At 41.7% G+C, this 115,343-nt stretch carries 84 protein-coding genes and 2 pseudogenes (2 of these 86 running past the window's edge); 20 read left to right on the forward strand and 66 right to left on the reverse strand.

What is annotated here, in order from left to right; genetic code table 11:
* Positions 1-408: pseudogene (locus tag OKW21_RS14640) on the reverse strand (recombinase family protein); it reaches 38 nt to the left of the window's first position.
* A 165-nt stretch (positions 409-573) separates the two neighbouring features.
* On the opposite strand from OKW21_RS14640, the gene OKW21_RS14645 reads away from it, so the two are divergent.
* Entirely contained in the window at positions 574-1,143 is a 570-nt protein-coding gene (locus OKW21_RS14645; RefSeq protein ID WP_277480371.1) for a hypothetical protein, read from the forward strand.
* Between the two features lie 45 nt (positions 1,144-1,188).
* On the opposite strand, the gene OKW21_RS14650 is transcribed toward OKW21_RS14645, so the two are convergent.
* Positions 1,189-1,398 carry a hypothetical protein gene (locus OKW21_RS14650; protein ID WP_277480372.1) on the reverse strand — a complete coding sequence of 70 codons (210 nt, stop codon included), beginning with the start codon at positions 1,396-1,398 and terminating at the stop codon, positions 1,189-1,191.
* A 68-nt stretch (positions 1,399-1,466) separates the two neighbouring features.
* On the opposite strand from OKW21_RS14650, the gene OKW21_RS14655 reads away from it, so the two are divergent.
* The 5 genes from OKW21_RS14655 to OKW21_RS14675 all read left to right on the forward strand — a co-directional run bounded on the left by OKW21_RS14655 (position 1,467) and on the right by OKW21_RS14675 (position 9,241).
* Entirely contained in the window at positions 1,467-1,820 is a 354-nt protein-coding gene (locus OKW21_RS14655) for a hypothetical protein (RefSeq protein WP_277480373.1), read from the forward strand.
* Between the two features lie 638 nt (positions 1,821-2,458).
* Positions 2,459-2,788 (forward strand): type I restriction-modification system subunit M N-terminal domain-containing protein, encoded by a 330-nt coding sequence (locus tag OKW21_RS14660; protein ID WP_277480374.1) that lies wholly within the window; start codon positions 2,459-2,461, stop codon positions 2,786-2,788.
* A gap of 463 nt (positions 2,789-3,251) precedes the next feature.
* Complete coding sequence (locus OKW21_RS14665) at positions 3,252-3,614, forward strand: hypothetical protein (protein WP_277480376.1); 363 nt, start codon at positions 3,252-3,254, stop codon at positions 3,612-3,614.
* A gap of 644 nt (positions 3,615-4,258) precedes the next feature.
* The gene (locus OKW21_RS14670; RefSeq protein ID WP_277480379.1) at positions 4,259-7,564 is read left to right on the forward strand and encodes a SusC/RagA family TonB-linked outer membrane protein; all 3,306 of its coding nucleotides are present in this window, start codon (positions 4,259-4,261) and stop codon (positions 7,562-7,564) included.
* Positions 7,565-7,651: 87 nt separating this feature from the next.
* Positions 7,652-9,241, forward strand: coding sequence for a SusD/RagB family nutrient-binding outer membrane lipoprotein (locus tag OKW21_RS14675; RefSeq protein ID WP_277480380.1), 1,590 nt, complete (start codon positions 7,652-7,654; stop codon positions 9,239-9,241).
* Between the two features lie 194 nt (positions 9,242-9,435).
* On the opposite strand, the gene OKW21_RS14680 is transcribed toward OKW21_RS14675, so the two are convergent.
* From OKW21_RS14680 to OKW21_RS14715, 8 genes are all read right to left on the reverse strand, one after another.
* Positions 9,436-9,735 carry a HigA family addiction module antitoxin gene (locus OKW21_RS14680; RefSeq protein WP_277480381.1) on the reverse strand — a complete coding sequence of 100 codons (300 nt, stop codon included), beginning with the start codon at positions 9,733-9,735 and terminating at the stop codon, positions 9,436-9,438.
* A gap of 2 nt (positions 9,736-9,737) precedes the next feature.
* Entirely contained in the window at positions 9,738-10,019 is a 282-nt protein-coding gene (locus OKW21_RS14685; protein ID WP_277480382.1) for a type II toxin-antitoxin system RelE/ParE family toxin, read from the reverse strand.
* 524 nt (positions 10,020-10,543) lie between these two features.
* Positions 10,544-12,046, reverse strand: a complete 1,503-nt coding sequence (locus OKW21_RS14690; protein ID WP_277480383.1) for an alkaline phosphatase D family protein — start codon at positions 12,044-12,046, stop codon at positions 10,544-10,546.
* A gap of 48 nt (positions 12,047-12,094) precedes the next feature.
* The gene (locus tag OKW21_RS14695; protein ID WP_277480385.1) at positions 12,095-13,582 is read right to left on the reverse strand and encodes a sulfatase family protein; all 1,488 of its coding nucleotides are present in this window, start codon (positions 13,580-13,582) and stop codon (positions 12,095-12,097) included.
* Positions 13,583-13,703: 121 nt separating this feature from the next.
* Positions 13,704-15,398 carry a RagB/SusD family nutrient uptake outer membrane protein gene (locus tag OKW21_RS14700; RefSeq protein ID WP_277480387.1) on the reverse strand — a complete coding sequence of 565 codons (1,695 nt, stop codon included), beginning with the start codon at positions 15,396-15,398 and terminating at the stop codon, positions 13,704-13,706.
* A 77-nt stretch (positions 15,399-15,475) separates the two neighbouring features.
* Positions 15,476-18,892 carry a SusC/RagA family TonB-linked outer membrane protein gene (locus OKW21_RS14705; RefSeq protein WP_277480388.1) on the reverse strand — a complete coding sequence of 1,139 codons (3,417 nt, stop codon included), beginning with the start codon at positions 18,890-18,892 and terminating at the stop codon, positions 15,476-15,478.
* A gap of 84 nt (positions 18,893-18,976) precedes the next feature.
* On the reverse strand, positions 18,977-19,999 hold the full coding sequence (locus OKW21_RS14710; protein WP_277480389.1) for a FecR family protein: 1,023 nt from the start codon (positions 19,997-19,999) through the stop codon (positions 18,977-18,979).
* Between the two features lie 222 nt (positions 20,000-20,221).
* Complete coding sequence (locus OKW21_RS14715; protein ID WP_277480391.1) at positions 20,222-20,698, reverse strand: RNA polymerase sigma factor; 477 nt, start codon at positions 20,696-20,698, stop codon at positions 20,222-20,224.
* 1,370 nt (positions 20,699-22,068) lie between these two features.
* Between OKW21_RS14715 and OKW21_RS14720 the strand changes: the two genes are divergently transcribed.
* On the forward strand, positions 22,069-23,184 hold the full coding sequence (locus OKW21_RS14720) for a fatty acid desaturase family protein (protein ID WP_277480393.1): 1,116 nt from the start codon (positions 22,069-22,071) through the stop codon (positions 23,182-23,184).
* Positions 23,185-23,478: 294 nt separating this feature from the next.
* Here OKW21_RS14720 and ggt read toward each other — a convergent pair whose 3' ends face one another.
* The 5 genes from ggt to OKW21_RS14745 form a co-directional block, all read right to left on the reverse strand.
* Positions 23,479-25,068 (reverse strand): gamma-glutamyltransferase, encoded by a 1,590-nt coding sequence (ggt, locus tag OKW21_RS14725; protein WP_277480395.1) that lies wholly within the window; start codon positions 25,066-25,068, stop codon positions 23,479-23,481.
* Positions 25,069-25,275: 207 nt separating this feature from the next.
* Positions 25,276-26,754, reverse strand: coding sequence for a SusD/RagB family nutrient-binding outer membrane lipoprotein (locus tag OKW21_RS14730; RefSeq protein ID WP_277480396.1), 1,479 nt, complete (start codon positions 26,752-26,754; stop codon positions 25,276-25,278).
* 11 nt (positions 26,755-26,765) lie between these two features.
* The gene (locus tag OKW21_RS14735) at positions 26,766-29,837 is read right to left on the reverse strand and encodes a SusC/RagA family TonB-linked outer membrane protein (protein ID WP_277480397.1); all 3,072 of its coding nucleotides are present in this window, start codon (positions 29,835-29,837) and stop codon (positions 26,766-26,768) included.
* A 740-nt stretch (positions 29,838-30,577) separates the two neighbouring features.
* Complete coding sequence (locus OKW21_RS14740; protein ID WP_277480399.1) at positions 30,578-30,751, reverse strand: hypothetical protein; 174 nt, start codon at positions 30,749-30,751, stop codon at positions 30,578-30,580.
* A gap of 132 nt (positions 30,752-30,883) precedes the next feature.
* Positions 30,884-31,171 (reverse strand): transposase, encoded by a 288-nt coding sequence (locus OKW21_RS14745; RefSeq protein WP_277480400.1) that lies wholly within the window; start codon positions 31,169-31,171, stop codon positions 30,884-30,886.
* A gap of 347 nt (positions 31,172-31,518) precedes the next feature.
* Here OKW21_RS14745 and OKW21_RS14750 point away from each other — a divergent pair, with 347 nt between their 5' ends.
* Complete coding sequence (locus OKW21_RS14750; RefSeq protein WP_277480401.1) at positions 31,519-31,683, forward strand: hypothetical protein; 165 nt, start codon at positions 31,519-31,521, stop codon at positions 31,681-31,683.
* Positions 31,684-32,053: 370 nt separating this feature from the next.
* Complete coding sequence (locus tag OKW21_RS32720) at positions 32,054-32,257, forward strand: IS1 family transposase (RefSeq protein ID WP_420870107.1); 204 nt, start codon at positions 32,054-32,056, stop codon at positions 32,255-32,257.
* A 72-nt stretch (positions 32,258-32,329) separates the two neighbouring features.
* On the opposite strand, the gene OKW21_RS14755 is transcribed toward OKW21_RS32720, so the two are convergent.
* The 6 genes from OKW21_RS14755 to OKW21_RS14780 all read right to left on the reverse strand — a co-directional run bounded on the left by OKW21_RS14755 (position 32,330) and on the right by OKW21_RS14780 (position 38,650).
* Entirely contained in the window at positions 32,330-33,943 is a 1,614-nt protein-coding gene (locus tag OKW21_RS14755) for a TonB-dependent receptor family protein (protein WP_277480403.1), read from the reverse strand.
* Between the two features lie 82 nt (positions 33,944-34,025).
* Positions 34,026-34,775, reverse strand: coding sequence for a carboxypeptidase-like regulatory domain-containing protein (locus OKW21_RS14760; protein WP_277480404.1), 750 nt, complete (start codon positions 34,773-34,775; stop codon positions 34,026-34,028).
* Positions 34,772-36,115 carry an HTTM domain-containing protein gene (locus OKW21_RS14765; protein WP_277480405.1) on the reverse strand — a complete coding sequence of 448 codons (1,344 nt, stop codon included), beginning with the start codon at positions 36,113-36,115 and terminating at the stop codon, positions 34,772-34,774. Before OKW21_RS14765 ends, OKW21_RS14760 begins: the two co-directional genes overlap by 4 nt.
* The gene (locus OKW21_RS14770; RefSeq protein ID WP_277480406.1) at positions 36,102-37,208 is read right to left on the reverse strand and encodes an imelysin family protein; all 1,107 of its coding nucleotides are present in this window, start codon (positions 37,206-37,208) and stop codon (positions 36,102-36,104) included. The genes OKW21_RS14765 and OKW21_RS14770 overlap by 14 nt, the downstream gene beginning before the upstream one ends.
* Positions 37,209-37,211: 3 nt before the next feature.
* Positions 37,212-38,291: a DUF4856 domain-containing protein gene (locus OKW21_RS14775; RefSeq protein ID WP_277480407.1), complete on the reverse strand. Its 1,080-nt coding sequence runs from the start codon at positions 38,289-38,291 to the stop codon at positions 37,212-37,214.
* Positions 38,292-38,524: 233 nt separating this feature from the next.
* Positions 38,525-38,650, reverse strand: a complete 126-nt coding sequence (locus OKW21_RS14780) for a hypothetical protein (protein WP_277480409.1) — start codon at positions 38,648-38,650, stop codon at positions 38,525-38,527.
* Between the two features lie 258 nt (positions 38,651-38,908).
* Here OKW21_RS14780 and OKW21_RS14785 point away from each other — a divergent pair, with 258 nt between their 5' ends.
* A complete protein-coding gene (locus OKW21_RS14785) occupies positions 38,909-39,745 on the forward strand; it encodes a glycerophosphodiester phosphodiesterase (protein ID WP_277480410.1) in 837 nt (278 codons plus the stop codon).
* 538 nt (positions 39,746-40,283) lie between these two features.
* Here the strand turns inward: OKW21_RS14785 and OKW21_RS14790 are convergent.
* The 3 genes from OKW21_RS14790 to OKW21_RS14800 all read right to left on the reverse strand — a co-directional run bounded on the left by OKW21_RS14790 (position 40,284) and on the right by OKW21_RS14800 (position 48,392).
* Positions 40,284-43,673: a VCBS repeat-containing protein gene (locus tag OKW21_RS14790; RefSeq protein WP_277480411.1), complete on the reverse strand. Its 3,390-nt coding sequence runs from the start codon at positions 43,671-43,673 to the stop codon at positions 40,284-40,286.
* A gap of 63 nt (positions 43,674-43,736) precedes the next feature.
* Positions 43,737-45,299, reverse strand: a complete 1,563-nt coding sequence (locus OKW21_RS14795) for a RagB/SusD family nutrient uptake outer membrane protein (protein WP_277480412.1) — start codon at positions 45,297-45,299, stop codon at positions 43,737-43,739.
* Between the two features lie 12 nt (positions 45,300-45,311).
* Complete coding sequence (locus OKW21_RS14800) at positions 45,312-48,392, reverse strand: SusC/RagA family TonB-linked outer membrane protein (protein ID WP_277480414.1); 3,081 nt, start codon at positions 48,390-48,392, stop codon at positions 45,312-45,314.
* 405 nt (positions 48,393-48,797) lie between these two features.
* Here OKW21_RS14800 and OKW21_RS14805 point away from each other — a divergent pair, with 405 nt between their 5' ends.
* Positions 48,798-49,811: a LacI family DNA-binding transcriptional regulator gene (locus tag OKW21_RS14805; RefSeq protein ID WP_277480417.1), complete on the forward strand. Its 1,014-nt coding sequence runs from the start codon at positions 48,798-48,800 to the stop codon at positions 49,809-49,811.
* A gap of 13 nt (positions 49,812-49,824) precedes the next feature.
* Here OKW21_RS14805 and fucP read toward each other — a convergent pair whose 3' ends face one another.
* Positions 49,825-51,102 (reverse strand): L-fucose:H+ symporter permease, encoded by a 1,278-nt coding sequence (gene fucP / locus OKW21_RS14810; protein WP_277480418.1) that lies wholly within the window; start codon positions 51,100-51,102, stop codon positions 49,825-49,827.
* Positions 51,103-51,208: 106 nt separating this feature from the next.
* Positions 51,209-53,311 carry a thioredoxin domain-containing protein gene (locus tag OKW21_RS14815; protein ID WP_277480419.1) on the reverse strand — a complete coding sequence of 701 codons (2,103 nt, stop codon included), beginning with the start codon at positions 53,309-53,311 and terminating at the stop codon, positions 51,209-51,211.
* Positions 53,312-54,478: 1,167 nt separating this feature from the next.
* Here OKW21_RS14815 and OKW21_RS14820 point away from each other — a divergent pair.
* The 5 genes from OKW21_RS14820 (at position 54,479) to OKW21_RS14835 (ending at position 59,367) form a co-directional block, all read left to right on the forward strand.
* The gene (locus OKW21_RS14820; protein ID WP_277480420.1) at positions 54,479-55,354 is read left to right on the forward strand and encodes an AraC family transcriptional regulator; all 876 of its coding nucleotides are present in this window, start codon (positions 54,479-54,481) and stop codon (positions 55,352-55,354) included.
* Between the two features lie 296 nt (positions 55,355-55,650).
* On the forward strand, positions 55,651-56,379 hold the full coding sequence (locus OKW21_RS14825; RefSeq protein ID WP_277480421.1) for a siderophore-interacting protein: 729 nt from the start codon (positions 55,651-55,653) through the stop codon (positions 56,377-56,379).
* A gap of 222 nt (positions 56,380-56,601) precedes the next feature.
* On the forward strand, positions 56,602-56,943 hold the full coding sequence (locus OKW21_RS32545; RefSeq protein WP_338130118.1) for a GNAT family N-acetyltransferase: 342 nt from the start codon (positions 56,602-56,604) through the stop codon (positions 56,941-56,943).
* Positions 56,892-58,373 (forward strand): alkyl/aryl-sulfatase, encoded by a 1,482-nt coding sequence (locus OKW21_RS14830; protein ID WP_277480422.1) that lies wholly within the window; start codon positions 56,892-56,894, stop codon positions 58,371-58,373. Before OKW21_RS32545 ends, OKW21_RS14830 begins: the two co-directional genes overlap by 52 nt.
* A gap of 136 nt (positions 58,374-58,509) precedes the next feature.
* The gene (locus OKW21_RS14835) at positions 58,510-59,367 is read left to right on the forward strand and encodes an SDR family oxidoreductase (protein ID WP_277480423.1); all 858 of its coding nucleotides are present in this window, start codon (positions 58,510-58,512) and stop codon (positions 59,365-59,367) included.
* Between the two features lie 298 nt (positions 59,368-59,665).
* Here OKW21_RS14835 and OKW21_RS14840 read toward each other — a convergent pair whose 3' ends face one another.
* The 22 genes and pseudogenes from OKW21_RS14840 to OKW21_RS14940 form a co-directional block, all read right to left on the reverse strand.
* The gene (locus tag OKW21_RS14840) at positions 59,666-59,869 is read right to left on the reverse strand and encodes a hypothetical protein (RefSeq protein WP_277480424.1); all 204 of its coding nucleotides are present in this window, start codon (positions 59,867-59,869) and stop codon (positions 59,666-59,668) included.
* 259 nt (positions 59,870-60,128) lie between these two features.
* Positions 60,129-61,301, reverse strand: a complete 1,173-nt coding sequence (locus tag OKW21_RS14845) for a serine hydrolase domain-containing protein (RefSeq protein ID WP_277480425.1) — start codon at positions 61,299-61,301, stop codon at positions 60,129-60,131.
* The gene (locus tag OKW21_RS14850) at positions 61,298-61,900 is read right to left on the reverse strand and encodes a hypothetical protein (protein WP_277480426.1); all 603 of its coding nucleotides are present in this window, start codon (positions 61,898-61,900) and stop codon (positions 61,298-61,300) included. The genes OKW21_RS14845 and OKW21_RS14850 overlap by 4 nt, the downstream gene beginning before the upstream one ends.
* A gap of 76 nt (positions 61,901-61,976) precedes the next feature.
* Positions 61,977-62,327, reverse strand: coding sequence for a hypothetical protein (locus tag OKW21_RS14855; protein WP_277480427.1), 351 nt, complete (start codon positions 62,325-62,327; stop codon positions 61,977-61,979).
* Positions 62,328-62,398: 71 nt separating this feature from the next.
* Positions 62,399-62,686, reverse strand: coding sequence for a hypothetical protein (locus tag OKW21_RS14860; protein ID WP_277480428.1), 288 nt, complete (start codon positions 62,684-62,686; stop codon positions 62,399-62,401).
* Positions 62,687-62,755: 69 nt separating this feature from the next.
* Positions 62,756-63,403 (reverse strand): hypothetical protein, encoded by a 648-nt coding sequence (locus OKW21_RS14865; protein ID WP_277480429.1) that lies wholly within the window; start codon positions 63,401-63,403, stop codon positions 62,756-62,758.
* Positions 63,404-63,444: 41 nt separating this feature from the next.
* Positions 63,445-64,719 carry a hypothetical protein gene (locus tag OKW21_RS14870; RefSeq protein ID WP_277480430.1) on the reverse strand — a complete coding sequence of 425 codons (1,275 nt, stop codon included), beginning with the start codon at positions 64,717-64,719 and terminating at the stop codon, positions 63,445-63,447.
* 34 nt (positions 64,720-64,753) lie between these two features.
* On the reverse strand, positions 64,754-65,485 hold the full coding sequence (locus OKW21_RS14875; RefSeq protein ID WP_277480431.1) for a SpaA isopeptide-forming pilin-related protein: 732 nt from the start codon (positions 65,483-65,485) through the stop codon (positions 64,754-64,756).
* Positions 65,486-65,508: 23 nt separating this feature from the next.
* A pseudogene (locus OKW21_RS14880) lies at positions 65,509-66,021 on the reverse strand (porin family protein); the annotation flags it as partial.
* A gap of 279 nt (positions 66,022-66,300) precedes the next feature.
* Positions 66,301-70,443, reverse strand: coding sequence for a hybrid sensor histidine kinase/response regulator transcription factor (locus tag OKW21_RS14885; RefSeq protein ID WP_277480433.1), 4,143 nt, complete (start codon positions 70,441-70,443; stop codon positions 66,301-66,303).
* Positions 70,444-70,838: 395 nt separating this feature from the next.
* A complete protein-coding gene (locus OKW21_RS14890; RefSeq protein ID WP_277480434.1) occupies positions 70,839-72,701 on the reverse strand; it encodes a GAF domain-containing protein in 1,863 nt (620 codons plus the stop codon).
* A 457-nt stretch (positions 72,702-73,158) separates the two neighbouring features.
* The gene (locus OKW21_RS14895) at positions 73,159-75,183 is read right to left on the reverse strand and encodes a cation:proton antiporter (protein WP_277480435.1); all 2,025 of its coding nucleotides are present in this window, start codon (positions 75,181-75,183) and stop codon (positions 73,159-73,161) included.
* Positions 75,184-75,745: 562 nt separating this feature from the next.
* A complete protein-coding gene (locus OKW21_RS14900) occupies positions 75,746-76,798 on the reverse strand; it encodes an ArsO family NAD(P)H-dependent flavin-containing monooxygenase (protein ID WP_277480437.1) in 1,053 nt (350 codons plus the stop codon).
* Positions 76,798-77,874: an ACR3 family arsenite efflux transporter gene (gene arsB, locus OKW21_RS14905; RefSeq protein WP_277480439.1), complete on the reverse strand. Its 1,077-nt coding sequence runs from the start codon at positions 77,872-77,874 to the stop codon at positions 76,798-76,800. The genes OKW21_RS14900 and arsB overlap by 1 nt, the downstream gene beginning before the upstream one ends.
* 33 nt (positions 77,875-77,907) lie before the next feature.
* Positions 77,908-78,147, reverse strand: coding sequence for a GDCCVxC domain-containing (seleno)protein (locus OKW21_RS14910; protein WP_477099974.1), 240 nt, complete (start codon positions 78,145-78,147; stop codon positions 77,908-77,910).
* Positions 78,107-78,559, reverse strand: coding sequence for a DinB family protein (locus OKW21_RS14915; RefSeq protein WP_277480441.1), 453 nt, complete (start codon positions 78,557-78,559; stop codon positions 78,107-78,109). The genes OKW21_RS14910 and OKW21_RS14915 overlap by 41 nt, the downstream gene beginning before the upstream one ends.
* An 18-nt stretch (positions 78,560-78,577) precedes the next feature.
* The gene (locus OKW21_RS14920; RefSeq protein ID WP_277480442.1) at positions 78,578-79,936 is read right to left on the reverse strand and encodes a protein-disulfide reductase DsbD family protein; all 1,359 of its coding nucleotides are present in this window, start codon (positions 79,934-79,936) and stop codon (positions 78,578-78,580) included.
* A gap of 4 nt (positions 79,937-79,940) precedes the next feature.
* Complete coding sequence (locus OKW21_RS14925) at positions 79,941-80,588, reverse strand: arsenate reductase/protein-tyrosine-phosphatase family protein (RefSeq protein ID WP_277480443.1); 648 nt, start codon at positions 80,586-80,588, stop codon at positions 79,941-79,943.
* Positions 80,589-80,693: 105 nt separating this feature from the next.
* The gene (locus OKW21_RS14930) at positions 80,694-81,023 is read right to left on the reverse strand and encodes an ArsR/SmtB family transcription factor (protein ID WP_277480446.1); all 330 of its coding nucleotides are present in this window, start codon (positions 81,021-81,023) and stop codon (positions 80,694-80,696) included.
* Positions 81,024-81,819: 796 nt separating this feature from the next.
* Positions 81,820-83,190, reverse strand: a complete 1,371-nt coding sequence (ltrA, locus tag OKW21_RS14935) for a group II intron reverse transcriptase/maturase (RefSeq protein ID WP_277480447.1) — start codon at positions 83,188-83,190, stop codon at positions 81,820-81,822.
* Positions 83,191-83,784: 594 nt separating this feature from the next.
* Positions 83,785-84,018, reverse strand: a complete 234-nt coding sequence (locus OKW21_RS32725) for a DUF5615 family PIN-like protein (protein WP_420870108.1) — start codon at positions 84,016-84,018, stop codon at positions 83,785-83,787.
* Positions 84,019-84,106: 88 nt separating this feature from the next.
* On the reverse strand, positions 84,107-84,268 hold the full coding sequence (locus OKW21_RS14940) for a DUF433 domain-containing protein (protein ID WP_338130057.1): 162 nt from the start codon (positions 84,266-84,268) through the stop codon (positions 84,107-84,109).
* Between the two features lie 264 nt (positions 84,269-84,532).
* Here OKW21_RS14940 and OKW21_RS14945 point away from each other — a divergent pair, with 264 nt between their 5' ends.
* Together OKW21_RS14945 and OKW21_RS14950 are read left to right on the forward strand one after the other, a co-directional pair.
* Positions 84,533-84,937, forward strand: a complete 405-nt coding sequence (locus OKW21_RS14945; RefSeq protein WP_277480448.1) for a transposase — start codon at positions 84,533-84,535, stop codon at positions 84,935-84,937.
* Between the two features lie 8 nt (positions 84,938-84,945).
* A complete protein-coding gene (locus OKW21_RS14950) occupies positions 84,946-86,076 on the forward strand; it encodes a transposase (RefSeq protein WP_277480449.1) in 1,131 nt (376 codons plus the stop codon).
* Positions 86,077-86,179: 103 nt separating this feature from the next.
* Here the strand turns inward: OKW21_RS14950 and OKW21_RS14955 are convergent, their stop codons facing one another.
* The 5 genes from OKW21_RS14955 to OKW21_RS14975 form a co-directional block, all read right to left on the reverse strand.
* A complete protein-coding gene (locus tag OKW21_RS14955; protein WP_277480450.1) occupies positions 86,180-86,548 on the reverse strand; it encodes a helix-turn-helix domain-containing protein in 369 nt (122 codons plus the stop codon).
* 11 nt (positions 86,549-86,559) lie between these two features.
* Positions 86,560-86,856 (reverse strand): type II toxin-antitoxin system HigB family toxin, encoded by a 297-nt coding sequence (locus tag OKW21_RS14960; RefSeq protein WP_277480451.1) that lies wholly within the window; start codon positions 86,854-86,856, stop codon positions 86,560-86,562.
* Between the two features lie 117 nt (positions 86,857-86,973).
* Positions 86,974-87,450 (reverse strand): integrase core domain-containing protein, encoded by a 477-nt coding sequence (locus tag OKW21_RS14965; protein WP_277479515.1) that lies wholly within the window; start codon positions 87,448-87,450, stop codon positions 86,974-86,976.
* 53 nt (positions 87,451-87,503) lie between these two features.
* Entirely contained in the window at positions 87,504-88,166 is a 663-nt protein-coding gene (locus OKW21_RS14970) for a helix-turn-helix domain-containing protein (protein ID WP_277480453.1), read from the reverse strand.
* Entirely contained in the window at positions 88,142-88,666 is a 525-nt protein-coding gene (locus OKW21_RS14975) for a hypothetical protein (RefSeq protein WP_277480455.1), read from the reverse strand. The genes OKW21_RS14970 and OKW21_RS14975 overlap by 25 nt, the downstream gene beginning before the upstream one ends.
* A 106-nt stretch (positions 88,667-88,772) precedes the next feature.
* Here OKW21_RS14975 and OKW21_RS14980 point away from each other — a divergent pair, with 106 nt between their 5' ends.
* Together OKW21_RS14980 and OKW21_RS14985 are read left to right on the forward strand one after the other, a co-directional pair.
* The gene (locus tag OKW21_RS14980; RefSeq protein ID WP_277480456.1) at positions 88,773-89,117 is read left to right on the forward strand and encodes a hypothetical protein; all 345 of its coding nucleotides are present in this window, start codon (positions 88,773-88,775) and stop codon (positions 89,115-89,117) included.
* A 343-nt stretch (positions 89,118-89,460) separates the two neighbouring features.
* Positions 89,461-89,775 (forward strand): hypothetical protein, encoded by a 315-nt coding sequence (locus OKW21_RS14985; RefSeq protein ID WP_277480457.1) that lies wholly within the window; start codon positions 89,461-89,463, stop codon positions 89,773-89,775.
* An 86-nt stretch (positions 89,776-89,861) separates the two neighbouring features.
* Here OKW21_RS14985 and OKW21_RS14990 read toward each other — a convergent pair whose 3' ends face one another.
* The 13 genes from OKW21_RS14990 to OKW21_RS15050 form a co-directional block, all read right to left on the reverse strand.
* The gene (locus tag OKW21_RS14990; protein WP_277480459.1) at positions 89,862-90,095 is read right to left on the reverse strand and encodes a hypothetical protein; all 234 of its coding nucleotides are present in this window, start codon (positions 90,093-90,095) and stop codon (positions 89,862-89,864) included.
* Positions 90,096-90,984: 889 nt separating this feature from the next.
* A complete protein-coding gene (locus OKW21_RS14995; protein ID WP_277480460.1) occupies positions 90,985-92,430 on the reverse strand; it encodes a RagB/SusD family nutrient uptake outer membrane protein in 1,446 nt (481 codons plus the stop codon).
* Positions 92,431-92,440: 10 nt separating this feature from the next.
* Positions 92,441-95,857 carry a SusC/RagA family TonB-linked outer membrane protein gene (locus tag OKW21_RS15000; RefSeq protein WP_277480461.1) on the reverse strand — a complete coding sequence of 1,139 codons (3,417 nt, stop codon included), beginning with the start codon at positions 95,855-95,857 and terminating at the stop codon, positions 92,441-92,443.
* Between the two features lie 1,384 nt (positions 95,858-97,241).
* The gene (locus tag OKW21_RS15005) at positions 97,242-98,822 is read right to left on the reverse strand and encodes a RagB/SusD family nutrient uptake outer membrane protein (RefSeq protein WP_277480462.1); all 1,581 of its coding nucleotides are present in this window, start codon (positions 98,820-98,822) and stop codon (positions 97,242-97,244) included.
* An 18-nt stretch (positions 98,823-98,840) separates the two neighbouring features.
* Complete coding sequence (locus OKW21_RS15010; protein WP_277480463.1) at positions 98,841-102,122, reverse strand: TonB-dependent receptor; 3,282 nt, start codon at positions 102,120-102,122, stop codon at positions 98,841-98,843.
* Positions 102,123-103,344: 1,222 nt separating this feature from the next.
* Entirely contained in the window at positions 103,345-105,576 is a 2,232-nt protein-coding gene (locus OKW21_RS15015) for a carbohydrate binding family 9 domain-containing protein (RefSeq protein WP_277480464.1), read from the reverse strand.
* A complete protein-coding gene (locus tag OKW21_RS15020; protein WP_277480465.1) occupies positions 105,576-106,640 on the reverse strand; it encodes a succinylglutamate desuccinylase/aspartoacylase family protein in 1,065 nt (354 codons plus the stop codon). The genes OKW21_RS15015 and OKW21_RS15020 overlap by 1 nt, the downstream gene beginning before the upstream one ends.
* 86 nt (positions 106,641-106,726) lie before the next feature.
* Entirely contained in the window at positions 106,727-108,076 is a 1,350-nt protein-coding gene (locus tag OKW21_RS15025; protein WP_277480466.1) for a DUF3526 domain-containing protein, read from the reverse strand.
* Between the two features lie 2 nt (positions 108,077-108,078).
* A complete protein-coding gene (locus tag OKW21_RS15030) occupies positions 108,079-109,527 on the reverse strand; it encodes a DUF3526 domain-containing protein (protein WP_277480467.1) in 1,449 nt (482 codons plus the stop codon).
* Between the two features lie 4 nt (positions 109,528-109,531).
* Positions 109,532-112,036, reverse strand: coding sequence for a TonB-dependent receptor (locus OKW21_RS15035; RefSeq protein WP_277480470.1), 2,505 nt, complete (start codon positions 112,034-112,036; stop codon positions 109,532-109,534).
* 14 nt (positions 112,037-112,050) lie between these two features.
* A complete protein-coding gene (locus tag OKW21_RS15040) occupies positions 112,051-112,746 on the reverse strand; it encodes an ABC transporter ATP-binding protein (protein WP_277480473.1) in 696 nt (231 codons plus the stop codon).
* Positions 112,747-113,098: 352 nt separating this feature from the next.
* Complete coding sequence (locus tag OKW21_RS15045; protein ID WP_277480476.1) at positions 113,099-113,425, reverse strand: hypothetical protein; 327 nt, start codon at positions 113,423-113,425, stop codon at positions 113,099-113,101.
* A 355-nt stretch (positions 113,426-113,780) separates the two neighbouring features.
* Positions 113,781-115,343 carry the 3' portion of a cation-transporting P-type ATPase gene (locus OKW21_RS15050; protein WP_277480478.1) on the reverse strand. The gene runs 1,146 nt beyond the window's last position, so 1,563 of the gene's 2,709 nt are visible here — the last part of the coding sequence; its start codon lies beyond the right edge, outside the window — the gene reads right to left on this strand; its stop codon occupies positions 113,781-113,783.

A 115,343-nucleotide genomic window follows, 5' to 3' on the forward strand; every position in this document is an offset into this window, starting at 1 on the left:
TCATTTTACAAATTTCATTTACAGAGGGACTATCACCTTTATATAGTTGAACCAGACTTTTTTGTAGTCTGCCAGAAAAAGCTTTGGGCCTACATCCCCTTTTGCCACGTGAACGGGCGGCTTGTAGACCTGCCATTGTTCTTTCACGAATTAAGTTACGTTCAAACTCTGACAAGGCACCGACCATATGGAATACCAGCTTTCCAGTTGCAGAACTAGTATCAATAGATTCTTTTAGACTGACTAAGCCTATCCCTCTTTCTTCCAGATATCCAGACCAGGACGAAGTGAGACAGAACCACTAATAGTGTCTACAATTATTTTATCACAATCTTCACTTTCAAGAGCATCTTTTTGAAAGTCGAGGTTATGTTCTAGGGTTGAGATTCTAGCATATCCTATTCTCATAACTAAAAGCTTAATTAACTCTAATCTAAAGAAATTAACTTTATCTAGATTTTTTAACACAATTTCTTTAGATTATTTAGTAGTTATACAGTCAAATAAAGCAGATAAAAATAAAGGCTGACTGAGATAAAGAGAACGAACGTATTATTAACCAACCTAGCAGCCATGAACGAGATGTCTATTTTATCGCTCTTAAATGAGCAGAAAGAAGCTAATCAAGATGCCTACCAAGAAATTCACCAAGCAATTGAACAGGATAAGGTACTCAATGAAGGATCATGGACCGGAGATGAAGCTATGAGTGATGAACAGGCTTTATTATATGCGGGGTTTAAACCAGAATCTATATTAGAGAGATTAGGTAAAAGGTCTTCATCTTTATTAATGGACTTAGAAAAAGAAAATCCTACTAAGTTTTATTTAGAGGAAGATATCAAAGAAGTAGCCTTATCATATGGACTTAAGTTTTTTAAAACGAATGATTTCCAGGGTGACCAAAAAAGCATATTTATAAAAGATATAAAGAGTTTTCTTAAATTCTTGGCATCATTAGAGGATAAAAGTGGAGGTGTTAGTCGTGTATTTCAACTACTTCACTCAACTAGATTTTATCTTCTTGGTTTACCTCAAACTTTTGAGGGAAAAGAATCTTCTTCTTCTAAAGCCCCTCTATTGTTCTACAATATTGGTGCAGATATTTATTACTTAGTAAGTAGTTATGACTCTTACCTTTAAGAACATTCTACACAGATAAACTTTGAAATTGTGATGCTTTAGGGTTTATTTTTCTTGTTTTTTTAGCGTGACCCCTTGGTTTAGCTTTTCATCTTTATTGCAACTCCAACTTACAAAAAGTCCAAAGCCAATAGTGATAGATAATAGAGAAATAACTATCCAGCTCAGAATACTAAAGTCAAAAAAGAACAAAAGGTACAGTGCGAGGAGTAAAATTATATCGGTATCTTCTGAAATTTTTGTAATTGATTTCATATCAAACTACTTATATGAAGTAAAAACTGACTATATCGTGTTTACGTTACCCTAACTTCCTATTACTCATGAGTGAAGTATCTCTTCTGCATAAATTAGAACAACAGAAAGAAAAGAACCAAGAAGCCTACCAGTCATTATTCAACTCGCTCAATTTATCCCGTCTGGATCGTTATGACCAGCTTTCAGAGACAATCCAGACTGACTACCAAACACTTCGTCAGGCAGGTTTTGCTCCAGAATCAATTGTGGATGATTTGGGTAAGACTTCATTAAAACTTTTAATCCATTTTGGGAAAAAAAACCAGAGAAATTATACCTGGAAGATGATATTAAAGCTGTTGCCCAAACTTATGGACTTAAATTTCTCCGGACTTCATATTTTAAAGGTAAGCACAAAGAATCTTTCCTTGATGATTTAAATGCTTTTCAGCAAAATCAATCTTTAATTCATAAGAATAGTTATTTAGATAATCCGTTATCATCATATGATTACCAGTTATTAGGGCCATCAAGATCTTTTGATGACAACAATCATGTGGTATCAAAACCACCCTTGCTATTTTATAATGTGGGAAAAGGCATTTACTTTTTGGTAAGTAATTATGACAATTGGGTCAATGAAGTTAGAAAAATCGTTTATTGGCCACTTACAAGTTTCAACAGAACCCTTATCTACCTATTAATTTTGTTTTTTATTAGTTCTGCAATTTACTGGATATTTGGTAGTAAAATTTTTTTAGTGATAAGTATAATATGTGCTCTACTACAGATGTTTTTTATGCCTTTCGTGATGCTTTGTGATTGGGATCGCCCAAATACTTTTCCAGCGTGGTTTAAAAAAACTATTTATCGCCTTGTGCCCTATTAGGCATTGTAAATTAAACCTATCACTTAATTTACTTTTATGTCATTCCGTCAATATGAAATGCCAATGCTGAAAATTTCAAATGATTTATAACAAATTTTTAGGGAGCATCAATTTTGTATTTCAGTTGAAAGGCTAATTCATGAATTTTAAGTAATTGCACTAAACATACCACATCATGATTCTGAATAGATGAAGAAAAGACTAACCCTATCATGGTTTGAAGGCTTCCTGATGGATGCGTGCGGCATCCTAAGAGGAAATATGGGTGCATCTGAGTTTAAAGAATACATCTTTGGCATGCTTTTCCTCATAAGGCTATCTAACAAATTTGATCAGGACAAACAGATCCAATACAATGAGCTGAAAGCAAAAGGCTTAGATGACGACCCTATCTCTCAAGTCCTGGAAAAAGTGAATACCTACATGAGTCATCCCATATTTTACATAAAGGATGACAAAAGAAAAACCTCCTGTTTAGAGAAAAGTAACAGATCTAAACAAAAAGGTTTTTATGTATAATAGCTATGCTAAAAATACTTAATTTTCCTCTGACCGTGCTGTAACGGCTGTGTTTTTTTCTTGTCGCCTGAAGGAGTTTCTCTTACATTTTTTGCACAAGCTTGATCAACATATTGATAAACGACTCGTCAACGGAAGGCTTGGGTGCTGTCCGCAGTTCTAAGGCTAAAAGATTACTAAGGATCAAACGTAGTTATTATGATCCTCCTACCAAGAAGCCTGTTCACGTGTCCGGTTTAAGGGGGGGTACTCTTTTGTTATGCGGCCTGCATCATCCTCCTGTAATACCGAAATTTGGTTGGTGGACCAGTCTCGGAAAGCATACGACATCTCTTTCTCAGCTTAGATTCCTGCATTTAGCGTAGGTCAGAAATCATTATCCGATACCGTTCTACATGTATTTGATCGCGGCTATGCTTCCAGCAACTGGATTAGTTTGCTGCTCTCCAAGTCAGACCGCTTCATGTTGCGTTGGCCTTACCGCTATTGTCTACTGGATCAGGAAGGCAGGTCAAGAAAATCTTATCTTTTCTCAGTAGGGAAAAAAGCAACTTCATCAAAAATACTCAGGGATAGCAGGGCAAAATCTCATCTCAAGCGTAGTCTGCTTTGGTTTAATTGTTTTCACCCTGACTATCCAGAGCATAAACTAACGCTTATCATATGCCGATCAGGCAAGCAAGGCCTACAGCCTTGGTATCTGCTCACTACTGAAGAAATTGCCTCAGATAAAAAAGCCTGGAAAATGGTCTTTGCATTTGCCAAAAGATGGGATATTGAGCCGGGGGCTGCACGCAGTGCTTTCGCTTCAACAAATCCGAATTAGCTATGGAAAGATGCTGGCTCTGTTTCTGGTGGGAGCCTCGCGGCATAACAGGATAAAATTACTACACGCGGTAACTTTACTCTATGCTTTTTTACTTTCCCTACTGGATGAAAAACTCGTGCAACAGAGACAGAAACTCCTCAGGCTAGGCTGTCACAGAACAGGAAAGCGATGCAGGAAGACTCCTACACCGTTTTATCGTATCAGATTAGCTATTGCTAACCTTTTTAACTTTTGTCTAAACCCCGAAACTCAAAATTCGGAATGATTCATGTAGCATTGCAGAAATTCTGGAGATGTTCCATATCTCTAAGCCTAAGTTTTATAAGATCGTTCGTAAAAACCCACCTGAAGAGAAAGATTCATGATATTTGCTTAGCTGGAAAGACATATTAACGAGTAGTATATGCACAGGTTCTATCGTTTCCCCCCTACCCTACAATGCGCAGCAAATCTTATCAATTATTCTTTGTTTATCATTATTGCTGTAATGGACATCTTGACCTAATGATAGATAAAAAACTATTTAAATAATGAAAAAAATTTTCAGAGAAAGTAAAAATGACAGAAAAACATAGCTTCCAATATTCTTATATAATTATATTAACCTCACTGTTAATATATAACCATAACTACTCTTTACTATGAGAAAAACTCTAACTACATTGTTATTCTTCGTTATCACGGTGAGTTTTGCATTTGCACAGCGTACCGTTAGCGGAAAGGTTACCAGCGCCGATGATGGTTCACCCCTGCCAGGTGTGAATGTGATTGTTAAGGGTACTCAGCAAGGTGCGATCACTAATATTGATGGAAATTATACCATCAGCGTTGAAGATGGCGCTACCTTAAGATTTTCATTTATTGGATATGAGACCCAAGAAGTTCCTGTCGATAATCGATCAGTAGTAGATGTTTCACTTGCTGTTGGTTCTCAACAGTTAGGAGAAGTGATTGTCTCTGCTTACGGTATTGAGAAAGACAAAAGAAAAACCGGATACGCTGTAAGTACGATTGAATCCGCAGATATTAACCGAACCGCCGTACCAACGCTTGGTGCTTCGCTCTATGGAAGAGCACCCGGCGTTCAAATTCAGTCTACTCCTGGTGGAGCTACTTCTGGTATTAGTTTTAATATCAGAGGGTTTGCTTCTATTACAGGAAATACTCAGCCCTTGATTGTCCTTAATGGAGTACCAATCAGAAGTGGTGAGTTCAACAATGGTAGCTACTGGGGTGATCAACGAATCAGAGGTAATGGTCTGAATGACCTGAACCCTGCTGATATCGAAGACATCACCATTCTGAAAGGGGCATCTGCAGCTGCGCTTTATGGTTCTGAAGCTAATAATGGTGTTGTAATGATCACCACCAAATCAGGAAAAGGAACACAAGGTCTTGGGGTAGAAGTTTTTACTTCCTATACGAATGACAGGATAGCTTACTTACCAAGATATCAAAATGTAAGAGGACCTGGTTTACCACTATCATGGACTGATGCCGGCCAGGGTCTTGATGGTTTTATCGATGACGGTGAGGGTAACCGGTATTTGATGAATGAATCGCGAAATTATGGACCTGTATTTGATGGTGAGCCAGTACGTGCCTGGACAGGCGACATTGTTCCTTACTCCCCGTCAAATAGTTCTTATGCAGACCTCTTTCAGAATGCAAATTCTCAAATGACCAATGTTGCCTTGTCTGCAGCGAATGAAAGGGCTAACATGAGACTTTCCTACACACGTCAGAATAACCAGATGATCAGTGTTGGATCAAAAAATGAGAGAAATGTCTTCAATCTGAATTCATCTTTTACTTTGGCTGAGTGGTCAAAGACAGATGTTTCCGTGCAGTACATCAACCAGTTCACCAGAAACAGGCCTTATAAAGTTGACCGGATGATCAATAACTTTGGGGGCATGATGGATCGTTTTGAGCAGGCTGAATGGTATTTTGATCATTACCAAACAAGTCTGGGTTATAAGTTCAGAACAGGGACTCAGGAGAGTGCCACTCCTGATGAGAATATTATTTACCAACCATTCAGAAGTGCAATTGCTGACTATCTGTGGCGGGTAAACCGGCACCAGTCATTTGAAACCAACAACAGGGTCCTGGCCAGTATAACCCAGACTATTCAGTTCACCGATAATTTGAGTTTGAGAGGGCGATTAGCCAACGATTTCACTTCGGAAACAATCCGTAATGAGACTGCTACAAGTGTGCCTTTAGTAATAGGCAACTCTGGAGGTTTCAGTGTTAATCAAAACAGATTAACAAACCTCTACGGAGACGTATTGCTTACCTATGATGGAGAGATCACTGATGATTTAGCAATCACAGCCATGGCTGGATACTCAGCGAGGGTTGAAGAAGAAACCTATCAGTCTTCAGGAACTAACGGCGGTCTGGCAACAGAGAACTTTTTTGATCTAAGCTCATCTTTAAACCAACCAAATACTAGCTTGAGAAGGGTCAATCGTGTGAATGATGCCTACTTTGGAACAGTTACGTTTAACTTCAAGGATTATCTGTATGTTGAAGGAACTGGAAGAAGAGATCGCTTCTCTACAATGAATCCGGATAATAATTCATTTTTTTACCCTTCAGTCAATTCCAGTTTCATATTCTCTGAACTAATATCCTTACCTGCTAGTGTTTCTTTCGGTAAGCTAAGAGCAAGTTATGGCGTGGTAGGTAATTACCCTGGTGTATACCAGGCCAATGTTGCCTATACTCAGAACACACTTGGCGTCCAGGCAGCTGGTGTTTCTCCGCTGTACACCTTCATCCCTGGAGGCACATTTGGAAATGATTTCATCAGACCGGAACAGAAGTATGAATTTGAAATTGGTTTAGAAGGAAGGTTCTTTAACAACAGATTAGGGTTTGACTTTGCTTACTACAATGCCCAAATCAGGGATCAGATTCTTCCCCTTGATATTGCTCAAAGTACAGGTGCCGGAGCTATCCTGACAAACATTGGAACCCTGAGGAACCAGGGACTGGAGTTAGCAATTGATGCTCAGGTATTCAACAAAGGAGCCTTCAACTGGGATGTAATGTTGAACTTGGCCAGAAATACCAACGAAGTAGAAAAACTGGCAAATAATTCAACCGAACTTATTCACGCAAACTATGACGGCAATGCGGCTGAGGTACGTTCAGTAGTAGGCCGTCCTATGGGAGACATCTTTACGCACCCGGTTGAAACAGATGACAATGGAAATATGATTGTTCAGGATAATGGATTATATCAGCTGGATGGAGATGAGTGGATCAACTCCGGAAACGCCATGCCCGATGTGATCGGAGGTTTCATCAATAATATTTCGTATAAAGGATTCAATTTAAATGTACTCCTGGACTTTAGTTTTGGATCCAGCATAATGCCTACTGGTATCTACTGGATGATCAGTCGTGGATTGCTCGAAGAAAGTCTGAATGGAATGAATGCTGAGCGTGGTGGTCTTACCTACTATTTTGATGAGAACGGAAAAGGTGTTCAGATTGACGCGGCTACAGGACCAAACGGACCTAACGGTGAAAATGTATACGAAGATGGTATATTGTTAGATGGTGTATTGCAGAGTGGAGAACCTAATACAAATGTGATTCCTCAGTCCCTGTATTATGCAAGTACATACAATTGGGGAGGTCCGCAGTATGGATCATCCCGTTACGAGCTGTATGTTAACAAGAATAACTACATCAAGATGCGGGAGCTCTCTTTAGGGTACACGATTCCTAGAACCATTTCTGAAAAGATTGGTGCAAGAGATCTGACTGTTTCAGTTTTTGGTAGAAACCTGTTCTTTCTGCACAGGACCATCAAAGACCTGGATCCCGAGCAGACCACTGCTGGAACCAGGTGGTATCAAAACATCAATACCGCTGGTAACAATCCAGCTTTTAGGTCTTTGGGATTCACGTTACGTGCTAGTTTCTAATTATGAACAGTTTAATTTACATGAAATGAGTCCCGAGAGCCTTCGGAACAAATTGTATGTAAACATTAAAGAAAAGACTATATAGACATGAAAAAAATATTATTAGTAACAGTAATCATTCTCACAGTCCTTTTTTCCTGTACTGAATCGGATTTTGAGGAGGCATATGTAAATCCTGGTACGCTGGCAAATACTTCAATTGACCGCCAGTTCACAGGATTTTTAGTCCAAAATAAAGATTATGTATTAAAACAATATTGGAACTATTTCGTCGTGCTACGAACCAGTTTAAATCGCTATATGCAAATTATCGGTTGGGAAAATGAACCCAATCAATATATACCTCCATCGTCTGGTTCTGATGCGGTTTGGAATAATTATTACGGGACTTTGTTCCAGTTTAGGGAACTTGAAAAAATCTATAATAACTCAACTGAAACTGAGCAGGCCAATAAGAAAATCTTTATGCTGGCCGCGAAGGTTTACATGTATGATTATACCCAGCGAATGACTGATCTATACGGCGCTATTCCATTCCTTGAAGCCGGAAAGCTTAGCCAAAATAGTGGGGATTATGTGGCCTCATTAGCTGAATTTAACGATCCCAGTACCATCTACACTTTTATGTTGGATGAATTGGCAGCTATCGCCGATGACATGAATGATGTGGAGTTGGCTCCTACTGTCCAGTCATCCTTTGCCATTCAGGATTATGTGAACGATGGTGATGTTGATAGCTGGCGTAGGTACTGCAACTCTCTTCGGTTACGAATGCTAAGCAGGGTTCAGGATGTTCCAGAGTTCAGTGCTCGTGCAAATACTGAAATTGGACAGATTTTAGGCAATCCTGCTAATTATCCAGTAGTTGAGAACAATGATCAGAACATTCAGATTGATGTGGTGGATTTTGGTACACCTATCAATTCAAATTTCACTACACTTGAAAATGATGCTGAAGGATGGTATTCAAGCTTTGCTGGACAAACTTTTCTTGATCAGATGGTCAACACAGGTGATCCCCGATTAACATATATATGGGAACCAGGAGAAAACGCCGGAGGGGTTTATAACGGAATTGATCAGCTTGCTGATGCCGTTGATGTGGCCAATGACGTAGGTGATGGTTTAATCGCGCAGTTTAACAGAGGCACATATGCCAGGAATCGGTATTTTCCAGGACTAATTATTAATGCTGCTGAAGTTGATCTGTATAAGGCAGAATACTATCTGAAGTCAGGTGATGATGCCATGGCCAAAGCCTCATATGAGATGTCTGTTATTAATTCGGTAGATCATTATGTAAGAATAAGAGCTGTAACTAATGATCCCGGCCCTGCTCCTGCACCAACAATTCCAACTGCTGAAGACATATCCACCTATCTGGCTGGAGCTGACGTAAGCTGGGATGCCGCTACTACGAGTGATGAAAAACTAGAACTTATCGCTAGACAAAAGTGGGTTCACTACAACATCATTCAACCTTACGAAAATTGGGCAGAGTTTAGACGGTTGGATAAAATTGATTTGGCTTTTGTACCTGATAATAGCAATAACCAAACGCTACCTCCAGTTCGTTTCAACATTCCTGGCCCCGAACAAACTTTCAATGAAATAAATTATGCCAGAATAGCTGCTGATGACGATTTAAATAATCCGTTGTTCTGGGATCTAAACTGATATAATCTCAATGACTGTAAAAACTTGAGTCATCCTAAATTTTGAATTTTGGGGTTTAGACATAGGGAAAAGGGGTTAGCGATAGCTAATCGGATACGGTAAAGCGATGTAGAAGCATTTCTGCATCGCTTTCCTATTCTATGACATCCTAACGATTACCCTAGGCACAGGCATAGCTTTGCTCTTATGGTCTGTTATGCCACGTCATTTTCATATTTCTTGATGTTTTCCAGTTCTGATTTCTTTGCTCTTGTTTCTTCTTCAAGATCATAATCATCTTGTAATCCTAGCCAGAATTTAGCACTCATTCCAAAGTAGTAACTTAATCTAAGTGCTGTATCCGCTGTAATTCTTCTTCGACCTTTAATGATTTCACTGATCCTGGTTTGTGGAATACCTATCTCTTTGGATAGTCTGTATGCAGAAACATTTAAAGGAATGAGAAACTCTTCCTGTAGTATTTCTCCTGGATGAATGTTAGGTAAATGTTCCATAATTAATGATAATCAATGATGTCTACTTCTGATGCTTGCCCGTTTTCCCACTGAAAAATGATTCTCCATTGGTCGTTAATCCTGATACTGTAAAATTCGCTGAGATTACCAGAAAGCTTTTCCAGTCTGTTTGAAGGTGGAATTCTTAGATCTGCAATATTCTGTGAATTGTTCAACATTCTAAGTTTACGCCTTCCTATTTTCTGAATCTCAATTGGCCATTTCGACACTCTTTTACCATTCCATACTTTTTCAGTTTGCTTTGATCCAAATGAAATTATCATACTCACTTATTGCGTTACTAACGCTAAAGATAAGTATAAAGTTTTGATTTTGGATTACATATGCGTTCTTTTTTTGATGCGGCAAGACGGCCAGTGCGAGTAGCAGGTCCAACTTGCGAGCGTTTTTCTTTCATATTTGCAATTTTCGTGCTTGGAGCAACGAGGGGCTTGTCCGGACACCTGATGATATAAGTCCTTCTTCTTGAAAGTGCAATAATCTGCAATTATGTTAACGGTGGCGGTGTCCTCGTATTTTTTAATGATTGGATTTACATGGCAATTGATAAAAAACAGTCCTTTTCAGGAATAATATAACTGTCAATATGATCTACCGATATTTTCTCAAAGCTGGACTCATTTATCAACAGACTAAAGCGCTGCAAGTCAGTTGGTTAACCTACTTCTACGAATAATTCTATCTCTTTATGTAAACGAACTGTAAGTAGGTGCATTGAAAAGGCGCAAAAGCCGATGCGTAAAGGACTTTAATGGATGCGCAGCCAACCTATTAACACTTCATTTCACTACTCTTTTTTAAAGGTTTTTTCATGTACTTTATTTCCTTTTATATCAAAGTGCTGAAATTTTAGGATGGGCACTCCATTTTCCTGTGCGACTCTTCCTGTTAAAAAACCACCTTTGACTCTAAGAAACTGATGTTCAGGAAGTTTATTATCCTGACTCCATCCTCCTGCATGCTCGTCAGACCCAGGGCCACAACCAAACTCCCATAAATTTGTATTCTCCCAGTGGGTTACATATTGCCAGTGCCGGTCACCATTGCACATAAAAATGTTGTCATATTGATTGATAAAATCTCGTATTTCATCTCCTTCATAATCAAAATTATCATTGGCGTAATTGTCATGTTTGTTCTTTCGGTCGGGGCCCAAAATTGGTGTAGGTGAAATGATTACCTTAAAGGCGGCATCTGATGCCTCAAGGGTATTGAAAAGCCACTGTTTCTGTTCTTTTCCCCAAATAGTTTTATCAGGTCCATCAGGATCAGTGTTTTTGCTTCTGAAGTTCCGGCCTTCCATAAGCCAAATCTGTAAATCTTTTCCCCAACGGACGGTTTTATAAGGTTTATCATTGGAAGGAAACTGCTCTTTGTCAAAAATTTCAATACCCCGCTCAAAAGAAACAGTGCCGTATGTCATACCTTGATAGGCATCATTGCACAATGTATCATGATCATCTTTGAGGAAATAAGTGGTTGTCTGATTATAAAAGTTGCGTTGGTGTGGCAAAGCAAAGATGCGGTCCCATTTGAAGTGCATTAATTTTTCGGTAAGTGCGTAAGGTCTAGGCTTATCATAATACTCGATGTCGCCAGTATGTACATAAAAGTCGGGAGCCTGCTGTAACATCGCCTGATACATCTGGTGGCCTTTTGGGGAGTCTTTCCGAATAAAATCATGACAGGTAACGATGCAGAAACTGATATCCTTACTGCTTTCTACTGCTGGTGGGGTGCAGAAGTTACCTTTCAGAGTATTTGTGGTATTTGCACTGGTACCTGCTCTTGCCTCAAGTTCTACAGCATATTTGGTATCAGGTGTAAGATTTCTGAGCTGCCACTGGGTAGTAAAATTCTTCTCCGGATCTACCTTCGTCCAGGAAATTTCCTTAGCAGCATTAGGTTTGTTTTCCGGATAATACCTTAAGCGGACCTCTCCATCGGCTCCAGGGCAAGCACCGATCATTTCATCTAAATCATAGCCGGCAGGAATTTGTGATTGATAAATTTCTTCTTCATCGGCAATCTCCCACAGTTCACGATGTTTTTCCCCAGAAATCTCAATAAATTCCTTTCCGTTGAAATTCATTTCCGGGTTTTTAGTCAGGCGTGTCCATATCACAATAGAGTTTTGATCAGCCCATCCATTGTGAAATCCATTGCCGAAGTATGGACCTTCATTCAGTGTAATGATTTGTGCATAACTTCCGGTATTTAAACCAACAGCTGTGGTTCCTAATGCAGTTTTTTTGAGAAAGTCTCTTCGTGATTGGTTACGGTTCTTCATATACTTATTAAATTTTCAGTTTTATTAATGTTCAACATACTCGATACATCACTCCATTTTTACAGTATCACTTGTTTGCTGTTGCCATGTTTTGATTATTTCCTTTAACTCTCGAACTTTATTTTGGTATTCATCAACTTCGTAAAGATTATGAAGTTCCTGGGGATCATCTTGCAGGTTAAACAATTGAGACTGATCAATTTCCTGTTCACTCCAGTTGAGTTTCCATCCATCCTGGGTCACTACGGTACGCATTCGCTGAAAGATCACTTCATCAAATCTTTCATCTGACAAACTATCCGGCTTGTCATAGCGTCTGGTCAGGAAAGGATTCCATTCTATAAAAACCGGATCATTTGTCGCGCTTTCTCCGGTAATCAAAGGCAATAAACTTTTTCCCTGCATCTGATCAGGAACTTTCTTTCCCACTAATTCTAATAGTGTCGGCACCAGATCAATATGACTGACGGCTTGGGTAATAACAACTGCATGCATAGCAGGCACATGCATTATCCAGGGAATGCGGGAAGAAGGCTCATACATCAGTCGTTTGGGAGCCAGGTTAAACTTACCCATCATTTTTCCATGTTCGCTTGTATAAACGATGATGGTATTTTCTTCCAAATTCAGCTCATGCAGTTTCTCTCTGATAGCACCTACGGAGAGGTCTACCTGATGCACTAGCCCCCAGTACTTGGCCATCTCTGTCTTTAGGGCATCTATATCCAAATTTTTGCTGGCAGCGGCAATGATATGTTCGCGTAAAGGGGCATCTTCTTTCAACGGCATACCATAGGTTTCATCCAATGTGATAGCTGCTGGATCATGCAGATCATTGAAAGGTCCCGTATTGGGTGTATGAGGTTCCAGAAAGCCTAGGTACAGGATGAATGGATTATTTTGGTGTGCTTCTAGGTAGGCCAACGCCTCCTCTTCCATGAACTTTGATTTGGTATGTGCATAGGGTAAAGTTGCGGCAAAGCTACGGGAGAAGGTTCTAGAGTCTTTATTATCAGGTACATAGCCTTTATCGAGAAGCCAGTAATGGTAATCGCTAAATTTGGTTGTAGCATCGCCAGTATAACCATCTTCAGTAGAAATTCGGGTCTCAAAACCCTGCCATGCCTCCAGTTCATTGCCCAGGTGCCATTTACCTATGTAAGCGGTGGCATATTCCGAATCGTCTATGAGTTCAGGCAAGGTATTTATTGCTTCAGGTAAAGGAATATTATTCGTAGTTACTCCGGTGGTATGAGGGTACAAACCTGTCAGGATAGTAGACCTTGCCGGTGAACAATGCGGCTGCGTAACATACGCATTGATAAACACAATGCCCTCTTCACCTAACTTATTCAGATTAGGGGTTCTGATTTGCGCATTGCCATAGGGAGCAGAAGTATCATAACGTTGCTCATCTGTAAGCACAAAGACTAAGTTCGGTTTTTGTAGATGAGTGACTTCAGCGTTTTCCTGCTCAGACAGAGCACAAGCAGTAAGGTATAAAGAAATAGTGATGACTAATACCTTATGACTCATAGCAGCCCGTTTAGCAGAATACTTTAAATGTATGACCGTATCAAAAGATTTTGTTTGCAGTTTTTGAGAGAATATTCTACCTAAAAACATGTTTATACATTTGATACGGTCAATAAATCATTTAGTATCCCGGGTTCTGAGATAAATCAGCCTGAATATTCTTTTCAATTTCACTAAAAGGGATTGGCCACAGATCATTATGATCGGCATAGGTATCACCATCAAATGGGTTGTATTTTCTTGTTCTTTCTACCAGTTTACCTAAACGTGTGAGTGTGAGCAGGCGAAATTCCTCGAGATATAATTCACGAGCTCTTTCATCCAGTATATAATCAATGTCCACTTCGCCAGCAGAAATCGGGGGAGCCTGGGCACGGTTGCGTACCATATTGATATCATTGGCAGCTCCCTGTTGATCGCCCATTCCCAGATAAGCCTCTGCTCTTAGCAAATAGGTTTCGGCCAGGCGAATGGCATACACATCACGGAAAGCATGATGGCTCCAGGAAAGTCCGCCTTCTACCACTGGATCTACCAAAAAGGCAGGTTCAGGCTGTTGGCCAGGCGTAGAGGTTTTGGTAATCCAGGGATACATGTTGCGGGTGGTATCATTGAGACTTGCCATTAATATGGGCAGATTGTCTTTGAAAATCCATTTTCCATTATGTTCGCTATCTGGATTACGGACAATAAAATCCCTCACAATGTTGGCCGATGAGTTTCTGATATCCTGATCGTATCCGCTTCTTTGCCATAAGGTTTCAAAGAAAAAGTGAGAAGGTCTGGTAAAGCCAGAGCTACGTCCTGCTGTATATGCATTGGGATTGGGGACAAGGGTACTACTAGAACCGTCAGAATTTTCAATTTTTGCCTGCCAGGCCCGGGGTGAGAAAAGACGCTCCAACAAAGGGCCACCCCCAAAACTTTGATCATAGCCACCAGGGGTTTGCCATTCGTACTGTAATACCCAGATAGCTTCTGTATTTCCACTGCTACGATTTTGATTGCCCTGGCGGAAAAGATCCCAGTATACATCGGTTTCATATTGAGGAATCAAAAACTTTTCATCTTTTAAGCTACCAAACCTTTCTGTCATGAGCGCAGTACTGCTATGATCAATCACGGCTGAAGCAGCATCTACCGCATCCTGCCATTGTTCAAGGGAGATATATATTTCAGATAATAAATGAAAGGCGGCAAGGCGGTTGAGTTTATGGTCAGGGGCACTATCGATATCTGGCAGGACGGCAGCAGCCTCTTCCAGATCAGCAGCAGCCTGCTGGTACACTTCTGCCCGGGATGCACGAGTATAATCTCTTTTGGGAGATTTAGTTTCACTCAGTACGAGCGGTACGCCACCGAAAAGATTAGCCAGCATTTTTAGCATGTAGCCCCGAAAAAACTTTGCTTCGGCAGTATAAGCAGCTTTCTCTTCGGCAGTTAGTTCATTGTTATCTGAATTGGCTCTTTCTATGATGACATTGGCATCAAAAATAATCCGGTAGGCAGGTCGCCATAAAGGATCATAAACCAGACTATTGTTAGTAGGCAATAGCAAAGATGATAAGTTTGTACCAAATCCGATATCTTTATGTAGATGGCATATATCTGTTCCCTGTATTCCAACATTGGGAAACATATTGGAACCTGCACTGGAGAAAAAGTCATCTCTTACCCGATTATAAAGTTTAAGTACGGCAGCTTCATAATCCGCACTGCTTACATAGGAATTTTCGGGAGAGTAAAAGTCAACAGGCTCTGTTTTCAGGAAATCATCTTCATCGCAGGCACAAAATACCAGGAGCATGCAAAGCATTAGTATTTTGTTTTGATACCCTAAAGTAATATATAATCTATGTTTGACATTTATATTAAAATACATGGTTGTTGCTTTTAGAATGTAACATTAATACCAAGTGAGTAACTTTCCATTACCGGCCTACCAGTACGGGTAATACCCTGACCTGTTTCGGGATCCCATCCCTCCCAGTCAGTGATTGTTAACAGGTTTCTGCCGCTAAGCGTAATTTTTACATCCTGTATGGATGCCCACTCTACCGAACCAAGGTTGTATGACAGAGAGACGTTTCTGAGGCGCACAAAACTTCTGGGAGAATAGCGAGTACCCGCAATACCGCCCGAACCTTTGATGCCCGGCCTTTGGTATTTTGCCCCAGGGTTTTCAGGTGTCCAGTAGTCTATCCCTTCAGGAAAAGTGATATTAAAATGATTTTCCTGATTATAGATCTGGAAGTCATAAAAACTCTCCTCGCCCAAATAACGATCTTTACCTCCCTGCACTGAGTTGATGAAAAGTCTGAAAGTGAATTTTTCATAATTTAGTACGTTGTTGATCCCAAACCGATAGGCAGGTAATCTATTACCAATAATTTTTCGGTCATTTCCATCAATCGCATTGTCATCATTAAGGTCAACTACTCGATAGGCACCAAACTCATACCCATTGGGAATTTCATCATCTACCTGCCAGATACCATCTATTTGGTAATCATATATTACTCCAGTGGATTGTCCGATGAATAAACCTTCTGAAACCAGATCATCCTCCTCTCCATCTCCATCCACATCAAAACCAAGCAAAGTATTGATTCTGTTTCTGTTGCTGGAAAAATTGAAATCGGTAGTCCAGGTAAAATTATTCCGCTGAATATTTACTGAGGAAAGTGATAATTCAATACCTTCATTATGTATTTCTCCCAGGTTATCAGGGAATATCTCAAAACGGCTGACACCCGGGATATCCACTTCATAAAGTAAATCGGTAGTATTATTGTTATAGTAATTAATAGAACCTTTCAAGCGACCGTTATTTACGCTGAAGTCAACTCCCAGATTAACGCCGGTAGTTTTTTCCCACCTGAGGTCTGGGCTTTCCAGGGCGCTTATCCACTGCGTAAAAAGCGGACTTCCATCTGCGGTTACATATCCAGGACCACCTGATACCTCAGCCAATGTTTGGTAGCGGCCGATGGTCCGATTTCCTGTGGTCCCATAGGAAGCTCTGAGTTTTAGAAAACTCACCCAATCCGATAAGGAATGCATAAATGATTCTTCAGATATCACCCATCCGACGGCTAAGGAAGGAAAAGTGCCGAATTTATTTTTTTCACTAAAGCCTGAAAAGCCATCTCTGCGTATGGTTCCGGTAATCAGGTATCTATCGAGTAGTTTATAGGAAATTCGGCCCATATTGTACAAACTGGATTCTTTCCATCCACCAGAGGTCACCCTTTGCTGATCGGCAGCGGCGGCTTGCAGTCTGTTGAAGCCCAGAACATCTTTGGCAAAGTTTGATCCTTCGGCATTTGTAAAAGACAACGCTCTTTCCTCAACTCCATACAAAAGGGTAACATCTATCTCATGACCGTTATTGAAGATTTTACTGTATGACAATATATTATCCAGGCTCCAGGTATATTCTTTATCATGTCTTTTATATCCATATCCTTGAAAGCTGGAGCCATGAGCGCCGAAATAATTGTTATCAATAGTCTGGTAATTATTGCCAAATCGCAGCTTATAATTCAGACCTTCAACCGGCAACTGAACGGTACCGGTGAGGTTTGCATTAATATTCAAACGCTTATCTTCTACATCGGCACCAGCCTCTATGATTGGATTTACAGGGTTACCGGTAGGGCGATCTACCAACTGTCCGTCTTCATCATAAGGATGAGCAAAAGGTTCAAGATATCGATCAGCCAAGCCAAAGGTTTGAGGTCCGTAGTCACTAAGGCTGATAAAACTTTGAACATCAACATCCAACCAATCCGTAATGGCACTTCCAAGATTGATTCTCCCATTAATTCTTTCGTAATATTCATCTATCAGATGGCCATCCTGCCGGGTATATCCTATGGAAGTAAAATAGTTATTATATTCTGTAGAGTTAGCAATGGACACATTATGTGTGGTAGTATAAGGATTGTCATTGGTGACATAATCGTACCAGTCAAAAGACCTTCCTAAATTAAATTGCCTGATTTCATGACTTGTTTTAAAGTTGGTAGTCTCCGTCCAGTCAGGGTTAGGTTCCAGGTATCCTGATACCTCGGTTCTACTTTGGAAAATGTCGGAATGAGCGATTTTTTCCATAAACCTATCCGGATTAGTTTGTGCCCTCAACTCATAGTGAGGCTGTTGAAATGAATATTGTCCTGAGTAGGAAATAACCGGTTTTCCTCCGGCTGCTCCTCCAGACTTGGTGGTAATCATGATCACTCCATTGGCAGCCTGTGAACCGTATATAGCAGTGGCTGATGCATCTTTAAGCACATCTACTGATTTAATATCATTGGGATTGATGTCTATCAACGCCCCTCGGTAGATCACCTGATCTACTACAATGAGGGGTGCCTGTTCGCCAGAAAGAGAAGTTTGCCCTCGGATAGAAATAGAGGGATTTTGACCAGCCTGGTTTACCTGAGACACATTCAATCCCGGTACAGTTCCCTGTAAACCCTCCATAACAGACACATTAGGTTGCTCACTAATCGCATCCATGTCAGCCCGGGCAATAGCGCCCGTTACATCTTTAGCTTTCTGGGTGCCATAGCCCACCACTACAATTTCTTCCAGGGACTGTATGTCGGGAGACATATTAATATCAATAGTAGACCGGCCATTGATCTCTACTTCCTGAGACATGTAACCAATGGAAGAAAATACCAGGGTAGTTATGTCATCAGCAACAGTCAGGCGATAATTACCGTCTACTCCGGTCACCGTACCAGTGGTAGTACCTTTAGCCAATACATTGACACCAGGAAGAGGCTCTCCACTTTCTCCATCGGTTACCTGGCCGCTGATGGTTTGTGCCAGCCTCATATGTTCCTGAACGGACAAAGGATCTAAGCTTGTCAGCATACTAACTTTGTTTGGTACGTATTGATTGTCATCTGCACCTACCTCTTTGGGAAGTATTTTTTTAGGCAGTTTATTTTCTTTAGGTGTAATGACAAAGTGTACCTCATCCAACTGTTTAAATTCCAGTCCATGCGGTTTCAACACCGTTTCTAAAGCCTGCTTAAGTTCCTGTTTTTTCCAGCGCTGAGTGTTGACCGCTTTTCCGGCTACCAGGTCTTCCTGATAACCAAAAGTGACCTGGTGCTGTGCTTTGATTTTTTCCAGCACCTGATCCAGGCTCATCGTCTTATCATCCTGAGCATGCGTGTTGGCCACTGATCTCACCGAAGCCAAAGGTTGTTGGGCCAGCGAAGGAATAACACTCACTCCACATAGCAGTAGGAACAGTAAAAATTTTGCTACAGAAAGTACATTATAATACATGTTGATTAGTTTTAGGATTGTGTAAATGAATCGCATAGCCTGTCAGGCAAATGCTCCCCACCCTTATGTTTGTCGGGCTTTCTTTTAAGTACTGCTTAAGGTGATCGTTTCATGTGTTTTTTCTACTTTAAGTTGAAAAATTTCGGATAAATAGCGAAGCATCATATCCAGGTCTGTGGTACGAAGTTCTGCCGTCATGATCATTTCCTCAGGCTCAACGCCCTGAGTAATGACAGTGTAGCCAAAGTGGTCTTCAATCAATTCTATCACCTCAGAAAGAGGGGCTTTTTCAAATACAAAAACTCCCGCAGTCCAGGATATATACTTTTCTGTTTGAGCTATGGCTTTGGTGATTTTTCCTTCCTGTACCGAGACGAGTTCGCCCGGTTGCATATGCACCTCTACCTTTTCAGACTTATTGATTGCCTGGGGTAAACTGAGGCGAATACTCCCTTCTTCAAGCAGTATTTGGTTTTCATCACGACGATTGTTTACGTTGAACCTCGTTCCCAGCACAGTAATTGCGACCTCATCCGAATAGACGACAAACTTCTGATCATCTTCGGTATGCACTACAGAAAAGTAAGCTTCCCCCTCCAGAGAGACAGTCCGTTCACTATCACCGAGCCATCCTGAGGAGTAGTGTAAACTGGAATTAGCCCCTAAGACAACTGATGATCCATCAGGAAGTATAAGCTCCTGAGTTTGGCCAAACTCAGTTTGGTAGCTGATGCCAAACAGAGCATGATTCACATCCTGTACCTTTAGCATCACAAATGTTACGGCGAGCACCAAGGCTATAGAGGCTGCTACGGCATACCATGGAAAAGCCATAATTTTTTGGTTTTTGACTTTATACCTGCCTGTAGAACGATTCTTTACTATATCACGCCACACCTGCGCTGCATCCTCCTCTGTGGGTTCATTCGCAGTGAAATGCATACTTCGCAAAATAGCAGCTGCCTCCAGAATATCCTGCCTTTGCTCAGGATGGTCTTGAAGCCATTTTTTCCAATAGATGTCTGCTGTTTCCTCTTCGGACAAGACCCAACGCTGAAAATAGGCGTCTGCTACAAATTCTTCTATTGAAAAGCTGCGGTAATCCATAATGGGTGTTTTATTATAAGTTCTTTGATTCACCCATTTTACCCCATGGCTTAGAAGAAATATTTCAAAGTTTATGGTTTGTACTAAAAAAAGAGAGCTATTTTAACATTAAATCAACAAAATGAAGGTTTTGATGCTTAATCTATAATTTTAATGGGAGAGAAAATTCCAGAAAGCTTAATACCAGATTTGATAACAGTAAAAATGGCTAAGGCAATATTGTTATCCCAGCAGGCTAAAAAGAGCAGTAATTAGAATCATTTTTTCCCGGAGAAAGGCTATGGCCCTAGCTACCAGTTTGTAGGTTGCTTTGGTGGAGATGCCCAGCACATGCGCTACAGCCTCGTAGGAAAGTTGGTCAAAAAATTTAAGAAAGATAACCTCACGCTGCTTCTGGGTCAGTAGGTTGAGCGCATTTTGTAGTTTGTCTCTTTGCCCGTCCTGGGTTTCCCGTAGAATAAATTTAGTTTCAACTGAGGTGTCAAAAGAAAAATGATAAGCCGCTTCAACAGCAACTGAGGGTGAGTTTTGTGCCTGAGCCTTCAGGATAATATTTCTTAAAGCTTTGTACTGATAAGGTTTGATAGCACGGATGCGAGAGGGTTTAGAGCGGTACTTCCAGAGATTAATAAATAAATCATGAATGCTGTCTTTTACTAGATCATGCTGATTGCATAGCTTCATCCCGTAATTATACAAGCTGCGAAAAGAAATCTAATACAATAAATCGAAAGCTGAATCATCACCTTTTATAAAGGACTCCCACAACTCTTGCTCAGAGCGTTTATGGGTTAGATGTGTAATTGATTTTCCAATAGCACTATCATGCTTATCCTTTGGCAGTCGGTTAAGCTCGGAGACGATGGACAAATGGCTCTCAGGCATGGTAGATCGTAATTCAAGTGTTTATAATTACACTCTTTTTTACATTATCGCAAGTAAACCACTATTTTACAAAAAATTTATTAGTCTTATTATCTACAATATATATGCTGACTCATTGAGTGCACCTCTATCAATATCTTCAACAATAATGTCTTTCAGCAAGTGACCACCTTCTTTCTGGGGCTTATCACGTATTCATAATTTATCTCTTCAAAATCCACGCTATACACTATCTCTTATCTCCTACATGGGTGTAGTCAAAGAAGTCTATTTATTGAGCCTGAAAAGTGCAATAATCGCTTATATTTAAATAGTATAGCAGTGTATTGTATACCCATTATAGTTGAGTTTCCCATGAAGATAGTTTAACAGTAGATTTACAAAACAATGCCTTGATAAAGCTAATCTGAATAAAAAGTTAGTGAAAGGCTCGAGAGTTTGCTACTTCTAGCGCTGTAATTAAATTACCAATAGTTTTATCTGAAGGAAATAAGCAAGATGAGAACTTAAAGCATACTAAATTATCATAAGCAATACGGTGACCCATTTAAGTGTATTAATCCTATCAAATATGCCTAAATGAAATAACTTGGTATGTGCTAAGAAAAACAGTAGAAACCAGCTATATTTTAGTATGCTTAGCCATAGGAATAAATTTATTGCTTAGTTTTTCTGGTAGATAGCAGCTTTATGAACAACAACTTTTTTTTTAATTTTCTATGATCTTCTTTCTCCAGCCATCACATGTTCTACTGAGTAGATGAAAGCGTCTTTTTATGATGAAAAAAACAAATCAAAAATACATGCAAATAAGTGCAGATAATAAATTTTAAGGAAGGATTATGCCAGGAATTGTTATATTTTTGATTGCTTATATTATTCATACGTTTATTTTTCAGGATTAAAATTGCTCAACGAGGCAAGCACGTGCTGAATTCACCACAAGGTATTGTAACTTTTAAAATATCCTGTGATCTGCTTCTCTCTATTTACTCCTGAATAGCTAATAATTTACTTTATCTTTCTCTTGATTTGAACAATCTTTATAAACAATGTGTACTAGTAAAGTGTAATTATATTATACAAAGCTACTAAGAATTCTTGTCCTGCCTGATGGCGATTCAGACCCTTCATGTATGGCCTATCTTACTAAACCGCGCTTATAAAAAATTTTACATTTATCTATGACTTATCAAACTCGTTTTGTTGATACCAACCGCTCAGCATTCTTCCCTACCTTACGCAAGCGTGTAAATCAACATTTTAAAGCAAAAGGTATATCGCCCTACGGCAATCGTAAAATGGCAGTAAAAACCATTGCCCTGTCTGTTATGTATCTGGGATCCTATGCTGCCATCCTTACCTTAGCAGTAAATCCCTGGTGGCTGCTACCCTTTGCTATTCTGATGGGAATAGGTAAAGCCGGTATTGGAATGTCTGTCATGCATGATGCATTGCATGGTTCATATTCTCGCAATGCTACTGTCAATCGTTGGGTAGGTTATCTTACTTATTTTATCGGAGCGAATCCCATTGTCTGGAAGATACAGCACAACGTGCTGCATCACACCTATACAAACATTCATGGTTTGGATGATGATATACGAAATAAGTTAATCATCCGCTTGAGCAAGCATGCTCCACTTCAGTGGATTCACCGGTATCAGCATATATACGTATTCTTCCTCTACGGCTTCAACACATTGTTTTTTATCATCAGTGATTTGGTTAAACTAATTGGCTATAACCGTAGCGGGATGGTTAAGCGTCAGAAAACCCAGATGAGCCTTGAGTTGACTAAACTTATTGTAACTAAAACATTGTACGTATTTTTCACTGTGGTACTACCCATGCTGGTTACCTCCTTATTTTGGTGGCAAGTGCTTATTGGCGTAGTGGCCATGCACCTTACGGCGGGATATATTCTTACTATGATCTTTCAGATGGCTCATATAGTAGAAGAGGTAGAACAACCCTTGACAAATGATGAAGGTAATATTGAGAATGCATGGGCTGTCCATCAACTAGAAACGACAGCTAATTTTGCCCGAAAGAATCGTCTACTCAACTGGTATGTAGGGGGACTCAATTTTCAAATAGAGCATCATCTGTTCCCGAACATCTGTCATATTCATTACGAGCAGATTTCGCCTATTGTAGAGCAGACAGCCAAGGAATTTAACTTACCTTACCATGAAAAGCACACTTTCGGTGAGGCGCTAAGCTCTCATATCAGAATGATGCGAAACCTGGGAGAAATGACATCCACTTTACACACTACAAAACCTACACTAACATAAGGTGAAGTTATTGCACTTCAGTTTTTATGTTTTTTGTTAGGTATATTATGTTTATCACTCCTCTTAATTTATGGTTACTTTTGATTGCTCGAGCCAACAACCAAAAGTAACCTTCAAAAGTTAGAGAGCTTAAAGTAACAGCAACAGACAAGTTATGCTCAACAGTGAGAGCTGTCACTGTTTTCAGCGCTCATTTGTAGTAATACAACCTGCTCCAAGCCGGGAATAAAACTCTCCGGAGGTGCTCTCTCAATTTTAACAGATGCCCTGTATTGAATTGATTATTTATGAATGCTAGTAACCAGCCGCGTGCCCATCCTTTCTGCTTTCAGATGCTCCGATGTATATTTTGTTTACTTTGTCATACATGATAGCCTGATATCCACCATACCCCCTGACACTGTGTCCAACCCGGTGTCCTTTTTTTGACAATTCAAGAATAGTTTTATAATCAAACCCACCTTCCAGGGTGACATATCCCCCATCATCCATAAGGCTTCCCTCGGGACTGGAGGAGCCTGAATGCTTAGCCCGTGGTGCATCGCCAGCTTCCTGTAAATTCATTCCAAAATCAATCATATTTATTAATATTTGTACATGACCCTGTGGTTGAAAAGCGCCACCCATCACGCCAAAGCTCATGAATGGTTCACCATCTTTAGTAACAAAACCTGGAATAATGGTATGAAAAGGTCTTTTATGAGGAGCGTAAGTATTATAATGTCCCTCTTCAAGATTAAATGAAGTTCCTCTGTTTTGAAGGCTAAAGCCAAGCCCATCAGGAACAATGCCTCCTCCCATTCCAGAATAATTACTCTGTATCAGAGAGACCATATTACCTTCCTTGTCAGCTACACTGAGGTAAATCGTATTACTACCTTCCTGCATCAAACCAGGCTTATATTCCCGGCTTGCGCTAGCACCATCAATTAAGCTTCTTCTTGACTCGGCATACTCCTTGGAAATTAGTTCCTCTAAGGGAATGCTGTTGAAATCAGGATCTGCATAGTAGGTAGCCCTGTCTTCATAGGCCAGTTTTTTTGCCTCAATCAAATGATGAAGGTACTCACTGCTTCCAAACCCCATTGCTTGTAAGTCATAGCCTTCCAGTATATTTAACATCTGTAGCACAGCTGTACCCTGACCATTAGGTGGGAGTTCCCATACGTCATATCCACGGTAATTGGCAGAAATGGGCTCTACCCAATCAGAATAATGATCTGCCAGATCTTTTTCAGAAATAAACCCACCTTCTCTTTGTACAGTAGCAGCAATAGTCTTGGCTAGATCACCTTTGTAAAATTCATCCCGTCCTTTATTGGCAATTATTGAAAGGGTTGAAGCTAGGTCGGGGTTCTTAAAAACTTCTCCTTTCTTTGGAGCACGGCCATTGGGCATAAACGTTTTTTTGAACCCATCATACCTTTGAAGTGACCGAGCATATCCCTCCCAAAGAAAAGCGATTACCTCAGTTACAGGGTAACCCTCTTCAGCATAAGTGATAGCAGGCTGAAGTAATTCTTTCATGGGCATACTTCCAAACCTGGAATTCAACTCATACCAACCATCTACACAACCTGGAACTGATACAGCCAATGCCCCACTTCCCGGTATTCTTTCAATATCATAATTGCTAAAGTATTCAAGCGTTAACTCATAGGGAGACCTACCACTGCCATTCAACCCATATAGTTTTTGAGTCTTTTGATCCCATACAATAGCAAAAATATCTCCCCCAATCCCACTGCCTGTGGGTTCTACCACGCCTAAAACAGCATTAGCAGCAATTGCAGCATCTACTGCATTCCCACCATTTTTTAGAATATCCAAGGCTACCGTAGTGGCTAAAGGTTGACTGGTTGCTGCCATTCCATTACGTGCCATTACTTCAGAGCGTGTTGCAAAAGGTGCACCCGTATACCTGGATTGGCATTTTCCTATATACGGATTAAGCGTCAATATGAAAATAACTAAGCAAAAACGTAATTTATAGTATTGCATAAAGCTTAAATAAGATAGTTGATAATGAAGGGTAGTGGCTCCTGTTTATTGAGCCACTAAAAGTGTTAATGTTCAAAAAGTATATGAGCACTATTGCTCATCCCACCATACATGGGTATTGATATCATCTCTTCCCTGCCTTTGCACTGCTTGCGTATAATTTTCATTGTTAGTTACCTGTTGATCAGTGGGGTAGCGGAAACGAACGGGTATTAAATCATCATTATTATTCACCAGAGATGGTTCTAAGGTTGGGTAACCGGTTCTTTTCCACTCGTACCACCCTTGTAAATCGGTAAAAAACAAGGCAATCCATTTTTGCTGCCCAATAAGTTCATCGGCTTGCGCTTCGTTATAAGCAACTCCTCCAGTTTGAAGATATGCTTCAATATCAAATACATTTTCTACATCAAAGCTTTGGTAATAGTCAAAAGAAGCACGAATACCTTCATTATAGTAAGCTTCTGCATCTCCACTTATCCACCACTTATGTGCAGCCTCAGCTAAATTAAAATTCAGTTCAGCAAAGGTCAAAATCAGTCCGTCAGCCGGTGCGGCTACCTGTTGGTCTATATAATATATAGTGCCAAACTGTGAGACTTTACTATCTATATCACTGCCCAGGTTCTCATCTGTCTCACCATTTCGCACTCCCTGCCATTCTAATTCCCCTGTACCAGCTTCAAACGCTTGTTGAGACTCTACGGTAGGTTGTGCCATCACTTTTAAGCGTGGGTCTTGCAAATCAATAAGTACATCAGCTAAGGTTTTACTCAATCTGCGATCTAAGAAATGACCTGAGCGGTAGGCAGCTAAAGGGAAATAATTGGGTGAAGTTATATACTCTAAAGCAGCCTGATCTTCATTGGATGACATTAAAGGATATTGCTCAGGAGCACTTAGCATGCTTTGTAGTTCCGTCGAAGGATCAACACGATTAGATTGTCTAATCAAAAGCCTCACTCTTAATGCATTCCCAAATTTTTTCCATTTCATGATATCACCCCCGTAGAGGATATCATTAGAAATTGGGCTTCCATTCGTAGCAAGTAAAGTATTAGCTTCTTCCAGATCATTGATCATTCCCTGATATATTGCTTCCTGGGTGCTGTAAGCGGGAAAATAAATCCTACCGCTTTTACCCTGTAAGGCTTCGGCAAAGGGTAAATCCCCATAGGCATCGGTAAGTCTGGAGAAAATCAAGGTTTTCCAGATTAAAGCGATTCCCATGTAATTTTCATGGCCTCTTTCTTCAGCAATTTCATATAGATTATTAACATCTCTCAAAGTATTAAATCCATCGTTCCAGGTTCCAAAAGAATTCCAAATGTAACGGTCTACATTGGGTTCTCTGATTTCAGTAGCATACTGTGCGGCTACGTTGCCAATACTGAAAGCATCATTAACCATATTGTTGACAGTACTTCTGATGATGTTTACCATCAGAAGGTCAGGCCCCACATCTTCAGGATTATTAGGATTCACTGCCAATTCTTTAAAGTCCTTTTCGCAGGATAAGAGAGTTAGAGAGAAAAAGGCAGTAAGAAAAACTATATATAGCTTATTCATTTTATAGCGATTTAGAGTGAAAAACTAAGGTTAAAACCATAACTTCTTACTGAAGGAAGAGACATGGATTCTACCCCTGGTAAAATAGTGCCATCATGTAAAGAGCTTGTATCAGGGTCAATATGAGGCACATTGGACCATAGAAATAGATTTCTTCCTACCAGGGAAAGATTGATGTTTCTAAAGGGAGTATTGTTTACTAAAAAATCCGGTAGTGTATACCCTAGCTTCAGTTCCCTTAGCTTTACGTAGGAAGCATCAAATGTAGCTTGTTCCGGGTTAAAATATCCTGATCCCCAGTAACGTTCGGCAGTTACATTTACATCATTGGGAACATAATTTCCTGCTTCATTCATCATCACCCCTTCACCAACATAGCCTTCCTCTCTACCGGGCAATGACTCAGCCAGTTGACCTGCTTCATTTCCTCGCACATAGAAGTAAGAATAAATATCCCCCCCTTGTCTGATATCAAACAAAGCTCCTAGGGAAAAGCCTTTGTAGGTAAAGGTATTATAAATACCGGCCATCCAATCAGGATTGTAATTACCCACTTTGATCAGTTCATCTGTTAACTGAGGGATTCCATTGATGTGAATTATATTACCTTCCGTATCCCTTTGAAACCCTCTACCATACATATCTCCCATCTGCTCCCCTACCCGTGCCTGTACTGAAACATAGCGACTCGGCAGTTCATAAGTATCTATTCCTTCAGCAAGTTCTACTACTTCACTTCTATTTTTTGACCAATTAAGATTGATATCCCAGTTTAATCCTTCAGGATTTGAGAGTGGTGAAAGCGAAAGCATCACCTCCACTCCTTGATTTTTGATCTCTCCGGCATTAAGTGACCTTCTGGTATAGGCCGAGGTCAGATCTATAGGAATACTTAGTATCTGGTTTTTACTTCTGATATCATAATAGGTGAGATCCATACCGATGCGATTATTCATAAACCTCAGGTCAGTACCTATTTCAAAAGTGTTGATAGACTCAGGTACCAGATCAGCATTAGCAATCGTAGAAGATTCATACACCGTAGGACTTCCATCCCAGGGTGTACCATAAGTATATACATTGCGTAAACGATAGGGATCGGTATCATTACCCACCTGTGCCCATCCTGCTCTGAGTTTGGCGAAGGATAAAACGCTGCTGGAGGGTATGTTCAGCATATCCGTCATGATAGCACTTATGGATGCTGAAGGGTAGAAATATGAGTTATTATCTTCAGGTAAGGTGCTGGACCAGTCATTCCTGGCAGTGAGGTCCAAGAAAAGCATCTCTTTATATCCAAACTGCCCAAATGCATACAAGCTGTTGATTCTGTATTCTGAATCATATTGAATATTTTCCAGAGGCACTCTGGAATTACCCAGATTGTAAATTCCCGGGATATTCAGTTCGTTGGCTCTGGCACTTAACTCTTCCCTGACTTGCTTCATCTGATTACCCCCTAACGATATTTTCATAGAAAAATCAGGACTTGTAGTATTTTCATAAGTAAGTAGAAAGTCAGAGTTACTTTCCTTAAAGTTATTGTTGTCCTGTCTGTACATACCAAACCTATATGCATTACTTCCCGGCGTTCTGCGGCTGTCTCTTCTCTCGACCAAAAGATCTAATCCTGAACGTAGCATCAAACTAAGTTGGTCTGTGATCTGGTAATTCAGCATGATATTACCCATGAGTCTTTCCCGGTCTAAGCTGTTTAGGTTCTCATATACTGTGTAATATGGATTATCGTTAAAGCGGTAGTTATAGGTAAAGGGCTGAACGCCTTCCAGTCCTTTTACCCAGTAATCCCTCATTTTGTCTGTTCTCACTTGTCTTCCTTCCCATATCCAGGTATACACAATACTTTCATTGCCATAGCTTATCACGGGGCGATTATCGCTTACGGTATTGATGTAGTTGGCCGTTACATTTGCTGTAATTCTGTCTGAAAGATTATATCCAACATTTAGCGATACATTGTTTCTGGTTTGGTCAGTGTTGGGTACGATGCCGATTTGATCAAGATTAGAATAAGAAAATCTAAAATTCCCCTGATCGCTACTACCAGCTATGGAGATGTTGTTATTGAGTGTCCTGCCTGTCTCAAAGAATTCTTTATAGTTATCCGGATAAGGCACCCAATCTACCATTTCACCTTCAGCGGGTGGCCATTCAGTGTTCACGGGCACTGCCATTTGCCTGCCGTCAAGAGGAGGCCCCCAGCTTCTACCACCATCCCCAATATTATAAACCCCTCCTCTGCCTTGACCATATTCATTCTGAAAATCAGGCATTTTGAGTGGGGTTTCAAACGTAATATTGGAATTGACCGATACGCCTATTCCCTGAGCCCCTTTACCTGATTTAGTAGTAATCAGGATAACTCCGTTGGCAGCTCTTGAACCATACAGAGCAGCAGCATTAGGACCTTTCAAAACTGAAATACTGGCAATGTCATCAGGATTAATGGCAGCTGCGGCATTTCCAAAATCAATCTCCTGACCACTTTGTGATGAACCCTTAATACCATTGGTAATGGGCACTCCATCTACAACAAATAAAGGTTGATTGTCACCTGTGAGAGAGGTTTCTCCTCTGATGACTATTCTAGAAGAACCTCCGATTGAGCTACTTCCATTGGTGACATTCACTCCGGCAATCCTTCCTGCAAGTGAACTTACAAGGTTTGTTTCCCTGGCTTGTACCAGTTTCTCTCCCTTCACCTCCTGAACTGCATACCCAAGTGCCTTAGTTTCTCTTTTCACTCCAAGAGCGGTTACCACGACTTCTCCTAGTTGGGTAGCATCCTGGTTTAGACTAATATTGATATTAGTCTGATTAGCTATTTCTTTTTCCACTCTTCTATAACCAACAAATGAAAAGAGCAGGGCTTGAGCATCCTCACTCACACTCAATTGATAGTTCCCTTCTATATCGGTTATGGTTCCCTGGTTTGTGTCTTTTACCAGCACATTTACCCCAGGAAGGGGCTGCTGGTTAGTATCGGTTACTCTGCCTTTTATTACCCTGTTCTGAGCCATCAAGTTAATTTGGAAAAAGGTCAGAAATAGAAGGGCTAGCATACGGAGCGTTTTTATGCACACCGTACTTCTTTTGCATTGTAAATGCTTACTCATAGGTCTAAGGTTTATAAAAATGGATTCAATAATGCTGATAGATAACCCGTAAAAATTGTGAATTAAGGCCGCTGAATTGGAATGGACGATTAGAAGGGATTTACCTGAAGGTATGCGGTCCTTATTTTCTATTAACTTCTGCGAAGGTAAAAAACATATGTTTACTGAAATTCAACCACACTTTATGATTATGTTAAAAAGGGATTAATAAAAACAACAGTAGTTTAATATTAGTAAACATTTTCTTTTACTATGAAAGCAGAATAAGCGCTAAATCAAGTTATATCAATTAGTTCAGGTTTTTTTTAAGGTTAAATATTCTTAACCATTTGTTTTTGATATAGGGCGCTGATTGGAATATTATTTGTGGAAAAGTATAAAGGATGTGCAATCGTGTGGGTTACATATATTTCTGGCGCTCTTTTTTCAGGTATTGTGCAGAAAATCAACCTTTTTCTGCTTTTTCAAAAAGTGCTTATATGCGCTTCAAAACCAATATTTGTTTTTACCCCATTGTGCAATAACTCGGTTTGAAATCAAAGGACCATAAGCTGCTTATTAAGCATACTTTTCATACATTCCAGATCTATCCTTTGTAAATCGCCATTGCAAGTGAAATGAATAACTAAATCAGATACTACTACTCTATGTTTATTGGATATGTCCGCCCATTGCATGGTGCGTCTCTATTGTGGATCAAGGCTTGAATTTACAGAATGACGCATTAGAAAAATCTGGGTGCGACCACTTCTTTGAAGATTTCCCGGAGCCACAGCCGAACGCTCTGGCCTGGCAAAACTGAAAGAACAACTTAGGTCAGGAGATACTTTGGTAGTATAGAGATTGGATTGGTCCGTCATGGAATGATGGGTAGGAACTTACGAAATCTGATTGAGTAGGTCACCTGGTTGGAAAGTGAAGGCATTGCTTGTAAAAGTTTGCAGTAACCTATTGACACTACGGGGTCGCCCAGACTACTTCCGGAGGCAAGCTCATTTTTCAGGGGACGCATAGGCTGTTTCTGATAAATGGTTTTTGAAGTATCGCCGGACGAAAGCTAGCTTGACCATTGCTAAGAAATTGACGGTTAGTTTATCGTAGCGTGTAGCAATCCGGCGGTATTCTTTCAGATATCCAATGGACTGCTCTACGCTGGTCCGCTCTTTATAGATAACTTTATTGAAGCGAGCTCGCGGTCCCTTTTTTCGTCGTTTGGTTCCTGGACATTGTTTCTTTCCGGGTATCATCGCTTTGATATCTCTTTCTTCTAGATAGTTCAACCAGTAAATAAGATCTTTGAGAGAACGACCTAGATGATCTAATCTCCCTGCCACTAATGAATCACCTTCCTTTTATAGATCTTTAACCTTCTCCAGGACTGGGCGCAGATCAACAGAACTGCTAATAGTATCTTCTATGATTTTTTCATAACCCAGCATTCTTAAGCACATCTTGCTTTAGGTTTAAATTTTGGTCAATAGTTGAAACTCAGGCGTAACCTATTTTCATAATATCATAGTTAATAAACCCTAATTTAAAGGATTTACCTTTACTTAGATATTTTTGGAAATGTTTAAATCAACTGATGGGAATAAAACAGAGAACAACATGTTATTTCAGAAAAAACATGAACACTAACACACATTGCCTCATTGTAATACAACAAAAATTATCAGAAATGGTCATGGCGCTCATACTGGAAAACAGAAATTTATCTGCAATATATGTAGGGCATATTTCGTGGAGCATGGCCAGGATTGGTACATTGAGTAAGAGGAACGAAAATGATTGACCGACAACTTTTAGAAAAAATCTTTTTAACTGTTCCACAGCGGGAGATATTTGCCGTGTTATGCAAGTAAGGCTGACTTGGCTCATAAACTATGTTAACGAAAAGTACAGCAATCTGGCCAAGGATATGTAATAGAGTTATTCAAATAAGTACAGGCATAAAAAAGGCCGTTTATACGTACGTATGGGCCTCTACAAGCCGAGGGGGGAGTGCCCCCCACATGTGGACGTTTGTGAAAAGTCGGTTGAATAAAGTAAGGTTATCAGTTTCAATGCGAGAATCTTAATGGAAGCTAATTCACAAAAGATTTTGTCTTTTCATCTGGGCGGTCTCTTAGGATGAAAGAAGTGCCAGAGCAGTACTTAAAAAGGTGTCATTTTATATTAGAAAACACGCTCTACTTTGTTCCGATGCCTGGAAAGCATACCAGAAAGTCACAAATCCGGAAAGACATATTTTCCATGATAATAAAAGCCTTACAAACAAACTGGAAGCTTTTAATAATTTCATGAGGCAGCGTTGTTCTAGATTAGTTAGAAAGACAAAGGCTCTTTCAAAAAAAGTAAAATCATGAAGGAGCAATTCGTAACTTAATACAACATTATAATCAGTCTTTATCGGTAAAATTATAACACTACCGATTCACTCATATCTTTATATCAAGGGTTATATAAAAATTTCTACCAGGGGAAGGAATGATCCCAGGTCCGGGATAACCAGTAGCTCTACGGGTAAAGTACATATTATCCGTTAGGTTATTGATGCCAGTTTCTATTTGCGCAAATTTATAATTATACCTAATGGAAAGGTCTACAACATCATATGCCGGAATAATACCATCTACGCCACTGGCAACGCTCTTCGTATTTGTGGCTTCCGAGAATTGTTCTTCCACAAAAGTATACTGTAAACTACCAGAAAAATTCTTGTACCCATAAGTTATTCCTGCTTTGAGATTTACAGGTGGTACTAACTCCACTTTTTTATCTCTGAAAGCAGACTCCTGCGAGGCAATATATCTTCCCTGAATCATAGCTCCATTCAGAAATACTGACAGTTCTGAAGGTGATTCCTCACCAAAAATTAAGGATCCGGCTTTAAACTCAGTATAAGATTCTATTCCCAGCGTATAAGCATCAGATACATTGGTGCGGTAGCGGAAAGCCCTCTCACCGAAGAATGGGTCTATCTCTTTCATCCAGATGGCTCCGATTCTGTTATTGTAACGCAGGTAAAAAAGACTCCAGTCGAAGGTGAGTAATTGTTTGACAGTACCCCGTATTCCCAAATCAGCGTTAAAGCCCTTTTCATCCTCTAGCTGTTCATCCACCTTAAGATTGGGATTGTTGACCCTCAAATCATTAAAATTGATGGCACGGTAATTTTGTGAAATATTACCATACACCTCTATGTCATCAGATGGTTTGTAGCTTACCCCTACCCCGGCTAATAGGAAACTCCGAGCCCTGGCCCTTTGCTCGTAAATGGTTGTATCAAAAATCACGTTACCCGCTAAATCTTGTAGCATCTGACGATAATACCCCTCGCTTTGGGTATTTATATACTCCGCCCTGAGTCCGGGAGTGATGCTCCATTGAGAGCTAATATTGAAAATGTTTTCGGCAAAAAAAGCAATATTACGGGAAGGAAAAGTAAAGTCAGAGTCCTCCAGCTGTTCAGGGTGCAGAAATTCAAAAGTAGGCTCATCGCTATTGTTGCCTTCACCCTGTCTTTTCTGGGTATTGCCTTCAAAATAGCGCAGGCCAAAAGCCAGTGCTTGAGGTTTATTGGCCAGTTGATAGCGGTGAAGGACTCTTAATTCACTGCCAAAGTTCTGGTAGTCATCCCAAAGCAGATTGCGGTTCATATCAGGCTGATCTGCTACTGTAACACTCTGTAAGTTGCCCAGAGCTTTCCTTGAACCTATCAGACTATAGGTTTTTAGGTTAAACTTGGTATTGGCATTCAGCTGATATTCCAGTACGATGGCGGGAATATTCCAGTTGATCTGAAACCAGTTTCTTTCCCTGACCGATTGGCGAGGATTCTGCTCAAACATGTAGTCTGTTAGACCTCCCGGCTGCTGTGCCAGGTAGTCCATGTGGGTATATTCAAAACACAAAAACCAACGCTCTGTCAGATTGATGTTGAAGTCCGTGAAAATAGTATTGGCTTCAAACTGTTCATTTTCCCGCCAGCCATTACCTTGTTTACGTTGGTAAAACACCAGGTAATCTGCCTTTTCAGTATGTCCGGTCACGCTATTATAAGAGGAGAATAAGCCAAAAGACCCTACAGTATTGCGGGTTTGAAAGGTGAATGGATCACCTTCTGGTGCTCTTTTAAAAAAGGAAGTTGATCATCCCACCAAACTGGGTGCCGTATTGTAATGAAGCGGCCCCTCTCACTACTTCAATCTTTTCCAGGGATTCCATAGGAGGCGTGTAGTAACTTTCAGGATAACCCAGGGGATCAGCGGCTATATCATAACCATTCTGCCGGGTATTGAAATTGGACGTCCGATTTGGATTGAGACCACGGCCACCAATGCCCAGTTGCAGCCCTGCCGCATCACTTTCCCAAACATTGAGTCCAGGAACATTGGCGAACACCTGCCGGGCATTATTGGTAGCGAGGTTAGCATTCAGTTTTTCAAGCCTGATAACTTCATTTTTCTTGGCCTCATAGATCAGCGTACCTTCTACCGAGTTTAGGCGACTGATACTAAATGCTTCCTCTCTTTTTCCACTGGTTTCAACTTCATCCAGGTAAATTTCCAGTGGCTTAAGTTCAAAGTTTATTTTCTCAACTTCTTCCGCAGCTAGCTTAACTTCAAGTTGAGGCCCCTGTAACTCCAGATAAAAAGATGCTAACGTATAGTTACCTGGCTTGACTTCCAGCGAATACCGACCTGATTCTGTAGTAAACGTCCGGTAAGCCGTATTGACCAAAAAGACTTCCGCACCACTCACAGGCTTGCCACTGGATGCTTCTGTTACTACGCCTTTTATAATGGCATTTTGAGCCTGGGCAAATTGCAAACCAAAGACCAGACAAGTAATTAGGGCAAGTTGATAACTCAGCTTATTCATTCGTTCAGGGGTAAAATCCACCATTTATGCTGCCAGCTTCTGGGCTCAGAAGCCAGATTTACGTTTTCGTCAATAAATTTTTTGCTGCTTCTTCCGTTCAGGCCTACATAAGCTTTGGCATAGACTTCGGCTTGTTCTACCCCCCTCTCTTGCATCTTTTCTGAAAGATAATGTGCAAACTGAAGGATCATGTCCGGTTGTGTGCTCATCATTTTTTCCTGAACAGGGGTAAGAAATTCGGAGGGGGATATTTCCATACTACCTTCCTTCCCTCTTTCTTTTACCTTAAAAGTCACATAACCCGCTTTTTCCATCAGCATCACTCTCCAGGAAAAACGGTAGCCCTGTTCTGTCCAGAAAAGATTTCCGGGGTACAGCATGAATCGCCAGGGCAGTAGTATTTGCATTACAAAATGAAATATTAATACGCTCAAGAACCAGGAAGGCCTTACAGATTTTTTCGGCTGCTCAGTGCTTGTAAAAGCCGGCAAAAGCAGTAGCTGCCTTACTTTTTTCCAAAGGCTAATATGAAAGCGCTCTGAAAAGAAGATTAAAGTACAGCCAATCATGATGAAAGGAAACATTCCAATCTGGAAAAGTACGGCTGTCAGCACATGAAAGGCAATGACAGTGGCATAAGCCCAAAGCCTGCTACGCTTCCAACTCAGCAAAAAAGCAATGCTTAAATCGTATATGGCTCCGAACCAGCTAAAGGCAAAAGCTACCCATCGGTAGTCAAACAGCCAACCGATCAGCGGTAGATGAGACTTAGAAGGGAGCCAAATTTTCAGGGGCATAGCTCTAATTAGCCAGTCATGGTTGAGTTTGGCAATACCGGCGTAGAAATAAACCAGCCCTAATTGCAGACAAATAATATCAATAGTCCAGGCAGGAACTTTCAGGCACTTGATATGTGGATTTCTACAGGCATCAATTGATATCGCCCGATGAGCGGGAAGGAAGATCAGCAGAAATCCAACAATACTGATAAAATAGTAATGGTTGAGGTAGTTGGTTTTATCAAGCAACTCTACATAGGTAAAGCTTAGAAAGAAAATGATAGAACTGATACGATAAAATGCACCCAGCAAAATTCCTAAGGCAGAAAGACCCATCACCATAAAAAGCAAGTACATGCCATCGGCACTTAGAGGCTTTATCCAGTCTACAAAACTAAAAAAAAAGCTAGGTTGAATGTATTGTGTATAAATCCATCCGTTGACGGAAAAACGGATAATAGAATAAAGCATGACTGCTCCAAAGATTACTCTAAAGGTGATCAGAGGAGCAATATGCTTTTCTTTGTGTAAATATTCTTTAATAAAATTAGTCACCATCATTATCCTGGAAAGTGATCAGTACGCCAAGGGCGGAAGTCATATCCACTTTAATCAGGGCTACCAAACGCTGAATTTCCAGATAAGCCTGGTCTACTGCCTCTTTCTCCTCATTTACTGCTTCTGCTAAAGGTAAGCTCACCTCACTAGTAGCGCCTATACCATCATTCAACTGATTGATGATGGCATCAGAGAGGGGGGCTCCTTGGTAGGTAGCATCTAATGCGTCAAGATAATCCTCCATCCCAGACTGATTCTGCTTGTTTTGATAGGTGGTTCCTGTAAAAATCTCATGAAAAGCCTGTAGACCTGCTTCTATAAAAGCTAAAGATTTTCCGCTATAAAGAGCTTCTACATTCTCAGGACGTGTTACACCCAAAGATTTCTTACCTGCCGGAATACCTACTTTTCCGTTTTTAATGATGATGTCATATTCGTAATTAAGTTCATTGACCAGTAATCCGGTAGAACTTCCTACCTCAGTACCCAGATTGCTCACAAACTCAGCTCTGTACTCCTGCCATCTCTGGTTAACAGTAGTGCTCAACTCCTTGATTTGAGTAGATAAGTTCTGAAGATAAGCTTTACGGGCAGCTGCCAAGTTGGCATCCGCATAATAAGTTAAGATCTCACCTTGTGTTTCTCCTACACCAAATAGCAGATAATCCAGCGCAGGAAAACCTTTGGCGGCAGCATTGCTGGCGGCATCCAAATCATAATCTCCTTGCTGAATATTGGCAGTGATTTTTTCCGTATCAGTAGGAAAGATGTTCACCTGATTACGCAGATTAACCTCCATTGCCGGACCAAATTCAAAGTAAGCTACGTACTGCCAAACTTTCCAGGCATCTAACAGGGCAGATTGGACATTCTCAAGCGTGCCTGCGGAGGGACTGTCTGAAAACCCAATGATTGCTTCATCCATCTGGTTTACTTTGACAGTAAATTCAGCATAGGCAGGAATAATTAGACCATCAGCCATATTGACCAACATGGCTTCCCGGTCGAAATTCACCTTATCACCTACCGGGTCAGTATCATCACAGGCACTGAAAAAAGTTAAAAGGAGTACAAAGTAAATTTTATGAGTTTGCATCGTCTACAGATCGTTTTGGATACTTTCCATTTCATAGAGCTCCGCTAGAAGGTCTTTGGCACCATTCAAATCAGCAGTGCTAACCTCATAAAAGTTATTACCCAATAGCTGCTGTATTTCTTCAATTTGATCCAGGCTGATTCGTCTGTCGGGATTGTATTTAAGGCTTTGCACAAAAGCCCAGGCCTCGGAAAGGGCATGATTTCTTAAAGCATCATCTGCAAAATTATTGAGCGCACTATTGATATAATGGATAGCTGTTCCTGCTGAGATCATTTCCCATTTATTGCGGATGCTGTTGACCATTTCGTACTTGGTATCCATATCCCCGTTGACAATGGCAGCACGGCCTTTGATAAAGTCATTCATGATGGTATTGGTCTCCAGCAGATCATTTCTGTCGTTACCATACTTACCCCAGAACCGGGCATCTTCGGTATTGGAAGGGAAATCCTGAGGAACCCCCAGATAGCCAAATGCCTCGTCCCAATGGTGCTGCATGGCAGTGCCTTCACCTTCGGTAATTTCGGTATTGTCAACTGCTGGCCCAATTTTTTCTTCACTGAAATACACAGCAGTAGCCTGGTAGTAAAAAACTGCCCCCATCAGTCCTTTTTCTATCACCTGGGTATATTCTACACCATTTTCATCCATCAGGTATTTTTTACTGCCGTCATTGGAGCTAACTACTCCTGCTACGCCATTACTCCCTTCCTGTGTAGCTGTGCTGGCTTCAGCCAGAGCTTCCATAAAGCCTTCAAACATGGACCGGTCAAGCTCAAAAGTTTTACTTTTCAAATCTTTTGAAGCAGTATTTAGCCCAGAATTCTCAAATGGGTTATTGAGATTCGCATACATATTTTTGAGTTTTTGTGCATCCAGAACGGCGCCTTCGTTACCGGTCTTCATATAGGTAGTCATCTCGGCCATCATATCAAGACGAGTAGTCTGTCCACTATAGTTTACATTTTCAAAGTTGTAGGTTTCAGGTAGACTGTAAGAAACATCTTCTCCATCATCTTCACAGGATGCCATTAAACATAAGCCAGCTATTATGAACCAGTATTTCAGTGCGTTTTTCATCTCAAATCAAGTTGTTTGCTCTAAAAGTTAAGTGTTTATTTAGACTAGTTCTAAACGAAGGCAAAATTAACCCTTAGTCTGATGATTCCAAACCCACGCTTAAAAAAGCACGAAAACTATATGCAAAAGGACTTTTAAATAACTTAGGTTGATGTGTCTTATCCTGATTTAAAAAAGTCCTTTTCGCCCCATTTACATTATCTTTCTACTCACACCTTAATAATTTTGATGGGTTAGCCAATGATGCTTTGACAGTTTGAAAACTCGCTGTAATGAGGACGATAAGCACAACTATTGCTACCGGTATCAGGATCAACCACCAGGCCAAAGATATACGTAGCAGAAAGTTTGTTAACCATTGGCTTAGGCCCTAATAAGAAACAGGCAAAGCAATTATGCTACAAATGAATATTAACTTCATATAATCGCTGGAAAGCAGTAGTAATAAACTTTGAACAGCTCCTGCTCATCACAATACGGATGGAAATAGATATTTTAAGAGTTAATAATGGAAAATGATACCTTTACACATATCTACTGAATTTAACTTACAGCTAAAAAATTTAAATTTCCGTAACTGGAAAACCATCATATACTTCAAACTTACTTGACTAAATATGATCAATCCTCTGTATTTTAAGCTAGTCTTCCTGCTGCTTTTTACACTTAGTACCCCAACAGTATCTTATGCGCAATTACCTACCAAGGGATTATGTGCTCACAGGGGCGCTATGGATACGCATCCAGAAAATACCCTTCCGGCCTTTCAGGCTGCCATTGATGCCGGTGCCCACATGATAGAATTTGATGTTTGGCTTACGAGTGATGGACAAATGGTAGTGATACACGACGCAACGGTAGACCGTACTACTGACGGTAGTGGCAAAGTAGCAAACTTAAGCCTGGAAGAAATCAAGAAGCTGGACGCGGGCAGTTGGAAAGCGCCCGAATTTAGCGGAGTACGAATTCCAACACTTGAAGAAACCCTCTCTATTTTGCCTTATAATATCTGGCTCAATATCCATATTAAAGCAGAAGGAAAACTCCCCTTAATGATCGCTAAAACGATAAAGGAAAAAAACCGCATGCATCAGTCTTTTCTGGCCTGCAGTGAATCGGCAGCCTCGGCAGTGAAAGAAGTGTATCCTGAGATGCGCTGGTGCAATATGGATCGTAGAAATACCACTGAAAAATATGTAGATCAAACTATCCGGCATAATGCTGACTTTCTGCAATTTCCTAAAACTGGTCCTGCGATCACCGCTCAGCATATTGAAAAGTTAAAATCTCATGGTGTCAGTATCAATTATTATAAAGCGGACACCATAGAAGAAGTAAACAAACTCTTACAGATGGGAGTAGATTTTCCATTGGTCAATAATATCGTGGAGTACATGCAGCATGCAAATGAATTTGGGCTTAGGTCAGTAGAGCCTCTCTTCTCCCATGAGTGAAGCACGATTAACAGAAATAAACGAGGTTTAAGTCATCATCTACAGTCAGGTCTATTGATTTAAACTCAGAAAAATGCTATTGTTAAGCTGTGAAATTGTGGACCTTCATGGCACGATAACCTGTTAAAGTTTTCCATGATTCCACAACCATTTTTTGCTGCTACTGCGATGAGATAAGCAGATCAAAAGCAACGAACAGCATAGTCGCTGGCGAGTCCATCGGCCATAGCATGGTGGCTATGCCTAATATTAGGGTTTGTGTTTTTTATATTTCCTTGCCGGGTTTTTCCCAACTAAGGGTTTTTATCATCCATAATTTGATGATAGTTAACAGAAAGGATAACGGTTATTGAATAATAAATATCATTTCCAAAATTCAAAAGTACGCTGTATTTGTTACCCTTTAAAAAGTAATGTATCGAGTCACAGGGTTTGACTTTATCAATAAAATATTTTTTCATCTTAACACTTTTACTCAAGCTTACCCTCCAACTCGGGAACTAAACATATATCAAAATAAGCTCAACGCTATATGTATTTAATGTCTAATATCAGCTAAAATTTTCTCTGATTGAGGGAGGTATTCTATAAGCCGGAGATTTCCATTATTAATTGCAAAGAGTAGCGCCTTTTTTCCATTAGCCAAAGTGATAAACTTTATTTGTTTCACTTCTCCTCTGACAAACAACCCACTCTTCGCCGGAGAAATTGCTTCCATACCATCTTCACAACTTTTGAGTACCAAGCCTATGCCCGCATCATTTCTGGGCGTTTCTACTTCTGAAGGATAGAGATTTCCAGCAGTTATAAACTCCGGGAACGTATCCTCTTCAAAGGGAATAGCTTCAAAATCGTTGATGGAAGATAACTGAAAATGTGCTGGTAATGGGTGTTGGGAGTAAGTTCCATCGGTTTCTTTTCTCAGCCAGATGTGGTCAAACCTGTCAACTTCATAGGTAAGTGCCTGATCCAGCATACGTGCTCCGTAGATTTCTTCCAGGCTGGCATTAGCAAAGTCTTCGTAGGTAGTGAACCTTTTACTGATGGCTGGTACCTGCTGAGAAGAACACTCTCTCCCCCTGAGTGGCACCTTTTTATTGTCTTTTTCATAGCTCAGGACAATATCAGTGCTGCCATTTTCATCAAAGTCATGGGCATAAACAGTAAAAGGAGCATCTGGCTTAGTTTTATACTTGTAGTTCAGGCCAAGATTCCCCAGCAGATAGTCCATCTGCCCATCCTGATCCAGATCAGCTTTTTCTATAGTAAACCACCAGCCTCGCGTATTTTCCAGGCCAAGATGCTGACTCACATCTGTAAAGTGGCCTTTATCATTTTGTAAGAAGCGTACGGGCATCCATTCCCCGGCGACTATCAGATCAGGCTGCTGATCCCCGTTAAAATCATCCCAAAGGGCAGTGCTTACCAGGCCAAAATCTTTAAGAAAAGGAGCTACTTCTTCAGTCACATCTACAAAACGGAGCTTATGATCACGTCCACCTTCATTTCGTAAAATCTTACTGCTAGCCGGGTAAGGGTACTTTCCGGGAACAAGCCGCCCCCCTATAAAAAGATCTAAATCTCCATCCTGATCATAGTCTGCTACTTCTACTACTTTACCACTAATGCCAAACTGAGGTAGTGCCTCCATGTGCTTTACAAAGCCCTCAGTGGTATTGATATACAAGCGATCTTGATAATATGCATCAGCTTTATTGACATCATTACCCCCACTTACCACGCAGAGGTCTATATCTCCGTCCTGATCGGCGTCAAATAGCAAAGCACCAGTATCTTCCTGGTCCTTGTCATTTTGCCAGGGTCCTGGCATTTCTTCAAACCTGGCACTTGAAGTTTGCAGGTACATGGCAGCAGATTGACCTGAAGCATTTCCTATAAAAAAATCTTCCAGCCCATCATTATTCACATCCCCAACGGCCAGTCCGGGCCCTTGCTGTGAGTTTTTATGAGGGAGCAATGGCTCAATTGCAAAGTCATCATACTCATCTTCCCGGTGAATGAAGTTCAGGTCTGACGCCTCGCTAATATCTACGAAATGAGATGGTTGATTAGTTTTTTTGCTTTTCTGCGCATGATCGGCTACATCATAATTGAGCCTTAGTAACTGATTGGCTTGTACGTTCTCCAATAGTTGTGTCTTACCATCCGGCCAAATTATTTCTACCCTATCTAGCTGTTCTACCTGACCCAGGCCAAAGTGTAAAACTGGCTCTACGCTAGACTGAAAACCTCTGGAAAGGGTAAGCTCCTGAGTTTGTTCTTGCCCTTGATAATTTACTTTGATTCGACTGCCTATGCCGAGAGGGTTAGTCACTGAACCATTCAAATGAAAGCGAATATAGTTCTGGCTGGCATTGGTTTGATTGAGAAATACGGAAGATGGTTCATTCAGATTGTTAACCACCACGTCCAGATCACCATCATTATCCAGATCAGCATAGGCGATACCATTGGAAAACCCCTGATGGTTGAGCTTCCAACTTTCTCCTACATTAGCAAAAGCAAACTCATTCTTCTCTCCATGCTGATTCCTGAAAGCATAGTTTTCAATAGGATGGCTGGGTAACAAATGATAATCCAGATTGAGCTTATCTCCAAAAAAGCTACCATCTTCTATCTGTAGGTTCGCATCATTGTCATTTACGTCGCGCTTCATCCCATTGGTAATGATGATGTCTTTCCAGCCATCATTATCCAGGTCTGCAAATAGCGCCCCCCAACTCCAGTCCGTTGCAGCCACCCCTGTCTTACGAGCTATGTTACTGAAGAATGGGGTGTTGTCTGCAAAAACTCCATTATTTAGCTGCAGGCTGTTCTGCATGTATTGGTAGTGCATGCCCAATTCTACTGCCTGATAGAAAGATTCCGGGCTCATACTTGCCATATTGGTTTTAGCTCGTTTGTAATCTTCCGGCGTCATGTCTACCTGTAAAATATCCAGCAAACCATCATTGTTAAAATCAGCGGCATCAGCACCCATGCCAAACATAGAGGTCTGATTGCTAGCCTCCCGCAGTACTTCTTTGAAAGTCCCGTTTTGCTGATTGAGATAGAGATAGTCGGGCACATTGAAGTCATTGGAGAGGTACAAATCCTGCCATCCATCATTGTTAAGGTCCGCTGCTATTATGCCCAGCGTAAGCCCGTAATTTTGAACGCCTGCCTTAGCGCTCACATCTTTAAACTTACTATTACCCAGATTTTTATAGAGATGACCAGAGTCTTTCCAGTCGTTTCTGTCCATCAGCTCTTTATAGTAGAGGTTTCCCTGGCTCACCTGCACCAGCGGATAGTTGGCTACGAAAATATCCAGCAAACCATCACCATCGTAGTCTAAAGTAGTCGCATGAATTGAAGGGCTTGCATCATCCAGTCCGTAGGCTTCTGCTGATTCAGTAAAGCCAGGGTATTTAGCTTGAGCCACTTCCTCTTCACTAAGCCCATTGTTAATGTAAAGCTGGTTTTTGGTAGTGCCGTACTTTCCGGAGACACACACATATATATCCAGCCAGCCATCATGATTAATATCCAGCATGCTGGCACCGGTATACCAGCGATCATCACCACTTACCCCAGCCTCGGCACTGATGTCAATAAACTCAGGCCCCTGCTTACTTTGGCTACCGGTATTGAGATAAAGCTTGTTTTCTACCATATTGCCTGTTAAATATATATCGGCAAAGCCATCGTTGTTAACATCGCCTATAGCCACCCCGCCACCCATGTACAGGTAGGGAAAGCTGAAATAGTTGAGCGTGTCATTCTCTACAATTTCATTTGTAAAGTTGATGGACGTCTGGCTAACAGATAATGCCTCAAAAGTAGTAGGCGCATTATCCACCTGCTCCCGCTCTAGACACGAAATGCAGAGAGAAAGACAAAGTAAAAGGTGTAAACAGTATCTCATGCTAGCTCATCATTTTTTAGCTAAACCAACAGAAGGGCTAAATGCCCTCCTGATGTCAATTTTCTAATTATATCCCGGATTATGTTTAAGGTTAGAGTTATTATTTAACTCATTTTGAGGTAAATCCAGGTACTCCCTCCCCGGCTGGTACAAGCCCGTGCCCCCACTTTCTGATTTGATGCCGGGCGTGTCCACAATTTTCTCCTTCACCATATCCCAACGCAGCAGGTCGTAGTATCTTACTCTCTCCAATGCCAGTTCTTTCACCCTTTCATCACGTATGTCCTGAATGCTCATACTCATATCCAGAGGGGGCATGTTGACACGACTCCGCACCTGATTTACCGCATCTACAGCTTCTTGTGTGGCGCTGCCACCATTCGCCATCATTTCAGCCTCAGCAAACATAAGCAGTACATCGGCATAGCGAATTAGTCTTAAGTTGGCAGAAGATTGCTGAAAGTTTGCGGTAGAGAAGCCCTGATCAATCTCCAGATATTTTTTGCCGAACACTCGCTCATCTCCCGGAAATACTTCCTGAAAAGTTTTGCCATCGTAAATAGTTGCTGCAAGTGTGTCTCCTTCGTAAACCGTTATTTCTTCTGTATCCCAAAACAGCGTAATAAATGCACGCGGATCAATCTGACCATCAACTGTTCTTTCGTCCAGAAACAGGTCTAGTACCCAGTTGTTGATACGCATACCATCCTGACCAGTGAATGCTGGAGGTGGAGCTATATCTGGTGTAAATGAGTTGGTACGTCCTATTCCGGCAGCATCGCCTCCCCAGCCCCGGTTTTCGTCAGCGATAAATTGCACCTCAAAAAGCGACTCCTGGTTATTTTCTGTAAATGCACTAAAATTATCAGCATAATCTACTACCAGACTGTATTGAGAGGAAGATATTATCTTTTGAAACTCCATACTAGCCTGATCATATTCTTCGGTAAACAGATATGCTTTTCCTAAAAGGGCCGTAGCTGAACCTGTGGTAGCTCTACCCAGATTGCCACCATCCCAGGACTCTGGTAGTAGCGACTGTGCCTGCTTTAAGTCGGCAATTACCTGCTCCCAAACCTGCTCCGGAGAAGCTTGTGATACCGTAGATGACTCCTCAATAGATGTTACGGGTTCGGTAATCAAGGGCACATTTAACCAGTTTTTGAGCAGTTCAAAATAGTTATACGCTCTCAGGAAGTAAGCCTCTCCCAGTATGTTGTTTTTTAACCCCTCGTCCATTTCAATCTCCGGCACATTAGCTAGCACCTCGTTCGTACGGGAAATGCTTTTCCAGATAGCACTCCACACCCACAGTACGGCATTCTGGTCGGATGTACCGGCAAACCTACCCGGATTGGTACGGTCAGAGGTAGCAAAACCGTTAACGATATCATCCCGGTAGTCTGATACAAAGATGTGCATGCGGCTATAGTACCAGATATCGGTAAAGGGGCTGTAGGCTCCTATGATACCTTTGGTAGCATCTTCTGCATTACGCCAGAACGTACTTGGTGTAAGGGCGTTAGGATTTGTTTGCTCTAAGAGCTCTTCGTTGCAGCTGACAGTAGCGGCTAGCAGAGCGGTTAAGGTCAGGCTTGCGATTTTTTTATATATAGAAAATTTCATGACTGTATTTTGTTAAAAAGATACTTGCAGGCCAATCTGATAAGTTTTCGGAACTGGATAGGCGCTTTCGTCTACCCCTGCATTAAAGATATTCTGGTCAGAACCCCGGTCGCGGCTTCCTCTACCTACTTCAGGATAATAGCCGGTATAGTCGGTGAACGTGAAGAGATTTTGGGCTGAAACATAAAACCTCAGATTGGAAACACCAATACTACTCAGCTCAGTAGGTAAACGATAGCCCAACTGTACGTTTCTCAACCTGAAATATGCACCACTCTCCAGGTAAAAGTCTGACATGCGACGATTGAAGCCTGCATCTATTAAAGTATTTTGTGGAATGTTAGTATTTGTATTTTCTGGTGTCCAGGCATTCAGAGCATCAGCCAGATAATTTCCTTCTGTGTCAAAGTATCCTCTGTAGCGGTTGGCATTCAGGATTTTGTTACCATCCACACCATTGAAGAAAAGGGTAAGGTCAAAATTGTTGTATTCCGCATTGATATTGAGACCATATTCCAACGTAGGTATCGGGCTTCCTAAAAAGACCTGATCATCTGTTGTGATGCTTCCATCTTCATTTGTGTCTTCAAAGATAAAGTCTCCTGCCCCTGCACCATCGGTACGACCATCTTCTATAGCCTGCTGGTCTGACTGATAGATGCCTGCCACTTTATATCCGTAGAAAGATCCTACCGGCTGACCAATATCGGTAAGCGTAGCGCTCAGGCCATTAGATGAAAAACCACCTCCTTCAATCGGATCCTGACCTAGTACGGTCACTTCATTATCAAGTATGGTAAAGTTACCACTTACGTTAAAGGTAAGCTCTCCAATTGTTTGTACATAACTAGCTAAGAACTCAAATCCTTTGTTGGTAATAGAAGCTACGTTGGCAGGCACATTATTGGTATAACCTGTATAGCGCGGCACACTCAGACTCACCAAAATATCCTCTGACTCTTTAATAAAATAGTCTAAGGTAAGTTGCAACCTGCTTTCCATCAGCCCTAATTCTATACCTATATCTGTGGTTTTGGTAGTTTCCCACTTTAGATTAGGGTTCACGCCCTTGGTAATGGATGTGCCTTGTACTCTCCCCTGGCCACTTTCTCCAAGGATGTATTCGCTGAAGAGGTTAAGTTCAGGATCAATGGCGTATGCCTGAATATTATTAGACCCTAACTCTCCGTAGCTAGCTCTCAACTTCAAAAAATCTATGGCAGTCATACTTTCCATAAATGACTCATTGCTGATGTTCCAGCCTAAGGCTACTGATGGAAACACGCCCCAGCGTTGATCCTCTTTAAAGAGTGAAGAACCATCTCTGCGGAGGGTCGCCGTAAAGAGGTACTTATCATCAAACACATAGTTGATTCTCCCGAAGTATGAAAGAAGCCCGGTGGTGATATCCTGAGAAGGCGCCTGTGAGCGGGTTTCAGCCGCTGAAGCTACCCTGATATCGTTGCTTGGAAAACCAGTAGCCACTATCCCCAAAGATCTGAGGTTAGTTTTCTGCTCGGTATATCCTGCCAGTAAGTTCAGTGCATGTCGTCCGAATGTACGATCATAGTTCAAAGTATTCTCTATCAGTGTGGAGAGAAAGTTGGTATTGGTCTCGTTGAGCTGCGCAAAATCCTGACGACCCAATAGCGTATTGTTCAAACGGAACTGAGGAGTAAACTTATAGTTGTTATTACTGTAAGCGTCTATTCCCAGGTTTAGCTTGTAAGTTAGGCCCTCAACAATCTCAAAAGATGCCGCAATATTACCCAACACACTATTTCGGGTTACGGTACGGTCTTCCAGAGAAGCCAGCGCCAGCGAATTTGTGATGTTACCCACACCATAGATGCTGGTGCTACCGTCTGCCTGTGAGGTAGCTGTAAAATTACCATCTTTATCTCGTAAAGGAATGGTGGGTAAAATATCTCTCTCCTGATTAAAGTATGGGTTAGGATTATCTACTGTTCTGCTTAGGCCAATAGTCTCTTCAATTTTAAGTCTACCCAGCGTAAATGTAGAATTGGCTCTTACGTTAGTTCTGCTAAATGATGACTGCTCTAATATACCCTCCTGCTCCAGATGGTTAGCAGAAACATTGTAGGTAGTATTTTCTCCACCTCCAAAAATTCTGAAGTTTCCACTAAAAATGGGAGCTGTTCTTAAGGTGGCAGCCTGTATATCACTATCTATGCCAGGATCAAACTGAGCATCATTTGCAGGAGAGCGAGGCGTACCATCATTATCATTCGCACGATTACGAATATCAGCGTACTGACGGGCATTAGCCCAATCTAGGGTATTGGCTGCCTCCTGTAAACCATAGTTCAGGTCTACGTCTATACCGACTTTACCATTGTTCGTTCCTTTTTTAGTAGTTACGATAATTACTCCATTGGCAGCACGCGAGCCGTAAATTGCAGCTGCTGAGGCATCTTTTAATACATTGATAGACTCAATGTCGTTAGGGTTAAGCGAGCTCATGGAGTTGGTCAGCATACCATCTATAACGTATAGCGGGCCAGAGTCTGAAAGCGTACCGGCACCCCGGATGGTAACTAATGCTGGTGAACCGGGAGCTCCACCAGCTGACTCAACTCTAACCCCTGCTACCCTACCCTGTATGGCCTGGGTCGCATTGGAGGTCACGAACTTATCTATCTCTTCGGAAGACACAGAGCCCACGGCTCCTGTAAGATCGCTTTTTTTCTGCTCACCGTAGCCAATCACTACCACTTCCTGCAAAGATTTGATGTCGGGGGACAGTGATATATTAATTTCACTTTGGTTGCCCACTTCTACTTCTTCAGAAAGATAACCGATAGAAGAAAATACCAGTACAGGATTCTCCTGATTCACCTGGATTGTGTAGTTTCCTTCCACATCTGAGATGGTACCCTGACTGGTGCCTTTGACCAGAATGTTTACCCCCGGCAGTCCTTCATCATCTTCTACGGAAGTTACTTTTCCGCTTATGGTTCTTTCCTGAGCATAAGCAGCATGGAGCACAAAGAGTACTAAGCCAAAAAAGAGAACAATAGGTTTGTAGGGTAAACCCTGATCTCGGCAAGCTTGCTGTATCAGTCTTTTCATAGTAATAGAGTTGAATAGTTATGGTGTGGAGATCAAATCACTGACCGCCTTAACAATGTAAAAATGAGGAATACTGAGGGTATGACCGGCTACATATGTTTTGTAGAGTATCACATATGTTTATTATCTTGAAAACATCCTTCAGAGCACAGAAAAAGAGGTTTTCAGTACTGGAAAATAATGGTAAGTGCAAAAAAATACAGATCCTGACTTAAATTATGTGCCAGCGGCATCATTCAATTTCTCGTATAATGATCTAAAACATGATCCAAAGTTTGTGATTTTTATAATTTTCAACCGTTTATACAGCTAAAGCTTTATGTTTCTGTTTTTTTAATTCTTACAGGCGCTTTACCAGCGATTATGTAAATTTGAAAATAAACATGTATACCACAACTTACGGATATGAAGAAGAGAGTAAGCATTACTGATATAGCCAGGGCCCTGAATGTTACACCTTCTACAGTATCCAGAGCTTTGAACGGGGGGCATAAGATAAGTGAGAAAACCCGAAAGAAGATTATTGACCTTGCCGCTGAACTAGGTTATCGCCCTAATCCTTTTGCCAAAAGCCTGCTGTACAATAAAACCTATAATATAGGTCTGGTGATACCTGAGTTTACCCATCACTTTTTCAACAAAGTGCTCAACGGAATAGAAAGCGTTACCTACGAAAGGGGGTATCATCTGATCATTTGTACGTCTGACAATCTGTACGAAAAAGAAAAGAAATCCTGCCAGACGCTGCTTGATGCCCGTGTTGATGGTATGGTGGCTACCGTGGCAAATAACAGCCAGAGCTTTGAGCACTATAAAGATATTATTGATGCAGGCGTCCCGCTGGTCCTGATTGACAGAATTTGTGAAGATATAGAGACAAACTATGTCATTACCGATGATTTTGAAGGGGCACGGCAGGCAGTAGAACACCTGATTTCTACTGACTGTAGAAAAATCATTTATATTAAAGGGCCGGATAGTATATCCACCACTTTTAACCGCTATATGGGCTATGTTGAAGCTTTGAAAAAGCATAATATTCCGCTGAATGAAGAACTGGTACTGGCCTCGGATGATGATCTGCCTAAAAAACTTCGCGCACTATTACAGGAAAAGAAAGTGGACGCCATTTTCGCTTTTAGCGATTATCTGGCTTATGATGCATTGAAAGTCATTAGAGAAGAAGGATTGAGTGTCCCAGAGGACATCTCTGTTATCGGTTATGCCGATGAACCTATTGCCACATATCTAAGTCCTGCACTTAGTACCGTACAGCAGCCTGCCTTTGATATTGGCCGGATAGGAGCTTCTTTTATCATGGATAGAATTGACAAAGGCTCCTCAGCCGAGCAGGACTTTTTTACGGAATACCTGCCCACTAAACTGGTACTGAGAGCATCAACTAAAAAGCCGGTTTGATGGTTGGTGTAGCTTAATGTGTCAAAGCCTTGTCTTCAACCGCTGCTTTTTTCTTCTCGGAAACCCTTCCATAAATAGCCACGATGATAAAGCATAGAAGCGGTACGATATACGCCAGCCTGATGCTTCCGCTCAGGTCAGAAAGCTGTCCCTGCACAGCAGTGAGTACCGCACCTCCTAAAATAGCCATGATCAGACCGGAACCTCCAATTTTGGTATCGTTGCCCAGGCCTCTTACTGCAAGTCCGTAAATAGTAGGAAACATCAGCGACATACAAGCTGAAATAGCGACCAGCGCATAGACTCCCACTATTCCACCTACTGTCATAACTACCAGTGACAAGGCAGAAGCTAAGAACGCCAGTATGGAAAGCAGATTACCGGGACTGATATATTTCATCAATGCGGTGAAAATGAAACGGGAAACCATAAAAAGTACCAGGGCTGCCAGATAATAATCCGCCGCAAGCTCTTCGTTTACATCAAGCTCTAGCATCACATAACGTATAGTGTAAGACCAGACACCAATTTGCGCGCCGACATAAAAGAACTGCGCAGCTACTCCCCAAACATAATTGCTACGCTTAAACAGTCTAGCGAAAGTAGCTGCCAGTTGCAGATTATGCCCTTCATCAGAAGCTTTGGGCATTTTAGTGATGGCTATAATTATCCAGAGCAGTAAAAGAATAAATGCTACCCCAACATAAGGCCCCATGACAGCAGACAACTCTGAAGCTTGAATATCTTTAAGTTCTTCAGCACTCATGAGTGCCCGGCTTTCCGCGCTGGCCTCATTAAGCTGTGAGAGGATGAAAACTTTGCTGAGCAAGACCCCTACTATTGAGCCTATAGGATTGAAAGCCTGAGCAAGATTTAGTCGGCGTGTACCGCTTTTCTCTGGTCCCATAGCGATGATATAGGGGTTGGCCGCTGTCTCTAAAATAGATAAGCCACCTGCCAGTACAAAGAGTGCGGCCAGAAAGTGACCGTAAACCATAGTTTGAGATGCAGGATAAAATAACATTGATCCGACAATGAACATCCCTAAGCCCAGTAAAACTCCTGACTTATAGGTAAAGCGTTTGATGTACAGGGCAGCAGGTAGTGCCAAGCAGAAATAAGAACCATAGAAAGCCAGCTGTATCCAGGAGGTCTGGAAGTCAGACATGCTCATGATCTTTTTAAAGGCAGCCAATAGCGTATCGGTCATGTTATTGGCTAATCCCCACATCAAAAAGAGGCTAGTGATCAGAATAAAGGGCAATAAAGGCGTTTTTTGGTTGTTGTTCATAGCTATGGTATAAGCTTATTCTCTCGGTATCTACAATAGTACTGGAAAAGTGAAAAAGTATCTAGTCAAAGCTTTGCGCCACCCCTGTCTTACAACGCTCAAAAGGTTATTCGGAAATTTGAAGCTGGGTCAAAGCCTTTTCTGTATCTGTCACCGGCAGTTTACACACCTTATTCTGGCACACATAAATGGTTGTCTGACCGTCCACTAGTTTATTCTTAAGCAAAGGCAAGTTTTCCACTATACCACCCATAAAGAGGGCTGTGGGCAGGTACTTTTGTTGTAAGCTCCGAGATTTCTCCCTAAACTCTTCGCCCACAACAGCTATCTCATAAGGCTCGTACACCTGAAGTCCTAAGAGGCGTGCCCAATTGGCATAATATGCTCCTCCTTCAGTTATCTCTGGCTGAACCTGCTCCAGCATCTGTTTACTCTGTTCCAGAAAAGGAGCATGGTCATACAAAAGGCCCAGACGGTAAAGTACATGCGCCATCACAGAGTTAGAAGCAGGAATTACATGATCACTGACTTCCATTTTGCGGGCTATCAGGTCTTGTGATTGGGCACTGGCATAGTAAAACATTGGCCCTTTTTCATCTTTAAAATTGGAGATAGCATACTCAGTGAGCAGACGTGCCTGGTCCAGCCAGTGCTTGTCAAATGTAGCCTGATAGAGTACGAGAAAAGCATCTGCCAGAAGGGCGTAATCATCCAGAAAAGCATGGATGCTTGCTTTTCCATCTTTGTAATTTCTCCACAGCTTACCATCATTACCCATCATATTTTTTTCTAAAAAATAAGCCAGATCTAATGCCTGCTCCAGATAATTTTCATCTCCCAAGGCATGATAAACATCCACCAAAGCTTTGAGCATGAGTGCGTTCCACGAACACAATACTTTATCGTCGGTACTGGGGCGAATACGTTCTTCTCGTGCTTCAAAAAGCTTCTGCTGACCTTCAGAAAGAATGTTATTAAACTCTTTTATACTTAAATGCTGATCCTTAGCAAAACTCTCTATATCGCTTGTAGTGTGCAGAATATTTTGCTGCTTTTCCCAGTTCCCTTCTTCGTTTAGGTTATAATATTTTTTCAGCAATTTTGCTGACTCATCTTCCAGAACTGATTCCCACTGCTCAGAAGTCCAGGTATAATATTTACCTTCTTCCCCTTCACTATCCGAGTTGATAGAAGAATAATACGCCCCTTCTCCGTTGCTGAGTTCACGTTCTATAAAGTTTAGGGTTTGCTGAATCACCTCAGCGTAAGCCTCTTTTTGGGTTAACTGGTAGGCATGGGCATAGAGACTAAGTAGCTGCGCATTATCATACAGCATTTTTTCAAAGTGAGGCACCAACCAATCAGTTTCTGTGCTGTATCTGGCAAAGCCTCCCCCAAGATGATCGTAAATGCCTCCTCGCTGCATGGCATCCAGGGTAGTTGTTACGGCAGTCAGGGCTTTTTCATTACCAGTCAGATAATGATACTGCAAAAGAAATTCCCAGGCAGCAGGTAGAGGAAATTTTGGGGCAGGACCATATCCTCCTTTTTCAAAATCAATATTGGGTTCCCATGCCGTGAAAAGTTCATTGTATTTCTGTGGAGTAAGCTCAGCCAAGCTATCCTGCAAGCTTAATAAGCCGTAATTTTGTATGCCTTGCGTAAGGTCTTCTGCCTGTTGTACTACCTGCCCCTTTTGGTTTTTATAAAGTTTGCTTACCTGTTCTAATAATGTGGTCCACCGCTCTTTGGGAAAGTATGTGCCTGCATAAAAAGGCTTTCCGTCGGGTAAGGCAAAGGCATTGAGCGGCCAGCCTCCCCTCCCATTCAGCAATTCAGCGGCATTCATATAAACCTGGTCAATATCAGGGCGCTCCTCCCGGTCTATCTTAATGGCGATAAAATTCTCGTTCATGATACGGGCTACTGCCGTATCTTCAAATGACTCATGTTCCATCACGTGGCACCAGTGGCAGGCGGCATAGCCGATACTGATAATCAAAGGCTTATCCTCGGCTTTAGCTTTGCTAAGTGCTTCTTCTCCCCACTCATACCAGTTGACCGGATTGTCTGCATGCTGCTGGAGGTATGGGCTGCTGGCTTCTGCCAGGCGGTTAAGTTCTGCACCTTGGTGCTCGCTGTCGGGTTGTTGACAAGAGGCGAAGAAGAGGATAAAGAGTAGCGGAAGAATGTTTTTTCTGGTTTCCATAGCAAATCTGAACTCATTAATATTTGACAGCAATTGGAGATACAAGTTGAGCAGCCAAACTTGTATAAAAAAGCTGATTTGCAATATAAAGAAAACAGACACAGTCATACTGCTGTGTCTGATTCACTAGTACGCTCAATGAGAATTTAAACTTTTACTTGTCAGTTTTCTGCTAAGAAAACTTCATGCTGGTCAAGCTCATAGCTTCTTTCCATAAGCTGCCATTTACCGATGATAGCCATTTGGTAGCCCCGCTTTTTCATCTCAGTGAGTAATTACTGTCTTTCTACGGGCAGGCTACCATCCAGATCCAGTACGCCATTGGTTTACAGATACTGGGCGGTCATGACGCTGGCGCAGCTGAGTGTACAGATAGAATTATTGCAAAACTCCTGATCAGATATCATCCCCTACTTTCCTAACTCGTCCAGCACTGCGGTGGGGTTAAGTGAAGCCAGACGGCTGCCATACACGCCAATTGCCTGGGTGGTATGATCGTCAGGCATAATGAAAATAATATTGGGTTTAGCAAATGATTGTTCTGAGTTGGCTTTCTCCTGGGCATGACAAGAGAATAAACAAAGAACAAAGCCCAGGCTCAGTAGTAATTTGGCCCAGTTTGTTTGTGGTGTAGGTTGGCATTGGCGTTTGAGTAGTTCTAGGTGTATTGATGAGTTGTTATTGTTTTTCTAACATAAAGCAGTCTGCCATCACATTCCAGTCAAAGCTTTGCGCAGCAGGTAAACAGTCACTTCTTGCTATTTTCTGGCAGTAGGAGGTAATGCTTTGTTACTGATTTGCCTCCAGCGCTCTTCATCTTTTCCACATTTTCCGGTTGAAGAGTTTTCCGAAATGCCACTTATCGCATTGCGCAGGCGATTCCCGGAGAAATCCTCCTAGCTCCCAGTGCTGACAACTTGCAAGCTTCCAGCAAATGAATTTTCATTGTTGTCCTATTCATGCTTTTTTGACCTTATTGAGTTATGAGAATAATTATTTTCTGTTAAAAAGTACTATCCCGTTACCTAAAACGGTTTGTTCAGGATAGAAAAAGTATTGAGCATTGAGTTGTCGTAAAAACCTGCCCAAAGTAAACCGGCCAATAGCAATGCTAATGGTGTTTATTGAAAAAAATGGGTACATTCCTTTCATCTATTTCAGAAAGCTATGAAGGAAATACCCGAAGTAAGGTTCAAGAAAGATACTGAACAGACCCTTGAATTTGAAATCACCCAATTGTCTAAACTATTTCAGAATACCTTTCATGACCACGACCCCATGAAATCTCACCGGCTGAATTTTTATACGATTATCTTTGTCACTGACGGCAAGCCCGGAACCCATTACATTGATTTTAACACCTATGAGTACAAACAGGGCAATCTGATTTTTATTGCCAAAGAACAGCTGCATGCCTTTTCATCATTACAAAACAATGAGGGTTATCTTGTGCTCTTTACCGAAAGCTTCCTCACCCAAAGTATGGCTTTTGAAGACAACATCTTTTTACAGCAGCTTTTTAACTATCAGCTCTATCACCCGGTAGTGCCATTGCCCCACGAGCAATACCGCGAGTTCGAGACGATCATTACTATGGCTCGGCAGGAAAGAGAACGTACTAGTGATTTTGCCAGTGCAAGAATATTGCGGAGCTACCTGAATCTGCTGCTCTTAAAATCCCAGCGGCTGAGGAATGAGCATGCCCATTATCCTGACTCAAGCTATTATCAGGAATTCAATCAATTTCAGCAACTCCTGCGGCAGGATCTTTTTCGTTCGCGAAAAGTCAGCTATTACGCTGAACAGCTCAATATGTCATCTAAAAAGCTCAATATGATCACGCAGGAGATGGTGAGCATGCCTGTCAAGACTTATATCACCGCCAGCTTCATTTTGGAGATCAAACGAATACTCGCTAACTCATCCCTTACGGTGAACGAAGTGGGCTATGAAGCCGGATTTAAGGAACCTACCAATTTTGTCAAGTTTGTGAAAAAATACACGGATATGACCCCGACTGAGCTGAGAAGCACACTTCGTTAAGCGTAATTTCCCGTTTTTACCATTCTTACACCCAGATTAACCTAACCCTCCTACCTTTGCTGGCGTATCATCGTGTAGTTGTCAGGACAATACAATCAAACGCCTGCTCACTCATGAGCATGAGTGGTTACGGCAGATGGACAGTGGGGAGGAGCTAAAGAACAACCGCAGGTTAATCGTTCTGTGCAAAGAAATTGACAAATAACAGAAAAATCTTCTCCAGCGAGCTCCTACGATGCATCAGCCCTTAGCGAGCTGGCAAGGAACGTTCATGCTTTAAAATTAGACTAAGACCAATGGGAATTATTGAAAATATAGTAAAAAAAGTTGTACTGCAGGAGGCAGTAATTATTGCCAAAACACAGCTTTCAGAATCAGCTTACCGAATCAGGTTACAAAATGATAACATTGCTAAGGCTGATTTTATTCCTGGCTATTTTTTACGCTTGGGAATTGGTATCGGCAAGGACGACATCCCACTAAAGGACAAAGTGAGAAGCTATAGTGTTTGGGGTTTGAATAAATCTAATGGACACATAGACCTTGCGATCGCTACGCATAGTAAGGGGATCGGTGCTGAGTGGACAAAAGAAAGCAAAAGTGGAGATAAGGTTTACTTTAAGTGGAAAAAAGGCAATTTCTTAGTTGACGACACGGCAGACAGTTACCTGATGATCGGTGACTTATCCGCATTATCTCATCTGTATATGATTAGACGCAATCTTTCCAGAGACAAAAAAATAGAAAGTGTCTTATACAGTCAGCATCAAGGCGAACTTTTTCCGGATATTGACGGAGCCACACCATTTGATTTTTATGAAATGCCTCAAAATCCTTATGATGAGCTGATTTCCAGAGTAAAAGAAGTTGTACCCAAAATGACAGGTAAAAAAATGGTTTACATTGGCGGAGATAGCAGAATATGTATAGCGCTAAACCAATATTTTAGAAAAGAACTACACTGGAAACCCAAACAGATAAAAACAAAACCTTTTTGGAACCCAGACAAAAAGGGACTTGAATAATCCGACCTGCTAACATTGGTCATAAAGAATAGCGGTTTCAAAGCTCAGAAAGAAAATCAACGAAATGAAGATGGATAGTAAACCGAAAATTAGCACAAAAAATCCCGCTGTTAGCATTAAAAAAAAGGAATAGAACATGCAAATAAGAAAAGCTCCAGAAGCGGATCATGAAGCCGTTTGAAAATTTTCCAGATGATAAGTCCGAAAGCATAGAGAAAGGGAATTGGAAAAAAACTATGTGAACATTCAATCCGTTTCGTGCAGCAAAGCGGTTATTTCGGGATACAGTTTAATATTGTTGTGAGTACAAATCTTGGAGCAATAAAATCGTGGAAAAAATTTGGATTCAGGATCATAGGCACAAGCCCAAAAGGTTTCAGGCACTCAAAATTAGGATTGGTGGAGACTTATATCATGTTTAAGGGATATAGCCTGAAAAATTTAAGGAATTTGATACAGAAAAAGAAAACTGATGCTACAGCCATGAGGATAATAGCTGACATGATTCAACTATGCCTTTTAGCCAAATGGCTGTGCCTAATAAAGAACAAAAAATTCAGATAGAAATGTACTTAAAGAAAAATCAATTGATAGTTACACGCTTTCGTGCTGCCAAAAGGTATGCATCAATACCTAAGGTCACTTTGCTCTTATTGACTGTTATTTTTTCACAAGCATGTCAAAATTCCTCAGAAGAAAATACTCTTCAGGAGCAAACGAAGGAGCATCCGAATATCAGTAAACTAAGAAGCCAATCCGCTGAATTCACTCCTGAAATTATCCAGTTAAACAAAAATGTGTATGTAGCTGTAGGATTCGATGGCTCGAACGCTTCTATGGTTATAGGAGAACAAGGCGTGGTGATCATAGATGCACTTAGAGCTTTGGGTGCGGCGGAAAAGGTAGCAGAAGAATTTCAGAAAATAACAGATAAGCCTGTCAAGGCATTAATTTATACCCATAGTCATCAGGACCATAGTGGAGGCACTGCAGCATTTGTTGGTGATAGCCAAGGTGTTAAGATCATTGCCAGAGCCGGATTTAAAGATGAGCTGCAGGAACGATCACCGGTAGAGCCTATCTTAAAACAACGCAACGCACGACAATTCGGGCGGAATTTACCGGCAGAAGAGGTCATCAATCGCGGTGTAGCTCCAGGCACTACTCCGACAGACAGAGTCGGGGAAGGATACATAGAGCCGAACACTACCTTTGAAGACTCTATGCTGGTTACGCTTGCCGGCCTGGATTTTGAACTACATGCGGCTAATGGAGAAACCAATGACCAACTCTTTGTATGGATTCCTGCTCTTGAAACATTGTTCACCGGAGACAATTACTATAAATCCTTTCCGAACCTATATGCCATTCGGGGTTCACAATACAGAGATGTTAAATCATGGGGTGAATCAGTACAAAAAATGAGTACTTTGCCGGTGGAATACCTCGTGCCCGGACATACCCGCCCACTCTCTGGAAAAGCACTTGTGCATCGTAGACTGAAAAACTACGCTACAGCTATTTTAAGTGTCTATCAACAAACCATAGATGCCATGAACCAGGGCTATACCCTCCAGCAAACGGTTGACAGTGTCCGCTTAGCGGATTCACTGCGAAATCAACCTAACCTGCAGGAGTTTTATGGCTCAGTGCCATGGGGGGTACGATCTATTTTCCTTCACTATGTAGGTTGGTTTGATGGAAACCCTACCAACCTTTACCCCCTCTCCGGTTCGCAGGAGGCAAAACATATTGTTGAACTCGCCGGAGGAGAACAGAAAATGTTTGATCAACTCAATGATGCCCTAAAGGAAGAGCATTATCAGTGGGGCTTACGATTAGCTGACTATTTACTCCAAACTGATTATGAAAAAACAAAAGTCATTGAAGTGAAGGTAAAGTTATTAAGAGCTTTAGCGGCACAGCAAATCAATGCACCAGCCAGAAACTACTATCTCTCTTATGCAAATGAATTGGAAAGAAATAGTGAGTAGCATATATGATAGGAGTAATATGAGGATGTCTTTTCTCATTTTCACCATTTTCACGCCTAATTTCACCTGTCGCTTCTATTCTTTTGAATTTATCTTTGACTCAGCAATTTAGTGTAGACCCAAAATCTTAACAAGCATGAAAATCGCAGTAACATCCGCCAGCGGACAGTTAGGAACTGCCATAGTTAAGTCGCTTATTGATACCATAGGCCAAGAAAACGTCATCGCCATCGCCCGGACTCCGGAACATGTCAAATCCCTCGGTGTGGAAGTAAGAGCAGGAGACTATACGCAAAGAGAGCAATTTGATACGGCATTGCAGGGAGTAGATACCCTCTTGCTGGTTTCGGGGAATGACGATCCCGAGAAGCGCAAGCAGCAACACGCCAATGTGATTGACGCCGCCAAAGTTACAGGGCTACGCAAAGTGGTGTATACCAGTATCATCGGCCCATTGAGCGAATCTGACTTTTCGCCCATTGTGAAGAGCAATCGCCATACGGAAGAATATCTGAAAGGAAGTGGACTGGCATGGTCAATCGGACGCAACGGAGTGTATCTGGAGCCAGATCTGGAATACCTGGATCACTACCGAAAAGACGGTAAGATTACCAACTGTGCTGCCGACGGTCGTTGTGCCTACACGACTCGAGGTGAGCTGGCCTACGCTTACACCCGGATGCTTACCGAAGACCAGCACAACGGACAGACCTACAACCTGAGCGGCCCGGCCATCACGCAGTATGAACTAGCCGATTTGATGAACGAAGTCTTTGACACGGACCTGCAGTACGAACCCATGAGCGTTGAGGCGTATCGTCAGCAACGCATCGGTGAACTGGGTGAGTTTATGGGTACGGTCATCGCCGGTATCTATCAGGGTATCAGTAATGGCGATATGGACGTGCCTTCCGACTATCGGAAAGCTACGGGCCGGGAACATATCAGCATTTTGGAAGCAATGAAACGCTTTCAAAGACAAACCTCACCCTAAACATCTGCCCAACATATTGTTTTACTTTAACCCACCGTTTCCATGAAGCATTTACATAAATCTTTGTTGTTATCCGTTAGCTTTTTACTTCCTGTTTTTTTGCTACAGGCGCAGTAAGAAAGGCAAGCTCTCCATAAATATTAAGCCCGGAACGATGAATGTCGTCCCGACATCATACAGTTCACCGATACACGAAATAGCCCAAGCTCCTTCTTTTTCAGATGCCCCCCTCCAGTGGTTAATGAGGGACCGGTTGAACCTACTCCCACCATTTTTGAAGAAGAGCAGGTCAGCCTACTTACAGGCGGGCTTCAACTATTAGGTAGCGGCCAGCGTGGAAACCTACGAACAGTTGTTTATCTACGAATCTGGGGCACCTTTTACGGACGATAACTTCTGCAAGTCTTTTCTCAATGTGTTTTCCATTCGGAGGGCTCACTACTTGAATGTACAGAACTGGTATAGAAGTATAGATCAGATGCTGCAATAAGAGCCAGGACATGGGATAGTACCCGGCCGTAGGCGTCCAATTGCAGGAAACCCTTCAGGCACTGACCCACTAGCATGACACTATCCGCTTCGAGTTTGAAAAGACGATAGAGGGGATGAAGCAGGGCATACCCCGGACGAACTGACCTCTTAGGTTCAGTTACCGGATTCGTAGACCGATCAAGACTATCCGGAAAGTGCTATGGGGCAGTAGCCCGGTCTGTAAGGTCTTTACTAGCATTAATCTAAATTATTATCGGTCAATCCCATACCTATTCCGTAACTTCTAAGACCAATGTTTTCTCAAATTCCCTAAACACTTCCCTTAAGGCAGAATCTCCATCGGTGCCATAATTCACAAAGAAGATCATCTGACGGTCATTACGTGTTGGAAATACAAACAAGTCAGCACTATATCCCAGGTCACGACCTGAGTGGCCTAAGCCTAAATGCGGGGAGAAGTTTTTGAATTTTTGCATGATGCCTACTCCCAGATTATTCATATCACCTTCGGAAACGAAAGTCATCATCATGCCCATACTTTCCTCATTTACCAAAGTTTTATCAAAATAATAGGCATTCATAAATTTTTGAAGATCGTAAACGGTACTAAACACCCCACCGTAACCATTCCCACTGCCGGTGACGAGGTTGGATACATTGACAATCGTATTATTGTTGTAAAGATCGTAATAGCCCTGTGCTACCGTAGATGGTAATAGATCGCGCGATTGATAGTAGGTATCATACATAGCCAGTGGATCCCAAATCATTTCGCGCAGGGCTTTCGCGTGTGAGTATCCCAATACCTTATCAAGACACATACCTACGAATATGGTGTTGGTATTACTGTATTCCACTCCTTCGTTAGGAGCAAAGTAAGGGTCTTTGTCATAGACTAGTTCCAGTAACTCATCCGCCCTCCATTGTTTATTCGGATTGTTTAGCACAGCCAGATAAAACTCAGCATCCGTAATAATATCATAAATGCCTGTGGTATGCTGTAAACAGTTTTTGATCGTCACCTGGTCGGCATTCTTCACTTTCGAGATAATATCGGCATCTATATGTTTCGCAATGGGGTCATTGATATCAATCAAGCCCTGCTCTTGTAGCATAAAAGTAAGGGTACCCACCATAAACTTGGTGATACTGGCAGCCTTGGAAGCATGGCATGGAGTAAACGGGATATTTTTATCAATATCTGCTTTGCCAGCATAGCCAACCCACACGCCATCTTCGTCTTTTATCAGCGTAGAAATTCCGGGCAAGCCATTTTTCACGTAGGTATCCAGTATTGATTGAAACACTGCATTTTTGGGATGCAGAGTACTGGAAGCGGCTGAAGCATAGGTACAATTATAGGAAGGTCCGATATCAGCTTCCCGGCAAGAAAGAGTAACCAGAAAAATCATTCCCAATAAAGAAATCCAGTGCTTTTTCATTTTGAAATATTTTTAAGGATGCCTAACTGAATAGCGTTGTAAGGAAGCAGAGGAACATATGATTTAACAAACGGCAGCTGACCAAGCACACCATAGTTGATAGAAAGCTGAAAATCTGGGCTGAGCTTATAGGCTGCAGAGATAGAAAACTTGACACCTACCTGTGCGCGGCCTAAGCTAGCAATTTTTTCATATTCACCCTGTTTATTGAGTTCAAAGCGATCTGTACCCGGAATGCTGTGCAGATAACCCAAACCTAAGTGAGCACGCATGCTAAATGCTGTATTAAAATCATAACGATAGATGGTTTCTGTAAACAGTAGGATGCTATGCTGAACAAAACGGTGATAGATATAACCCATATTAAAACTTTGCTCCCAGGCTTGCTTTCCATTTTCTTTCCATACTAAACTGGCGCCAATAGTGTTGAAAGGATGGTAATGCGTATAGAACAATTGTGGTGCGCCAACAATTGGTAAGCCGGTAATGGCATTGCCGGTCTCGAGGGTAAGTTGCGTAAGCTTTGCCTGGCCGAATGTTGTGACTGAAATCAGGCATATGAGCAATGCCATAAAATGGTTAATAAAGGGAGCTTTCATTGAGTGTGATTTAAAAGGTATCATTCATCTGAAGTTCTTGTTGAGGTTTGAAGTATTCCATCAGATAGCTGTTTGATTACTGTAAACTAATGCCTGTACTCAGGGAAAAGATATGGCTGTCTGCTTTGGTAGTGATATAATTAATGTAACTCCCTATCATAATATCTTCCTTTCTGACAAACCTAATTTCGAGACTCAAATTATATACTAACTTCACTACCATCCAGTTCTTGATAAAGGCACCTATGCCAATGCCAAGGTTACTACCCGATTCGGTATAGGCTTTGGCTCTTATCTTTTTCTGTCCATCACCCACATTCAGGAGTGCTTCCCAGAAGGAAGCCTGACCGTCACCTCCCATGCCCTTGTAGCTTGTCACAGTCTGGCTTATGTTCAGCCCACAGGCAAATTCAAAAAAAGGGTCCACCTTCCCAGTATAGGTAGGTCGGATACGGTTGATTAGATTAAGTCTGATGAAATTACTCTGCGTTTTTACTTTCAGGCTATTCCACCTATCCCGTTTGCCGCATGAATAGAGAAACTCACCCTGAGCTCCTGCCTGCCAGAAGGGTATTTTTTTTTTTTTAACGGAGTAATGACTCCACCGATACTGAAACCATATAGTACATTTCTGTCAAAATCATTTTTGAAGGTACCTGCCGGGAATGCTGTCAGGAAAGAAACTGTAGGATGCACATCCGCCTTGTTTCGTTCTTCATTCTGCGTCATCCCTGTGTGGTAGAGGGAGCAGCACCCTATGAGCATGATGATGATTCGTGTGTACATCGTATGTGTCGTTAGATATAAGATGCTGCCCACCCCGGCCATGATATCTTCGAAGGGTGGGTCGGCATTTTATTCAGTGATGTAAGGCAGCTGTCTAGAGGCCTTTCGCATCATGGCGTTAATGATGGTGTTGGTGTCGCTTCCTAAGCTTCGGGAAAGGGTCTTGTCGTATTTCCAGAGTAACTCACCAGTGGCTCCATCATTGATATTGATCGTACATTTGCCCGAATTTGTCGGACCATAAACCCCCACCAGGATACCCATCGCGACCGCCGCTCCTTCCGACATGGGTTTGTCGGATAACAGCATACCTGAGATGATGCCATCTACTTCTAAAATCTGAGCCAACTCCCGGGGTGTATACGCATCTATGTTGGATTGATCAATGTTATTTTTTGCCAGTAGTGCGTTGGTAGTACCTAAATCCAGAAAGTTGATGGCAAAGGCATGCTGATCTTTTCTTTTCAGAAAGTAGCTGAGCAAGGCACTCTGCACGGCCATCCCTTCACCTTCCTGTAATTGGGCGAGCTGTTCAGGAGGCATCGACTCCATCTGCTTGGGCCGTAGCTTGATGATGGCCTTGAACGGAAGAATGGCCAGGGTTTGATGCTCCATTGACAAAGCCTCAAAATTCGGATTCACATAAATCTCTCTGTGTTGAGGATAAGCGGTGTAGGCACTCAGTACCAGCACCAGTAATAAAAGTGTTGTTTTCATGTTTTGTATTTTACTTTTTTGTTGAAATAAAAGCTCGTTAATTAGTCTTGATCAGAGGCATTCTCTTCACCGCCCAATAAAAAATCACTGCATATCATGTAAATCAGGAAAGCATCTATGATTGGCCCCTCAGGAAGAGGCCCCTCCCTGATATACAGTTGATATTGGTCACCACCTTTTAGGGCTAATTCATCGAAATTATTTTGGCCCAGCAGGACCATCCCTATCAAGGTGTCATTCACCCTGATTTCTGAGAAATTGGAGAATGTATTGTATTTGATCAAATAGGTACTCCCTGCCCTGAACCCCTCAATTTTGAGCAGTTGCGGAGAGTAAGTACCATCGAATCTATCTTCATACAAACCCGCCTGAAAGTAGAATATTTCCCGCTCATCCTGCATGCCCTGTAGGGTAAAAGCAGGTTCACCTACGGTAATAAAATTGGCGATCTTCCTGGCAGACTTATAGAAGGTTTTGATTTTATAGGTGCCCTGAGCCAGCGGCTGTTTGACAGTATAGTTTTTCCGTACCCTGGACTTCTCATAAATCCCTTCTGCGTCTACGCCTGAACCTACTGGAATGCCTTCTTTTACTTCAACCACAAAACTTTTTCCCTCTTTCACATCATTAAAATTGAGTTTTTTGCCAAATACGCCCACCTTTAATTTAATGGAATAAGGATTGGCTTCGGAAAGAAAATCTTCATATTGGATAACGGCAGGCTTTATGAATTTCAGGGTTCCTTTTGCATGATCCTTCCCATGAAATACTCCTTCCAGAGATTGTATATACAGATCGGTGAAATCCTCTTTTCCTATGATCCTTTCGTCAAACAATCGATCATGTTCCTGACTGCTATTGAAAGGAATCATATACTGATGGGTAAAAACCTCTTTCCCATCAGGAGTTTCCATCCTGACCTGGGTCACAAACTGAAATCTTATCAGACCAAAACCAAGAAATATATCCTGTATACCGTCTATGTGACTGGCAATCTGAACATAGTAATCGAATCCGTTCCGGGGAACTTTATTTATTTTAACATCACCAGAATTGATATCATACCTGATCTTCTCCGGCTGGTATGTTGCAATTTCACAATCACCTATCCGCATTGTAATCAAGGCTACAGCTTTTTCAAAAATAACCTCTTCCGTAATTGAATCCTGGAAATAATTGGGGAACAGGAATTGATTCAAGGTTCTGAACTTAAAATCGGTGAGTAATACCTTTTGAGGAGTATCACCCGCCTGAAGCCGGGTTTCATTTGCTGTCAAAAAGTAACAGATCAGAAAGAAGAGCTTTAACTTTGACATGTTAGGGCAAGGGATTAAATGAAACATTATTTCTTTATTGGATTAATTTGTAATGATAGGTAATGCCCCCTGACTCTGCGTATAAGGTGGCTGAGAAACTGTTCTCGGTAAAGTTGTTTATAAGAAAACCGATGATATCTTCTTCAAAAAGAACCCAAAAAGCAGTGGTGTCACCACTACTCACCCATTCGCCTTCCAAGTGGTCAACGCCTGTTGGGTCGCATTTCATACTCCCTTCTTCCATGGAGTAGTAACCGGATTTTCTGAAAGTCACCACATTATCCAGCATGCATGCATATGCAGGCTCGTGGGAAATATCTTCGCCCAGCTCGTTAGCTACCCCTGTAATGCTCCATTTTTTTCCTTCAACACTGGAAATAATACTGTTTATATTTTCTGTGATATAGACAGGATAATAGCTGACAGTACCTTCTGCTACAGACATACCCTCGGAGAAATGCCAATTATTCATAGAACCACTCACTACATTGAAGAAATACTCACCTGTAGTTAGTTTTTCAAGTAGTATTTCTCCATTAATATCGGTTTGAACCTTTTTTACTTCATTCATTTCCCTAGCCCAATCTTCCACATTACGATAAACTGTTACTTCAGCCCCGGCTACAGGCTCCCAGGTAAATCCACCTACCACCTGTACAAGGAGGATTGCACCATTGTTGGAGATATCTTCTTCACACTGAATAAAGACCAGATTAACCAGCAGCCCTAGCGATACTGTACTGATAATTCGCCATACATTTTTCATGATAGTAGTGGTGTAAGTTGACATTAAAACTCGTATCCCAGAGAGAATGACAATACCCGGTTGAATACCTCACTTTCTTCCACAATGCTGGACATCCCTAATTGATATTGGGTGGCCATACTGACGTGCCTGTTGATATAATAACCGAAGCCAAATCCCAATCCCAGTTCTATATCTCGAAAGTCAGCATATTCATTATCTTCTTCCCTGACTCCGGTACAGCTTTCATTGATACATCCGGTAGAGGTAATTTTTGCTGTATGGTCAAGTAGAAAAGAAATCATAGGGCTGATTGAAATGTGAAGTTTTGGGTCAAAATAATATTTGAGCGCAATAGGTACTTCTAAGTAGTGGGTAGTCAATACTACCTTTTCTTTCTGTATCAGGGTAGCGGTATTAGTAATTTCCATCGTTTCACGGGTTTCATCCTGACCTCCCCGGGTGGTATAGATTAAGGCAGGTACTACCATCACTTTATCGGAAATAGGTCTTTGATAAAAAACGCCTGCATGATAGCCTGGCTTCATATCCGCACTTTCTACATCGTCCCCCCTGGAAGGTCGATAAGTTAAAACCGGCTTTCAGTCCAATCCCTTGAGCCAACAAACCCGACAACAGTCCTGTCATCGATAATAATGTAAATAAGATTATTTTTTTCATGGTGCTAACATTGATATGCTTGGCCTGAATCAGGATAATGGCTAAAGGTATGGAAGGGAAGAAGATTCCTTTACCACAAACAAATCAAATCTTGACACATTTGTCGCATATGATCTGAACAGGCAAATTAAGCCAGGGAAAAGCAGAGCTTACTCCTAAATATTATGGGTTTTTTTGGAACTATAACCGGATGGGAGCTTATTAAATTTGTCTTTAAAACTTTTGGTGAAATAGGACAAGTTGCTAAAACCCACGGCATACGCAACTTCCGCTACGGTGCCGAAGTGTTCATCAAAGAGCTGAGCTGCCCGTGCCAGTCGCATATCACGGATGAATTGGTTAGGGGATTGGCCTAAAATGCTTTTTAGTTTACGGTAAAACTGAGAACGGCTCATACCAATTTCATGACTAAAATCATTGACATCGAGTGCAGGATCATCCATTCGTTTTTCCAGGATGAATTTCACCCGCTCCAGGAAACGTTGGTCTACAGAATTGACTGTTATTTTTTCCGGCTCAAAGGTGAAAGATTGGGCGTATTTCTTTCTGAGCAGCTCCCGTTGGGCAGTGAGGTTGGTAATTCTGGCCATGAGTTCATCAGCATCAAAGGGTTTGGACATATAATCATCGGCTCCGGATTCCAGTCCCTCCAGCTTGCTTTTTCTGTCGGCTTTGGCTGTGAGCATCACTACTGGAATATGGCTTGTCCGTTCGTCCTTTTTTAACTGAGCGCACAGGGCTAAGCCATCCATTTCAGGCATCATCAAGTCTGCAATGATCAGATCCGGTATCAGGCGAAGCGCCTGCTCAAAGCCTTCTTTACCATGGATGGCTTCGGCTACTCTAAAGTGCCTGGTTTTAGGATGATCCGAAAGATGAAGCTTGATATATTCTCTGAGATCAGGGTTGTCTTCTACTACCAGAATAATTGATTCACTGGCTTTGATCATCTCTCCATCTCTGAGAGTTTCAGTTTGCTCATGTCCTTCCACATCCGTGACAGGTTTTTCAGTAGAGGATTTATCTGCAATTTCCTCAGCACCAAAATGATTTTTGCCCAACGGTAAAACAACTGTAAAAGTGGAGCCTTTGCCTATTACGCTCTCTGCCAAAATTTCACCATGATGCAGGCTCACCAATTCTTTGGTAAGCGCAAGGCCTATGCCCGTACCGCCAAACTTATGTTGATGAGCGCGATCAGTCTGATAAAACCGGTCATAGACCCTCTCCAATTCGTCTTGCGGAATGCCAATACCAGTGTCTATCACTTTGATGGCTACAAAACCGGGGTTTCCTTCTTCAACTGGTAATATTTCAATATGTACTTTACCTCTTGCAGGGGTAAACTTCAGGGCATTGGATACCAGATTCAATACTATTTTCTCAAGTTTATCCGGATCAAAATAGAGATTCAGGCTATCAAACCTAAAGTCAAATGCATAGTCAATTCTTTTGCTTTCAGCCAGAGATTCAAAGGAAAGCAGTACTGGACGCAGAAAGGCAATCAAATCATTTTCTGAAGCCTCCAGCTTCATGGAGCCGGATTCAATTTTTGCAATATCCAGCAACTGGTTGATCAATGCCAGTAGTCGTTTCGCATTGCGCCTGATGAGCAACAGCTCGTTTCTTTCAGTACTCTCTTCAGTAAACTTTTTGAGAAAGCGGTCAACCGGCCCCAAAATCAAGGTCAGAGGTGTACGGAATTCGTGAGATATATTGGCGAAAAATCGAGACTTGATAGCATCTACTTCCGTCAAACGCAGCGCTTCCAGGCTTTTCAATTGCAATTGATGATTGAGCCAAATTCGCTTGAGTTCATATTTTCTGAGGCCGTAAATGAGTCCGAGCAGAGCGAGAATATACATCAGATAAGCCCACCAGCTCTGCCAGGGAGGAGGTTTAATAATAATATCGAGCGTAGTAGGATGCTGATTCCAAAGCCCATCGTTGTTGGTAGCTTTTACCTGAAACTGATAGGTACCCGGATCGAGATTGGTATAAGTAGCCATCCTACGGTCACTAGCGGTATACACCCAGTCATCGTTAAAACCCATCAGTCGATATGCATATTTACTTTTTTCAGGATAGGTATACTGCAAAGCAGTGAACGCTAATGAGAATACTGATTGTTGATAGTCCAGGGTCACCTGATCAACCGCTGCTACCTGCTTTAATTGCGAATTTTCAGAAACTTTAACTCCTGAAGGCTCATTGAACAGATAAAATTCAGTGATGTAAACTGGGGGCAGGACGGGATTTTCAGTAATGCTATCAGGATCAAATCGCACCAATCCGTTGAGGGAGCCTGCGATGATTTCGCCATTCATCGCTTTTACACAAACTGTAGTACCGTTAACCTCATCATAATTTTTGAAGATCCCCTGGCTTACATCAAATTTTGAAAATCCATTCCCGCTGATCCATAAATATCCAAGATCATCTTCTACAATTCCTCCCACACCATTGCTTCCTAATCCATCATTTTCATAAAACGTAACAAATGAATCATGCTGCGCTTGATATAAATTCAAACCATAGGAGGTGCCTATCCATGTGTTTTCTTTTGAATCCTTATAGATTCCTGATATCCACTGATGACTAATGCTGCCTGGTAACGTATGATCAGGGGTATAATTTTTAGAACTCCTTTTTTTGATACTAAAAAGGCTCAATCCATTTCGGGTCCCCACCCAAAAATTGTCTTCATCATAAGGATAAATGTGGGTAACAAAATTATTTGCAATAACAGGCCATTGATAAGAGGTGAAATCATCGGTGTTCCGGTTCAATACATTTAGTCCTTCATCTGTTCCGATCCAGATATTCCCTTCAGTATCCTCAAAAATGGCTCTTACCGTATGTGAACTTAAAGTAGTGGAATCGTCGGGAAGATGGTCATATTTTTTATATACCGAATGCAGATCTGGCTTTAACACTGTTAAACCTGAGCCACGGGTGCCTACCCATACAAAACCCTGTCTATCTTCCAATACGGTCATGATCTCATTGCTACTGAGGGCATTCCGAACTCCTGGATTGTGTTTAAAATGAGTAAACCTGCCATTTTGCAAATCAAGTAAATTCAACCCTCCCCCTTCGGTTCCTACCCAAACCCTTCCATCTTTTCTGGCAAATAAAGAAGTGACCACATGATGACTGATACTGCCTTCCTTGTTTGAGGGTAAATAAGTGTAAAATGCTTTTGTGTTTCCACTGCTGAAATTCACTCCTCCTCCCCATGTCCCAACCCATAAGTCCTTTTCTCTGCTGATGAAAACAGAAAAAACCTGGTTGGCACTGATGCTTTTTTCATTCAACACATCATGAGTATAATGCTGAAAAGCAGAGATATGCTGATTAAAAAAGACTAATCCTTTATCTTCGGTACCCAGCCATAAGTTGTCTTTATCATCCACACATATAGACCAAATCAGGTTGCTCGGGATACTTTCCGGCTCATTGGGGACGTTTTGATAGTGGGTGAAATGATTGGTTTCAGGGTCAAACAAATTTAAGCCTCCTCCCAAAGTGGCGATCCATAAATTACCCTTACTATCTTCAGTTATTGAGGTTACTACATTATGTGACAAACTATTTTGATCATTCGTATTGTGGGCAAAACGGATAAAATGCTTCTTATTTTTATCATATTTATTGAAGCCTCCTCCGTAGGTACCTATCCAGAGAATGTCGTTGCTGTCGATAAATAAATCCGTAATGTAATCACTACTGATGCTATTTTTGTCCTGCTCATTGTATTGATAATGGATAAAAGTGTTTTCACCCAAAGGATCACCACTATACTTAAATAAATCCAGGCCATTATCAGTGCTTACCCAAAGGTTCCCTTCCTGATCTTCCAGTATGTCACGGACCAAGTCATTGTTCAAAGCCAGGGAGTCTTCTTTGTTTGCTCTGAAATGGTAAAATATATCATATTCAGGCAGAAAAAGATTCAGCCCCCCATAGCGGGTGCCCACCCAAAAATTACCTTTTTTGTCTTCATAAATCACGTTGACCCAATCACCACTGATACTGTTTGGGTTGGTAGGATCGTGCTTAAATATTTTAAAGTCATTCCCATCAAATCGTATTAATCCCCTGTTAAAAGTACCCAACCAGATGTACCCTTTATTATCCTGATAGATGGTCCATACATGTGCCTGGGAAAGTCCTATGGATTTACCCATATGTTGGAAATCCAGATGGTTTTGCTGTGCAATAAGGTTGAGGCATATCCAGTGGAAAAGAAAAAGTAGTAAGCAGAAACGATATTGTCGTGCAGACGAGGGTTTCATAGTTCATTGTCAAGGTATTTTAATTTAGTTAAAATCCCTCTTTTTTACTATGATGAAGAATGGATTCTCTGTGGGTTTTACAGCCTTTTTAAGGATTACAGAAGCTCCTCATGAGCACTCACCTACTTATGCATATTTCGTTTCTAATACATAATAAGAGATTGCCCTTTGCAATAAATCCCCTTCCACTATTACTGCATAATAAAGAAGACGGCAAAGAAATACGGCTCAGGATAAGCTAAAGCTAGTAAAGCAAAATAATATGAGTAAGCTTTCAATACCTCCCCATATTAAATAGCTAATTCACTTTAAATCCTTAAGTAAAAAAAAACCAGCCCAACATGGTATCTGGCTTGTTACTTCACCAACACAATGAATAGTTTCTTCACTAAAGCTTAGCTTTCTTTACTACTTACCCTGGACAATTTCTCCATTTTTAGGCTTTCTATCTGCTTTACATATTCTTCTTCTTTACGCTGTTGAGCCTCCTGAATAGCATGCAATTCTTCCATGTTCTGACGCACTTCCTCCTCCTGTGCCCGTAGCTCTACGGCTTGTTGCTGGGAAGACTCATATAACATTCTTATCTGCGCATTAGCCCTCACCTTTGCTATGGAAGCCGCTATGCTGTCAGCGGCTTTTTCTACCATCTCTATTTGATACGCGGAAAACTCCCTGAAAGAGGCCAGTTCTATAACTCCAATCACCTCTTCATTATAGAGCAGCGGCACTAATATTAAACTCTTTGGATTGGCATCCCCTAATCCTGAGGTGATAGTGATAAAATTTTCTGGAATCTCGGTCAAATATATTGTATCCTGCTCCAGCCATACCTGGCCTATCAAGCCTTCTCCTGCAAAAAATCTATCCTGATGAAATTTCCTTCTGCCCCAGGCATAACTTCCTTTCAATACCATAACGGTTTCATCACCATCGCTTTCTTTGACAAATATGCCTCCCTGGTTAATGTTTAAGTAGGTTACTAATTCTGATATGATTTGAGCGTAAAAATCCTCTTGATCTTCAAACTTTCTAAGCATACCTTCCATCTGTGCTATCCCCTCATTGCTCCAGCTTCTTTGGTTTTGCTCTTTTACCATTCTAAATAGCTTCTCCCGCATTTCTAATAATGCGTTGCCTAAGCGGTCTTGTGCACTTAATAATTGAAATCCGGTTTCTAAATGCCCCTCTCCTATTTTTCCTGCATACTCCGTGTATTGATGCATGCCTAGGATTAACTGATTGATCGCATTTTTAGTCTGACCTACCTCATCGAGTATGTCTTCCGCAAAAGCTTCAGGTATGATACCTTGTGATAACCTGCTGATCTTGTCTTTTATCTGCGTAAAGTTGGTACTTAACCTACTGGCATTTCGGCTCAATATTACCAACATGAATAGTCCTACGATTAACTGCACACCCAACAAAATAGCCAAAAATCGCATCCGAAAGGCTTTTTCCTCAGTTATTTGCCGACCTATTCTTTCTTTGATATTGAATATAATGTTTTCAATGGTTTGAGCAGTATTTTGTAACTGTCCTAACATAGCTTGATCAGATTGTAATCCGATCTGAATTTCCATACTTACTAAAGTATTGAAAAGCCTGCCATAGTCCCTTAAGTAAGACAATATTTCCAGTTGAGCAGTAGTGGGTGTATGACTTTCTATGCCAGCAGTAAACTTATGAAGTTGGTCATTAAATTTCTGTTGGTATTTGGTATCTTTCCTCAATAAAAAATCTTTCTCATGTCTTCTTAACATAAGCATATCTGCATGCTCATAAGGATAGGGATAATCTTCAACTTTATGGATAAGCTCTCGTAATGAGCCAACCAAACCATAATCCTTGAAGCCACGAAGCAGACATTGATTACTCAATTCATCAAATTGTCTTTCATAAAGTGTTAGTTGGTGATGAATTTGACTCAAATCATCACTTCCTTCATCCACAGACAAAAGGGAGGGTAACTGCTTTTTAATTCGTAACAACTGAATTGAAATGCTATCTAAAAAAAGGCTATGTCTATTTTTATAAAAGTTTTCATTGATCAGTTCATTACCCAGGAAATCCTTTTCGTAATTTCTGATTTGGCGAAAGCTTGATTGTACCTCTATGAGTTGAAGCTGCTTCCTATCCAGTTCATTCATTTTGTCCAAGGAAAAGAAACTCCATACTGCAGTAAAAGTGGAAAATAACAATAAAGTGCCAAAAGCTATTTTGAGTTGAAGACTGATGCTTAATTTGTTCAATCTCATTTGTCATGCATTAAGTGTATGACAAATATATGATAAATACAATATTTTATATTGTTTTTGTTACATTTAACAAAAACATAATATTACCAATTCAATACTAAGATTTTGATAAAAAAGCTTTTTTAAGCTAATGCATCCTGACTAAAAGCGATAAAATGTACAATTTATCTCTTATTTATTTAGGCTATATATCAAGATAATGCAAATATAGGATACCCAATAGATGTATGATTGAGGATTTGATTGATCAATCTAACAAGCATATTATCCATAATTCAAAATTGAAGTATCAAATAGCTTGTATAGTGAATACGCTTCTATGCTTCAACATACCTGTCATCAAAAAGGAAAGTTAAGCCCCAGTATTAATCTGTTCCAATCCTAAGCCAGGCAATCTTTTTTTAGGGGCTGCTTTATTTGCATATTTTGCTTATAAATTATATAAACAAACATAGAATTATTTATAAAAAGAAGGAATTGCCAAAGCATGCTTAGGATATATAACCAGAAAACTTAAGTCACGAAAATCATTTGATAATACCGTGGGAATTTTTTCAATCATAGGATGATAGGAAACGGTATTCTCCCGGGTACTTGTGATAACCAACAAATCCGAGGGTGTGATGATATCAACCAGAGAGCTTATCCCTTTTGCCGCCTCTATGTGATTTTCAACAAACTGTACACTGGCTTTTTCCATTTGAAGTTCATGCATTAAAGCTTGTCCAGTTTCTGAGCTTCCATAATAATGTAAAACACCAGTGGTCTTATTACATAACCTGCCCAAAGTAGTCACCCAATAACTAAATCCTATTTCAGCTTCTGCGTTTGGTAAGGTCCATAATACTATTCTTCGAAATGTATTGAGCGGGTTGAGCAACTTAACCACCATTACTTCCTGTTCAGTATCACTAACTACATGGTCTAACACACTGCCAAACAACCTATCTTTCGTAGCAAGGTTTCCGTTCCACCCCATAACAATTTTAGTGGCGCCCATCTCCTTTGACGCCCTGATGATACCACTGGAAGCATTCATATCTACTCTTGAAATAGGATGAATCATCTGGTTTGCAGCCGTAGCATGTTTCCGAGCTTTCTCAAAAGAAGCCTGATTATGCCACAAGTTCTCTTTAGCCCCTTCATCATCAAGTACGACCGAAAGTGAGTAAACAGGATTGCCGTCATCCTGCTGCTTGATCATGACTGCCAGGTCAATGAGTTGTTCCATATTGGCTGGATTGGCTACCGGCACTAGTATTCTTTCTTGCTGTTGATCTGATGGCGGAGGTTTGTATGCCTCTACTGCCAATTTTCTTCCCGCCCGATCTGTAATGAAAGAACTGACCATGCAGGTGATAAGTATCAGCACTACTGTGCCGTTCAGTACATTTTCATCCAGCAACTCTAAATTGTACGCAATGAGAATGATTGCAATGGTAGCAGCAGCATGGGCGCTGCTAAGTCCGAATATCACATTGCGCTGCAGAATAGAAAATCCAAATGACCATTGGGTTAAATGAGCTGCGATCAACTTACTGAGCAAAGCGACACTGGTGAGCGTAAAAGCTACTATCAGGGCTTCTGATCCACGAAACACTACGCCAGGATCTACCAGCATACCGACGTTGATCAAAAAAAATGGAATAAAGAGTGCATTACCGATGAACTCAATTCTACTCATCAAAACTGATGTATGAGGTACAAGTCTGTTGAGTGCCAGGCCAGCTAAAAAAGCCCCTATGATAGGTTCCAAACCTGCGAGTTCGGCTAGAAACGCTGCTAAAAAAACCATCATCAATGTGAAGGTATATTGCACAACTCCATCCTGCTCAGCATTCCGAAAAAACCAGCGGGCAATTTTAGGAAAACCCCAAAGCACCAGTACAGTAAAAAGCAGGGTAGATACTACCAATTGTATCCAAAAAAAAGTGTTCAGCGTACCTTTTACGGAAGCAGTAATCAGTACTAATATCATCAATGCTGCCGTATCGGTGATCATAGTACCTCCCACTGTGACCGTAACCGCTTCGTTGCGAGCAATACCTAAGCGGCTTGCAATGGGATATGCGATCAAAGTATGCGTAGCAAACATGCTAGCCAGCAAAATGGATGATCGTAGAGGATAATCAAGAAAGTAGTAAGAGACCAGCGTACCTATGAGTAGAGGGATGAAAAATGTAAAAGCACCAAAGCCCAAGCTGCGCTTTCTGTTTTTACTAAAGTCTACCAGGTCAATCTCCAGTCCGGCTACAAACATAATATACAACAGCCCCACAGTGCCAAAGAGCGTGGTTTCACCTTGTTCCAGAATATTCAATCCATGGGGGCCAATGACGGTGCCAGCCAGGATCAAGCCAATGACGCCTGGAATGCGAAAGCGGGTGAATAAGAGAGGAGCAAAAAGAATAACCAATAGAATTACTGTAAATTTTTGTACCGGATCGGAGAGAGGAAGCTGGAAATCAACCAGTAATTGCATAGTACTTGGATTTAAGTTTGTAATGTTTCTCAGCCCTGAAAAAAAACAAACGAATGTACTTCAAATAATTACAGCTTTCGCCTGGGTTAGCGTATTTATTACAATGGGTAATTGTACTATACTAGCACAGCGGGATCAGTGTATTACAGGGATAAAAAATATTGTAAATTTATAGTAGGATTCTACAGATAATGGTCACCACGGATTGCAAATATACTTCCGGCAGTGCATGATTATTAGCGTAAGAGGCCCGGCCCTAAGCCAATGTTGGACATGCACCTGTGAAGCAGCCCATAGGCTTCCTAAAGGTGGGCTATAGCTTCAAAAATGCATTGAGTTGCGCTACTGTAGTGTGGTAATGAAGAGCAGTTGCCCTCACATCTACACGTTTGGCAATTTTTGCTTTCCTGGCTTAGCTAAAAGGGAATCCCACCCATGCTATGACTGGGATAGCCGACCTTACGTAGCGAATGGACCCAAGTAATTAAGCCAAGCGCATTGCTAACAAGCGCAGCACTCACTCTGGCATCACAGCCTCTGAGGACAAAAAATTCAGTTATATTTAAGTAGATGCAGATAAATATCGCTCAATTTCCTGTACAGTGTGTCTGGCACTTCGTCCGACTCCAATTAATGTAGCAGAAGCAAAACCAGTCCAGCTTCCATAGCCTACCAGCCATAAACCCTCTATTTTCAAAGCTTTGGTTTGCTTAGTGAGTATCCGACCATTGTTTTCTATTACATTCAATGGTTTAAGATGCTCCAGCGCAGGGCGAAATCCAGTACAGAAAATGACCGAATCTGCTTTGACGAATTCTCCGTTCTGAAGTACTGCGCCATCCTTTTTAAAGTGTTCAATGGTAGGCTTGGCTTTAAGAACATCTCTTTCTCTGGCTTCTTTCACTGGGGGCACCATGACAATATCTCCTAAAGAAGGAGGACGGTAACTTTCCCCCTGCTTCTGAGCTGCATACCGAGTTGAGGCCCTGTCAAAGAGCACTCTTCCATCCACATCATCAGGCAGAAAAGAAGGCTCTATTGATGTCAGCCAGCTGGTCTGCGCATGCTGACTGACTTCGGCAAGGATCTGCGCACCTGAATTCCCCTCCCCCACGATGATCACCCGTTGATCTTTGAAAGGTTCAGGGGACCGATATGCAGCGGAATGCAAAATATCGCCTTCAAAATTCTCCATACCCTGAACCTGAGGAATAAAAGGCTTGGTAAAACTTCCCGTAGCACTTACTACTACTTTAGTCCGGAATTCACCCTGATTAGTCTTCAGTTGGTAAAGCCCTTTTACCTTCTCAACTCTCTCCACATAAGTAGGTCTTTGTACTGCCAGCTGGTATTTCTCTTCGTACATCCGAAGATAGTCCAGCGTATCTTCCCGGCTTGGGTAGTAATCCGCACCCCCGGGCATTATTGTTCCGGGAAGACTACTATAAGTGGCTGGAGAAAAGAGCCGAAGCGATTGCCAATAATGCTGCCAGCTTCCTCCTGACTTCTCTTCTTTGTCCAGAATAAGATACCTGAAGTCAGTTCTTCGCAGATAATAACCTACTGCCAAAGCACTCTGCCCTCCTCCAATGATAATCACATCATAGATTTCCATCAGGATTCTACATTTGATGTCTTGTCTCCGTATAACCTTTTTCTAAACCAGAAAGCAAGATTGACCAGCAATATCAATGCAGGCACTTCAATGAGCGGCCCTACTACTCCGGCAAAAGCTTGTCCTGATTCTATTCCGAAAACGCCTACCGCCACCGCGATCGCCAGCTCAAAATTATTTCCGGTAGCGGTAAACGAAACTGAAGTGTTTTCAGCATAACTGGCTCCCAGCTTTTTGGCTAATAAGAAACTTAATACGAACATCAGTCCGAAGTAAATCATCAGTGGGACTGCAATGCGTAGCACATCCAGCGGGATATCTACAATCGTCTGCCCTTTAAAACTAAACATCACTACAATCGTAAAAAGCAAGGCAATCAGGGTCAGCGGACTAATTCTGGGAATAACATTTTCTACGTACCACTGTTCTCCCTTGGTTTTAACGAAGAAGTAGCGTGTCAGAAAACCAGCTAAAAATGGAACGCCCAGATAGAGGAATACACTCTCGGCTACCTCTCCCATGCTGATGTTGACCACAGAGCCTTCAATACCAAAGTAGGGTGGCAATACGGTAATGAACAGCCAGGCGAAGAAGCTATAAAAGATGACCTGAAAGATACTATTAAGTGCTACAAGACTAGCGGCATATTCCTTATCTCCTTGTGCCAGATCATTCCACACCAATACCATGGCAATACAACGGGCCAGACCAATGAGGATCAGTCCGATCATATACTCAGGATAGTCACTCAGAAACGTTATCGCTAACAGGAACATGAGCACCGGCCCTATGACCCAGTTAAGTACCAATGACAGGCTTACGACTTTAAGATTTTTGAAAACTTTACCCAGATGTTCATAGCGTACTTTGGCAAGGGGGGGATACATCATCACTATCAATCCGATAGCGATGGGTATATTAGTTGTACCCGCTTGAAACTGACTAAAAAACCCTTCTATATCAGGGATCAGATTTCCCAAAGCCACACCTACAGCCATAGCCATAAAAATCCAGAGGGTAAGAAAGCGGTCTAATAAGGAAAGTTTTTTCTTTTGTGGTTTTTCTTTAATCTTCATGAAGTTCAATTTTCACTAAACAATTTATCTTTTTCATGAGCAGCACCCCCTACTTTGCTGTACGGGAGGACATGGTACTGACCCATAACTACAGTAGACACAGCAGTCACTGTTTTGGGGCTTCAGCACAGTTTTACAATGCTTACATTCATAAAAATACTGACAGGCATTTTGGGGCATTTCTTCTTTACTGCTGACATGGCAGTTAGGGCATTTGATCACGGAGCTTAATTCAATTCCCATATTTGAGTACGATAGCAAGCTGGCCTGCATGATAAGCAGTATGAGAACTAATTCTGCCCATAGCTTCAGCCTTCGTTTTGGCACCAAATTCTTTTGTGCTGACTTTCATTTCCCAATCTTCATCCTTTTGTTTTTCAACAATGGACTTAAGACTTTCAAAAGCATATAACTGGTAGTCCAGTAATTCCTCTAGCTGTGTCCACTCGCCTGTGTCTTTACCTGCCATCACAGTTTTGGCAGATACTTTTAAGGCCCTGTCTCCAAATATATTTTTGGCAAACAAGAGTTCTACATCGGCAATGTGACGGATCAGAAAGCCTGCTGAATTTGGACTATCGCCTAATTTTTTTCGCAGGTCTGCTTGCGAAATATGGCTTAGCTGATTACTGAACCTGGTTCTGCTTTCCGCCCAGCTTTGTAGAAAGGCTTCTGTCGTTTTCATACGCATGTTCATTTACTTTTACAATTCCTCTAAAAACAACATCATTTCGTCTGTTCTGGTGTAGTCATTCGTTTTGTATATCACATTTCCTTCCGCATCGGTAATCAAAAAGAATGGGATACCGATTTTAAGCTCCGGAAAGCGCTCATCATTTCTGTACTTCTCAAACTCAGCAGATGTATCATAGACCTTATAGAGTACTGCATTTTGTAGTACCTCATTGAGCGCCATATCTTCTTGCGTCATTTTTTGGAATGCTTTGCAGTTGGTACACCAGTCCCCATGAAAATCTACGAACACAAGCTTACCGCTTTGAGCTGCCTGCTGATAGGCTAATCCTTTATCCAGATACCAGCTTAATTCTCCTTTCTGCTCAATGGCAGATACAGTAGAAGATGATGCCACATTTACATTAGCAGCATTGCCTGCTGAGACAGGTAGTACTATCATTTGTGAGCCCATCAGGAAAAAGCCAAGTACGGCGGCCAGTGCAAATAAGGCTTGCTGCATTCTGAGTTGCCTGACTACTGCTTTTGCTTGCAGCTTATAGACAGCCCAGACAAATAGCAGTGCGCTCAATACCAGATAAGAAGCTCTGGTATCTTCAAAGCCCCAGATATTTAATGCTTTTACCACATAGCCAAGCGCAAAGTAGCCAATGAGCAATGCAAATATCCATTGTACATACAACATCCATTTGCCACTTTTAGGCAGGCTCAGGCCAAATACTCCCAGCAGTAGCACTGGTAGTCCCACTCCCATTCCAAACAGCAGCATTTTGAAGGCTGCGCTTAGCGTCATGCCAAGGGTGACTGTAGTGGAAGTACTGGCGATGGATAAAAGTATACTTACCACAATTGGTCCCACACAGGCAGAAGACAATATGCCTGCTCCGGCACCCATCAGCAAGCTTCCTCCCAGCCCCTGCTGCTTACTATCCATTTGTCCTCCAAATAAAGGAAGATGCAGCAAATCTACTGTGGCAAGTGCCATGACGAAAAGTAGTACCCCAATCAAAAGATTAGCGATAGGCAGTCGTAAAACTTCATTGAACATCCCTCCGGTCAGAGAAGCAAGAATGCCAAAAAGCAGATAAGTGGCTGCCAACCCAATATAGTAAACCAAAGGATGAGCAAATTTTCCAAGACTGCTTTGCCTGCCTCTCAAGAAATTTACGGTGAGCGGGTATACCGGATACACACAAGGCAGCAGGCTTGCCAAAATTCCGCCTAGCAATAGAAAAAAGTAGCTACCGAGGTCGGAAGAAGTGGCCAGTTCTTCCCCCACCCAGGTATTCATCGTATCAAAAACTGATTGTGCATGCCCACTTAGGAACATGCACAGCATTAATGTAGTAAGTATGAGCTTTTTAAGCATTGTACTATGACTTCACTTTTGACATCATAAAGAACATCTCCCTAGCGATCTGATGGCAACGCTCATCATATTTGGCTTCTTCCTGGGCTGTGCCATCAAACTCCTTAGGGTCGTCATAGGGAACAGGAATGCGCAATGAGGCACCGGGAATGAGAGGACAGTTCTTATCCGCTTCCGAGCAGGTCATAATGGCTGCAAAATCTTTTTGTGGATTCTCGGGGGCATCATACTTCTTGGAAAAAGCCTCTACAGTAGGTACACCTTCAGCATAGTTTACCGCATATACCGGATTATCTCCCTGCTTCACAGTCGTGATATTGAAACCTGCTTTTTTCATGGCCTTCACTGCTCGTGGATTAAAGGCGGTTGCCTCAGTTCCTCCTGAATAGGTCTCCACGCCTTCCACACCATAGAAATGCGCAGCCGCCTGAGTCCAGAGCTGAGACATATGGCTGCGACGGGAATTATGGGTACAGATAAAAGTGAGCTTAGCTGCCTCTCCTGAGTTTTGTTTGGTAGAAATATATAAGGCTAATTTGGTAAGCGCTCTTTTTCGCTCTTCTGGTATTTGGTCAAATTCAGAGGTTATCTGATCTACGTAAGGCTGTAGGGAAGCATTTAGCTCCCCGGGTTTAGTTTCATTGGAATTCATAGCTGTCAAGGTTAATAACATAAATAGACATAGAGAAAAAGTTTTCATAGTCGCCTTGGTTAATTGTGTTATTGTAATAATACGATAAGGACACATAAATTTTTTTTAGCAGCAGTTTTTCTTAGGAGTTAAAGAGGCATAGAGGTTGATCATTACATCACGGGCCTCCTCCCAGGCTTCTTCATTGATGCAATACCCAATTCTTGGGCCTTCAATCTCTCCTTTGATGATGCCTGCGTTTTTCAATTCCCTTAAGTGCTGGGATATGGTAGACTGTGAAAGGGGTAACTCTTCTACCAGTTCTCCACAGAAACAACTCTCATGCTTAAGTAAAAATTCAATGATCGCTACTCTGGCCGGATGCGCCAGTGCTTTCGCATACTGAGCGATCTTGTTTTGCCGCTGGTTAAATACTGCTGTCTTACTGATTCCCATAATAAACTTTAGTTATCGTAAAGTAACGATGAGTATTTAAGAATGGCAAGGGTTACTCCCTTTAATTTTTAATGTCCTCCTGTCAGTTAACCTTCGGGATAGAAATTTTCAAATTGATATTCATGATCGTTTTCATAAAGCTTACTCTAACCTGCCGGTGTGCCAAACCCCATAAGCCCAACCCCTCCTGTAAGAAATAGTATACCTCATTTTGAGATAAGCTCTACCACGAGGTCAGGTGCTCTTATTACAGCGGAGTTTTTTTGCTCTCAGAATCAGGTATGACAAAGGAAGTAGGCCAAGCGCATTGTTAATGATTTTTATAAAATTCATGCAAATTAAAAACAGACTTCAAAATCAGGTTTTACATGCTAGCGAAATATCAAATTGATGTATCACCCCGTCCAAGTACATATTTTCTTGTAATAACTGATGGCTATTTTTGAGATAAAAGCCAAGTTATGGAACATCAAGAAATAATGCTGACTCTGTTAGATGATTTTCACAGGAGCGGCAAATCACAAAAGAGTTTTGTCTGGAGCAGGGTATCAAGACTTCCACCTTCAGTTATTGGCTCAAAAAGAAGCGATTAAGTAAAAATCCCAAAGAAGCTAATTGGGAAAATAGAAGAGTAAATATTTTTATCCTTTTCATTTCTTCAAATTGGCGCGTAGAGTAGGCCCTGATAGCCTACTATTAAACATGCTAAAAGATAGCAAATTCTGTAGACTATCAGTGACCCCTTCATCAAACCGGACTTGAAGTTTTCCCTCATCCGGCTTACCGACAGAGTTCTTCATTGAGCTTTCGCAAGCGTTTTCAGGCGCGCATACTTTTCCATATCTAACAGGTTCTTGTGTTTAACCAGATTCCTGTAAGGTCGCTGGCGTAGCGACTTATGCGCCCTCCTCCCTTTTCTCTTCAACCATTTGTACAACTTAAACTCCAGGTGCTGGATGATCGCTTTGATGGTTTTCCAGATATGGGTCACTCTACCAATTGAGAAGTAATTCAACCACCCTATCAGCAGTCCATTGAGCTTGTAAATCATAGGCTCTATCTTCCAGTGTCTCCGTTTTGCCAGTAGCTCCCGGATACCTGTAAATAGCTTCTTCCTTGACTTCTGACTAGGCCGTATGTTCGTATACCTCTTTCCATCTTCTAGGAATCTGGACGTCACCATACGAAACTCAAAACCCAGAAAGTACAAACTACTCTTGCTGATGTGAAGGATCTTTGTTTTCTCCTTATTCAATTTGAGTCCCATTCGGTACATTAGATATCCGATGTATCGGAGTATATCTCTGCTGTACCGCTGTTTTCCCATCAGAACAAAGTCATCCGCATATCGCACTATACGAATGTTTGCTTTCGCAAACTTCCCTTTTGGATTATTGACAATCCGGTCAAAGGCATGCAGGTAAATGTTAGCCAACAGAGGTGATATCACACCACCTTGTGGAGTACCTTGTCTTGAGGCCAGTAGTTCTCCATCTTCCAGTTGTACCGGGGATGTGAGCCACTGCCCAATCAAGTCCAGTATTCCACCATCGCTAATGCGTTCTTTCAGAAGAATGAAAAGCTTGTTGTGTGGGATGGTGTCAAAATACTTTGACAGGTCCGCATCGTAGATGAACTTGTGTCCATCAAACAAGTTTCTCTTGATCTGTTTGACCGCATCTTTCGCTCCCTTCTTGGGCCGAAATCCATAAGATGTAGAAATAAAGTCTGCTTCCCATAATGGCTCTATGACCATCTTTGCTGCCATCTGGACAATTCTGTCCTTGATGGTGGGAATTCCTAGCAAACGAAATTCTCCTTTCTTTTCTTTTGGAATTTCCACCCGTCTTACCGGGGAACTGCGATAGGTGCCGGTTCGTATTTCAGTCTGTATCTCTGTCAGATATTGATGTACTCCGTACATCTCAATATCTGCAAAGCTGACTTTGTCTACTCCCCTACCTGTTGAGTAACTTTGCTTTACTCTGCGCCAGGATTCTATCAGCACGTAGTCCAGGCAAATTTTGTCCTTCAGACTATAAGCTTTGAAATCCTTCTCTTGCTTGGCTCTAATGTATAGCTTCCTTTGAAATACACGAACACGTTCATCACAAAGTGATGGACTTACTAATAGATTTGCATCAATATAGGTCGTTCTGTCTTCCATATAAGCTTCTCTAAAGTAGGGCGCCTTCCCTCCAACAGAGTTTTGTTGTCTCTGTCATCTACGGTACTATGTGCCCCTCCGACTTCTGCAAGTTCCCTTGTCCACTTCGTTATACTTATAGGACCTAGTTTTCGGGAGCCACCCTATGAACTTACAGATCTCCCACGTTTAATGTCATTCCATCTATAATCACGCTATCCCTAGGACTCCGGCAGCTTACTAAGATTCATGCGACTGTTAATCCTCTTGGTATGACAGGGTTCGAGACCGTTAACACTCTCCCCATACTGCGGGTACACCTCTCGAAGCTACTACGGGTTGCGGGGGGCCGCCCCCACGCTTCCGCATTACAGCTTGATTATTTGAAAGAACAAAGCTTCAGCAATACCCTCACGGGTATGACTGTTTGTTTTTCTTCAAGGTGAACAGTCAATTACCTTGGTGGGATTCTCACCCACTGGAATGGCACCACTTCGTGGCGCACTAACGGTTACTGTAGGAGCTGCGAAGGCAGAGCCGTAGCTTTGCGCTTATGGCTTGTTAGTGCCTGGCTTAGGTTTCTCTTTTTATAAATGTTACTGAGTCCTGATCCAACTAAATCATAAATCCTCTACTTGAATATAATTTCTGTATTGCTTGCAGATTTTCAGAAATTACATCTATCAAAATGGAGGTGGAGAGATTACCAAGATTAACTTTTACTAATTTCTTGGGGGTATTACTGATCAGGAAGCTATTTCTATAATCAGCATCTTTTGTAAGAACAGTCAAATCATTTTCATCAGCATAGGTGCTAATATCTCCATCCTTTGTATGCCATTTATCCAAAACTTCATTTACGGAATAGCCTCAAATTCTAATGACCTGAAATATTTTACTCTTTTATAGGATATATGAACATCACAGAGAAACTTCATTAAGCTACCTCTTTAATGTTGTGTCCTGAAAGGGAGAGCTTTGCGTATTGCAAACAGGCAAATATATCTTCTTTTTCCAATTCAGGATGATCGTCTAAAATCGCTTCTATACTCATTCCAGATCCCAGCATATCAATAACTACTTCTACAGGCCATCGCATACCTCATACACATGGTTTGCCATGACATATCTGCGGATCTATTGTAATTCTATTTAGTAAGTTCACCTTTTTGAATTTGACTTTATCAAATTTACGGATTTTATCCTGCCTTTGTTAATTTTTAGCTTGGCACTCTAACTACCGATACAGCGGCTGGCGGAGGCGCAGCCGGAGCAATAGCTGCTGCATTTTGTGCTTGTTGCACAACTATTCCAAGATAGAGGAAAAAGGTTTATCTTAATAGTATAAACCACCTCTTATTCTATGCTGGGTAAGAAATACTACCAACCTAAGCTCTTTACGGAATTCAATCTAGCCAACCGAGTTCCGGAGCATAATTTTTACCGAAGGCTGAAAAATGTTTTGAACCTGGATTTCCTCCAGGAAAAAACTAAGGCTTACTATGGTAGCTGCGGGCAAAAGTCAATTGATCCTGCTGTCTTTTTCAAATTGATGCTGGTAGGATATCTGGAGAACATCATTTCTGACAGGCAGTTGATGCAACATTGCTCTATGCGGCTTGATATTCTCTATTTTCTGGAATATGATATAGACGAAGAACTCCCTTGGCACAGTACTATTAGCCGTACAAGACAGCGATTACCGCAAGCACTTTTTGAGTCGCTCCACGATGGAAGGTCTTTGATCAGGTGCTTTCACTTTGTGTAGCATCAGGTATGGTATCTGGACATACACAAGCAGTAGATTCTGCTTATGTCAAAGCGAATGCATCTTTAGATAGCCTGGAGCAAAAACTTCCTGCTGATACCCCCAAGAATCATCTTAAAAAGGTACTCAAGCAGAACCAAGAGCAACACTCAACAGAAAATAAAAGTGATAGTGAGCAAGAAAAAGATGAGGATTACAAATACATCTCGGTTAACAAGCGTAAACTCAAAGATATTGCTGCCAGAGAGAAAAACTGGACAGAGAAGCAAAGAAGAAGACCCGGTGGGACTGATGAAAGGAGCAAATACCTAAGCAATAAACTTCATTACTCACCTACTGATCCAGAAGCCAGAGTAGCTGTTAAGCCAGGAAAAAGGCGCCAGCTATGCTATGCCGCTCAAATTGCTGTGGATTCTTCTCATCATGTTATTAGTCATATCCAAGCTGATTTTGCGGATAAAAAAGATTGTCAGATTCTACCCACGCTTCTTCAGAACCTGATGCAAAGACTCAAAAAACATGATCTGAAAATTGATAGGCTTTTGGCCGATACTGGCTATAGCAATGGAGAAAACTATGCTATTCTAGAAAGGCATGGCATTGAGGGCTATATTCCTGCTCATGGAACCTATAAGCAGGAATTAGAAGGCTTTGTATATAATGATAAAGAGGATGTATGGATTTGTTCTCAAGGTAAAAAAGCCTCTTTTAGAAGATACTACATTGAGCGGGGAAATCTCAAGAAACGCTACTACACCAAAAGAAAAGACTGTAAAGGCTGCCCAATAAAAATTCAATGCATTGGTAAAGGATATGAAAAGAGGATAGATAAAACCGCATATCAAGCAGAGTACGAGCGCATGATTGCAAGAGTAGAAAGTAGTAAAGGTCAATACCTCAAGAAGCGAAGGCAAGCTACCGTTGAACCAGTGCTAGGAACCCTAATCAACTTCATGGGCATGAGAAAAATCAATACTCGAGGTCTTGCGCTGGCTCACAAGAATTTTGTACTAGCCGCAGCTAGTTACAATCTCAAAAAGTACCTCAATTTCTCTAAAAAGAGGGTAATAGCCCAGGTAAATGCTCTGGAAGGGCAAATATCAGCTATTTTCAATATACCTTCTTTTTGCTGGAGCTGAGGTGAAAAGATTCCGGATAGGTTCCGCTTTTACTCAAAAATAAATCTGTCATAGTAGAAAAGGGGGGTGCGCATCAGCCACTTTTGTTATCAACCGTACTTTTTCATTTTAAGATTTGATAATCTTTAATCAATATCGCTGCTGATAGATTCAACCGTGTCGCTAAGTTCCGCACCATTTCCAAAGTCAATTTTCTCTTTCTATTTAAAATCTCTGAAACTCTGTTCTTTCCTCCAATCTCATCCACTAGATCTCTCTGCTTCAACTGCATTTCTTCCATTCTTATCTTGATAGCCTCAATAGGATCAGGAGCTTCTATAGGATGATACTTCTTCTCGTATTCATCTATTAAAAGTCCTAATACATCTGCTTCGTCACTTTCAACTGTTCCGATAGGTGCATCAAAAATTTCTTCAAGCCTTTTTAATGCTTGCTGATAATCATCTTTAGTTTTTATAAGTCTGATATCCATACTATTTATTTTTAGATCGTATTGGCGTCAACTTTATCATACTCGGCATGAGTTCCTATAAAACGGATAAATATCCACTGTTTCTCAAAGTTAAATTTTGCTATCAATCTGTATGAGTTTCCTTTGATGTTGAAGACAATTCTACTGTCTTTTAAAATACTCGCACTAGCATAAGTGTTTTTTACATCACTCGGACTTTTCCAATCAGCATTCATAGCTGTATCATACCATGTCTTTAAGTGTTGTTCTGAATCCGCATGCTTTTCCCAATAATCTCTGAGCGTACTCTTTGCAAATATTCTTTTCATTCATAGTAAAATTCTACGAACAAAGATAACAAAAGTTCCATATTTGGGAACTAATGATCTGGTTTTATTTTTCATGTTCGTTAAGATACATCCTTTACACAAGTTATAGATTAAGGTTTACACTAGATTCGTTTCAAGCCTTACTGATTGTTCTTTAGTTCTTAATTCATTTTCATTAAAGTATCCTAAAAATACATTTCTGTAAAACACACGCCAAATTCCGTTGCCCATCTCCAAAGCTCCGATGTATTTTCCTTGCAATGATGCGGATACATACACCCAGTTGTAAGAGCCCCATCGTACAGAGCCGTTCCTGCTTACTTTCAAGACTTTCAGTTCTGAGTCGTAATCAAAGTTGGAGATTCTTTCCGGAAAAGGACGCGTAGAAAATTCATGCACGGAAGCAGGCGTTTGCATCTCCAAAGCTTCGTGGGGTCTTACATGATTATACTCCTTTACAAAACAATTTAAACGTCTTTGTTGTACTCTTAAATCATAAGCTGAAGGTTTGGCGCAAGCAGCTTTCAAATCACGATGCATGCGCTCATGCCGTCCGTTTTGTTCAGGGTGCGAAGGATCAGAATACACCGGCATAATACCCAACTCAATGAACCAATAAGATAGCCTGGTAAATCGTTGTATTGCTTTTACAGACCCAAACAGACTACCATTATCGGTATGGATTTGTTTGGGGATACCATACTTTCTGAAAACCTTTGTGAACTCAGCCTTTGCTGAAGCCAGGTTTTCTTTATAGTGTCATAGTGTCCTTTTGCTGTAAATACAAATCTACTTTTTGAGTCAGCTATGGTTAGTGGATGACAATAGATTTTATTGCCCATCAGGAACTTTCCTTTGTAATCCGCGCTCCACACTTCATTGCAGTGCTTTGGATCAAAAATGGGGTGAATGGGTTTGACTCTTCGCAAACGTTTTTGAGGACTTACTAAACCGTGTTTTTTCAGGATATTGTGTACGGTCAAAATACTTGGGACCATTTCATCTGAAAAATCGTTATACAACAGTTTGTGGATCTTTTTTACTCCCCACAACTTGTGTCTTTCTTTCAGTTTAAGAATGTCTTCCACCACCTTTTGATCGGTCGCATTCGGATGCATTCCACGAGGTTTTCTTGAAAGTTCTCTGAGCCCTTCATATCCTTCGTTTTCAAATCGGGCTATGATTTTATAGGCAGTAGGCCTAAATATTTCAAAGCTTCTGCAAAGTTCCGCGAGCGTATATTGTCCGATACGCCATTCACAGATAAACTCTATTTTTTGTTCCATTATCGTTGTTTCTTTCCAAGGCATGGCAATCTGAATTTGAGCTCAAATTGCGACTTAAAAAGTGTAAACAATGTTTCTATAACTCTGTAAAGGATGTTTGTATATCGTACCCTCCACTTCCCTCCAGGAATCTGAAACAGTACGCCGTAGAGGGGTTTGTGATAGCGCATTTGTAATTTCAGATACGTCTTACCCTCATGCTGCATCGGAAGTAAATTGATGGTAGGAACAAATACCTTGTCAGTATTTCTAGCATGCAGGCTGACCTGTTTGGCTGGTACTTGTGTTGCTCTTTGATGCAAATACCGAGTGTTCACCCAGGCACTGTCTAGAAAGTAATCTGAGAGCTGTCGGACCAGATCAGCATCATGAGTCATGACTAGCTTACCCTGCTGCTGTGCTATATAGGGAAGCTGCTCCAGTTTTTGCTTCAGGTTTTCAGGAAAGTCTTTCAGCACTATTCTGACTTTTCCCTGTATCCCCTCCATAGCGTTGAGATAAATGATAGGCTTGGCTGACTTCATACATGGACATTTGCCCCTAAATTAAGTCTCTGCATGATCTTAGGTAGTAATACACGAGTATATCCGAATATACACGTCCGGCTTCCCGGCGAGTAATTACACGACTATGCAAACCAGAAGATGTCTACAATGTCAAACTGAGCTCAAAGGGCGGATAGATAAGAAGTTCTGCTCTGACCAGTGCCGCTTCCTGTTTAACAACCAAAAGAAGCGATCCGCTGAAATTACGATAAGCAATGTAAACCAGGTGCTAAGAAGAAACAGGACTATCCTGAAGAGCTTTAACCCGGTAGGTAAGACTACCATTCGCAAAGCTTTGCTAAGTGCCCAACAGTTCAATTTTAAATTCTACACGCATATCTATCGCACTAAGACGGGCATGGTATACTACTTTTGTCGGATGCCGCGCATTATGAATACGGCTATGCTTTTACTGCTGATGAGAAAGTAGTCCTGGTGACCTGGCAATCCTATATGAATCAGTCCGGGACGCGTAGTCTATCAATCAGGTCATGTTTAATAACCGTTATGACTGAGTCCCTCCCACACTATCAACCCATGACTTAAACCCATAAATATGAAGAGGTAAAAAATGTGACTTTTGACATTTTGGCTTTTAGGGTAAAACGCCTGATGAGGCAAGTGATTCTTGCGCAAATCCTAATAATCACATATAGATTAAGGAATTTGAATTCACCATAGAATTCATGATAAAATGTAACAAAAAAGGATTGCAGTTTATCAATTGATCGTACCTCAAAGCTAAGAATTTATAGAAATTTTCGCCTTTTTGTATGTTTGCGAGCATTGCTTCAGAGATGTTTCTTAAGGCTGGCTTACAAAAAGAAGGAATTACAAAGAGCACTCATTCTTTTAAAGAAAGCTATAATTTTTTGAAAGAAAAAAGCAAGCAACTCAAGTATCAGCATGTAAACAACAAATTTGATTCAAGTTTGGAAATAGTTTCTAGTATGACTGAAAACTTAAGGTATATCCACAAAAAAGAAGAAATTTATCCTGTTTCATTCTCTTTTCTATTTCTTTTTCCTGAAGGGCTAAGAAGCAATGCATTTAGGGTTATGCATCCGTCTAAGATATTATATTGGTGAAGATCCACGGATTAATCTGTGAGTGCAGACTCAATTTATTACATTGCTTTCAACTCATCTTCCCGACTCATCATTCTTACTCTCTACTAAGATCTAACGCTATATACTCCATCCTTCAACTTCTTCCAGGGAATCACCTTCAAGTCACGCTCTGCATGGTAATATTTGACTTGCGTAGCTGCCATCTTTTTCAGCGCATTTCTGGTAAGTACAGATACATCAGGCTCAAAAACATAGAGTAGTTTAATTTCTTCCGAAGCTTTTGGTTTATATGCATGATTCATCTGGCTACAATGCGTTACCGTCATTGAAAATTGCATTCATTGCCAGATTTACTGATATAAGATCAGACCTGGAAAGACACTCAACAGTACTTAAGTGGGAAAAATGATGAGTTAATATCCAAAAATTTTTAATATCAAAATATAATGTGTTATCTTTGTGTTAAGTTTGTTGATTTTATTTGAAGTAGTGTTCTGCTAATCATCTGCTTTTTCACTAACCAGCCCTGTTAGTTTTTTATTTGAATATGGTCCACTATAGGCATGAGGGAGGGACTCAGCGAGCACTGGTATTTACTAAAAACTCAAAGTATCATGAAAACTCCATACGAAAAGACATTTAAATACGGATTTCAACGTCTACTATTCGGCAAGACCAAAAAAAAGGTTCGTAATTTTTATGCAATACTTATCCTGCTATACATTTTTATCTACCTGCTAATTGAAAGTATTATACTGTTGTAAATAAATGATTCATTTACATGAGGTATAGGTAGTTTTTTCGGTAAATAGTCTTACGTCCTTTTGTATGTATTGACATAGACATAATAAAATGCAGGGGCTTACTTTTCTTACCGTACTCTTTTAACATTACTTCCGACAAGGCCGAATCTGTTGCTACATATAGTCTGAGAAAGGAAAAAAAACCAGTGTCGCTCTTAGCATCTGTTAATTCCCAAATAAGCATGCGATTCTGGAAATTAAAATATCATAATTTATCTGGAGAAGAAGGGTTATGGGAAGTGAAAACGTCAGCCTTATTTTTTTTTAATCATTGGGTTTTCATATTCTTAGAACTTTTAATAGTCCTTATAATCTGAGCATCATTTTAAGGGAACAAATGGCTTTGCTTTTACAATTTAAGCAAAGCCATTTGTACAATTGATGTTATTTTCTGAAGAGGCCATCGGAAAAAAGCAAATGCTCTCTAATAGCCATCATTCTGAATTAAATTCGGGTTTCTTTCAATTTCCGTGATCGGAATAGGATAGCGTACATGAAAATCCTGAGCAGACTTTCCCCTCTCAATGGCCATTTCTATGAATACCCCGTGTCTTATCAAATCCTGCCTTCTGAGTGCCTCAGTATGAAATTCACGACCTCTTTCAGCCAGAAGAAACTGCTTAAATTCCTGAGCACTACTAAAATCGTCTACCAGAAATGTCTCCACACCGGCCGCATCTCTGATCATATTCAGCAAATCAACGGATTCCTGATTCAGGCCGTTCAACTCATTCAATGCCTCTGACCGGCATAAAAGTACATCGGCGTACCTGAAAAAAGGAAAGTCATCTGAAGACCGGCTCGCATCCTGGTTGGGGTACTCAGGATATTTAAGGCTTCGGGCATTGTCTTCACCTAATACAATAGTATCACCATCAGCATTTACAAATTCAAACAGGAACGCATCAAGCCTTTCGTCTTCCGGTTCGAAAGTATCAATAAAAGCCGAGCGTATTTTATATTCAGCGGCAAATATCTGCCTGGGAGGATATTGCCACTGATAACCTCTTGGCACTACGTGGCTTAGCCATCCATCTCCAGTGTCATTATTTGGCGTATTAGACATAACCGAAACGAAAATAAATTCATTATCACGCTGGTTGTCAGGACTAAACAGCTCGGTCCTGTTCCCTTCTACAAAAAGATCATAAATACCCAAATTCATAACTTCCAGGGCTGTTGCAGCTGCATTATCCCAGTCTCTTATCATCATGTACAGCTTGGTTAAGGCCGTTAAAGCAGCTCCTTTTGTGGGGCGTCCATACTGATCTCTGGGCGGTGTCAAAGGCAGCACCTCAGCCGCATCCCTGAATTCTGATACCATAAAATCAATCATCTCCTGCTCGCTTGCTCTTGCCGGACGGTCGGTCACCTCGGTTACGCTGGTGGTGACTAAGGGTACGGGACCAAACTTATCATACAAGAGGAAATAGTTGAATGCTCTTAAAAAGACAGCCTCAGCTCTTATTTCAGCTTTCCTCTGTTCGTCACCGGTAATAGGGTCAAGATTATCAAGTACTACGTTCGCTTTAAAAATCCCGCGATATCTCCGTTCCCAATCATCTCTTAACCACTGGTGTGAACTAGTCCAGACAAACTCTTCAATGGGTTCATTGAAAGTAAATATACCTCCACTCCTTTCCAGATGAATATCGGTACATACCTCCTGAAGGGTAACCGCATCTCGGGTAATATCACTATACCTCAACTCGCCATAGATGGCATTGAGGGTTATTTCTGCATCCTCCAGTCTATTAAAAAAGTCCGAAGGCTGTAAGGCAGTATAGGTTTTTTCTTCCAGTAAATCTTCGCAGGAAGTCGCGAAGCACAACACCATAATCGTAAATAAAAGTATTGTATATTTTTTCATGGTTTCAAAATTAAAATTTGACATCAATTCCGATTGAATAGGTTCTTGCCAGCGGATAGGCAGTATAATCAACCACAGTATTTGAAGCTCCAAGTACATTAATATCTGGATTATAGCCCCGATAATCGGTAATTGTAAGCAGGTTTTGCCCTGCCAGATAAACCGTTACACCTGATATGTTTTTGTTTTCCAGTCCTGGAAAAGCATAGGCTACTCTGAAGTTCCTCAAACGTAAAAAAGAAGCATCTTCAATCACCCTACTGTTAAAATCAAAGGGACGGGAAGGGCTGATGAAGGACGGGACATCGCTATCACTATTGGTAGGAGTCCATCTATCCAGTACGTAGCGTTGCCGGTTCCTCAGGTCGTCAATGGGGTTCTCTGAGTCAATATTGGTGACATTAGCCAGCTCATATCCAAACCTGCCTTCAAAGAAGAATTCCAGTTGAAAGCCTTTGTACCTGAACACATTATTTAGACCGAGGGTAAGATCGGGAAAAGGATCACCCAATACTGTGCGATCTTCAGGCGTAATTTCTCCATCTCCGTCGACATCTCTGAATTTTCTTCCGCCCACATATGAATTAGCCTGAGTGGGAGAGTTGCTAATATCGCTCTCTGACTGAAATACACCAGCATACTCATAGCCAAAATAAGAATTCATAGGCACACCTGATTGAAGCAAAGTGAAATCATTAAGAAATCTGACCCCACCCTGAAGGATACGAGGAAGTTCCCCCAGACTAACCACCTGGTTGTTCAGTGTAGCAAAATTAAAATTGGTAGTCCAGGATAAGTCTCCGGTCAGGTTTCTTGAAACAACATTAAATTCAAAACCGCTGTTTTCGGTATCACCTACGTTTTGAAGAGAGGTACCGAAACCGGTAGTAGTGGGCACAGGCAGCGCAAGCAACAAGTCTCGCGTTGTATTTTTAAAGTATTCAATGGATCCGCTGATACGGCCTTCCATAAAAGTCATGTCCATCCCGATGTTGAAAGATCGGGTCGTCTCCCACTTGAGGTCAGGATTGGCTAACTGAATGGGAGCAATAGACTCGTATTCTATACCGTCCAGTACAGCTACCGGACCTCTACCCAGCAGAATTTGGGAATTACCGTTTCCGATTTCCTGATTTCCACTTATTCCGATACTCGCCCTAAGTTTAAGATCTTCAATGAATTCAGTTTCAGGAAAAAAAGATTCATTTGAGATACGCCAGGCTAAGGCACCGGAAGGAAAATATGCCACTTTATTGTTTTCACCGAAACGGGAAGAGCCATCTGCCCTGAACGTACCCGTCAGCAAATATTTATCCAGTATGTTATAATTTAACCTTGCAAAACCTGAAACGATGGTATTCTCCTGCTTATTAGAACCCACCAGATTCTGTGATGCCTCACCTGCCCCTAAATTGTTTGATCCGAAGGCCGTACTTGAGAAATTTTGTGAAGAAGCAGAAAAGTCATTGTTGACGAATTGCTGGTAGCCAAAGCCACCTAATAGCGATAACCTATGATTTTCCCCCAGTTCCGGGTCATATTGAGAAGTAAACTCAATCAGATAATCGGTATTATCACTAAAGCTTTTAATAGCCTGCCCTTCGTTAAGTTGTCCAATAAGCGTTCTTGTATCAAAAAATAAATCTCCTTCAGTATTCCTCCGACTGTATCCAAAATTAACCCTTGCATTCAAATTACTGAGAATTTTATAGTCAATGTAAGTATTTCCGAACATGCGGATAGTATTATCAAAATCATCTATCGTGTTGGCTTGCCCAACAGGATTACTTAAATCCTGCAAACTAAAGGCATACTCTCCATTCTCATCATATATCGGATCGGTAGGAGGTAACTGTAATGCTGCTCCCACTACACCGGCACCAACATTTACGCCGAGACCGATACGCGCTGATTGTTTGTTTTCAATGCTATTATTAAAATTAATGCCCACATCTATTTTGTCACTAATCGAGTGTATCAGGTTGATTCGTCCTGAAAATCTATTGAAACTGCTGCTGAGGATTACTCCTTTTTGATTAAAATAACCGAGAGACAAATAATACTGAGTGTCTTTAGAACCTCCGGAGAAAGAAAGCCGGTGATCCTGCACATTGCCGGAACGTAATACTTCCTCCTGCCAGTTTGTGCCATTGCCAATAGCACTAATATCTTCCGGGCTAAAAGGTATTGGATCGCCTCTATCACTAAACAGGTCATTGTAAAACGCCATATATTCCTGGGCATTCATCATGTCTAGCATTTTAGTAGGTTCCTGCAAGCCTACTGAGACATTGTAATTGACTAGCAGGGGAGACTCTCTTTTGCCCTGCTTGGTAGTAATAATCACTACACCATTTGACCCTCTTGCCCCGTAGATGGCTGTAGCTGAAGCATCTTTCAGCACCTCAACTGACTCTATATCAGAGGGATTTAATGAATTCAAAGGATTGGTGCCCGGTAAGCCATCTACCACGTATAATGGTTCGTTTCCGGCGGTAATAGAATTTGTTCCTCGTATCCTAACCGAAAATCCACCACCAGGCTCAGCATTTGTTTGGGTTATTCGAACACCTGCCACTCTTCCCTGTAAAGCCTGGTCTACCGAAGTCTGGGCAACAGTGTTTAGTTCCTCACCACTCACTGAACCCACTGAGCCAGTTAGGTCGCTTCTCTTTACAGTACCATATCCAACCACGACCACTTCGGAAAGTGCCTGCACATCGGCAGCCAAAGCGAGGTCAATAGTGCTACGCCCATCAATCTTGACCTCCCGGGTTTGATAGCCTACGGATGAAAAGACCAGCGTCTGGGTTTCATCGGGTACGGTCAGGCTGTATCTCCCTTCAATATCGGTGATGGTACCGATGGTGGTACCTTTGGCCAGAATATTGACGCCAGGGAGTCCGCTCCCATTCTCTGCATCCGTTACAGTACCGGAGATCGTTTGCTCCACCACCATTATCGGTGGGGCATTACGCTGGGTTAAACTGAGCCAGGGCTGGCTGTCACTGCTCTTACTGCGGATATCAGTATTTTCAATGAAATTCACCTCCTGATCTCTGTTAGCACGGTAGATCACGTAGTTCCTGTCACCGGATTTGCGGTAGTTCAGGTCAAGCTGCTCAAGGTATCCTTGCAGCACCTCTTCCAAGTCAGCTCCTTTTGGGTGCTTGATAATCTGTACCTGCTGATTTTCAATTTGATTGATATCGTAGGTAAAATACACCTTGTGAAGAACTTGAAGGTGTTCCAGTACATTACTGAGTGTCTTAGTTCGCTTCAGTTCTTTATCGTTTCCGGCAGAAACGATAACACTATTGGCAAGACCGAAGCCGGCAGCCTGGTGTAGAGGCAGGGCAGCGAAAAAAGTACTGGCGATTGTCAGCAACCACACCAGCCTCGCAACTAATTTGAGTTTGTTTTTCATAAGAATGAGTCGTTTAGGTTGAGTATTCGTAAAAATGATTGAATAGCATTTACTTAAGAATTGTCATATTGTCATTTCGTTTAGGTTGAACATATAAAATCAGTACCGGGCTTTCTAACTCCCCTTCCTGTTGATAGTAAGGAAGTGTGACAGGCTAGCAGTTTTTGATAGGGCTGGGCCCAGAAAGGCTTACTATGCTTGTACTTTCGTATTATACGCGCCCTTTGCCCTTATACTTCCAAGGCCGATGATCGCTTTGGTATGTTGGTAGATGGGAGTAGTGAAACCAGCCCCACCCCCAGCATGGCGAGGAAGCATTGCAAGTCCTCTTAAAGAGGCCAATGAAGTCTTATTAAGTTTCCATCTGGATTTACTTTTTGCTTGATTAGTGATTCGTTGATTATTTCTCAATTTTAGAGTAGTTTATTGAAAAAGCTGTATCTAAAATTTACTATGTAGTCAATGCTGAAGAAAGGCTTGAAGTATTATATTACAAACAATAATATTAAATGAAGAGATTTGAATGATTTAATTTGACCAACACACTTAAATAAAATTAAAAGTCTGCAAAAACAGATAAATTAGCTTGCCTATTCAGTCGCAAAAATCCTGGTTTATAACAGATTTGATAGCCTTCCTTCATCCAGACTGATTGTATCAATTAGCTCAGAGCTAAGGAGGTCAATTGGTGACTATGAAATCCCCATTGAGAGCTTCGGCATAATTTAAATTGCTGTGTCAAATTATCAACTACTTTCTCTAATTCGGCTTGCCCCCCAGTACTAACGGCCAACTTAAACTTTTCTGTAGATAGTACTTCCATAACCAGTGACATGTTGATAATGCGGGAACAACCTGAATTAGACTTTTGGCATCAATGACTGGAGGCTTTAGTTGTTAAAGGCAGGCTTTATTTGTATTGCTCATGCAAACAAGAGCTTCTTGGGTCCAGCCGTACTGCTTATCTTTTGGCAAAACAAGCAGATATGGTCTCTATCAGGCCTTTTCTATACTATTGGTTGCGCTACCACATCACATCATTGTCAACAGGCTTAACGACTGGCAGTTCAGGCAGGGTAAGCACTATAAATCCTTTTGAATTTGAGTTTTTCTGAAGCCATACGATCCGAAAGGAGCATTGTAGCAGTAGCTGCCTATATTCCAGTAAAACCCAGATCATTACTAACAACCACAATGATATTAGGTGGATCAGTAGATGGTTGGATATGTTCACGTTAACACCCTATGAACTAAACAAAACAAACGATGAAACAAATACTATTTTCAGCATTGGAAATGGATGTGTGATGAAAAATAACAGCGCTGATAAGTGTAGATAGAATGTGCCCACACTTTGTATGCAGGCACATTTTGAGGTTAATCATTACCAGTTAGGGTTTTGGCTTAGATTAGGATTGAGTTCTCTTTCTCTTTGCGGAATTGCCCAGAGATAATCTCTTTCTGCATTAAAATTACGATCTACTCCGGTTAATTCTACCTGTTTTACTTGTCCGTCTTCTACATAACGCATCCCTTTGGGTATGCCCTGCATCACTTCATCAGCAATTTGCCACCTGCGAATATCAAAAAGCCTCAAGCCCTCAAAAGCCAATTCTACTGCTCTCTCTTTTCTTACAGCTTCCCGCATTTCTGACTGGCTAGAAGCTTCACTCTGCGTAAGGAGAGGCATTTCTACTCCGGGACGCTGGCGTACTGTATTGATGGCATCATAAACAGACTGGTCAATTTCTCCCAACTCAATTTTAGCTTCAGCATATGTAAGCAAAACTTCTGCATAACGAAGGATAATGATATTCAGTCCAGAGTTGGAAGGATTCTCAAAATCTTCTTCATCCACATATTTACGAACATTAAAACCTGTGGAAGTGGCATATACTGTTTCACCTACTGGATCTGAACCTCCTCCTCCGGGAGTAGGATCATAAATATCTCCATCAGGAAGCTCAATACCTTTTACAAAAATAGAATACTTCAGGCGAGGGTCCCGGTTTTCATAGGGGTTGAAGGGGTCAAATCCACTACCCGCCTCATCTATTGCTTTACCATTTGACATCTCATACATATCTACCATTTTTGAGGTAGGCACATACTGACTGCCATTACTACCCCCAATCTGACTCCAGGGTGCTAAAACAGTGTATATATTATGTGTGTTGATTCCCCCTGCATATTGCCTGTCTAAAATAACTTCTTCATTCCCTTCACCTTCATACTGAAACATATCATAATAGGAAGAATATAAGCTATAAACACCGCTATCCATAACTCTGCTGGCAGCTTCGGCTGCTTCATCAAATCTTCCTGCAAACAACATGGCACGGGCCTTCAGCGCATTGGCTGCACCTTTACTTACCCTGGCACCATTTTCTAATGGAAGCCACTCTGCAGCCTGATCTAATTCTTCAGCAATAAAATTCCAGATCTCAGCCACCGGGGTACGATCTACTGTACGACCTTCTTCTATACCGATTCCAGTAGTGATCAGGGGTACGTCACCGTACAGCATAGCCAACTTTATATAATGATAAGCGCGGATAGTCATTACTTCCCCTTTCAGGCGGTTGATGACTTCAGGATCTGCATTTTCTACCCGATCTACATTATCCATAAAATCATTTGTTCTGCGAATCGCAGTATAGGCTGCATCCCATTCATTTAAAAACCTACCATTATCGGCAGCAATTAAACCTCTCTCTATCTCCAGATCTGAAGAAAAAGGCCTGTTGGAATGTAATAAGTCCGTTATTCCATCATATGTGACCAGATTCAATCCGTCAAGGGTTGGATACACAGCGTTGGCGGCAAATTCAGCATCACTTTCAGTTTCCCAGAAAATATCAGAAGATACCCTGTCATTAGGAATGGTTTCCAATAAATCTGGCTGACAACCTAGGGTTAAGAGTAAGATAAATAAGTTTGAAAATATATATTTGATATGTAACATAACTAATCTCGTTTTAGGTTAAAAGCTTAGATTTACTCCAAGTGTGTAGGTTCTTACCTGGGGATAATACTGGGCCCTACCTGAGGGTACTTCAGGATCAATGTCCCATTCATTCAGGTCAGAAATGGTTAGCACATTAGTTACTCCCGCATAAATTCTGGCGTTGCTGAGGAAAATAGTATTCATTACTGAAGATGGTACCCTATAGGACAAAGTGACATTCTTAAGCCTTAAATAATCAGAATCAATAACGGTAAGATCTGATGTTTGTCGGTTTTTGGTGTTTCCTTTTATTGGTCTGGGGAATCGGGCACCCGTATTATCAGGTGTCCAGTAATCGGCATATATGGCATGAGTAAATGCTTCATAAGTCGCCTGATGGTTCCACGCTCCTCCTAACATAACCTTATGGCCCGCTGCTCCCTGCCATTGGGTAAATAGTTCAAAATTCTTATAGGAGAAATTAGTTGACATCCCATAATTAAAACGAGGAAAACTTCTGCCGATGAAAGTTCTGTCATCGGGATTAAGTACGCCATCTCCATTCCGATCTACATATTTCACATCTCCCGGCATAGGGTTGGGCGCTAAAGTTGGATAATTGTCAGCCTCCTGCTGACTCTGGAAGAAACCATCAGTAAGATAGCCCCAATGCGCATTGACGGGTAAACCTTTTTGTACAATAAAAGTAGGGTTAGGAGAAGCCCCGCTTATATAGGGACCTGTCCCCACAAGATCCACTACTTCATTTTGATTGTCACTGAAATTAAGCCCTATATCATAGGTGAATTCATTTCCCCCCCGATAATTGGCTGAAATCTCATAGCCTTTGTTCAGTACAACTCCTGCATTCTGAGGAGGCGCTCCCAAACCAACTACACTAGGTATTGGAAGATTTAACAGTATATCCTCTGTCCTTTTATTGTAATAATCAAAACTAAAAAGAATACGATCATCCAAAACACCTACATCTAAACCTACATTAGACTGAAGAGTAGTTTCCCAGCTTAGGTTCTGATTGGCAAAGTTCTGTTGTGCATACCCTACTACCGGTTCACCATTGAAAGAATAGTTGATTGCTGAAAAGGTCTCATAAAAAGAATATAAGCCTACGGCCTGATTTCCTGTCGCCCCATATGAACCTCTTAATTTCAATTCATTGATATAGGGTTCCAATCCGTCCCAGAAAGCTTCTTCAGAAAGCCGCCAGCCTGCTGAAAATGAAGGGAAGAAACTATAGCGATTACCTTCACTAAAACGGGAAGAGCCGTCATATCTGGCATTCAACTCTAGCAGGTATTTGTTGGCATAACTATAATTAAGACGAGCAAAATAAGACCTGAGCCCATATTCCGCATCATAACCAGTAGCATCACGATTCTCAGTAGACCCCTGATTCAATGATCTAACCTCATTATTATAAAAGTCCTGGCGATATCCTTGAAGTTCGTTATAAGTGTTGTCAATGCTAGAATAACCTAGTAAGGCTGAGATACCATGCTGACCAAATTCCTTATTGTAACGAAGCAGGCTGTTTAGTGTAAATTCTTTTAAGTTTCTCCTGATTTCGGTAAGAGAGTTGATTTGTTTTTGGACAAAACGGCCGGTTACAGGATCACGGTTAGCGTATTTGTTGCTATAGTTTTTGATCTGTGTACTGGAATAGCGCAAAGCATATTGGGTGGAGAAGTTAAGTCCGGGAAAAATCTCATACTCTCCTTTGATGCTTCCTATCAGATAATCTTCAAGTCTCTGTTGATCACCTGTAATTTCAGCAAATAGTAATGGATTATTAACCTGAGGTCCTAAGCCGTATTCTCCGGTTTCATATTTAGGCCAAGAAAACTTAGTGGCATGGAGCATATATTGAAATATCTTGGTCTCTCCATCTCCAGGCATATGTGATTCACCGTTACGATAATTCAGATCAGCACTAAATTTTAGTTTATCGGTTGCTGTATAATCTGTATTTAGCCGGAACTCATTGATCTTATCACTAAAATTCGGTGCAATTCCATCTATACTCTGATGGCGCACGCTCATACGGGCTTTGATCGTTTCATTGCCCCCATTTACTGCCAGCGTGTGATTTTGCTGGGGGGCGACTTCCAGAATTCCTAATTCATCTCTACGCCACCACGGAAACGGTAGTGGGTATTCCGGACTGGGAGCATTGTCTACATACTCCTGAATGTATTCTTGAGTATATGGCGCAGTCCTTCCCGCATTTAAATGCGCTACATTTTCTAACCTTAGATAAGATTCCAGATCCAAGTGTTCCGGACGGTTCATGGCATCCTGCAGTGCATAATAACCATCATATGTGATATTTACTTTTCCGGCTTCTCCCCGCTTGGTGGTAATGAGAATGACCCCATTGGCAGCACGAGAACCATAAATGGCGGTAGATGCTGCATCTTTCAATACTGATACACTCTCTATGTCATTTGGATTGATATCTGACAAACGTTGTTCAATGCCATCTACAATAATAAGTGGATTATTTTTACTATCATCTCCCAGGGTAGTCACTCCTCTGATTCTGATATTAGCAGTAGAATTACCGGGAGCGCCTCCCTGATCCAATACTGTTACACCAGGAGCAAATCCCTGTAAAGATTGTTGTATGTTAGCCACCGGACGACTCTCAATATTTTCATTGCTTATTTGTGCAACAGAATTGGTCATACTCACTTTCTTCTGTGTACCATACCCTACTACTACTACTTCCTTTAGGCTTTGTACATCCTCTACCAAAACCACATCTATTGAAGAACGACCATTGACAGCAACCTCCTTAGATAAATACCCGATAGATGAGAATACCAAAGTATCATTATCATTGGGTACGTTAACGTTGTAGTTACCAGAAACATCTGTAACCGTGCCTAAAGTGCTTCCTTTTACTAATACATTTACACCTGGCAGCCCTGATGCGTCTCCTTCAGCAGTAACTTTACCGCTTACCTGTAGTAGACTTCTGGAAGCTTCCAGTGCTACTTCTACTCCTACATCACCTTCTTTTTTGCTGACAATAATACTATTATTCAGCCGCATAAATTCAAGGCCATAATCACGAGAAACACTTTTTAGCACTTCTCCCAGTGGAGAATTCTGGGCTTGTAGCGAGATTTTTTTCTGATCATTTACCTGACCTTGGGCATACGTAAATTTGAGTTCAGTGATTTTTGTAATCTCAGCAAAAGCCTCTTCCAAAGTGACTTTTTCCAGATGAAAGCTGATATACATTTCATCAATACTAATTGACTCTTTAGGCTCAGTTTTACTTTCGGAGGCCATTAGCCTTAAAGAAAGTAAACAGTGCATAAGGAGAATCAAGAACAGTAGTTTTGATGTGAACAAGTTTAAGTGTGGTAGTTTTTGTTTCATAGAATATATTAGTTTTAAAAGAAAAAAATATTTGTAATTATGTTATGACCGGTAGTTTGCAAAATAGTCTTTTTGCGTCCTATAAAAGTGGCCGAAGGCTTAGCCTTAGTTTTTAAATTTGGAGTTATGATTACTCCTAATGAAGTTGTCTACTGATACAAAAAAATAAAAAAATGTTTTATACTGAAACAGTTATACACTTTTTCAATCCCATATGATTGGAAACGTAACAGAAATGATTGCTTTTGGGTAATACATTTATACTAGTTCTTCCTGAAAAAGGATTCCCCTGTGTACCGGTAATAATGCATGCTTTAGAATTCACAACTAAGGAAAAAAACTTTGACCTTCTTTTTCCAGGAAAGTCACTAAGCCTCGTCCAAGCGTCATTTCCAGGAGCGTACTCCCAAAAATCTTTATACCATTTATTATATTCATTACCTCCATCCAGCCTTACATTTCTTTTCCATTGATAGAAAACGGAATTCAAAAATCCCAGCCCCTCCAGGAAAATTATTCATTCTTGTCCGGTTGTTGGATAGTTAACGATTAATTGATAATCCAATGTACATTTCTGATCCAGTATTGAAAGCGTAAATTCGGATGAACCTTTTGCACTTTCCACTTCACCAGGGTTTAATGCTGAGAGAATTCAAAATCTATTTTGCTTTTAGTGACACTGAGCACTCTCACCGCTTTCTCAACCACTATTACTTTGTTTTTACCAACTAAAGTTTTCACCGGACCACTCTATATTTCGGCTATAAAATGTTTAAAAAAAAGAAAGTGACATTGCATGTATGGAGATTAAACAATTACCCTCACGTAAGTATCGGTTTCGCCTGCCAGCGATAGTGAAATTACATTACAAACCTTTTCAGTCTGCATTCTACCAAAGGAAATGAACATGCTTATTTATTGCTTTCTAACACTAAAGATAGGTATTCAGTTTTTAGTCAATTCATCTAAAATCCCCTAACATGTTGACACAGATGCAAAATATTTATGGTATTTAATACTAACCGATTTTGCTACGTATAACAACTCCCTTTTGATCATCAAGAATGTTCTTATTTGACTCAAGTAAACTACTTCGGAGAAATTGACTGATTCTAGATTTAATGTGCTTAATTCAGAACTGTTTGAGGTAGGTTAATTTGGAAATCAGAGACTGATTTCTGATGCTGGTATCCAGGAATGAGTTTTCGTTGAATACAACATAGAGAAAGCTTAGAGGAGCAAATTCCCAACTGCCCCTGATGTTCCAGCGTCCCTGCTCCGTGGCTGTATTATACTGGTAAAAGGCTGATGCCCGAATACGAGGATTGTAAGCCAGCCTCAACTCACTGGTGAGCAAATGAAGGTCCGTAGTGGTCTGCTGCTCTCCCAGCTTTTGTATGCCCTTGTAGCTATACTCTGCCGCAAAAGCGATGTGAGGAATGGGTGCTATTCGAATACCCATCTCCACTTCCTGCAATTGTCCATCATAGTAGTCACCCCACTGATAGCTGATGCTGCCGGATATTTTCTTAGAAGCGTCTGAACGATAGCTGAGCTGATAGCGGGTATAGTAATACTCATCCGGTGTCACCGCTATACCCAGCGGCCGAAAAAAGAAATGATCCCAGGTGGGTAAAATACTCCCGGTAAATTTCCCTCCATCCTGGAAGATGAACCAGATCGGAAAGATATCTATCTGAGCGGATTGAAAGGTACCATCAGAAGCGCTTTGATACATATCCAGAAAAAAGCCCGGATCCCACCGGCGAATCCAGCGCCACTTCTCACCCTTGGGTCGGATGATGTAGTAGCCTCCTGGATTATGCTGTATCACATCATTTTGAAAGATAAATCCCATGCCGGGCAGGTACTTTTCACTGACTACATTTGTGAGCCAGCCCAGGTACATATTATTGGGAAAGTAGCCAGCAAACAGGCTAGCCGCAAAGCCGATATTGTCCGGGGAGTTGTCGCGAGAAGCGGAAGCCAGGTACTGAATCGTGATTTCATCCTTGGGACGCATAAGGCCATCAATCGTAAGCGTGGTATTGTTTTGCTGGGCAAACCCAATATTAGGTTTGGCTGCATCCAGCCGATGCGTGAGCATTAGGCCGATGTTGTTCTGACGCCCATAGTTCTTTGCATAGCGCAGAACTCCAAAGTTGGCTGCTCCCTGATTTTCTGTACTCCGCTGATGTACATACAAACCGGCTAGCGTTCGTTCTTCGGTCCGGTCCGTAAAGCGTGCTCCTGCGTCTATAGGTACAGGGTCGGCATTGAACTGGGCGTTGGCCAGCCCTATCGTACGGCTGAAAAAAGGCTTGATGGCACTCACATTCGCCCCGGCATAGACGCCTGAGTTTTCCAGAAAAAACTGACGCTTTTCTGGGAAAAAGACATTAAAGCGCGTAAGGTTATTCACTGCACGATCCACATCAGCCTGGGCAAAATCCGTGTTGAAGGTCAGGTCCAGCACTGCATGTGGGTTTACTGCCCATTTGATCTCACCCCCCGCTTTAAAGTTCTGATTAGTAGTCATCTGTCCTTTCTCATCTGTCAGCCGCTCATACTGATACAAAGCATAAGGTTGCGTCCTCAGATTGACCGATGGCTCCGGAAGTTCTAAGCCCTTCAGCTGGGCTGCATAGGTCATGCGATAGGGAGAATACGCCTGTGGAATGGCTGGGAAAACAGTGGTTTCGTAATCACGGCGTGCCATCCGAGCCAGGGTAATTCCCCAGGAAACGGAATCTCCGGTAGCAAGGCGTTCATAACGCAAAGATTTAAAAGGGATGGCAAACTCGGCATAGTATCCACTGTCCACCACAATAGTGCGAACACGCCAGAGGGCATCCCAGTCATTGTCTTTAAAGTTATCGTCAAACACCTGTAAGTCCCGCTGCGTACCCAAAGGTGTGGTCTGAAAGGATACACAGTACCGTTTCAGGTTCTGTGGGTCAAGCTGTATGTACATTACATCATTCTCTCCATAAATAAAGTCCCGACGGAAGTCCTGCACCCGCACTCCTTTTCGACCCAGGCTGTCCCGGGCATAGATACCGAAGTAAAGATTTTTCTCGTCGTACAGTACTTTGACCCGGCTGGTATATTGGTAACTACCTCTCTGTCGGGGTTCCATACGGAAGAATTCCTCAGTAACAGGAGCTTTTTGCCAGGAAGGCTCATCCAGGCGACCGTCTACCTGAATGTCATCCGCGGCTTTGACCGCCCGAATTTCAGAGGCTTGCTCAGTAGGCAAAAAGTTTTGGGCATTCTGTGCATTTGCTTCAGCGCAATGCAAGAGAAAAAATACACAGCCTGAAAAAAATAGTTTTAACAAAATAGACCTGGAATAGTGCAGCATCAATTAGCATTTTTGGCTGTTGGAATTCGTCCTATCCTTAGCAGCGTCTCTCCCTGCTTGATAGGAGGCGTACCGATGATGTAGAGAATGATTCCCGGAGCGCTGGCAAAAACACCTACCGGATTCTCTCCGAAGAAATCAGTGATATAGCCTACCTTCATCCCTTCTGACACATATTCTCCTGAGGTTTTCAGAGGGTAAAAAATACCATCCTGAGGACTGATTACACTAGGCCGTTCCCTGATGAAAAGCGGTGAGTTAAGCGATACGACTTTACCCTCCATCATCTTTAGATGGCGGAGCAGGTTCGTCACTCCACCCACGATAGCTTGTACATCCTGCGTTTGCACCGCACCAAGACGCCCACACTCAATATCGGCGGAGGGGATCTGCCGGAAGAAGGCTTCCTGAGAGCAGTACAGGCTGGGTTCGTCTATCCGTTCAGCAGCTACATCAAAGACAATTATATGTTCAAACCCTAAAGCAAGCGCCATGGCTTTTCCTGTCCGGGATGCCTCGGGAAAACGCTCAGCGCTGTAGTATCCCACATACGGACGCAGGTCTTCGGGCGCATCGCCGGAGTGCATATCCAGAAAATAGTCGGAGCGGGCAATGACTTCCCGGGTGAGCTGATAAGCCATTTGTTCGGTGAGGCTGCCATCTGCCCTGCCAGGAAATACACGGTTCAGGTTCTTCTCGTCCAAAGGATTCACATAAGGACTGCGTCCTAAAAATGAGGGCAAATTGGCCAGATGAACCAGGATTACTGTACCGGATAAAGTGGTTGGGTCTATCTGTTGAGCGATTCGCTGCGCTGCCAGTATAGGCGCGTACTCATAACCATGCACTCCGGCAGTGATGCCCAGCACCGGCCCCGGACGGCTGCCATGAAAAACACTTACCGGGATGAAGGTGCTATCTTTTCCATCAGATAAGCTGATCTTAAACTTCTGATGTGTGCCCGGAGCAACAGTCTGTTCCTGAAAAGAAAAATGACTTTGTGCTGCCAGGATGTAGGGCAAAACACTTCCAAAAATTACCAATACATAATACTTTATTGACATGATGTTTAGCGCAGTTTTTCTGATTTTTTAAAAGCATTTTGACAAGCATGCTGCTCAATGCCTGAGCAGTTTTAGACCAGATTTATTTATTTGGCCTTGAGCTTTCTCAAGTTAAAAGCGGAAATAATTGACATGATTGCGGCAATGAGCAGAAGCGGCAGTACCATTGCAACCCAACCTACATCGGTTCTTTCTGAAAAGTACTCCGGCCTGAATTCCGCCCAGCTCTCCCCTTCCGCAGCTGCATTCGTAAATATTTTGGGATAGAAATAGAGTCGCATCTTTTCATGAAACTCATGGGTTTGGTCCAGAAATTCCATATGATTACCCAGACTACTGCGGGCGATGTCGTTAAAGAGTAGCTGGGCATGCATGCTGGGAATAAACAGCGCCACAGTACGGCTGGCCTGTTCACGCTGCATAATCTTTTCACGCATGCCCTCACTTTGTTCGCGCGACTCATCATCTCCCATCTGCTGCATTGCATAGTACCACAGCCAGTCAAAGCCATCAGCTGTCCAGCTGTAGGTTTTGTACTGGGGATAATGGGCGAAAAACTTTTCCATGGTCACTTCTTTATCGATATCCCATTTCTCATGATAACCGTCACGCTGCTTTACCATCGTACTCAATGCCTCCGGGACCGGGTACTGATTCGCCACAAAATTATTGACCGTAGCAGGCATGAGAAGAGCAAGCACTACCCATAACGAAAGCAGACTAAGCACATTGAAGCTGGAAGGACGTTGCATGGAAACCACCCAAAAACATAAGGCAAACCAGAAAGCCAGATATAAAATACTGAGCACGATAAATGCCAGCAGAGCCTCGTTGATGGTCAGTGATAACTTAAGTATCGCAAAGGCAAAAAGTAACAATAAGGCCGAATATAGTAGTATCATTCGGATAGAAAGTTTGGACAATAAAAAGCTTCGGACCGACTGGGACTGGATAGCCACCATACGCCAGGTATCCTTTTCCTTTTCTTCTGAAAGCAAGTCAAAGGTAAAAGCGATAATGAGCAAGGGAAAGAGGTAAATGATCACGAAGCCTAAATCCAGATTACCCGATTGCAGACTTGCCGGATTATTCAGGTCGGTATCATATTTCTGCCCTTCCAGGTTGCGAATGGTCACGCTTTGTATGCTGGAGTTCACATCCCGTTGCCCGATGGACAAGGCAGCAAGGGGGTCAGGTGTGTTGATAAGGGCAAAACGTATGTAATAGAGCAGTAAACCTATTTCATCGTTGTGCCAGTTTACATTTCGCTCAATATGTTCCTGCTGATGCCGGGTGACTTCAGCAATAGCTTTTTCCTGTTTGTCTAAAAACTGAGCTCCAATCAGTATGCTGATCACCCCCAAAGCCAGGATTAGCAGCATTGATAACACTACGGTTTTTGAGCGAATAAATTGTTTGATGAGAAGTGCGTACATATTTAAATCGCTTTAGCTTTTTTTGACAGATAAAAAATGAAACCCACAGTAGCTGCGCTCCAGACCAGCAGGGCTATGATGGAGCCCCATTCACTTTGGAGCGCCGCGCCTATGGGGATAAACTGGTACCTGAAATCAAGAAACTCCTTCCAGTGATCACTACTGATGACATGCGGCTCATCGTCCGGACCTGGCTTTTCATTACTGATCAGTTCCATTTGCAGTTCGTTCATTTCCTGGGCCAGGTGGTACCGATAGGCTTCTGCCTGCTTTTGAAAATTGATATAGGATTCAAAGTCAGTTCCTGATAGTGCCATGGAGATATTTTTAACAGCGATATAAGGATTTATCCATGCCGTAAGCCGGGTAAAGCTGTTTTGCTTTTCATAAGTTTCCAGCAGTATGTTGAGATGATTTTTATAGATATCCGCACTGATTCTTTCTCCTTCACGCATCACAAACCCACCATAGTTAAAGGGTAATTCTTCTACCGAACTCACCTGATGGACCTGTAATAGTGAATCTTTAAGCGCACTGAAATAAGGATCATCAGGATTGTGACTATCCCCCACCTTGACCATTTCTTCTTCAATGGCAGATTCAAATTCAATCTTAGAAGGGGATGCATAGAAATAGCTTCCCAATGCCTGGGTAGTGCGGGGCAAAAGAATGATAAAGAGTAACCACACGGCTAGCATTTTGATCAGAGCATCTTTGGAGGATCTGCTAAAGGCGGACACCAGCACCGTGATGATGCTGATCACCTGAAAGAAAAGTAAATAAGTGAGAAGAATGCCGGCATATCGCAGTAGCACATCTGCCATGCGTGTTCCTTCTTCTGTAAGGAAAAGTAAGAGAAAAGTTAGCAGGGCTACCGGGATAAAAAACAAAAGCGCCGTACCCATAAGCCCCAAAGATTTGCCGAACAGCACTTCTCTCCAGTTTGCGCCTTGCGTGAGGATGATCTTCAGCGTTCCGTTGGCTCTTTCTGAGGCGATGGTTGCAAAACCCAGAAAGAAGATAATCAGCGGGATGATGAGTTGAAGCAGCATGGCCAGACTGATCTCCCCAAAGCGCAATAAGCCGGTGGAGAAACTGGCTTCAGAAAAGTTGATGGTATTTTGCTTATGGGCTTCCAGAAATACCGCATTGCCCGTAAAGCTTTCCAGCCCAAAGTCAAACATGCTCAGGGCATGTTTGAGTCGAAAGGCGAAAGAGCCATAATGGGCCATCCGGTGAGGATGTTTATCCGGATTATTCTCCCAGCTTTGCCTGGCTACCTGCTGATAGTGCGTGCGAATCTGATTGTGCGTGCTATAGTTTTTCCAACCACTGTAAGCCGCATAAGCTATCATCAACGCGACTATGGCAATGATCAGATAAATGGCTCTGGATTTGAATGTATTTGACCAGAACTGTCTGGCGATAAGGAAGATGGATTCTCTTTGCATAAGGCTAAAAACGATAGGTGGCAGTGAGTATAAAATTGCGGGGGGCACCGGGAAATAACCTGAGGTAATTCTGAGCACCGATCCAGTAGGTCGTATTTAATACATTGTTGACATTCAATGCCAGCTGCATATTGGTTTTGGAAGGCTGGTAATACAAAGCCATGTCCATGAGGGTATAGCCGGGTACAGTAAATTCACGGGTAAACCAGGGTACTTTGCTACCGCTGTATTGCAGCCCAAGGCCAATGCCCAGGTCTTGCAGGAAACTGGCACCGGAAAAATCATAGCGTGTCCAGATATTTGCACTGTTGAGGGGGGTATTTTCTTTGCGTTCCCCATTGAGGCTTTCATCCTGATCTTCTATAATTCGGGCATCTATATAACTATAGGACACATTAATTTGCCAGTCTGGTATAAGGTAACCCGCCAGCTCCCATTCAAAACCACGGCTGCGGTCAGCACCTCGCTGTACCAGTGAATCCGGGAAAGCAGGAAGGTTGGCGTTGATCAGGATGTTCTTCTGGTTGATCTCGTAAAGCGCTACGTTCATCATGACGCTCCCCTCAAAAAACTCTCCCTTGGCACCCACTTCTTTTAAGTCACTGATAAGCGGTTCAAAACGTGCTGGTGAGTTAGGATCCCAGAAGAACGCTCCGGTACTGGGCATAAGGGTAACCGTATTAGACTGAGGCTGATAGCCTTCCAGATAAGTAGCATAAACATTGATTTGATTGTTTAACTCATAGGTAAGCCCCACTCTTGGAATCAAAGCCGTATTGGTAAATGCAGCTTCACCGGGAGCATCATAATTGGTAATGTCTTCAAACCACTCCTGTCTAAGGCTCAGTAAGGCAGATAACTTCCCAAATTTCAGTAGCTCCTGCACATAAATGGCATGAGTGGTCGTAAACGCAGAAGGCACAGCGATTCTGGAATCCAGTACATAATCCTCCACATTCTTGATGGTGTATTGCGGATTGTTAAGATCAAAATGCTCAACATTCTGCTTAGGTAAGGTTCTATCCCCGTAAGTGATGGTCTGATAAGCATCTATATTTTCCAGATCAAAGCTTCTGGCTACCGTGCCATCCGTAAGCAGATAACCTCTGGCTGAATTTTGTCCCCCCCCTTTGGTTTTGTGCCAGCTACTTAGGTCATATCCGACTAAAAGTTTATTAGATACCTGCCCAAGATTAAAATCAATATTGAAGTAAGCACTTAGGTTATCTGTGTTCCAAAACTGTTGCCTCTGTACAAAGCGCATGTCTGCCAGACTGGTCACGGCCTGGTTATCAAGATCTACTGCGAATGCATTGGTAGTGCGATGTTCCTGCAGGTCTTCCTTCCAGCTTTGCTTCATATAGGCCGCATTAAAGCTGATATTGTTTGTAAGCTTATGCGCCAGATTAGTCATGATGATGAACTCCTGGGAATTAAAGTAATCGTTGGTTGCGCCAAGGTTCAGGCTGATCGGGGTACTGTTCAGATCGGTTTCTCCGGCAGTGGCACCAAAGATAGGTTGCCCACGGTCTAGTGTACCAGTACTATTGCTGTAAATCATTTCTACATTGATAGCAGTTTTATCGGTTGGGGTATAGCTGATAGAAGGAGTAAACAGCACCGCATCATTACTTACCAGATCGCGAAAAGATTTACCTTCCTGCACTGCACCATTGATGCGATACAGCAGGGTTTTGGATTCGTTCAATGGGCCGGTAAAGTCCAGCGTACCTCTGATGGTACTAAAACTCCCTACGCTCATGCTGATCTCTTTCCGGTCTTCTGCCAGAGGCTTTTTGGTAACCATGTTGATGCTTCCTCCCGGATCAACGGTAGAGAAGGTCACCGAGGCTGGTCCTTTCAGCACTTCTACCCGTTCTATATGAGAGGTGATGGGTTGCAGAAAATAATACTGCCGGGTACGCATGCCATTGAGAATCTGCCCTTCTTCATTCTGACTGATGCCTCGGATATTGTATTGGTTGTAATAACTGGAGGGTGCCACTCCACTGACCATCTCTACGGCATCAGCCAGTTGGAATGCCTGCCGGTCAGCCATCAGTTCCTTGGTAATGGTAGACATAGACTGTGGCAGCTCCTTGTTTTCTATGGCGATCTTGGTGGCCGAAAAGGAATAGGCACTGTTATAATCCCGTTGCAGGCGCCCCAGCACTTCTACGGTCTGTAGTTTCCGGCTGTGTTCCGTAAGCACGATGGCACCCAAGTCATAGCTTTGGTTTTGAAGAAACTCATACGATTTCTGATACGTATTGTAGCCCAGAAATCTCACTTCCAACGCATATACTCCGGTATCGGAAAGCGTAATGGAGAAAGAGCCATTTAGATCAGTCGTAGTGCCAAGATTTGTTTCGTCATGGGCCAATGATACAGTAGCTCCGGGTATGCTATTTTGCTGCCCGTCAAGCACCTTACCGCTAATGCTGACTTGGGAAATAGATGGAAAGGAAATTAATAAAGATATAAAAAGGAATAGTAGTTTATATAGCATCGTTTCATGCAGGTTTAAATGGTTTCCAAATACAGTTGCTGTAATTGATCGGCATTGATTTCGCCAGTAGGAACGGTATGTACCAGGGAGCCTTCTCTCATGATGCCTATTCTAGTGCATACATTGACTGCGTTGAAAATGTCATGGGTAGCCATAAAAATTGCTTTACCCTCAGCGGCAAGCGCTTTACAAATAATGGTAAACTCAGCAGTGGCTTTAGGATCCAGCCCGGAGGTGGGCTCATCCATAAATATCACATCTGCATTTTTGGAAAGGGCGATGGCTATGCCTACTTTCTGCCGCATGCCCTTGGAATAGGTGGACAATCGCCTGGTATGGGCTTCAGCCTGTAAGCCTGCTTTTTTTAAAAAGGCACTGAGTTCTTCTTCCGCATATTTATTTCCCGCCAGACGGCTGAAAAAATCCAGGTTTTCTATGCCGGACAGATTACCATACAGTTGTACCACTTCAGGAATGTAAGCGATCATTTTGTTGGTAACGGAAGGCTTTTGCTTTACCTCTACCTCATTGATCAGGGCTTGCCCACTGGAGGGTTCTATGAAGCCCAGGAAGAGATTGATGGTAGTGGTCTTCCCCGCTCCATTTTGTCCCAGGAGACAAAAAATTTCACCTTTGTTCACTTCAAAAGAAACATCAAGTAAAGCAGCTGTACCATTATATGATTTTGTCAGATTGATAGCTTTGAGCATAATTAAATGTTAATTTGGTTTTTTAAGACAGTACTTTCCCAAGCATCATTCTGGAACGGCATGATCTAAATACAGTGCTTTTTAGCGATATTGATAGGTAAATCAGTAATGCATAACTCACAAGCTGCCGGATCAACATGGACAAACAGCATAACTTGAGCAGACGCCGAATCCTTTTACAGATTGAATGAGGTGCCCATCTGCTCCTTATCAATGGCAATAAACTGATTATGTGCTATCCAAAATAGCTAAGAAAATACGTGTGATCATGTATTCACAAAAACACCCTCATTGACTGAAAGGCAGTCCAGGTCAGGCATCCTTTGAGCATGATAGCGGGAAGAAATGAAGGTTATCCGAGCGGGGGACCGCGTTGTCTTAATGTAGTAGATAATGTACATTCCTGGGCAGCATAACGCGCAGGAGTATGACTTTGCCACTCAGAGATTTCAAGCTGCCTCTCCCAAGGAATTTGAGAGATAAAAGGAGCAATATGAATGGCGCAAACAGGACAGAGTTCTTTTGTAGCCGTTAAGTGAGCCTGGGCGCTATGTTCATCCTGTATGCTGATTGATCGATGCTCGCTATTATGCCACAGTTCTCTGGGTAGTGCTACCAGAGAGAACACTATCAGCAACAGATAGGCAAAAGTGATCCGAAAGCGGGCGATCAGTTTCATGATGCGTAAATTTAACACCAATCCCTACAAATGCAATAGTGTTGCAAAAATTAATTTAGCTTGCGCAAAGTTTGTAAAAAACTATAAGATGCCACATTGACTTGCCCTGTGCAAAAGCCCTTCTTCTTTTTTTTACTTTTGAGGTTATTGATTTTTGCTTTCTGCGGGAATGATCTACAAAAATTCAGTTGCAAGTTCTGCGCCTTTCACAAAATTCTTTCAGGTATAAAGTGATAAAGTATTTGAGGAGCAAACTTATACAATGATGAACAGAGAGCGTGATTCGTTAATATTCCTATCCACTTTCATAAGTTCAAAATTTACATTGCTACTAAATTAGCCAGCTAAACTTCAGTTAGAATTCTTCACTTCCCGTCAGCTTTTTTCTGATCGTTTTTTCAAGATATACAATTATAAAAAGACCGAGGCCAGCGGCAAGAATCCTTAACCAGGAAATAAAACCGATAGGCGCCGAATGAAATAAATTATTCATAAACGGCGTATGAATAAATATAAGTTGAAGAATCAGCATTACGAATGTTCCATAATAAACCCACTTATTGGAAAACCACCCTATTTCTTTTACGGACCTCCTTAAAGAGCGGCAGTTAAAAAGATAAAATGCTTCTAAAACCACAAAAACAGTAGTGGCTACAGTCTGGGCTTCCGGCAGGCTTACCCCTTTGGATAATTCATAGCGAAACAAAAGGAATGAAGCCAGCATGATTAAGGTCCCTACCAGGAGTGTCCTCATTATCAAAGGAAAAGTGAGAATGGGCTTATTGGCTGGTATAGGATCTCTGCTCATAATGCCGGGCTCTTTGGGCTCGAAGGTGAGCATAAGACCAAGTAGGACCGCGGTGGTCATATTAATCCATAAAATTTGAACCGGTGCCAGTGGTAACTGGGTGGCAAAAACAATGCTGGTAAGGATAACGAGCCCCTCTCCCAGATTGGTAGGAAGGGTCCATACTATAAATTTTGTAAGGTTGTCCACTACAGCTCTCCCCTCCTCCACTGCCGCTTCAATAGAAGCAAAGTTATCATCGGTAAGGACCATATCTGCCGCGTCTTTTGCCACTTCTGTACCGCTAATACCCATTGCTATACCTATGTTGGATTGTTTTAAAGCCGGTCCGTCATTTACTCCATCTCCTGTCATGGCAACCACATTATCCTTTGCCTGCAGGGCTTTTACCAGCCTGAGTTTCTGAGCGGGGCTAACCCTTGCAAATACCGACACCTCTTCCACGATCTCCTGAAGTTCCGCATCGGATAATTTTTGCAGCTCTAGCCCAGTTACAGCTATAGGCTTTTCACTTTCCATTTTTCCATTGATGCCTAATTGTGCTGCTATGGTAGCCGCCGTTAAAGCATGATCCCCGGTGATCATTTTCACCCTGATACCGGCTTCCTGACACAAAGCCACTGCTTTGATAGCTTCTTCTCTTGGTGGATCTATCATTCCCTGAATACCGGTGAAGATCAGACCTTCTGCGACATCCTCATGACTTACCTGGGTTTTTGATGGATCAAATTTTTTAAAGGCAAAGGCCAACACCCGCAGACCTTCTGCAGCCATTTCTTCGGTACTTTTTTGGATAGCTTCTTTATCTATTGGCACATATTCACCGGCTTTATTCATCATGAGCGTGCATGACCGTAATACGGTCTCTAAAGCCCCTTTCAAGTGCAGAATATTTTCCTCATGTCTATGGAGCGTTGCCATGTATTGAAGTTCAGACTGGAAAGGGATTTCGTCTATTCTGGGATAATACTGATCAATATATTGATCCTGGATACCGGCTTTTTCTGCGGAACTGATCAGCGCAGCTTCCGTGGGATCGCCTTCTGCTATCCATCTGCCCTTATCTTCTTTTATCCGGCTATCATTACATAATACTCCCCCTCTCAAAAG

This window comes from Catalinimonas alkaloidigena, assembly GCF_029504655.1.
Classification (GTDB): Bacteria; Bacteroidota; Bacteroidia; order Cytophagales; family Cyclobacteriaceae; genus Catalinimonas; species Catalinimonas alkaloidigena.

What these genes read in the sequence shown, in the direction of transcription:
- OKW21_RS14645 (WP_277480371.1), top strand. Translation starts at nt 574, where the DNA reads ATGAACGAGATGTCTATTTTATCGCTCTTAAATGAGCAGAAAGAAGCT.
- OKW21_RS14650 (WP_277480372.1), bottom strand. Translation starts at nt 1,398, where the DNA reads ATGAAATCAATTACAAAAATTTCAGAAGATACCGATATAATTTTACTC.
- OKW21_RS14655 (WP_277480373.1), top strand. Translation starts at nt 1,467, where the DNA reads ATGAGTGAAGTATCTCTTCTGCATAAATTAGAACAACAGAAAGAAAAG.
- OKW21_RS14660 (WP_277480374.1), top strand. Translation starts at nt 2,459, where the DNA reads ATGAAGAAAAGACTAACCCTATCATGGTTTGAAGGCTTCCTGATGGAT.
- OKW21_RS14665 (WP_277480376.1), top strand. Translation starts at nt 3,252, where the DNA reads ATGTTGCGTTGGCCTTACCGCTATTGTCTACTGGATCAGGAAGGCAGG.
- OKW21_RS14670 (WP_277480379.1), top strand. Translation starts at nt 4,259, where the DNA reads ATGAGAAAAACTCTAACTACATTGTTATTCTTCGTTATCACGGTGAGT.
- OKW21_RS14675 (WP_277480380.1), top strand. Translation starts at nt 7,652, where the DNA reads ATGAAAAAAATATTATTAGTAACAGTAATCATTCTCACAGTCCTTTTT.
- OKW21_RS14680 (WP_277480381.1), bottom strand. Translation starts at nt 9,735, where the DNA reads ATGGAACATTTACCTAACATTCATCCAGGAGAAATACTACAGGAAGAG.
- OKW21_RS14685 (WP_277480382.1), bottom strand. Translation starts at nt 10,019, where the DNA reads ATGATAATTTCATTTGGATCAAAGCAAACTGAAAAAGTATGGAATGGT.
- OKW21_RS14690 (WP_277480383.1), bottom strand. Translation starts at nt 12,046, where the DNA reads ATGAAGAACCGTAACCAATCACGAAGAGACTTTCTCAAAAAAACTGCA.
- OKW21_RS14695 (WP_277480385.1), bottom strand. Translation starts at nt 13,582, where the DNA reads ATGAGTCATAAGGTATTAGTCATCACTATTTCTTTATACCTTACTGCT.
- OKW21_RS14700 (WP_277480387.1), bottom strand. Translation starts at nt 15,398, where the DNA reads ATGCTTTGCATGCTCCTGGTATTTTGTGCCTGCGATGAAGATGATTTC.
- OKW21_RS14705 (WP_277480388.1), bottom strand. Translation starts at nt 18,892, where the DNA reads ATGTATTATAATGTACTTTCTGTAGCAAAATTTTTACTGTTCCTACTG.
- OKW21_RS14710 (WP_277480389.1), bottom strand. Translation starts at nt 19,999, where the DNA reads ATGGATTACCGCAGCTTTTCAATAGAAGAATTTGTAGCAGACGCCTAT.
- OKW21_RS14720 (WP_277480393.1), top strand. Translation starts at nt 22,069, where the DNA reads ATGACTTATCAAACTCGTTTTGTTGATACCAACCGCTCAGCATTCTTC.
- ggt (WP_277480395.1), bottom strand. Translation starts at nt 25,068, where the DNA reads ATGGCACGTAATGGAATGGCAGCAACCAGTCAACCTTTAGCCACTACG.
- OKW21_RS14730 (WP_277480396.1), bottom strand. Translation starts at nt 26,754, where the DNA reads ATGAATAAGCTATATATAGTTTTTCTTACTGCCTTTTTCTCTCTAACT.
- OKW21_RS14735 (WP_277480397.1), bottom strand. Translation starts at nt 29,837, where the DNA reads ATGCTAGCCCTTCTATTTCTGACCTTTTTCCAAATTAACTTGATGGCT.
- OKW21_RS14740 (WP_277480399.1), bottom strand. Translation starts at nt 30,751, where the DNA reads ATGACGGACCAATCCAATCTCTATACTACCAAAGTATCTCCTGACCTA.
- OKW21_RS14750 (WP_277480401.1), top strand. Translation starts at nt 31,519, where the DNA reads ATGAACACTAACACACATTGCCTCATTGTAATACAACAAAAATTATCA.
- OKW21_RS14760 (WP_277480404.1), bottom strand. Translation starts at nt 34,775, where the DNA reads ATGAATAAGCTGAGTTATCAACTTGCCCTAATTACTTGTCTGGTCTTT.
- OKW21_RS14765 (WP_277480405.1), bottom strand. Translation starts at nt 36,115, where the DNA reads ATGATGGTGACTAATTTTATTAAAGAATATTTACACAAAGAAAAGCAT.
- OKW21_RS14770 (WP_277480406.1), bottom strand. Translation starts at nt 37,208, where the DNA reads ATGCAAACTCATAAAATTTACTTTGTACTCCTTTTAACTTTTTTCAGT.
- OKW21_RS14775 (WP_277480407.1), bottom strand. Translation starts at nt 38,291, where the DNA reads ATGAAAAACGCACTGAAATACTGGTTCATAATAGCTGGCTTATGTTTA.
- OKW21_RS14780 (WP_277480409.1), bottom strand. Translation starts at nt 38,650, where the DNA reads ATGGTTAACAAACTTTCTGCTACGTATATCTTTGGCCTGGTGGTTGAT.
- OKW21_RS14785 (WP_277480410.1), top strand. Translation starts at nt 38,909, where the DNA reads ATGATCAATCCTCTGTATTTTAAGCTAGTCTTCCTGCTGCTTTTTACA.
- OKW21_RS14790 (WP_277480411.1), bottom strand. Translation starts at nt 43,673, where the DNA reads ATGAGATACTGTTTACACCTTTTACTTTGTCTTTCTCTCTGCATTTCG.
- OKW21_RS14795 (WP_277480412.1), bottom strand. Translation starts at nt 45,299, where the DNA reads ATGAAATTTTCTATATATAAAAAAATCGCAAGCCTGACCTTAACCGCT.
- OKW21_RS14800 (WP_277480414.1), bottom strand. Translation starts at nt 48,392, where the DNA reads ATGAAAAGACTGATACAGCAAGCTTGCCGAGATCAGGGTTTACCCTAC.
- OKW21_RS14805 (WP_277480417.1), top strand. Translation starts at nt 48,798, where the DNA reads ATGAAGAAGAGAGTAAGCATTACTGATATAGCCAGGGCCCTGAATGTT.
- fucP (WP_277480418.1), bottom strand. Translation starts at nt 51,102, where the DNA reads ATGAACAACAACCAAAAAACGCCTTTATTGCCCTTTATTCTGATCACT.
- OKW21_RS14815 (WP_277480419.1), bottom strand. Translation starts at nt 53,311, where the DNA reads ATGGAAACCAGAAAAAACATTCTTCCGCTACTCTTTATCCTCTTCTTC.
- OKW21_RS14820 (WP_277480420.1), top strand. Translation starts at nt 54,479, where the DNA reads ATGAAGGAAATACCCGAAGTAAGGTTCAAGAAAGATACTGAACAGACC.
- OKW21_RS14825 (WP_277480421.1), top strand. Translation starts at nt 55,651, where the DNA reads ATGGGAATTATTGAAAATATAGTAAAAAAAGTTGTACTGCAGGAGGCA.
- OKW21_RS14830 (WP_277480422.1), top strand. Translation starts at nt 56,892, where the DNA reads ATGCCTTTTAGCCAAATGGCTGTGCCTAATAAAGAACAAAAAATTCAG.
- OKW21_RS14835 (WP_277480423.1), top strand. Translation starts at nt 58,510, where the DNA reads ATGAAAATCGCAGTAACATCCGCCAGCGGACAGTTAGGAACTGCCATA.
- OKW21_RS14840 (WP_277480424.1), bottom strand. Translation starts at nt 59,869, where the DNA reads ATGTCCTGGCTCTTATTGCAGCATCTGATCTATACTTCTATACCAGTT.
- OKW21_RS14845 (WP_277480425.1), bottom strand. Translation starts at nt 61,301, where the DNA reads ATGAAAAAGCACTGGATTTCTTTATTGGGAATGATTTTTCTGGTTACT.
- OKW21_RS14850 (WP_277480426.1), bottom strand. Translation starts at nt 61,900, where the DNA reads ATGAAAGCTCCCTTTATTAACCATTTTATGGCATTGCTCATATGCCTG.
- OKW21_RS14860 (WP_277480428.1), bottom strand. Translation starts at nt 62,686, where the DNA reads ATGTACACACGAATCATCATCATGCTCATAGGGTGCTGCTCCCTCTAC.
- OKW21_RS14865 (WP_277480429.1), bottom strand. Translation starts at nt 63,403, where the DNA reads ATGAAAACAACACTTTTATTACTGGTGCTGGTACTGAGTGCCTACACC.
- OKW21_RS14870 (WP_277480430.1), bottom strand. Translation starts at nt 64,719, where the DNA reads ATGTCAAAGTTAAAGCTCTTCTTTCTGATCTGTTACTTTTTGACAGCA.
- OKW21_RS14875 (WP_277480431.1), bottom strand. Translation starts at nt 65,485, where the DNA reads ATGAAAAATGTATGGCGAATTATCAGTACAGTATCGCTAGGGCTGCTG.
- OKW21_RS14885 (WP_277480433.1), bottom strand. Translation starts at nt 70,443, where the DNA reads ATGAAACCCTCGTCTGCACGACAATATCGTTTCTGCTTACTACTTTTT.
- OKW21_RS14890 (WP_277480434.1), bottom strand. Translation starts at nt 72,701, where the DNA reads ATGAGATTGAACAAATTAAGCATCAGTCTTCAACTCAAAATAGCTTTT.
- OKW21_RS14895 (WP_277480435.1), bottom strand. Translation starts at nt 75,183, where the DNA reads ATGCAATTACTGGTTGATTTCCAGCTTCCTCTCTCCGATCCGGTACAA.
- OKW21_RS14900 (WP_277480437.1), bottom strand. Translation starts at nt 76,798, where the DNA reads ATGGAAATCTATGATGTGATTATCATTGGAGGAGGGCAGAGTGCTTTG.
- arsB (WP_277480439.1), bottom strand. Translation starts at nt 77,874, where the DNA reads ATGAAGATTAAAGAAAAACCACAAAAGAAAAAACTTTCCTTATTAGAC.
- OKW21_RS14910 (WP_477099974.1), bottom strand. Translation starts at nt 78,147, where the DNA reads ATGCAGGCCAGCTTGCTATCGTACTCAAATATGGGAATTGAATTAAGC.
- OKW21_RS14915 (WP_277480441.1), bottom strand. Translation starts at nt 78,559, where the DNA reads ATGAAAACGACAGAAGCCTTTCTACAAAGCTGGGCGGAAAGCAGAACC.
- OKW21_RS14920 (WP_277480442.1), bottom strand. Translation starts at nt 79,936, where the DNA reads ATGCTTAAAAAGCTCATACTTACTACATTAATGCTGTGCATGTTCCTA.
- OKW21_RS14925 (WP_277480443.1), bottom strand. Translation starts at nt 80,588, where the DNA reads ATGAATTCCAATGAAACTAAACCCGGGGAGCTAAATGCTTCCCTACAG.
- OKW21_RS14930 (WP_277480446.1), bottom strand. Translation starts at nt 81,023, where the DNA reads ATGGGAATCAGTAAGACAGCAGTATTTAACCAGCGGCAAAACAAGATC.
- ltrA (WP_277480447.1), bottom strand. Translation starts at nt 83,190, where the DNA reads ATGGAAGACAGAACGACCTATATTGATGCAAATCTATTAGTAAGTCCA.
- OKW21_RS14940 (WP_338130057.1), bottom strand. Translation starts at nt 84,268, where the DNA reads ATGCGATGGCCTGTAGAAGTAGTTATTGATATGCTGGGATCTGGAATG.
- OKW21_RS14945 (WP_277480448.1), top strand. Translation starts at nt 84,533, where the DNA reads ATGCTGGGTAAGAAATACTACCAACCTAAGCTCTTTACGGAATTCAAT.
- OKW21_RS14950 (WP_277480449.1), top strand. Translation starts at nt 84,946, where the DNA reads ATGGTATCTGGACATACACAAGCAGTAGATTCTGCTTATGTCAAAGCG.
- OKW21_RS14955 (WP_277480450.1), bottom strand. Translation starts at nt 86,548, where the DNA reads ATGGATATCAGACTTATAAAAACTAAAGATGATTATCAGCAAGCATTA.
- OKW21_RS14960 (WP_277480451.1), bottom strand. Translation starts at nt 86,856, where the DNA reads ATGAAAAGAATATTTGCAAAGAGTACGCTCAGAGATTATTGGGAAAAG.
- OKW21_RS14965 (WP_277479515.1), bottom strand. Translation starts at nt 87,450, where the DNA reads ATGCCGGTGTATTCTGATCCTTCGCACCCTGAACAAAACGGACGGCAT.
- OKW21_RS14970 (WP_277480453.1), bottom strand. Translation starts at nt 88,166, where the DNA reads ATGCCTTGGAAAGAAACAACGATAATGGAACAAAAAATAGAGTTTATC.
- OKW21_RS14975 (WP_277480455.1), bottom strand. Translation starts at nt 88,666, where the DNA reads ATGAAGTCAGCCAAGCCTATCATTTATCTCAACGCTATGGAGGGGATA.
- OKW21_RS14980 (WP_277480456.1), top strand. Translation starts at nt 88,773, where the DNA reads ATGCAAACCAGAAGATGTCTACAATGTCAAACTGAGCTCAAAGGGCGG.
- OKW21_RS14985 (WP_277480457.1), top strand. Translation starts at nt 89,461, where the DNA reads ATGTTTGCGAGCATTGCTTCAGAGATGTTTCTTAAGGCTGGCTTACAA.
- OKW21_RS14990 (WP_277480459.1), bottom strand. Translation starts at nt 90,095, where the DNA reads ATGCAATTTTCAATGACGGTAACGCATTGTAGCCAGATGAATCATGCA.
- OKW21_RS14995 (WP_277480460.1), bottom strand. Translation starts at nt 92,430, where the DNA reads ATGAAAAAATATACAATACTTTTATTTACGATTATGGTGTTGTGCTTC.
- OKW21_RS15000 (WP_277480461.1), bottom strand. Translation starts at nt 95,857, where the DNA reads ATGAAAAACAAACTCAAATTAGTTGCGAGGCTGGTGTGGTTGCTGACA.
- OKW21_RS15005 (WP_277480462.1), bottom strand. Translation starts at nt 98,822, where the DNA reads ATGTTACATATCAAATATATATTTTCAAACTTATTTATCTTACTCTTA.
- OKW21_RS15010 (WP_277480463.1), bottom strand. Translation starts at nt 102,122, where the DNA reads ATGGCCTCCGAAAGTAAAACTGAGCCTAAAGAGTCAATTAGTATTGAT.
- OKW21_RS15015 (WP_277480464.1), bottom strand. Translation starts at nt 105,576, where the DNA reads ATGCTGCACTATTCCAGGTCTATTTTGTTAAAACTATTTTTTTCAGGC.
- OKW21_RS15020 (WP_277480465.1), bottom strand. Translation starts at nt 106,640, where the DNA reads ATGTCAATAAAGTATTATGTATTGGTAATTTTTGGAAGTGTTTTGCCC.
- OKW21_RS15025 (WP_277480466.1), bottom strand. Translation starts at nt 108,076, where the DNA reads ATGTACGCACTTCTCATCAAACAATTTATTCGCTCAAAAACCGTAGTG.
- OKW21_RS15030 (WP_277480467.1), bottom strand. Translation starts at nt 109,527, where the DNA reads ATGCAAAGAGAATCCATCTTCCTTATCGCCAGACAGTTCTGGTCAAAT.
- OKW21_RS15035 (WP_277480470.1), bottom strand. Translation starts at nt 112,036, where the DNA reads ATGCTATATAAACTACTATTCCTTTTTATATCTTTATTAATTTCCTTT.
- OKW21_RS15040 (WP_277480473.1), bottom strand. Translation starts at nt 112,746, where the DNA reads ATGCTCAAAGCTATCAATCTGACAAAATCATATAATGGTACAGCTGCT.
- OKW21_RS15045 (WP_277480476.1), bottom strand. Translation starts at nt 113,425, where the DNA reads ATGAAACTGATCGCCCGCTTTCGGATCACTTTTGCCTATCTGTTGCTG.